The organism is Corynebacterium sp. KPL1824 (assembly GCF_000478095.1).
Taxonomy (GTDB): Bacteria; Actinomycetota; Actinomycetes; order Mycobacteriales; family Mycobacteriaceae; genus Corynebacterium; species Corynebacterium accolens.
Map to the genome: position 1 here is coordinate 1,187,053 of NZ_KI515750.1, position 95,535 is coordinate 1,282,587.

The 95,535-nt window shown below is 58.2% G+C and carries 79 protein-coding genes, 3 rRNA genes and 5 pseudogenes (1 of these 87 only partly in view); 34 read left to right on the forward strand and 53 right to left on the reverse strand.

Annotated elements, in window-relative coordinates; genetic code table 11:
• The 3 genes from HMPREF1267_RS11865 to HMPREF1267_RS11875 form a co-directional block, all read left to right on the forward strand.
• Positions 1 to 466, forward strand: the 3' end of a protein-coding gene (locus HMPREF1267_RS11865; protein WP_023029437.1) for a dihydrodipicolinate synthase family protein. It extends 515 nt beyond the left edge of the window; 466 of the gene's 981 nt are visible here — the last part of the coding sequence; its start codon lies beyond the left edge, outside the window; it ends in the stop codon at positions 464 to 466.
• 101 nt (positions 467 to 567) lie between these two features.
• On the forward strand, positions 568 to 1,563 hold the full coding sequence (locus HMPREF1267_RS11870; protein ID WP_005279775.1) for an ROK family protein: 996 nt from the start codon (positions 568 to 570) through the stop codon (positions 1,561 to 1,563).
• 162 nt (positions 1,564 to 1,725) lie between these two features.
• Entirely contained in the window at positions 1,726 to 2,436 is a 711-nt protein-coding gene (locus HMPREF1267_RS11875; RefSeq protein WP_005279774.1) for an N-acetylmannosamine-6-phosphate 2-epimerase, read from the forward strand.
• Between the two features lie 19 nt (positions 2,437 to 2,455).
• Here the strand turns inward: HMPREF1267_RS11875 and HMPREF1267_RS11880 are convergent, their stop codons facing one another.
• Positions 2,456 to 3,172, reverse strand: coding sequence for a FadR/GntR family transcriptional regulator (locus HMPREF1267_RS11880; protein ID WP_051141769.1), 717 nt, complete (start codon positions 3,170 to 3,172; stop codon positions 2,456 to 2,458).
• Between the two features lie 430 nt (positions 3,173 to 3,602).
• Between HMPREF1267_RS11880 and HMPREF1267_RS11885 the strand changes: the two genes are divergently transcribed.
• The 3 genes from HMPREF1267_RS11885 (at position 3,603) to HMPREF1267_RS11895 (ending at position 7,307) form a co-directional block, all read left to right on the forward strand.
• Complete coding sequence (locus HMPREF1267_RS11885; RefSeq protein ID WP_005279771.1) at positions 3,603 to 5,111, forward strand: sodium:solute symporter; 1,509 nt, start codon at positions 3,603 to 3,605, stop codon at positions 5,109 to 5,111.
• A 41-nt stretch (positions 5,112 to 5,152) separates the two neighbouring features.
• On the forward strand, positions 5,153 to 6,457 hold the full coding sequence (locus HMPREF1267_RS11890) for an N-acetylglucosamine-6-phosphate deacetylase (protein WP_005279770.1): 1,305 nt from the start codon (positions 5,153 to 5,155) through the stop codon (positions 6,455 to 6,457).
• Between the two features lie 82 nt (positions 6,458 to 6,539).
• Positions 6,540 to 7,307: a glucosamine-6-phosphate deaminase gene (locus HMPREF1267_RS11895; protein ID WP_023029439.1), complete on the forward strand. Its 768-nt coding sequence runs from the start codon at positions 6,540 to 6,542 to the stop codon at positions 7,305 to 7,307.
• 83 nt (positions 7,308 to 7,390) lie between these two features.
• Here HMPREF1267_RS11895 and HMPREF1267_RS13445 read toward each other — a convergent pair.
• The 3 genes and pseudogenes from HMPREF1267_RS13445 to HMPREF1267_RS11920 all read right to left on the reverse strand — a co-directional run bounded on the left by HMPREF1267_RS13445 (position 7,391) and on the right by HMPREF1267_RS11920 (position 11,934).
• A pseudogene (locus HMPREF1267_RS13445) lies at positions 7,391 to 8,146 on the reverse strand (ISL3 family transposase).
• A gap of 69 nt (positions 8,147 to 8,215) precedes the next feature.
• Positions 8,216 to 9,416: pseudogene (locus HMPREF1267_RS13065) on the reverse strand (IS3 family transposase).
• Positions 9,417 to 10,107: 691 nt separating this feature from the next.
• Positions 10,108 to 11,934 (reverse strand): phosphoenolpyruvate carboxykinase (GTP), encoded by a 1,827-nt coding sequence (locus tag HMPREF1267_RS11920; protein ID WP_023029444.1) that lies wholly within the window; start codon positions 11,932 to 11,934, stop codon positions 10,108 to 10,110.
• 361 nt (positions 11,935 to 12,295) lie between these two features.
• Between HMPREF1267_RS11920 and trmB the strand changes: the two genes are divergently transcribed.
• The 6 genes from trmB (at position 12,296) to HMPREF1267_RS11950 (ending at position 18,824) form a co-directional block, all read left to right on the forward strand.
• On the forward strand, positions 12,296 to 13,072 hold the full coding sequence (gene trmB, locus HMPREF1267_RS11925; protein WP_023029445.1) for a tRNA (guanosine(46)-N7)-methyltransferase TrmB: 777 nt from the start codon (positions 12,296 to 12,298) through the stop codon (positions 13,070 to 13,072).
• Positions 13,073 to 13,666 (forward strand): NYN domain-containing protein, encoded by a 594-nt coding sequence (locus HMPREF1267_RS11930; protein WP_005285198.1) that lies wholly within the window; start codon positions 13,073 to 13,075, stop codon positions 13,664 to 13,666.
• Positions 13,667 to 13,680: 14 nt separating this feature from the next.
• Positions 13,681 to 15,834 (forward strand): MMPL family transporter, encoded by a 2,154-nt coding sequence (locus HMPREF1267_RS11935; RefSeq protein WP_023029446.1) that lies wholly within the window; start codon positions 13,681 to 13,683, stop codon positions 15,832 to 15,834.
• Complete coding sequence (locus HMPREF1267_RS11940) at positions 15,835 to 16,863, forward strand: YbhN family protein (protein ID WP_023029447.1); 1,029 nt, start codon at positions 15,835 to 15,837, stop codon at positions 16,861 to 16,863.
• Entirely contained in the window at positions 16,860 to 17,198 is a 339-nt protein-coding gene (locus tag HMPREF1267_RS11945) for a DUF3054 domain-containing protein (RefSeq protein ID WP_005279751.1), read from the forward strand. Before HMPREF1267_RS11940 ends, HMPREF1267_RS11945 begins: the two co-directional genes overlap by 4 nt.
• A gap of 282 nt (positions 17,199 to 17,480) precedes the next feature.
• Positions 17,481 to 18,824, forward strand: a complete 1,344-nt coding sequence (locus HMPREF1267_RS11950; protein ID WP_023018119.1) for a lipase family protein — start codon at positions 17,481 to 17,483, stop codon at positions 18,822 to 18,824.
• A 441-nt stretch (positions 18,825 to 19,265) separates the two neighbouring features.
• Here the strand turns inward: HMPREF1267_RS11950 and HMPREF1267_RS11955 are convergent, their stop codons facing one another.
• Complete coding sequence (locus HMPREF1267_RS11955; RefSeq protein ID WP_005279748.1) at positions 19,266 to 19,685, reverse strand: hypothetical protein; 420 nt, start codon at positions 19,683 to 19,685, stop codon at positions 19,266 to 19,268.
• Positions 19,686 to 19,689: 4 nt separating this feature from the next.
• Entirely contained in the window at positions 19,690 to 20,109 is a 420-nt protein-coding gene (locus HMPREF1267_RS11960; RefSeq protein WP_023018120.1) for a hypothetical protein, read from the reverse strand.
• A gap of 283 nt (positions 20,110 to 20,392) precedes the next feature.
• Between HMPREF1267_RS11960 and HMPREF1267_RS11965 the strand changes: the two genes are divergently transcribed.
• Positions 20,393 to 21,637, forward strand: a complete 1,245-nt coding sequence (locus HMPREF1267_RS11965) for an IS256 family transposase (protein ID WP_023028115.1) — start codon at positions 20,393 to 20,395, stop codon at positions 21,635 to 21,637.
• 66 nt (positions 21,638 to 21,703) lie between these two features.
• On the opposite strand, the gene HMPREF1267_RS11970 is transcribed toward HMPREF1267_RS11965, so the two are convergent.
• Both HMPREF1267_RS11970 and HMPREF1267_RS13220 read right to left on the reverse strand, forming a co-directional pair.
• Positions 21,704 to 22,078 (reverse strand): hypothetical protein, encoded by a 375-nt coding sequence (locus HMPREF1267_RS11970; protein ID WP_232215153.1) that lies wholly within the window; start codon positions 22,076 to 22,078, stop codon positions 21,704 to 21,706.
• A gap of 306 nt (positions 22,079 to 22,384) precedes the next feature.
• Complete coding sequence (locus HMPREF1267_RS13220) at positions 22,385 to 22,630, reverse strand: hypothetical protein (RefSeq protein ID WP_198012015.1); 246 nt, start codon at positions 22,628 to 22,630, stop codon at positions 22,385 to 22,387.
• Here HMPREF1267_RS13220 and HMPREF1267_RS13070 point away from each other — a divergent pair.
• Positions 22,587 to 22,775 (forward strand): annotated as a pseudogene (locus HMPREF1267_RS13070) (transposase); the annotation flags it as partial. The gene HMPREF1267_RS13220 and the pseudogene HMPREF1267_RS13070 sit on opposite strands and share 44 nt — an antisense overlap.
• Before the next feature lie 405 nt (positions 22,776 to 23,180).
• Here the strand turns inward: HMPREF1267_RS13070 and HMPREF1267_RS11975 are convergent.
• The 17 genes and pseudogenes from HMPREF1267_RS11975 to HMPREF1267_RS12055 all read right to left on the reverse strand — a co-directional run bounded on the left by HMPREF1267_RS11975 (position 23,181) and on the right by HMPREF1267_RS12055 (position 45,844).
• On the reverse strand, positions 23,181 to 24,737 hold the full coding sequence (locus tag HMPREF1267_RS11975; protein WP_005285213.1) for an acyl-CoA carboxylase subunit beta: 1,557 nt from the start codon (positions 24,735 to 24,737) through the stop codon (positions 23,181 to 23,183).
• Positions 24,712 to 29,472, reverse strand: a complete 4,761-nt coding sequence (locus tag HMPREF1267_RS11980; RefSeq protein WP_023029449.1) for a type I polyketide synthase — start codon at positions 29,470 to 29,472, stop codon at positions 24,712 to 24,714. The genes HMPREF1267_RS11975 and HMPREF1267_RS11980 overlap by 26 nt, the downstream gene beginning before the upstream one ends.
• Positions 29,473 to 29,562: 90 nt before the next feature.
• Positions 29,563 to 31,308 (reverse strand): FadD32-like long-chain-fatty-acid--AMP ligase, encoded by a 1,746-nt coding sequence (locus HMPREF1267_RS11985; RefSeq protein ID WP_023029450.1) that lies wholly within the window; start codon positions 31,306 to 31,308, stop codon positions 29,563 to 29,565.
• A 59-nt stretch (positions 31,309 to 31,367) separates the two neighbouring features.
• Positions 31,368 to 32,288 carry a cutinase family protein gene (locus HMPREF1267_RS11990; protein WP_005285228.1) on the reverse strand — a complete coding sequence of 307 codons (921 nt, stop codon included), beginning with the start codon at positions 32,286 to 32,288 and terminating at the stop codon, positions 31,368 to 31,370.
• A 33-nt stretch (positions 32,289 to 32,321) separates the two neighbouring features.
• Positions 32,322 to 32,849 carry a hypothetical protein gene (locus HMPREF1267_RS11995; RefSeq protein WP_023029451.1) on the reverse strand — a complete coding sequence of 176 codons (528 nt, stop codon included), beginning with the start codon at positions 32,847 to 32,849 and terminating at the stop codon, positions 32,322 to 32,324.
• 2 nt (positions 32,850 to 32,851) lie between these two features.
• Positions 32,852 to 34,807 (reverse strand): alpha/beta hydrolase-fold protein, encoded by a 1,956-nt coding sequence (locus HMPREF1267_RS12000; protein WP_023029452.1) that lies wholly within the window; start codon positions 34,805 to 34,807, stop codon positions 32,852 to 32,854.
• Positions 34,808 to 35,057: 250 nt separating this feature from the next.
• Positions 35,058 to 36,077 (reverse strand): alpha/beta hydrolase family protein, encoded by a 1,020-nt coding sequence (locus HMPREF1267_RS12005; protein ID WP_023018127.1) that lies wholly within the window; start codon positions 36,075 to 36,077, stop codon positions 35,058 to 35,060.
• A 139-nt stretch (positions 36,078 to 36,216) separates the two neighbouring features.
• Positions 36,217 to 37,911 (reverse strand): hypothetical protein, encoded by a 1,695-nt coding sequence (locus HMPREF1267_RS12010; protein ID WP_023029453.1) that lies wholly within the window; start codon positions 37,909 to 37,911, stop codon positions 36,217 to 36,219.
• A 56-nt stretch (positions 37,912 to 37,967) separates the two neighbouring features.
• The gene (locus HMPREF1267_RS12015) at positions 37,968 to 38,948 is read right to left on the reverse strand and encodes a decaprenyl-phosphate phosphoribosyltransferase (protein ID WP_023029454.1); all 981 of its coding nucleotides are present in this window, start codon (positions 38,946 to 38,948) and stop codon (positions 37,968 to 37,970) included.
• Positions 38,945 to 39,457: a phosphatase PAP2 family protein gene (locus HMPREF1267_RS12020; RefSeq protein ID WP_023029455.1), complete on the reverse strand. Its 513-nt coding sequence runs from the start codon at positions 39,455 to 39,457 to the stop codon at positions 38,945 to 38,947. The genes HMPREF1267_RS12015 and HMPREF1267_RS12020 overlap by 4 nt, the downstream gene beginning before the upstream one ends.
• Entirely contained in the window at positions 39,447 to 41,399 is a 1,953-nt protein-coding gene (locus HMPREF1267_RS12025) for a glycosyltransferase (protein ID WP_023029456.1), read from the reverse strand. Before HMPREF1267_RS12025 ends, HMPREF1267_RS12020 begins: the two co-directional genes overlap by 11 nt.
• Positions 41,400 to 41,540: 141 nt before the next feature.
• Positions 41,541 to 41,952, reverse strand: a pseudogene (locus HMPREF1267_RS12030) (transposase); the annotation flags it as partial.
• Between the two features lie 231 nt (positions 41,953 to 42,183).
• Entirely contained in the window at positions 42,184 to 42,918 is a 735-nt protein-coding gene (locus HMPREF1267_RS12035) for an ABC transporter permease (protein WP_023029458.1), read from the reverse strand.
• Positions 42,915 to 43,799: an ABC transporter ATP-binding protein gene (locus tag HMPREF1267_RS12040; RefSeq protein ID WP_023029459.1), complete on the reverse strand. Its 885-nt coding sequence runs from the start codon at positions 43,797 to 43,799 to the stop codon at positions 42,915 to 42,917. Before HMPREF1267_RS12040 ends, HMPREF1267_RS12035 begins: the two co-directional genes overlap by 4 nt.
• 290 nt (positions 43,800 to 44,089) lie before the next feature.
• Complete coding sequence (locus tag HMPREF1267_RS12045) at positions 44,090 to 44,458, reverse strand: hypothetical protein (protein WP_023029460.1); 369 nt, start codon at positions 44,456 to 44,458, stop codon at positions 44,090 to 44,092.
• Position 44,459: 1 nt separating this feature from the next.
• Complete coding sequence (locus HMPREF1267_RS12050) at positions 44,460 to 44,786, reverse strand: PadR family transcriptional regulator (protein ID WP_023029461.1); 327 nt, start codon at positions 44,784 to 44,786, stop codon at positions 44,460 to 44,462.
• Positions 44,787 to 45,256: 470 nt separating this feature from the next.
• Positions 45,257 to 45,844: a three-helix bundle dimerization domain-containing protein gene (locus HMPREF1267_RS12055; RefSeq protein ID WP_023029463.1), complete on the reverse strand. Its 588-nt coding sequence runs from the start codon at positions 45,842 to 45,844 to the stop codon at positions 45,257 to 45,259.
• Positions 45,845 to 46,010: 166 nt separating this feature from the next.
• On the opposite strand from HMPREF1267_RS12055, the gene HMPREF1267_RS12060 reads away from it, so the two are divergent.
• Positions 46,011 to 47,858, forward strand: a complete 1,848-nt coding sequence (locus HMPREF1267_RS12060; RefSeq protein WP_023029464.1) for a chorismate-binding protein — start codon at positions 46,011 to 46,013, stop codon at positions 47,856 to 47,858.
• Complete coding sequence (locus HMPREF1267_RS12065) at positions 47,855 to 48,607, forward strand: aminotransferase class IV (RefSeq protein ID WP_023029465.1); 753 nt, start codon at positions 47,855 to 47,857, stop codon at positions 48,605 to 48,607. Before HMPREF1267_RS12060 ends, HMPREF1267_RS12065 begins: the two co-directional genes overlap by 4 nt.
• 81 nt (positions 48,608 to 48,688) lie before the next feature.
• On the opposite strand, the gene HMPREF1267_RS12070 is transcribed toward HMPREF1267_RS12065, so the two are convergent.
• The 4 genes from HMPREF1267_RS12070 to glf form a co-directional block, all read right to left on the reverse strand.
• Entirely contained in the window at positions 48,689 to 50,164 is a 1,476-nt protein-coding gene (locus HMPREF1267_RS12070; protein WP_023029466.1) for an ATP-binding protein, read from the reverse strand.
• A gap of 159 nt (positions 50,165 to 50,323) precedes the next feature.
• The gene (locus HMPREF1267_RS12075; RefSeq protein WP_023029467.1) at positions 50,324 to 51,253 is read right to left on the reverse strand and encodes an alpha/beta hydrolase; all 930 of its coding nucleotides are present in this window, start codon (positions 51,251 to 51,253) and stop codon (positions 50,324 to 50,326) included.
• A gap of 23 nt (positions 51,254 to 51,276) precedes the next feature.
• Complete coding sequence (locus HMPREF1267_RS12080; protein WP_023018141.1) at positions 51,277 to 51,492, reverse strand: hypothetical protein; 216 nt, start codon at positions 51,490 to 51,492, stop codon at positions 51,277 to 51,279.
• Positions 51,493 to 51,554: 62 nt separating this feature from the next.
• Complete coding sequence (gene glf / locus HMPREF1267_RS12085; RefSeq protein WP_023018142.1) at positions 51,555 to 52,751, reverse strand: UDP-galactopyranose mutase; 1,197 nt, start codon at positions 52,749 to 52,751, stop codon at positions 51,555 to 51,557.
• A gap of 157 nt (positions 52,752 to 52,908) precedes the next feature.
• Here glf and HMPREF1267_RS12090 point away from each other — a divergent pair, with 157 nt between their 5' ends.
• The gene (locus tag HMPREF1267_RS12090; RefSeq protein ID WP_023029468.1) at positions 52,909 to 54,807 is read left to right on the forward strand and encodes an N-acetylmuramoyl-L-alanine amidase; all 1,899 of its coding nucleotides are present in this window, start codon (positions 52,909 to 52,911) and stop codon (positions 54,805 to 54,807) included.
• Positions 54,808 to 54,829: 22 nt separating this feature from the next.
• Here HMPREF1267_RS12090 and HMPREF1267_RS12095 read toward each other — a convergent pair whose 3' ends face one another.
• From HMPREF1267_RS12095 to serS, 6 genes are all read right to left on the reverse strand, one after another.
• The gene (locus tag HMPREF1267_RS12095; protein WP_023029469.1) at positions 54,830 to 55,660 is read right to left on the reverse strand and encodes a Cof-type HAD-IIB family hydrolase; all 831 of its coding nucleotides are present in this window, start codon (positions 55,658 to 55,660) and stop codon (positions 54,830 to 54,832) included.
• A 22-nt stretch (positions 55,661 to 55,682) separates the two neighbouring features.
• Positions 55,683 to 57,230 (reverse strand): glycerol kinase GlpK, encoded by a 1,548-nt coding sequence (gene glpK / locus HMPREF1267_RS12100; protein WP_023029470.1) that lies wholly within the window; start codon positions 57,228 to 57,230, stop codon positions 55,683 to 55,685.
• A 30-nt stretch (positions 57,231 to 57,260) separates the two neighbouring features.
• The gene (locus HMPREF1267_RS12105) at positions 57,261 to 57,998 is read right to left on the reverse strand and encodes an MIP/aquaporin family protein (RefSeq protein WP_023029471.1); all 738 of its coding nucleotides are present in this window, start codon (positions 57,996 to 57,998) and stop codon (positions 57,261 to 57,263) included.
• A 12-nt stretch (positions 57,999 to 58,010) separates the two neighbouring features.
• Positions 58,011 to 59,735, reverse strand: coding sequence for a glycerol-3-phosphate dehydrogenase/oxidase (locus tag HMPREF1267_RS12110; RefSeq protein ID WP_034667312.1), 1,725 nt, complete (start codon positions 59,733 to 59,735; stop codon positions 58,011 to 58,013).
• Positions 59,736 to 60,035: 300 nt separating this feature from the next.
• On the reverse strand, positions 60,036 to 61,667 hold the full coding sequence (locus tag HMPREF1267_RS12115; RefSeq protein WP_023029473.1) for a 1-acyl-sn-glycerol-3-phosphate acyltransferase: 1,632 nt from the start codon (positions 61,665 to 61,667) through the stop codon (positions 60,036 to 60,038).
• 27 nt (positions 61,668 to 61,694) lie between these two features.
• Positions 61,695 to 62,951 carry a serine--tRNA ligase gene (gene serS / locus HMPREF1267_RS12120; protein ID WP_023018148.1) on the reverse strand — a complete coding sequence of 419 codons (1,257 nt, stop codon included), beginning with the start codon at positions 62,949 to 62,951 and terminating at the stop codon, positions 61,695 to 61,697.
• Between the two features lie 65 nt (positions 62,952 to 63,016).
• Here serS and HMPREF1267_RS12125 point away from each other — a divergent pair, with 65 nt between their 5' ends.
• Genes HMPREF1267_RS12125 through HMPREF1267_RS12135 form a run of 3 tightly spaced genes read left to right on the forward strand, consistent with a single transcriptional unit; the run spans position 63,017 to position 65,191 of the window.
• Entirely contained in the window at positions 63,017 to 63,766 is a 750-nt protein-coding gene (locus HMPREF1267_RS12125) for a GntR family transcriptional regulator (protein WP_023018149.1), read from the forward strand.
• Positions 63,767 to 63,793: 27 nt separating this feature from the next.
• Positions 63,794 to 64,843 carry a septum formation family protein gene (locus HMPREF1267_RS12130; RefSeq protein WP_023018150.1) on the forward strand — a complete coding sequence of 350 codons (1,050 nt, stop codon included), beginning with the start codon at positions 63,794 to 63,796 and terminating at the stop codon, positions 64,841 to 64,843.
• The gene (locus HMPREF1267_RS12135) at positions 64,844 to 65,191 is read left to right on the forward strand and encodes a metallopeptidase family protein (protein ID WP_005279702.1); all 348 of its coding nucleotides are present in this window, start codon (positions 64,844 to 64,846) and stop codon (positions 65,189 to 65,191) included.
• Here the strand turns inward: HMPREF1267_RS12135 and HMPREF1267_RS12140 are convergent.
• Both HMPREF1267_RS12140 and pheA read right to left on the reverse strand, forming a co-directional pair.
• Positions 65,188 to 65,841 (reverse strand): histidine phosphatase family protein, encoded by a 654-nt coding sequence (locus HMPREF1267_RS12140; RefSeq protein ID WP_023018151.1) that lies wholly within the window; start codon positions 65,839 to 65,841, stop codon positions 65,188 to 65,190. The two genes, HMPREF1267_RS12135 and HMPREF1267_RS12140, sit on opposite strands and share 4 nt — an antisense overlap.
• 9 nt (positions 65,842 to 65,850) lie before the next feature.
• Positions 65,851 to 66,759: a prephenate dehydratase gene (gene pheA, locus HMPREF1267_RS12145; RefSeq protein WP_005279700.1), complete on the reverse strand. Its 909-nt coding sequence runs from the start codon at positions 66,757 to 66,759 to the stop codon at positions 65,851 to 65,853.
• A gap of 33 nt (positions 66,760 to 66,792) precedes the next feature.
• On the opposite strand from pheA, the gene HMPREF1267_RS12150 reads away from it, so the two are divergent.
• The 3 genes from HMPREF1267_RS12150 to HMPREF1267_RS12160 are packed head-to-tail and all read left to right on the forward strand — an operon-like array spanning position 66,793 to position 69,940.
• A complete protein-coding gene (locus HMPREF1267_RS12150) occupies positions 66,793 to 67,929 on the forward strand; it encodes an amidase (protein WP_023018152.1) in 1,137 nt (378 codons plus the stop codon).
• Positions 67,926 to 68,636 carry a CPBP family intramembrane glutamic endopeptidase gene (locus tag HMPREF1267_RS12155; RefSeq protein WP_023018153.1) on the forward strand — a complete coding sequence of 237 codons (711 nt, stop codon included), beginning with the start codon at positions 67,926 to 67,928 and terminating at the stop codon, positions 68,634 to 68,636. The genes HMPREF1267_RS12150 and HMPREF1267_RS12155 overlap by 4 nt, the downstream gene beginning before the upstream one ends.
• A gap of 59 nt (positions 68,637 to 68,695) precedes the next feature.
• Entirely contained in the window at positions 68,696 to 69,940 is a 1,245-nt protein-coding gene (locus HMPREF1267_RS12160; protein ID WP_023029474.1) for an LCP family protein, read from the forward strand.
• 285 nt (positions 69,941 to 70,225) lie between these two features.
• Here the strand turns inward: HMPREF1267_RS12160 and HMPREF1267_RS12165 are convergent, their stop codons facing one another.
• From HMPREF1267_RS12165 to HMPREF1267_RS12175, 3 genes are read right to left on the reverse strand one after another with little or no spacing between them, the layout of a single operon-like run.
• Positions 70,226 to 71,146: a DUF5926 family protein gene (locus tag HMPREF1267_RS12165; protein WP_023029475.1), complete on the reverse strand. Its 921-nt coding sequence runs from the start codon at positions 71,144 to 71,146 to the stop codon at positions 70,226 to 70,228.
• Positions 71,147 to 71,166: 20 nt separating this feature from the next.
• The gene (locus HMPREF1267_RS12170; protein ID WP_023029476.1) at positions 71,167 to 71,871 is read right to left on the reverse strand and encodes a glycerophosphodiester phosphodiesterase family protein; all 705 of its coding nucleotides are present in this window, start codon (positions 71,869 to 71,871) and stop codon (positions 71,167 to 71,169) included.
• A complete protein-coding gene (locus HMPREF1267_RS12175; RefSeq protein WP_023029477.1) occupies positions 71,871 to 72,818 on the reverse strand; it encodes an L-lactate dehydrogenase in 948 nt (315 codons plus the stop codon). Before HMPREF1267_RS12175 ends, HMPREF1267_RS12170 begins: the two co-directional genes overlap by 1 nt.
• 87 nt (positions 72,819 to 72,905) lie before the next feature.
• On the opposite strand from HMPREF1267_RS12175, the gene HMPREF1267_RS12180 reads away from it, so the two are divergent.
• Positions 72,906 to 74,648 carry an alpha/beta-hydrolase family protein gene (locus tag HMPREF1267_RS12180; protein WP_023029478.1) on the forward strand — a complete coding sequence of 581 codons (1,743 nt, stop codon included), beginning with the start codon at positions 72,906 to 72,908 and terminating at the stop codon, positions 74,646 to 74,648.
• Here the strand turns inward: HMPREF1267_RS12180 and msrA are convergent.
• Complete coding sequence (gene msrA, locus HMPREF1267_RS12185; RefSeq protein ID WP_023029479.1) at positions 74,645 to 75,292, reverse strand: peptide-methionine (S)-S-oxide reductase MsrA; 648 nt, start codon at positions 75,290 to 75,292, stop codon at positions 74,645 to 74,647. The genes HMPREF1267_RS12180 and msrA overlap by 4 nt on opposite strands.
• A gap of 164 nt (positions 75,293 to 75,456) precedes the next feature.
• Between msrA and HMPREF1267_RS12190 the strand changes: the two genes are divergently transcribed.
• The 3 genes from HMPREF1267_RS12190 (at position 75,457) to HMPREF1267_RS12200 (ending at position 78,645) form a co-directional block, all read left to right on the forward strand.
• On the forward strand, positions 75,457 to 76,059 hold the full coding sequence (locus HMPREF1267_RS12190) for a superoxide dismutase (RefSeq protein ID WP_005279684.1): 603 nt from the start codon (positions 75,457 to 75,459) through the stop codon (positions 76,057 to 76,059).
• Between the two features lie 125 nt (positions 76,060 to 76,184).
• Positions 76,185 to 77,336, forward strand: a complete 1,152-nt coding sequence (locus HMPREF1267_RS12195; RefSeq protein WP_023029480.1) for an MFS transporter — start codon at positions 76,185 to 76,187, stop codon at positions 77,334 to 77,336.
• 10 nt (positions 77,337 to 77,346) lie between these two features.
• Positions 77,347 to 78,645, forward strand: a complete 1,299-nt coding sequence (locus HMPREF1267_RS12200; RefSeq protein WP_023029481.1) for a hypothetical protein — start codon at positions 77,347 to 77,349, stop codon at positions 78,643 to 78,645.
• Here the strand turns inward: HMPREF1267_RS12200 and HMPREF1267_RS12205 are convergent.
• Positions 78,642 to 80,075 carry a TM0106 family RecB-like putative nuclease gene (locus HMPREF1267_RS12205; protein WP_023029482.1) on the reverse strand — a complete coding sequence of 478 codons (1,434 nt, stop codon included), beginning with the start codon at positions 80,073 to 80,075 and terminating at the stop codon, positions 78,642 to 78,644. The genes HMPREF1267_RS12200 and HMPREF1267_RS12205 overlap by 4 nt on opposite strands.
• Before the next feature lie 68 nt (positions 80,076 to 80,143).
• Between HMPREF1267_RS12205 and HMPREF1267_RS12210 the strand changes: the two genes are divergently transcribed.
• On the forward strand, positions 80,144 to 80,776 hold the full coding sequence (locus tag HMPREF1267_RS12210; protein ID WP_023018162.1) for a DUF6474 family protein: 633 nt from the start codon (positions 80,144 to 80,146) through the stop codon (positions 80,774 to 80,776).
• Between the two features lie 185 nt (positions 80,777 to 80,961).
• Positions 80,962 to 81,273 (forward strand): Lsr2 family protein, encoded by a 312-nt coding sequence (locus tag HMPREF1267_RS12215; RefSeq protein ID WP_005279679.1) that lies wholly within the window; start codon positions 80,962 to 80,964, stop codon positions 81,271 to 81,273.
• A 1-nt stretch (position 81,274) separates the two neighbouring features.
• Here the strand turns inward: HMPREF1267_RS12215 and HMPREF1267_RS12220 are convergent, their stop codons facing one another.
• Both HMPREF1267_RS12220 and HMPREF1267_RS12225 read right to left on the reverse strand, forming a co-directional pair.
• Positions 81,275 to 81,913, reverse strand: a complete 639-nt coding sequence (locus HMPREF1267_RS12220; RefSeq protein WP_023018163.1) for a response regulator transcription factor — start codon at positions 81,911 to 81,913, stop codon at positions 81,275 to 81,277.
• A 37-nt stretch (positions 81,914 to 81,950) separates the two neighbouring features.
• Positions 81,951 to 83,114: a sensor histidine kinase gene (locus HMPREF1267_RS12225; RefSeq protein ID WP_023029483.1), complete on the reverse strand. Its 1,164-nt coding sequence runs from the start codon at positions 83,112 to 83,114 to the stop codon at positions 81,951 to 81,953.
• Here HMPREF1267_RS12225 and HMPREF1267_RS12230 point away from each other — a divergent pair.
• Positions 83,113 to 83,643, forward strand: coding sequence for a DUF2020 domain-containing protein (locus HMPREF1267_RS12230; protein ID WP_034667313.1), 531 nt, complete (start codon positions 83,113 to 83,115; stop codon positions 83,641 to 83,643). The two genes, HMPREF1267_RS12225 and HMPREF1267_RS12230, sit on opposite strands and share 2 nt — an antisense overlap.
• Here the strand turns inward: HMPREF1267_RS12230 and HMPREF1267_RS13225 are convergent.
• Positions 83,640 to 83,792 carry a hypothetical protein gene (locus HMPREF1267_RS13225; protein WP_005279674.1) on the reverse strand — a complete coding sequence of 51 codons (153 nt, stop codon included), beginning with the start codon at positions 83,790 to 83,792 and terminating at the stop codon, positions 83,640 to 83,642. The genes HMPREF1267_RS12230 and HMPREF1267_RS13225 overlap by 4 nt on opposite strands.
• Positions 83,792 to 84,454, reverse strand: a complete 663-nt coding sequence (locus tag HMPREF1267_RS12240) for a class E sortase (RefSeq protein WP_005279672.1) — start codon at positions 84,452 to 84,454, stop codon at positions 83,792 to 83,794. The genes HMPREF1267_RS13225 and HMPREF1267_RS12240 overlap by 1 nt, the downstream gene beginning before the upstream one ends.
• Positions 84,455 to 84,497: 43 nt before the next feature.
• Here HMPREF1267_RS12240 and yidC point away from each other — a divergent pair, with 43 nt between their 5' ends.
• Positions 84,498 to 85,442, forward strand: a complete 945-nt coding sequence (yidC, locus tag HMPREF1267_RS12245; RefSeq protein WP_023029485.1) for a membrane protein insertase YidC — start codon at positions 84,498 to 84,500, stop codon at positions 85,440 to 85,442.
• Here the strand turns inward: yidC and HMPREF1267_RS12250 are convergent.
• The 4 genes from HMPREF1267_RS12250 to HMPREF1267_RS13230 form a co-directional block, all read right to left on the reverse strand.
• A complete protein-coding gene (locus tag HMPREF1267_RS12250; protein ID WP_005279669.1) occupies positions 85,399 to 86,007 on the reverse strand; it encodes a TetR/AcrR family transcriptional regulator in 609 nt (202 codons plus the stop codon). The two genes, yidC and HMPREF1267_RS12250, sit on opposite strands and share 44 nt — an antisense overlap.
• A gap of 78 nt (positions 86,008 to 86,085) precedes the next feature.
• Complete coding sequence (locus tag HMPREF1267_RS12255) at positions 86,086 to 86,337, reverse strand: GlsB/YeaQ/YmgE family stress response membrane protein (RefSeq protein WP_005285357.1); 252 nt, start codon at positions 86,335 to 86,337, stop codon at positions 86,086 to 86,088.
• A 179-nt stretch (positions 86,338 to 86,516) separates the two neighbouring features.
• Positions 86,517 to 87,416 (reverse strand): universal stress protein, encoded by a 900-nt coding sequence (locus tag HMPREF1267_RS12260; RefSeq protein WP_023029486.1) that lies wholly within the window; start codon positions 87,414 to 87,416, stop codon positions 86,517 to 86,519.
• Between the two features lie 47 nt (positions 87,417 to 87,463).
• Positions 87,464 to 87,601, reverse strand: a complete 138-nt coding sequence (locus tag HMPREF1267_RS13230) for a hypothetical protein (protein WP_005285362.1) — start codon at positions 87,599 to 87,601, stop codon at positions 87,464 to 87,466.
• Here HMPREF1267_RS13230 and HMPREF1267_RS12265 point away from each other — a divergent pair.
• The 3 genes and pseudogenes from HMPREF1267_RS12265 (at position 87,600) to HMPREF1267_RS12275 (ending at position 89,785) form a co-directional block, all read left to right on the forward strand.
• Complete coding sequence (locus HMPREF1267_RS12265; protein WP_034667314.1) at positions 87,600 to 88,583, forward strand: pseudouridine synthase; 984 nt, start codon at positions 87,600 to 87,602, stop codon at positions 88,581 to 88,583. The two genes, HMPREF1267_RS13230 and HMPREF1267_RS12265, sit on opposite strands and share 2 nt — an antisense overlap.
• Positions 88,582 to 89,103 (forward strand): annotated as a pseudogene (locus HMPREF1267_RS13450) (IS3 family transposase); the annotation flags it as partial. The gene HMPREF1267_RS12265 and the pseudogene HMPREF1267_RS13450, both read left to right, overlap by 2 nt.
• A gap of 115 nt (positions 89,104 to 89,218) precedes the next feature.
• Positions 89,219 to 89,785 carry a cysteine hydrolase family protein gene (locus HMPREF1267_RS12275; RefSeq protein WP_023029489.1) on the forward strand — a complete coding sequence of 189 codons (567 nt, stop codon included), beginning with the start codon at positions 89,219 to 89,221 and terminating at the stop codon, positions 89,783 to 89,785.
• Between the two features lie 356 nt (positions 89,786 to 90,141).
• On the opposite strand, the gene rrf is transcribed toward HMPREF1267_RS12275, so the two are convergent.
• The 3 genes from rrf to HMPREF1267_RS12290 all read right to left on the reverse strand — a co-directional run bounded on the left by rrf (position 90,142) and on the right by HMPREF1267_RS12290 (position 95,529).
• Positions 90,142 to 90,259, reverse strand: a 5S ribosomal RNA gene (rrf, locus tag HMPREF1267_RS12280).
• Positions 90,260 to 90,418: 159 nt separating this feature from the next.
• Positions 90,419 to 93,497 (reverse strand): 23S ribosomal RNA (locus tag HMPREF1267_RS12285).
• A 514-nt stretch (positions 93,498 to 94,011) separates the two neighbouring features.
• Positions 94,012 to 95,529, reverse strand: a 16S ribosomal RNA gene (locus tag HMPREF1267_RS12290).
• Together the 16S, 23S and 5S rRNA genes form the textbook arrangement of a ribosomal RNA operon.
• Positions 95,530 to 95,535 lie beyond the last annotated feature (6 nt).

A 95,535-nucleotide genomic window follows, 5' to 3' on the forward strand; every position in this document is an offset into this window, starting at 1 on the left:
CGAGGGTGTTCTTGCAGGTGTGAAGGATTCCGGGGGTAATGATGGGTACACTCGTGCGTTAATTCTTGCCCGCGATAAAGCAGGCGTGGAAAACTTTGTGGTGCTGACTGGCTCCGAAACCACTGTGGATTTCGCGTATCTTGCCGGTGCTGATGGCGTGGTTCCGGGGTTGGGGAATGTGGACCCAGTGTCTTATGTCACACTGCACGATTTACTGGTGAAGGGCGAGTTCGCGGAAGCAGCGCGTGTCCAAGCTAGGATCACGGAGTTATTTACCATCGTTGATGTGGGTGATGCCTCCCGTATGGGCGGAAGTTCCCAGGGCTTGGGTAGTTTCAAGGCGGCGCTGCATCACCTTGGGGTATTTCCTTCTGGTTTGATGTCCCGTCCACACGTTGCGCTGAATAGTGACGAGCGTGCGGCAATTGCCACCATTGTTGACGCGGCGAAGATCATTGAACCATAAGCACTGGCCATTGAATCTGAATGTACGCCGATGCTGACCCACCCTTGTGAGTATCGAACTCACACTTGTATAGCCAACTATCCCTTATGTAGCCAAATATTATGACTGTGACACTTGCTTTAGACGTTGGGGCAACAAAAATTGCCTGGGGTTTCGTAGATGATGACTCGCCTATGACAGCGCGATGTGTGGGCAGAATCCCCGCCCAGCCGCGGGGAGCCACGACGGGCGAACAGATACAGAAAGCTATTGCTCAGGCCGTGGATACTTCTGGTATTCACCCCACCCGCATAGGGATCGGCGCGCCGGGTGTTGTGCTCGCCCCTCAAGGACAGGTGGTACATAACGGCGATACGATCACGGGCTGGTCGGGGACAAATATTCGTGACCTGGCACGTGAGGTTATTGGTGTTGCCTGCGCGGTTCATAATGATGTGCGCGTATGGGCGTATGGTGAGTTGGCTGTGGGGCAGGCTCGGGAATTTCAGTACGGGCGGGTGTTGTATTTATCTTTGGGTACTGGCGTGGGGGGCGCGGTCAGCGATGATGGCGCACTTTTGCCCAGCCGTACTGGTTCAGCGGGGGAGTTTTCCGAGCTGCTGAGCGTGGACTGCCGGGGTTGTGCGGATCGTGCGGAAAACCTTATGAGCGGTAATGCATTGGCTAGTTACTACCAGGCACTGTCCGCTGAGTCGGCGCAGCCTGGCGCAGAGACCCCAACCGTTGAGCCGGCGCAGCCTGGCGTTTTACAGGCGCACCGGATTTCCTGGCGACGCCGCGATGAGCTGGCGATTACCTTGGAAGAAGTCGTGGAGCGGATGAATCAGGGCGATGAGCTGGCTTCGTGGATTATCCGGAGCAATTCTTATGGTCTCGGGCGGGCAGTAGCGGGGTTGGTGTCCGGATTGGATCTTGATGCTGTGATTCTTGGTGGTGGGGTCAGCCAGATTGGCGAACCTGTGGTGGAGCCGTTCACGCGCGCTATCGCCGATCATGTGTTGGCGCCGAATAAAGGGGTTGCGGTGCGGGTTACTGGGTCAGCGTCCACAGCTCCGCTGGTTGGTGCGGCGGCATACGCACGCGACCACGCCTTTTAGCTCACCCGTTGCGTCACGTCCCGCGTACCCCCGCTGCACATCGCCCGCGCCCTAGCAGTCCTGCCACCGCCCGCTACGCCCGCTGCGTCCACTGCCCCCGCCACGCCCCGCGCTCACCCTCTACCCAGTTTCGATAACACCATGTGAAAGGTTTCATCCACGATGTTCCAGTTTGATAGCAATGACCTCGATCGGCGCCGCGCCCAGGTTCTTGATCTTATCCGCGGCACGGTGACTGTATCGGTGCAGGCTCCGGACGGCCACCCGATGCGTGATACTCATACGTTGACCCGTGTCGCTCGTGCGTGTGTGGCAGGCGGCAGCCGCGCGATTCGTTGTGGTGGCTACGGGGGAATCCAGGATGTTGAGGCTATTGCGCAGGCCGTGGACGTGCCGGTTTTTGGCCTGACGAAGGAAGGCGGCGAGGGCGTGTATATCACCCCGACGGTGGAGTCTGTACGCCAGTTGGCGGCGGCGGGTGCTGCGGTGATTTGTGCAGACGCCACCGATCGCCCGCGTCCGGATTCGTCGACGTATGCCGATCTTGTGGAGGAATGCCACCGTCTGAATGTATTAGCGATGGCTGATTGTTCCACGCCGGAGGACATGCTTCGGGCTCATCAGTGTGGTGCGGATATTATTTCCACAACGTTGGCTGGCTATACGGAGTCTCGGGCGAAGACCGCGGGTCCGGATGTGGAGTGTTTAGCTGACGGTCGTGCGCGGTGTGGGCAGGAAGCGTTTATCATCGGGGAGGGGCGGTTTGCCTCCCGTGAGGATGTGCAGGCAGGTCGAGCATCGGGGGCGGACGCCATCATCATCGGCACAGCCATTACCGATCCGGCGTGGATTACTCGACAGTTCAACTCCTAAAGGTTCAGCGTCTCCAGTGTCACAGCGATTCTAAGATCGGTTCATAGTGCAGATAAACAGCTGCTTTATAGGCGTCGAGGTTGTTATCGCGTAGTGCATTGATGATGTCCTGGTGTGCCTGTACGGTTTTTATGAGGTCTCGGGGCGCTGGTATTTGCCGTAGGGGGATGACGTTCATGTGGACTTGCCAGAGTGCGTCATAGAGTTCGCGGATGATGGGGTTATCGATGTTGGATAGCAGGATGTGGTGAAAGCGCCGGTCTTCGTCCGCGAAGTTTTCGGCGTTGGCTTGTTTTTCCCCCATGGCGGTGACTAGTGCATGTAGTTGTTCATGCGTGGGGGTGTCCAGCTTCCTGGCGATTTCTCGGCCGATTGCCAGGTCCATGGCTTGGCGTGTTTCTACGACGTAGCGCAGGGTTTCGAGGTTTTCGTCTGCGTCTAGGGTCGCCCGGAAGATTAAGCCTTGTACCAGTGAGGTTAATGAGGCATTGGATACGAAGGTTCCTGTGCCGTGGCGTACTTCTACGATGTCTAGGGTGGCGAGGATACGCATGGCCTCGCGCACGGAAGATCGGGAAAACCCCAGTTCGGCGCACAGTTCAGCTTCGGTGGGCATGGTATCTCCTGGGGATAGGGAATTGTCCCGGATGAAGCGTTTGATACCTTCGACGGCTTGTTGGGTGGTGGAGGAAAGGGGTGTTCGTGCCCCATCGATTCCCCACGGTGAACTGTGCACGGCGTGTCCTTTCTGTGTTTGTTGCGCTGGGTTTGTGGAGTCAGGTCGGTTGAGTTTATGTGATTTTATGTCAATGACCCTGATGGTTTCACGTGGCCGCCGTAGGCGGGTCCGCTGGTGCTGCAGACGTGCGTGTCAGCGTGCGTGTCGGCCTGGGCGTGCCAGTGTGCGCGCCGGTGCCTGCTCGTGGAACCTGGTCGTTAAACCCCCCTTAACAGGGGGTATTTAAAAGATTTCCTCTAAGGGCATTCTGTACATCAGACGTCTGATGTATTCTAAACTTCGCAATGTTTTTTGGTGTACGGCGTGGCTACATACGCGGCTGCGATATATGGCTCTGTGATGTGTGCTGTGCCGTACGGCGCGGCGCTGATTATAAAGGGCTGCGCAGGTTGTGACGTGCGGCACATATTATGAAAGGGGGGCTGCAATGCAATCATTTGGCACTGTCAACTGGATCGTGTTGATCCTCTATCTCCTCGGCATGCTCCTCGTGGGGGCTTATTTTGCCAAGCGGGCAGTTCATGGACAGGATGAGTTTTTCAAAGCGGGCGGCCGCATACCCGGTTGGGCGGCAGGCTTTTCCATCTACGCCACCACATTGTCTGCTGTTACTTTTATGTCCACCCCAGAAAAGGCGTACTTGACAGACTGGGGATATTCGGCAGGTAACCTGGCCATTTTCGCCATCGTCCCGCTGCTGATCGGTTTCTATGTACCGTTTTTCCGAAAGTTGGACGTCACCACCGCCTACGAATACCTAGAGGAGCGCTTTTCTGTCGCCTTGCGCGTCATCGGTTCCCTCCTATTCGTTCTCTACCATATGGGGCGTATTGCTATCGTCGTGTATCTGCCAACGCTGGCGATCACCTCTGTGGCGGACATGAACCCCCTCATCGTTGCTGCCTGTGTTGGTTTCTTGTGCGTGATATACACCTTCTTGGGTGGCATGGAGGGCGTGATTTGGTCCGATGTTATCCAAGGTATTTTGCTGCTTGCGGGTGCCGCCGTGGTGATTCTTGCGGCAATGTCGATGACTCCGGAGGGTTTCTCCGACGCTTTGTCACACGCCGCCAGCGAGGGTAAGTTCTACTCCTCACAGAACTTCGCTACTGATGCAATCTTTACCTCCATTCCATTCATTTTCATCGGCAGTATCCTGAATAGTCTGCATCAGTACACGTCCTCGCAGGATGTTGTGCAGCGCTACCAAACTACACCAACGATCCAGGCGACCAAAAAATCCCTGATTGTTAACGGAATCCTCGCGCTCGTGACCATTCCACTGTTCTACGGCATGGGAACCGCACTGTATAACTTCTACGAGGCCAAGGGTGGTCTACCCGAGGGCGTGAACACTTCCGCCGTGGTGCCGTATTTCATTCTTTCCGAACTGCCAGCTGGTATCGCTGGGCTGATCATTGCCGCTATTCTCGCGGCAGCGCAGTCCACGATTTCTTCATCACTGAACTCTATTTCTGCCTGTGTTGTGGTGGATATTTACAATAGGTTCTCGGATAAACAAGCCTCTGTGATGTTCTCCCGCATTGTGATTATCATCGCCGGAATTTTCGGCGTGGGCGTGGCTCTATATCTTGTGGCGACCAATCAATCGGACCTATGGGACCTCTTCTTGTCCATCACCGGCCTGTTCGGTGTGCCGCTGACAGCCGTCTTTGCCCTAGGTATTTTCACCAAGACGGCCAATTCCCACGGCGTGCTGATTGGTTTGGCTTTAGGCGCTGTTGCCGCATTTTTCGCAGGAAAGATGGGCCAAGGTCCGTTCCTGGTCTCTACCGTGGCATTCGTGGTGACTCTTGTCGCCGGTTATGTTGTATCCCTGATATTCACCAGCAGGCATACCCATGACATCACGGCATTAACAATCTACGGCAAAGATCAGGAGTATATCCGCCGCGCCCCAGCACTGGCGAAGTAATCACCATGACCACGTGGTGATGTGACCTACCATCGATAGTTATGACATTCTCAGGACCACGCATTCTCACAGGCCGGTTTATCACCGAATCCGTTACATGTGATCACGCCCAAATCCGGCTGGATTCCCATGGCGTCATTGAGAGCATCGAGCCTGTCTCCGAGGCTGCGCCCATCACCACCGCACCCGCCACCCCCGCGTCTATCACCACCGCAGGCGCTCCCCGTGAAGGCACCGTCACCACGCTCGCCGCCTCCGATCGGATCACGTGGGTGCCGGGGTTCGTTGATCTTCACAACCACGGCGGTAATGGCGGGGCATTTCCCACCGGTGAACTGCAACAATGTCGAGCCGCCGCAGCCTACCACCGCGCCGCCGGAACCACCACGCTTCTAGCCAGCACGGTATCCGCCACACGCGATGATCTGCTTGCCCAGCTTGATATCCTCACCACGCTATGCCAGGAACGAACCATTGACGGTATCCACCTGGAAGGGCCATTCGTTAACGCCTGCCGCTGTGGCGCCCAGAACCCCGCAGCGATCATCGACGGTGACCCAAAGCTCTTCGCCGAACTGCTGGACGCGGGCGCCGGACATATTGTGTCAATGACCTTCGCCCCGGAAACCCCACATGCCCGTGAGCTGGTGAGCATGTGCGCGCGCCATCATGTTATTGCGTCGCTGGGCCATACGGATGCCTCCGCGCATCTCACCCGGAGCATTCTTGATCACGCCCGCGAGGTTGGGGCGACAGTCACCGCCACACACCTGTTCAATGCCATGCCACCTCTGCATCACCGCCGGCCTGGTGCCGCGGCCGCGCTGGTGACTGCGGCCAGTGCGGGTGAGGTATTCGTGGAGCTGGTGGCGGACGGCACCCATCTGGATCACCACATGGTCGATATGGTGTGGGCTGCCGCGCCGAATAATGCGATGGCCATTACGGATGCGATGGAGGCCGCAGGTTTGGAGGATGGGGAATATATCCTCGGCGCGCTTGATGTTCAGGTGCGCGGTGGGGTGGCGCGATTGGCAACACAGGATGGTAGCGCCGGTGCGATTGCCGGGGGAACATCCACGCTGCTTGATCAATTTCATGCCTTTCGGGCGCGTCATGGAGTGCATGATGCTGTGCGGTTTACCTCCGCGAATGCTCGGGCTGTGCTGGAGGCAGCAGGTCAGAGCCACGCTGGGGCGACAACGGCGGAGCACGGCGGGGTGGCTGAGCACAACAGTGTTGGGCCGGGGTCACTATTGCATTGCCCGGCGCCGGAGGTTGGCCAGCCAGCGCGGTTGGTGGGTCTCAACCCGGACGGCACGATTGCGGAGGTTATCCGCGCATGAAAAACAACGACCGCGAAACTACACACCGCGAACATAAACACAGCGGTAACCCCGCGAAACATAAAGATAAGAAAGGACCATCATGAAGATTCTTATTCGTCACAGCCCCGAGGATGTCGCAACCACCGCCGCGCAGATTTTCGCGCAGCACATTACCCCTGGCGCGCGGATAGGTTTAGCCACCGGCTCCACGCCTTTATTGATGTATCAGGAACTTATCCGGAAATTCCAACGCGGTGATCTTACATTTGCGCAGTTAGATGCTTTTTTGCTGGATGAATACGTGGGTTTGCCGAAGGAACATAGGGAGTCTTACTACGCCACTATCCGCCGCGAGTTCACTGAACATATTGATATTGCGGATACTGCCGTTCACTCGCCGGACGGCACGCATACTCACCCGTGCCAGGCGGCTAGGCAGTATCAAGAGCTTATAGACGCCGCACCTATTGACATTCAGCTCTTAGGCATAGGAGCTAATGGCCATCTGGGGTTTAACGAACCAACCTCTGCGTTGACCTCCGTGACTCGTGTGAAAACCTTGCACCCGAGGACTGTGCAGGATAATGCGCGTTTTTTTGATTCAGCCCAGGACGTGCCTCACCATGTGATTACTCAAGGTTTGGGAACGATACAGAAAGCATCCCACCTCTTATTATTGGCGACTGGCGAAGCCAAGGTGGAGGCCGTGAAGGCAATGGTGGAAGGGCCGTTAAGTGCATTTTGCCCGGCGTCTGTGTTGCAACTGCACCCACAGGCCACGGTTGTGCTTGATGAGGCCGCGGCTGCTGCCCTATCGGATAAGGACTACTACCGTTTCGTGGAAGAACACCAACACCTGGTGAGTTAGGGCTATGAATTTTTTGGGGCTGTGAGGTTAGGGTTTATGGCTACCGGTGGTGTGCTGTGCAGGATTAACCGGCTCTTCGGGTTTTAGAGTGCATTGATTTTGTGTTGGATGTTGACGGCGTGGATGAGGCATCGCAAGATGTAGTGGTTGAGGTTGCAGAAGCCGAGGGCGATGCCGCGTAGGAATTCTAGGCGGGCGTTGATGGCTTCGACCGGCCCGTTGGATACTTTGTAGTCGAAGTAGGCGAGGACGTCCTTGCGGCGCTTGTTCATGGTCTGGCCCAGCTGCTCGATCTCAGCGATCCCGGCGTCTTTCATGCCAACAAGCGTGTCAATGAGCATGCTCATGGCTTTCTTGGCTGCTTGCTTGCTGGGATTGTTGTAGCAGCTAATGACTTGTTGGTAGTAGTTCCAGGTCTCTTGTAGCCGCGCGTAGTCGTCGAAGTCAAACAGCTCCTCAAGCCTTCTGCGCTGTTTGTCGGTGAGTAGGTGCTCGGTGGTCAACAGCGTTTTCCGATTGCGGTAGAGCGGGTCTTTGCTCCGGTTACGCCGGCCTTTTGTTTCTCACTGGATCCTGGTATGACACGTGGTGAGCTTGTCATCGGCAAGGCGTACAACGTGGAACGGGTCTATGACTTGGGTGGCTTTTGCAATGACCTCGCCAGCGGCGGTGGCATAGCCTTGGAAGCCGTCCATGCTGATGATTTTGACGTGATCGCGGAACTGCTCGCTTTGATTATTCAGCCATGTTCGCAACGCGTTAGCGCTTGTTGCTGGGACAACGTTAAGAAGCCGGGCGGGGCGGATGACGTTTGCATCCTTGTCGTGGTGGTCGGTCATATCGACGATGATGGTGACGTATCCGTTGCGCGGGCCTGGCCCCCAGAAAGTGGACACGTCGGGGGTTAGTTATGCTGCTTGGGGCAGTTTAGCTGAATTAAGCGCTTCGAAGTCATCGGGGGCTAGAAGGTTGCACCAGGAGTGCCGCCTGCGCGTGTTGTAGCGCATGCACCACCGGAAGATTTCCTGGCGGCAGCTGATTGGACTTTCAAAGAGTTTCCTATCACGCAGTACTTCACGCTTTAAGGTGGCGTTAAAGGATTCTGCTAGGGCTTCTATCCGCACTCGTTCCCACTGCTCCCATGGATTGACGCACACCAAGCTGGGCGCAGTGGTCCCCAAACGCCTGTGAGGTGTACACACTGCCATGATCAGAATGGAAAGTTGCCCCTTTAAGGCTTCCGCGGACCTTTCTGGCATGAGACAAAGCCTCGATAACCAGCGATACCCGCAAGTGATCCGCGAGTGCATGACCGACAAGTTTGCGAGAGTAGACGTCGATGACCGTGGCAAGGTACATGTTCTTGCCACCCTTACACGGCAGGTAGGTGATGTCGCCTACATAGACGTGGTTTGGCCTGTCAGCGGTGAATCTCCGGCCTACTAGATCTGGCATGACTCTGTGGCCAGGCTTGCGCCTGGTAGTGACACATCGGCGCCGCTTGGTAAAGCCTTTGAAGTCCCATGGCTTTCATGATGCGTGCGACTTTCTTGTGATTGGCCGGGGTATACGCCGGGTCTTCCTTGAGGTTTGCAGCGATGCGTTTAGCACCGTAAAGCCCGTGCTCATCAGCGAAGATGGTTGTGATTCTTGCACCAATAAGACCGTCGGAATACATCTTTAACCTGCGCTGTTCACGGGTGTGGACCCATTTATAAAACGAGGAACGATTCAGCTTTAACACCTGGCACATCCGTGTGAGCCGAGTACTCGGTTCGGTGGTCATAGACACACTGGAAGCAGAACTCCCGTGAGTCTGCTTTAAGCAAAATATTTCGCAGCCTTGCGCAGGATATCGCGTTCTTCGCGCAGCTTAGAGACCTCTTTTTCCAACTGGCGGATGCGTCTCACGATTCATTCGCCGTTTGGGCTTTCTCATGCACAGCTTTTATGCGCGCACGCTTTCCGGTGCCGTACTTCTTGACCCATGAATGTAGCCGATGCACGGTTGATACCGAGCTGGGCTGATGCTGCGTTCAGCGAGAGGTCCTCATTGTTCTCATAGAGGGCCACAGCATCGCGTTTGAACTGTTCGGAGTACCTGGACATGGTGGTAGATTACCAATCTTGCCAGCCCGAATGGGCTGGATATCAGGTGTCCACCAAAAAGGGGTCAGGTCCCTCCGCGTCCACAAAGTCCCTAGACTCCTAGTCCAAAAAGTAGCTGGACTCCAAGTCCAAAAACCTCATGGACATAACACCTCAAAGCTAGACGGGCCCTAAAATACGATTTAATCTAGCGCTTCACCGCCCTACATTCCAAGAATTCGGTGTACACAGCACGATGCGGCTCAACTCGTTATCCCGATACGTTTTCCATTTCACTGGTTCTAAAAATTCGACAGCAATAGCGGCCAATAGGAAAATCGACATTGCCACTGCAACATATACGGTGAGAGAGTTTTAGAGCATTTTCCATTGCCTGAACCAGGTCCACCCCGGAAAGTGGACACGTCTTCGATTTTTAAAAGTCGTAGTAGACTAATAAGGGCCCCAACGAGTGCCAGCTCATTGTGACCCTCGGGTCTAAACACCCACATGAAGAATCGCGCTAACGAACTTCACGGTAGCGGTCACAAAGTTGAGGACTCCGCTCATCAAGTTAAGGATTGCAGCTCCTTTGGTGGCGAGGTCTTTTCCGTTGTAACTGGGGTATCGGTTTAACCCCAACAAAGATCTAACCCCAGAGCTTTACGCTGCTGGGGTTAGCTTTATGCGGGGATTACCGCGGATGAACGCGTTAGGAAGCTGCGTCCTCCACGCGCTTCTTCAGGGCGCGGAACTGGTTCCACACTTCCTCGGGCACGCGGGAGCCCAGGAAGTTCAGGTACTCGGCGTTGTCTTGCATATCGCCTTCCCATTCCTTCGGGTCAACGGCGAGTGCGGCGCGAACGTCGTCGACATCGAAGTCAAGGCCTTCCAAGTCGATGTCCTCGGCGCGGGCAGTGCGTCCGACCACCGTGTCCTCGGCCTCTACGTTGCCTTCAATGCGGTCGATGATCCACTTGAGGACGCGGGAGTTCTCGCCGAAGCCCGGCCACAGGAAGCGGCCATCGTCGCCGCGGCGGAACCAGTTAACCAGGAAGACCTCTGGCATGCGGTCGCCGCCCTTTTTACCCATGTCAATCCAGTGCTGCAGGTAGTCACCGGCGTTGTAGCCCATGAACGGCAGCATGGCCATCGGGTCGTGGCGCAGCGCGCCAACTTCGCCCTCTGCGGCTGCGGTCTGGCCGGAGGACAGCAGTGCACCGATCATGGTGCCGTGGTCCCAGTCGAAGGACTGGGTAACCAGCGGAACCGTGGTCTTGCGGCGGCCGCCGAAGAGGATGGCATCAATCTTGACGCCCTTCCAGTCGTCGTATTCCGGCGCGGCGGTGGGGCACTGGGAAATCGGTACGCAGTAGCGGGAGTTCGGGTGGGCGGCCTTGGTGGACGATGCTGGTGTCCAGTCCTCACCGGTCCAGGAGATGAGGTGGTCTGGTGCCTCCTCGGTCATGTCCTCCCACCAGACATCGCCGTCATCGGTAAGCGCGACGTTGGTGAACAAGGTATTGCCCGGCTTCATGGTATCCATGGCGATCGGGTTGGAATCGTAGTTGGTGCCAGGGGCAACGCCGAAGAAACCGTTTTCCGGGTTCACGGCGTAAAGACCGTCCTCGCGCAGGTGCAGCCAGGCGATGTCATCGCCCACGACCTCAGCCTTCCAGCCCGGAATGGTGGGGGTGATCATGGCCAGGTTGGTCTTACCGCACTGGGATGGGAATGCGGCGGCGACGTGGTAGTTCTTGCCCTCTGGGTTCGTCAGCTTCAGGATGAGCATGTGCTCAGCCATCCAGCCTTCTTCCTTGGCCATGACGGACGCGATGCGCAGCGCGTAGCACTTCTTAGCCAAGATAGCGTTGCCGCCGTAGCCGGAACCGTAGGACCAAATCTCCTTGGTCTCTGGGAACTGGGTGATGTACTTATTGTCGTTGCACGGCCAAGCAACGTCCTCTTCGCCTGGCTGTAGCGGGGCGCCGACGGAGTGGAGGGCGTGGACGAAATCGCCGTCCGTACCAATCTTGTCCAGCGCCTCTGCGCCCATGCGGGTCATGATGCGCATGGACAAGACCACATAAGCGGAATCGGTCAGCTGCACGCCGAGCTTGGGCTCTGGATCGCTGATCGGGCCCATGCAGAAAGGAACGACGTACATGGTCCGGCCCTTCATGGATCCACGGAAGGCCTCCGTCATTTCTTCCTTCATGGCCTTTGGCGGCGCCCAGTTATTGGTTGGGCCCGCGTCTTCTTCCTTCGAGGTGCAGATGAAGGTGCGGGATTCCACGCGGGCAACGTCCGCAGGGTTGGACCGCGCCAAGTAGGAATTCGGGCGCTTTTCCTCATTGAGCTTGATGAGGGTGCCTTTTTCTACTAGCTCCGCGGCGAGGCGGTCAGCCTCTTCCTGCGAGCCATCCACAAAAGCCACCTCGTCCGGCTGGAAAAGCTCAACGCTTTCATTAATCCAGTCGATCAGTTTTTGATTGTCTGTAGGCAGCTCTCCAACGAGGCCCTGAATGGTGGCGGTCATTAAAAATTCTCCTCTGGATAGGATGTGAAAATCGGGGCACATCACGGCCCAACTTTGCCTTCCGACTCCAGATTAACCGGCAGAGCCAAAATATTGTTCACATTAAGTGTCATTTTTCCCACCCCGGTTATATCCACCGCCGTGAGCGGACGTTTACCAAGCGCACCACGAACAATTGTGATATTAGGCGTGATATTCTCCACACCATTTCGGGGGTAGACAAGTTGCCCGTTCGCCCGTTCCGCGCCACAAGACACCACCCCCGTCAAAGCCTCCGGTTATCCCCCTCCCCCATACGGCGGGGAAAATACCCGGCGCGGCATATTGCTTGCCATGCCTGGACAGGGAAAAATAGGGCGCGATGAATAGCACGGATAATTCTCAAAACACCCCTGCCGGAGAAATGCCGCCGGGTCGCCCGCCGCAAACGGACTTCAATGCGGTCTTTAATAATGACCTGGACTACCCGCGCCTGGGCAATGTCACCTTCCGCCGCGGCACGCTCACAGATAACCAGCACCAGCTTTTTGAGCAGCGCTGGCCCGAGCTGGGCCGCGTCTTAAGCGATGAGCTTATCGATGTCGATGAGTGGTTCGGCCGCACCGGTGCCAAGACCATCGTGGAAATCGGCTCCGGCACCGGCACCTCCACCGCGGCCATGGCGCCGCTGGAGCAGGACACCAATATCATCGCGGTGGAGCTCTATAAGCCTGGCTTGGCCAAGCTCATGGGGCAGGTGGAGCGCGAGGGCATCGATAATATCCGCATGATCCGTGGCGATGGCGTGGAGGTCATGGTGCGCATGATCGCCCCCGAATCCCTGGACGGCATCCGCGTCTTTTTCCCGGACCCCTGGCCCAAGGCGCGCCACCACAAGCGCCGCATCATCCAATCCGGCACGCTCAATCTCTTTGCCTCCCGGCTGAAGAAGGGCGGCGTCCTGCACGTTGCTACCGACCACGCCGGCTATGCCGAATGGATAGATGAGCTCGTGCACGTCGAGCCCAGCCTGGAGTACAAGGGCTGGCCGTGGCCGGATTGCCCGCAATTGGTGGACCGCCAGATCATCACCAAGTTTGAGGGCAAGGGCCTAGATAAAGAACACGTCATTACTGAATACCTGTGGGAGAAGAAGTAAATGAGCACCTATCTACTGGTGTGGGACGCACCCAATATGGATATGGGGCTCGGCTCCCTGCTCGGCGGGCGCCCCACCGCGGCACACCGCCCGCGTTTTGATGCCATCGGCCGGTGGCTGGTTTACCGCGCGGTGGACGTCGATGCGGATCCGCAGGCCGCGGTCTTTACCAATGTCTCCCCCGGCGGTGCCGATGTGATTCGCCCATGGGTAGAGGCCATCCGCAATGTGGGCTTTGGAGTCTTTGCCAAGCCGAAGATCCACGAAGATGATGACGTGGATCCGGATATGATCGACCACATTGAAAAACTGCGCGATGATCTCGCCGGCGTCGTGGTGGCCTCTGCCGATGGCCAGAACTTTCAGCCCTTGTTAGAAGAGCTCATTGATGAGGGCCTTCCCGTTACCGTCCTGGGTTTCCACGAACACGCCTCCTGGGCCGTGGGCCACCCCGAGATCGAGTTCGTTGACCTAGAAGATATTGACGGCGTCTTCCGCGAGCCGCTGCCGCGCGTCAACCTGGATAACCTGCCTGAAGGTGGTGCATGGCTCCAGCCATTCCGCCCGCTGGCTGCGCTACTGAATAATAGCTAGGAGGCTTACCCCACATGTTTGAAAAATGGGGACGATTTTCCTACGCACACCGCAAGGTCATTCCCATCGTCATCCTCGGTGCCATCCTTGCCCTCTTCGTAGGCTTTGGAACCCAGCTCGAGGAACGCATGAGCCAGGAGGGCTGGGAGGACCCGAATGCGGCATCGACAAGCGCGGCGCAAATCGAACAAGAAACGTTCGGCCGCGATAATTCCGGCGACGTGATTTTGCTCTTTAGCTCGCCCGATGAGAATTTCGATGCCGCCAAGGAGCACTTGGCGCAGCTCAAAGAGGACTACCCAGATCAGATTGACTCTGTCACCAGCTATTTCGATAGTAAGAAACCCAACCTGGTCAACGATGATCACTCGCTGGCCTTTGCCGCTATTGGGCTCAAGGGCGATGATGAACAAACCCTGAAGGATTTCCGCGCCATCGAGGGCGCGCTGACGGATACCTCCGCGCCGGTCAAGGTTGCCGGCGCTACGGCCGTGGCGGACGCCCTCGATGAAGGCATGGCAGAAGATATTGCGCGCGCGGAAAAGGCCGCGCTCCCGCTCGTTGGCCTGCTGCTTCTGGTGGTCTTTGGTTCCGTAGTAGCGGCGTTCATGCCGCTTATCGTCGGTGGCCTATCCATCCTGGGTTCGCTGGGCATTTTGGCCATCCTGGCCGGTTTCCTGCAGGTCAACGTCTTTGCCCAGGCAGTGGTCACGCTGCTGGGGCTGGGCCTGGCCATCGATTACGGCCTATTTATGGTCTCCCGCTTCCGCGAGGAACTGGACAAGGGAAGCTCCACCAAGGATGCCGTGTCCACCACCACCGCCACCGCCGGGCAGACCGTCGTCTTTTCCGCGGCGATGGTCGCCGTCGCGCTCTCCGGGCTCTTCCTCTTCCCCCAGGCCTTCTTGAAGTCCGTTGCCTATGGCTCGATTTCCGCCGTCGGCCTGGCGGCCCTGCTGTCCGTCACCGTCTTGCCGGCCCTGTTTGGCATGCTCGGGCCCAAGATCGACCTGTGGTCGGTGCGCCGCACCTCCCGCACGGCCCGCACCATTCAGGACACCTGGTGGTACAAGCTGCCGCGCTGGGCCATGCGCCGCGCCAAAGGCCTGACCCTGGCCATCTGCGGCCTGCTCATTGCGCTGGCGCTGCCTATCATGAGCATCACCTTCGGCGGTATCAACGAGACCTACCTGCCGCCCAACCATGACACCCGCGTGGCGCAGGATACCTTCAACGACGAGTTCCCAGCCTTCCGCACCGAGCCGGTCAAGCTCGTGGTGGAAGGTGCCACCAATGAGCAGCTTGTCGATGTCGTCATGCAAGTCCGCGGCCTCGACGGCCTTACCGAGCCCATGGGGCCATCCACCGCCACCAAGGACGGGACCACGGTCCTTTCGGCCGGCATTAAGGACCGCGAAGACTACGCACGGATCGTCCACGAACTCGAGGATGTTAAAGCGCCCGAGGGCGTCAACCTTTATGTCGGCGGCACTCCAGCCATGGAGGTGGAATCGCTCGATGCACTCTTCCACAAGCTGCCGTGGATGGCGCTGTACGTCGTCCTCGCCACCTTCATCCTCATGGCATTAGTCTTTGGCTCTTTCGTGCTGCCAATTAAGGCCATTGTCATGACGCTTCTGACCCTGGGTGCCACCCTGGGCATCCTGACGCTCATGTTCGTCATCGGCGTGGGCTCTGGCGCGCTGAACTTCTCGCCCGGCCCGCTCATGAGCCCCATTCTGGTGCTCATCATCGCCATCATCTATGGCCTGTCCACCGATTACGAGGTCTTTTTGGTCTCCCGCATGGTGGAGGCCCGGCGGCGCGGCGATTCCACGGACGAGGCCATCGCCGCAGGCACCGCGCATACCGGCGGCATCATCACGGCGGCAGCCCTGATTATGATCGTGGTGGCGGGCGCCTTCGGCTTCTCCGATATCGTGATGATGAAATACATCGCGTACGGCATGATTTTTGCGCTGCTTATCGATGCCACAATTGTCCGCATGCTCCTCGTCCCCGCCGTCATGCACCTGCTGCGCGAGGATAACTGGTGGGCACCTAGCTGGCTGCACCACATGACCACTAGGCTTTCTGGTGGTACCACCCGCCGTGGGAAGACCATTCCCTTCAGTGAGTTAAAGCGGCGCCTTGAAGGAGATAAATAATTGAAAAATTGGCTGCAAGTTATCGCCTCGCTCATAGTGCTGGCCATCCTCATCTACGTCTTCCGCGATGAGCTGGACTTTTTGAGCGAAGGCTTCTCACGGCTCTCCCACGCCGAACCGGGGCCGATAACCCTCGTGGTCGTTGCCTCCGTCCTCTCCGTCGTGGCGATGGGTGAGGTCATGCGCCTGCTCATCCGCGCCGGCGGCGTGGAGGTGGAGGCCACGGAAACCGCCGCCCTGACCTTTGCATCCAATTCCTGGTCCACCACCATGCCCGCAGGCCCAGCCTTTTCTGCCGTCTTAACCTTCCACGTGCAGCGCACCTGGGGTGCCTCGGTGGTCCTGTGCGGCTGGTTCTTCGTGCTGTCATCGGCCATTTCCACCTTGTGGCTGGTACTCATTGGGCTCGGCGGCGTGCTCTTCCTTAACGCCGATATGGCCCTGTGGTCCCTCATCGGCACGTTGGCGGTAATGCTGGCGCTCTCCGGCGGGCTCTTCTGGCTAAGCAACAACCCCGAAACGCTGGAGCGCTGGGTAAAAAAGCAGCGGCTGGTAAAAGGCTCGAAGCGCGAAGCCCTGCTCGAGCACGTGGAAAGCCTCAAGGAAGTGCACCTCACCCGCCGGCAATTCGCCTGGGCATCGTTCTACTCCTTGGCCAACCGGTTAATCGACATGGTCGCGCTCTGGGGCTGCGTATGGGCCGTAACCGGCCAGATGCCCACGACCGATTCGGCCGATAACACCACCACCATCGCCGGCGTCGCGCTGGCTTATCTCACTGCCAAGCTGGCCGGCTCCGCTCAAGTCACCCCGGCGGGTCTCGGCACAGTGGAAGCAGCGATAATCGCCACGCTCGTGGCCACGGGCATGACCGCGGTCGATGCCACCAGCACGGCGATCATCTACCGCCTTATCTCTTTTGCCTTCATCACCGCTATTGGCTGGGTCATTTATTTCTGGCACTATGCCCGCAAGGGCATTACCTACGCCGCGCTATCCCGTAAAGAAAAAGAAAAGGAAACCGTATGACTTCCACGCGTATCGCACCGCTCATTGACATCATCGCCTTGATGATTTTCGCCATCGCCGCCCGCCTCGCCCACGGTGGCCTGAGCTTTTCCGGCTGGGTCGATGCCTTCTGGCCCTGGGCGGTAGGCGCGCTCATCGGCTGGGCCATCATCCTCGCCACAAAGGTCCAGGGCAAGTGGAAAGAGGGCGTTGTAGTCTGGCTGTCTGCCATCATCGGCGGCATGGCGCTGTGGATCATGGTCAATGGCCGCCTGCCCCACTGGAGCTTCCTCATCGTTGCGACCGTGATGTCCGCCCTGTTCTTCTTTGGCTGGCGGCTATTTGCCCGCAAGTAGCAGATCGTAAAAAGCGACTTACCCTAGAACGCGCATCAGTCAAATCAATTCAGCAAATTTTTGACTTCAAGCCGTCAACCCTACCCCTTATGGGGGTAATCAGCTCGAAATAGCAGTTACAACTAATAGTACGGGAAAAGCTTTTAGTGAATAATTGCCCGTATCCGAGTACAGAACTTCAAAATCGGATACCACTCAATTATCCCCACAAGAAGTTGAAAGGTTCCCGTAGTGAAAGCTGCAACACGTAATTATCTAGCGCTTGTGGCTTCAGGGGTTCTCATGACTGCCGCTTCCCCTGTCGCCGGCGCTATCGATTCCGCCGAATCGGCTCCACCAGTTGAAGAGCATTCAGAACTTCCAGAATCCTCTTTTATTGACGAGGCACTTAAAGGCGCAGGATCCGCTGAAGATTCACAAGAGGCGAAATCAATGGCCGAAGAAGCCTCCAAACTCCCTCCCCTTTCATCAGGGCTCTTGGGCCCAGGTGACCATATCGGAGATCAATACACCGCTTTCTACCACGATCCAGTAGAACTCGACTCCTCGGAGCCTGGACAGCTCTTCCGATCAGAATCTGTGCGCAACCCCAAAAATCCACTTGGCATCAGCAACGTCGGCCCCTATAAGGCAGACCGCATACTCTATTCTTCCACCAACCGTTCTGGAGAAAAGATCCAAGTAAGCGGGATGGTCATTGAGCCTAAAACCGAGTGGGGCGGAGAAGGCCCACGCCCTGTCGTGGCATTTGCACCGGGTACTCAAGGATTAGCGGACCGTTGTGCCGCCTCCCGTAAAATTGCAGACGGGGTTGGAGACTACGAGCAGTTCTATTTCCATCAGTACCTGAAGAAGGGCTATGCCGTAGTACTCACCGACTATGAAGGGCTTGGCACCCCTGGCATGCACACGTACATGGATCGCGCATCCCAAGGCCATACGGTCCTCGACAGTATTCGAGCTGCGCAGCAACTAGAAGGCTGGGACATTAACGAAACCAACCCAGTATTTATCAATGGCTACTCCCAAGGCGGTGGAGCTGCTGCCGCTGCTGCCGAGCTATATGACGACTATGCTCCGGAGCTCAACATCAAGCTTGCGACTATCGGTGCTGCGCCAACAGACCTTACGCTGTTGCCTTCTACCCTCGACGGCTCCTTGTATTTCCTCTTCGAGTCGTATGCCCTTCTAGGGCTAAGCAACTCCTATGGCGAGGATCTGTACTCGCATCTCAATGACCGGGGCGCAAGAAAGCTACAGGATGCGACGAATACTTGTACCATGGGGCTCCTTAAGACCGCCGGCACTACCGTTGAGCGAATCAGCAACGATGGCAGAACCGTGCAAGACTTCATTGACAGTGAGCCTTTCAAATCGATGCTGGCAGAGCAGCATATTGGCTACGCTGCTCCCGCGATTCCAGTCGTCATTACGCATGGCCGCGGTGATGACGTGATTCCGTACTCTACTGCTGAACAGCTCGTAAATGAATGGACTGAGCGCGGCGCCGATGTCACTTTCATCCCAAATAACGCCCACACTCACCCGACCGGCACTATTCCGCACATCATCGAATCAGTAAAAGCTATTGACGCTGCGCTACAGCACGAGGAGGGAAGCCAGTAAATACTGCTCCCTTACGCCATGAAAAGGCTCCGATGGGGTTGCCCGTTAAGTGAAAAAGCTTTCCTTTCCGATCTCGTGGGGTAACCATGAAATAGTTGAACTCGGTCTTTCTTCTCTAGCATGAAACTAGGCGCACTAGCGGCCATAGGTCGCGATCAGGGGCGTGAACACCTGTGAGCAGATAGCAGGGCGCTTTTGTCCGGCAATGCGCCGGCGCATTCGCGTATCAGTATGAGCAACAGAACGCGCTCAAAACGTTAGGGCGTGCACATGCAAACGAGCACTAGGACGTGGCAATCACACGGGGCAAGGAGGTCGCGGGCGCGACTTCCGCGGCAGCACCAAACCTATAACTACTCGTAGTGGATTAATCGTCGCATCCTGTTTTCAAAAACTCATCGCACTTGTTTGCTCACACCGAGAGTTTCATTGGCTAGCGACCTACTGTGGATGCTCTTCGCTATAGCGCAGCAAGGTTTCCGCAACAATCTGGGCTCCAAGTAAAGCTTCGTCACGCAGCTGTGCTTCGGAGTACTCAACGCCTTTGATGATTCGATGCTCAGCGTGGATAACACTCGCAGTCTGCTGGTCTGCACGGAAAACAACCGGCCACAGCGCACGATTATTAAAGTCGCTGATCCAATTAAGATCCGCTGCTTCGGACTGACGAGCCTGGATCATCCCACCAATACCAATGTTCGTGTCCTGATCAACGATGTAGACAGGAACCCCATTGACCTGAGTCAGCAATCCACCAGTCGACAGCTGCGAGCAGCTAAGCCCCTGAGTAGAAAGTGCCTCCCCAATAGATTCGACGGATGCTTCACGCAATGCTGGCTGCTTCTTTCCAAACAATCCCATGGTCTTACTCCGCCCCTTCAAAAAGTTCTTCGATCGTTCCCAGCGCATCGAACCCAACCTGCAGGCTAGCGTCGATTAGCGCATCCAGCTGAAATTGGGACACGCCTTGGGTGAAGTTGAAGTGATTGCGGAATACAATCGTCCGGCGTCCCTCGATGAGGTTAGGAACCACTTTGCCGAAAGCCAGGTTGTCATTCGTCGCATTAATAGCGTTCATTGCCACCAGCTTCTTATCCGACGGGATTGCTCCAAAAGACTCAATGCGAACAGTGAAATACTCACCCTCGGGAACGAAGATGGCAACACCTTGCGGAAATTGGGAGCCCCACTCGCCGTTTTCCTCTCCCGCAGAAATCTGCAACGTATTCAGAGACTTGACGAGCATGGGAGTAGAGAAAGTGGTGATGTCTTTATATGAACTCATTTTGCTCCTACTTTACAAGAGGTTCTCTAAAGGGAGATCCTTATTGATCCAGATTCTTTCCTTAGCACGCTCATTTAAGTCCTCATAGTAGCTTAAGAAATCTCCGATGGACTGCGCTTTTGCATCTGTAACTTCTTTTGCTCCAGCCCATACAATTGGTTGCGTCCATTAGTGTGGTGTATCTGTAACCCGTGGTAAGCCTCGTGCCGGTGCACAATAAGGCGACCATCACGGGTACCTTTCGAATCAACTTCAACCTATCCTCGAAAGGAATATAACCGCGATGGCCGCTAACCCCCATCATATCGATCCCACTGCGTATCTGGAAGAATTGCTCACCCAAGCCTCCCCAGACTTGATGCGCCAGATGCTGACAGACTTCATTAACCAGATACTTTCAGCTCAGGCTGACACGGTCTGCGGCGCTGATTACGCCACGGTATCTCCACAACGGACTAATACCCGCAATGGCTACCGTCACCGCTCCTTAGACACCAGGGTAGGCAGCATTGATGTTGCTATCCCGAAGCTACGTCACGGCGCATTCTTTCCCGACTGGCTCTTAGAAAGGCGCACACGCACCGAAAGAGCCCTGACTACCGTGATAGCCACGTGTTATCTCAAAGGGGTCTCCACTAGACGCATGAATGATTTGGTGGCCACGCTGGGTATTAACAATCTGTCGAAATCACAAGTTTCTGACATGGCCAAAGAACTTGACGAGATGGTCGCTGACTTTAGAGCCCGCCCACTGGATTCAGGACCGTATTACTACTTGTCCTGTGACGCGTTGACCATGAAAGTCCGCGAAGGCGGACGGGTCGTTAAAACCAGTGTGCTTATCGCTACCGGTGTTAACAACGACGGCTACCGTGAACTACTAGGCATGCAGGTCGCAACATCAGAATCCGTGGAATCATGGACCGGATTCTTCCAAGACCTCAAAGCCCGTGGTCTTGGCGAAGTCTATCTCGTCACCAGCGATGCGCACCTAGGAATCCAAGCAGCTGTTGGTCAAGTACTGCCTACTGCAGGTTGGCAACGCTGCCGGACACATTTTGCTAAGAACTTGTCGTCAAAAGTGTCAAAACGCCAGTGGACAACACTATCGGGAATGTTTCACTCCATCTTCCAGCAAACCGACGCGCAAGCTACCTGGGACCAAGCCCGCCAAGTCGTAGATTTCTGCACGCAGCGTTTCCCCGACGCAGCTGACTACCTGGAAGAATCATTAGATGAGATTCTCGCGTTTACAACCACGCCCAAAGCTGTATGGACGAAGGTATGGTCCAATAATCCAACGGAGCGTTTGAACCGTGAAATCAGGCGGCGTACCGACGTTGTAGGAATCTTTCCCAACCGCGCAGCTATCATACGCCTCGTCGGCGCGATACTAGCTGAACAGCATGACGACTGGATTCAGCAGAAACGCTATATGTCACTAGCAAGCTTGGAACACACCCGACGCCTGATAGCTACCAACACCATCCACACCAACGACGAAGACACCATCGAGGCAGCCTCCTAATGAGCCAACATCAACCCCGAGCCGGACCCCAACACCGACCCTGACACTGTCCCCCGATTCACAGATTCAGAAAGGACAGATACACCACTCCACCGGACTTGACCATACAATTTTGTCCGGTTCGGAAAAATCTGCTTTAAGGATCGGATAGTCGCCGGCTAATGTATCGAAAACAATCGAATCAGCGATTTCGTCGTATAAATAAGGTGACCATGTATAGCGTTGGTAGCCTGCCTCATATCCTACGATTGCCGTCTGTTTTAGGGCTTTAACACGGAGGATAAGGGCGATCTCGAAATGAGAAGGACATTGCACTATGAATAATGGAGCTATATCTGTCTTGTTTTTATAGCTGTTTTCTTCAGCTATCCATTTGTTTAGTGCCACCGACAGCTTTATTGCTAATCGGCCAATATCGATTTGTTCGATATCTATCCACATAGATCTTCCATTCCGCACTTCAGAATTTGGGCCTGACCCCGGAAAGTAAACGCATTGTTCTCTTAGACGGCCACACCATCGCGTGTGAACTGTTCCCAGTACGTAGCATGGTCGTAGATTACAATTGTGCCAGCCCGACCGGGCCAGGTATCAGGTAGCCACCAAACAGAGTTCATCTCCGAGGGCAGGAGAGCACGGAATCCACGCCAAACAACGCAGAAATAAACGATGCCAAAGCGTTACGCCAGGTTGACGACAAGGCTTAGCGCCCGGCAGGCGATTTTACTCACCGGTTATTCCTGATGACTATTTTTTGATGCGATTGACCAGTACCGCTCCAACTATGGTGAGCAGTATGAGGATGAGAAACCCGAGGATCGACTTGTTTGCGATACCGACATAACCTGAAATTGCCAGCCCAAATAGTGCAACGACAATCGCATTAGGAGATATTTTATGCCTGTTCATTAGGCCTCCTTCACACTTGATCGTTAAATGGGCCTGACCACCGACAAAACGACTGAATCCGGAAATCCGGCGGCGTACCGACATTGTAGGGCTCTTCCTTAGCCGCAGGTCTGTGATCCGCGCGGTCGGCTCTATTCTAGCCGAACAACATGATGATTGGATCCAGCAAAAGCGCTACATGTCTGTCCTCGATTCAGAAAGAACAGATACACCACTTCTACGGACTTGACCATCCCCGCCACAAACAGAGTATCGAGGATGATTTTTACTCATCCTTTCATCGTGATCCGAACCGGCTAGCACAGCAGGAAGTTGTGTACGGTATTTCCCAGTCAAAGACCGGTTATCACCGTAGAAGAGTGAAAAGGGCTAGTACCACTAGCCCAGACCCACTAACGAGCCAACCTCAACCACGCATCCTGCCGTCTAGCCTCGGAGCCTTAAATCTGTGCGAACGTTCTCAGCTTAGAACGGCAGCTTGAATGGCACGCCTGCTGCGATCTGGTTGTAGGCCCAGTAAATGTAGCCGATGATTTCACCAATCAGGTCGAATGCGCTGGACAAAGCAAACAAGGTTTTCTCCTTCAACTGTCACGAAACTCTTATTTGGGTATCGTAACGCCATAGCACCGCGTTACATCGGTGCAATATTGTGCTTTTTGGGCAGGTCATGCGCAGACTTTGTGGCCAATTGCCGCAGCGCCTGGCGCAGGGCAATGCGCGATTGATTCGGTTGAATCATGGCATCCAAGTAGCCGCGTTCCGCTGCCACGTAGGGTGCCGTCATGGTCTCATCGTAGAAGTCCATGAACATCTTCTTGGTCATCTCGCGCTGCTCTGGGGTCTCGGCGGCCTCGAGCTGCTTGCCCGCAATCATCACGACTGCTGCGGCCGCACCCATGACGGCGATCTGCGCGGTAGGCCACGCCAAGTTAATATCGCCGCTCAAGTTCTTCGACCCCATGACGGCATAGGCGCCGCCGTAGGCCTTGCGCACGATGAGCGAGACCTTCGGCACGGTCGCTTCCACGACGGCGAAGGCGAATTTCGCACCGCGGTGAATCAGACCCACCTTCTCCTGCTCCACGCCCGGTAGGTAGCCCGGCGTATCGACGACGAAGACGAGCGGGACATTGTAGGCATCGCAGATGCGAATGAAGCGCGCGCCCTTATCGGCGGCATCGGCATCGATGCAGCCGGCCAAGTGCATGGGGTTATTGGCCACAAAGCCCACCGTTTTGCCGTCGATGCGGCCAAAGGCGGTGATCATATTCGGCGCGAAGTTTTCTTGGATTTCGATGAGCTCATCGTCATCGCCAAGCTGGGTGAGCAATTCCATCATGTCGTAGCCGGCGTTGGTGTCATCCGGCATGAAGGAATTCAGATCCTCGTCCTCGGTGATTTCGGCATCAGAAGGCGCGGGAAAGGTCGGCGACTCATCAAAGCAGGTCAGCGGCAGGTGATCCAAAATATCGCGCACCATGTCAAAGGCGTCTTCCTCAGAATCCACCACGGCGGAGACGTTGCCGTTGAGCTCCTGCTGGCGGGCGCCGCCCAACTCAGCGGAGGTGACGTCTTCACCGGTAACCTCACGGATGACATTGGGGCCGGTGACATACATTTCCGCTTCCTCATCCACGGCGATGACAAAGTCAGTGGTCACCGGCGCGTAGACCGCGCCGCCGGCGGATTTACCCATCATGATGGAAATCTGCGGGCTGCGGCCTGATAGCGGCAGCTGGCGGCGGGCGATTTCGGAGTACATCGCCAGCGAGGTCACGGCGTCTTGAATGCGGGCACCACCGGAATCTTGGATACCGATGACCGGGCAGCCAATCTTGATGGCCATATCCATGATCTCAGTGACCTTCTTACCAAAAGTCACACCCACGGAGCCGCCGTAGACCGTCTTATCGTGGGCATAGATGCACACGGGCCGGCCGGATACGCGGCCATAGCCCGTGACCACGCCATCGGAATAGATGGCCTCCGGGTCACCCGGGGTCTTGCCCAAGGAGCCGGTTTCGACGAAGGAACCTTCATCCAAGAGCTCGTTGATGCGCTGGCGAGGGGTGGTACGGCCTGCCTCGTCGCGGCGTGTGCGGGAACGCTCGCTGCCTGGATCTTGCGCCTCTTCTAGGCGCTTACGCAGGTCAGCGAGCTTCTCAGCGGTTGTTTGCTTGGCCGCCACGTATCTTCTCCTCGATCCAATCGTTCATATGCTTGCCCACGGTGCCAATGGCTGGCTCGTCCGGCACTGCCAAGTGATCGCCGGGCAGCTGCACAATATCTAGATCCTTAACGATAACGCCCCAGCCGCCATCCGGATCAACCTCAGCGTAGCGCGGCTCCAGCTCGATCGCACCGTCATGCATCCGCTCGGAGCGGAAAAGCAGCACGGGGACGCTGACATCGGCCCAGCGGTGGAAATCGATCTTGGCCAGAATCTGGTTATCCACGAAGGACGCCCGCTGGTGCTCCAAGACGCCGGCGGATAGGCCGTGTTCGGAGGCATCCGTCGTGGCCAAGAATTCCGCCAGCATGGTCATCAGGGCATCCTCGCCCATGGTTTCCAGCATCTCGTACGGAGGCTCGAAGTCCAGGCCATAGGTCTTCTTGGCAAAGGCGGCGTAGCGCTCCCACCGGGCGCGGGTTTCTTCCGGCGTATCCGGTGCCGGGTGGGAAGGCTGCGTGGTATCGAGCAAAGCGATGAACGCGACCTCGGCGCTCTCCTCCCCGCGCTTGCTGCGCTCTGCCAGCTGGTAGGCCACCTCATAGGCCAAGGCGCCGCCAAAGGACCAGCCGCCCAGGACGACCTTGCGGCCGCGCGCATAGCGAACGATGTCCTCGATATAGGCGGCGGCTCGCTCTTCTAAGGAGCCTTCAATCCTTTCCACGCCGTAGACGGCGACATCCGCTGGCAGCCGACGGGTCAGCGGCTGGTAAACCACCGTGGTTCCACCGGCCGGGTGGAACATGAATACGGCTGGCCCATCGGCCTCGCGCAGGACGCGAATATTTCCCTCCACCTCGGTCTCAAGGCCCTCACGGACCAGATCAGCCAAGGTTTCCAGCGCCTCAGCGTCGAGGACCTGCTGCGCGGTGACGTCGATGTGGGCGCGCTCGCGCAAGCGCTTGGCAATCTGCGCGGCCACCTCCTCAGAGATTTCCGGAAGCGGCGAGGTCACGCCCGCCGGGGCCTTGCCGGTAATGCTTGCCCATGTGCCAAAGACCATGCGCTCAGAGGCATCGCGCGGGGCGACGCCCACGCCCTGCTCCGAGTCTTGGGTGGTGTCGTCTGCTGCGGACGCGGGCTCTGTAGCTGTCGGTGCAACGTCGGCGCTAGCGTCACTGTTATCTATGCGGCCGCCGGCAACGGCCTCCTCGACCATGGTGATGACGTCTGCTAAGGAGGCATCGCGAAGCGCCTGCACCTGCAGCGGTGGAATCTGGAAGTCATTTTCCACGCGGTTTTTAATGCGCATGCCCATCAGGGAATCGAGGCCCAAGTCAATCAGCGGCAGCTCGCGCGGCAGATCCGAGACGTCATAGCCCATGGATTCGGACACGATAAGCGCCAGGCGGTCCTCGACGGTCTCTTGGCGCGGATCCCAGCGCACCGCGTCTACATCCGCGTCATCGGCAGTCGGCTCCGGGGCGGCGCTGCCCTCTGGCACCGCTGCAACCCCAGGGATCGCACCCGCGCCCAAGTCCAGGCCGGAGGCAAAACCTTCCGCCAAGAGCTCCGTCCTGGTGTCCTGCACGCTATAGACGGCGATGGACATGCCGCCGATGGACGTGGTGACCACGGTGGTAATTTCCCCGTATGGCGGGAGATCGCGGTGTTCCTCCGCGGCCACGATGTGTGCCCCAGGCTGCACCGCTTCTGCGGCGGCCTCCACGATGGCCAGCGCGGACGGTGCCTGATCCGCGTTGGTGGAAAAGGCCACCTTGCCCTCCGGCAGGTTCACGCGGGTACCGGGCAGGCCGGATACCCCGGCCGAAGGCCGCGCGTTGGTCCAGAAGCGCTGGCGGTTGAACTGGGTATACGGCGCTTCTGCCTGCGCGCCCGAGCCCACTACGGCGGCAAAATTCACCGGGGTTCCGGTTACGTAGAGCTTGCTCAATAGATCCAACAAGGACTCGGTGGGATCCACCTTGCGCTTTAGGCTATACAGCAATTGCGCATCGGCCTTGCCCACGGCAAACGCGGTAGACATAAGCCCCATGAGCGCCACCGGGTTCGGCGAAATCTCCACCAGCTGGGTGTGGCCTGCGGCAAAGGCCTGTTCCGTAGCGTCCTGCAGATATACCGGGTAACGGGTCATGCGCAGCCAGTAATCCTCATCGTGGACGGTGGTGCCGGGGCGGTAGACCTCGCCCTTATCCACGGAGGAAAAGAGCGTTGTGTGCAGCGGGTGGGCCTCCATGCCGGCGATGGCAGCTTCGAGCTCGCCCAAGATCGGATCAACGGCGGAGGTATGCCCCGCCGCCTTCACGTTGAGCGCGCGGGCGAATTTTCCTTCCCCATCGAGTTTTTCCACCAGGTCCAGTACCGCCTGGCGCGGCCCGCCCACGGTGGTCATGCCGGGGCCGGTATAGACGGCTGGTTCGATGGATGCATCGAGGGCGGCGATGTGTTCGGCGGACAGTTCAACTACTGCCATGGCGCCTTGGTCGGCCTCGCTTAGCGATGCCTCTCCCTCACCCATCAAGCGCGCGCGGTGGCAGGCGATGGTCATCGCATCCTGCGCGGAAATGCCGCCCGCGGCGTAGGCCGCGGCGATTTCGCCCATGGACATGCCCATAACGCCCGCCGGGCGCACGCCAAAGGAAGCCAATAGATCCGTTAGCGCGATCTGGATGGCGGTGATGGCAACCTGCGCGGTTTCCGTGTCATAGGTTTGAGAATCGTCCTCAACGATGTCCAGGATCGACCAGCCAGATTCGAAATCAACGACCTCGTCGAGTTCTTTCAGCCGCGCGCTAAACAGCGGCGAGAGGGCGATCATGTCCTTTGCCATCTTGCGGTGTTGGGAACCAAAACCGGAGTATACGAAGACCGGCCCCTGTACCTGCGGGGAATCCGCCGCGGCGATGCCTACAGACACCTTGCCCTCGGCCACCTGGCGCAGGCGCTTAATGGCCTCTTCAATGGAGCTGGCCATGACGACGGCGCGCGAGCGCGCGTGGTTGCGGCGCGCGACCGTGCGCGCTACATCGGCCAAGTCTGGTTGTTCTGCCTCTAAGAAATCCGCGAGCAGTCCCGCCGCACGCGCGCGGCGGGAGGGCAAGAGGCCGGAGACCGGCAGCGCCACCGTGTCGGTGGATAGCTGCGGCTCGCTGGTACGCGGGGTGCCCTGGTAATCCGTCAAGACGACGTGGGCATTCGTGCCGCCAAAGCCAAAGCCCGATACGCCGGCCACCTTTTTCCCGGAGTATTCCGGCCACTCGCGCGGGTCTTCAACGACCTCGAGGCGCTCGGCCACGAAATCGATATAGCGGTTCGGGCCAGCGTAATTGATATTCGCGGGGATAATATCGTGCCGCATGGCCTCGATGACCTTGATGAGGCCCACGACGCCCGCGGCGGATTCGGAGTGGCCGATATTGGTCTTGGCAGAGCCCAAGAGCACGGGGGATTCGATGCCGCGCCCAGCGCCCAGCACGCGACCGAGCGCGCTGGCCTCGATGGGATCGCCCAAGATGGTGCCCGTACCGTGGGCCTCCACATAATCTACGTCCTCGGGCGCCACGCCCGCATCCGCGTAGGCGCGGCGCAGCACGTCTTCTTGCGCTTCTGGATTGGGTGCGGTCAGGCCATTCGAGTGGCCATCAGAATTGACGGCAGAGCCCTTGAGGACGGCTAGGATTTCATCACCATCGGCCTCCGCGTCCTCTAGGCGCTTGAGCACCAGCACGCCGGCGGCATCGGCACGCACGATGCCATCGGCGTCATCGGAAAAAGCATGAATGGCGCTGGTAGGAGAGGTGACACCCAATTCCGAAAAGGCGGTGGAGGCGTGCGGAGCGGCCAAGATATTCACGCCACCTGCCAGCGCTACATCAGCGGCGCCGGTGCGCAGATCCTTGATGGCATGGTCGACCGCAATCAAGGAAGACGAGCAGGCCGTGTCCACATTGATGGACGGGCCGCGGAAATCCAGGGCATAGGAAATGCGGTTGGCAACGATTGCCGAGGAATTACCCGTAAGCGCATAAGGGTGCATCTCCGTGGGATCGGCCGTAATCAGCATGCCGTAATCATTATTGGTCGAGCCCATGTACACGCCCGTGTGCGTGCCGCGCAGCTCATTGGCAGGAAGACCAGCGTTCTCCAGCGCGTGCCATACCAACTCGAGCAGGATGCGCTGCTGCGGATCCATGTTCGCGGCCTCCAACGGCGATAGGCCGAAGAACTCCGCATCAAAGGATGCAACATCGTCGATATAACCGCCATCGGTATTTTGCTGCGCGATCTTCTCGCTCATTACCGGATCGGCGCTGTATTCAGACCACCGCCCCACCGGCAGCGGACCAGTACCCGCGCGCGATTCCGCGAGCATGGTCCAAAATTCCGGCACGTCTTTGGCGCCTGGGAAACGGCCGGACAAGCCGATAACCGCAATATCAGTACCCTGCGCAGCGCGAGTCGAGCGCTGCACGCGCGGGGCATCGTCGCGCTGCCCCGCGGGCTCAGTAAGCAGGCGATTGGCTAGGAGCTCAATCGTGGGGTACTCATACGCCACCGTGGCATCGAGCCGCGTGCCTAAGAGATTTTCTAATTCACCCGATAGCACTACGGCATCTCGTGAGGAAAGACCATAATTTTCCAGTGGGGTGGAATCTAAAATCTCTGTGGCGGCAACGCCCGTGGCCTGGGATACCCAGTCACGCAGCCATGCACGAAGTTGCTCGATGGTCATAAACCGTCTTTCCTAGTGGGGTTAATAGAACGACAAATACCTATATCGCTCTATTTTGTCACCTTGTTAACTTAACGTCCGAATCCGGCTTTAAGCTTGGTAGTCCTTTTTTGCCACGCGACGGGCAATCTTATGCGAGGAGGTGCGCTTAATTTCTCCCGGCGCCTTCCACACGATATCGCTCGGGGTAATGCCGTGATTCTTCGTCACGGCCGTGCGAATCGCCTCACCGGCGGCGGCGTCGCCGGACGGATCCGCGTCATCGGCGCGCTCCACCAAGAGCACCAAGGACTCTGAGTTTTCGCCCTCTACGGCAAAGGCGGCGATGGAATCTGGGCGCACGTGCGCAGATGCGTCCTGCACGGTGCCTTCAATATCTTGCGGGTAGTGATTGCGCCCGGCGATGACGATGAGATCCTTAAGGCGGCCGGTGATATACAGTTCGCCCTCGATGATGGTGGCGAGATCGCCGGTGGCCATCCACCAGTCATCCTCCGGCAAGCCATCCTGGATGCGCTCGCCCAGGGTATTGCGGAAGGTAGTTGCGGTTTCTTCTGGGCGGTTGAGATAGCCCGTTGCCATATTTTGCCCATGCACCCAGATTTCACCAATGGTGCCCTCTGGGACCTCGGCCTTGGTTTCAGGATCCACGATGGCTAGGTGCTGGAAGGAGACGCCCTGGCCATTCGAGGCGAAGGCAACCGTTGCCGCAGACTTTTCTTCAATAACCGCCTTACCGTCCGCCAATTTCTCGCGGTTGAAGTGGGAGATGATCGGGCGCTTGTCACCCTGTGCGGTAGAAACGATGAGGGTGGCTTCCGCCAAACCATAGGAAGGGCGCAGCACGGAGCGCTCGACGCTGAAGGTGTCCAGGAATTTCTGCACCGCCGGTTCCGTCACCGGCTCAGAACCAATGAGGATGCCATCGACGTTGGAGAAATCCGCGTCCTTGCCGTAGCGCGCGGCCAATTCCAGGGCGAAATTGGGCACGGCGGTATAGGTCTTCTTCTCCTCACCCGGCTGGCGGCTGATGCGCTCAACCCACCGGTTGGGGTGCTGGATGAAATCGCGCGGGGTCATCAAATCCAATTCGATGCCCAGGATCGTGGTGAATAGCGCCAAGATGATGCCCATATCGTGGTGCATCGGCAGCCACGAGACCACGCGCGGCGGGAACTGCATGTTGATCGCGTGGAAGATCTGCAGCACATTGACCAGGATCGCGCGGTTGCTCAGCTCCACGCCGGCAGGGGTGCGCGTTGAGCCGGAGGTGTACTGCAAGAAGGCGGTGGATTCCACGCCCTCGCCGGCAACCGGCTTCCACGACGCCGCCAAGGAATCTGGCAGCGCATTGATGGAGATGACGCGCGGGCGCTCCCGCTCGGTGGAGAAATAGGTGCGCACCGCTGCGGCCGATACGCGGTTGGTCAACACAACGGTGGGCTCGCAGTCAGCAAAGACCGCCTTGAGGTGATCCGCGTGGCCTGGCTCATTCGGATCATAGAGCGGAATCGGGGTCATTCCCGCGTACATCGCGCCCAAGAAACCGAAGAGGTACTCGGGGGAGTTGCCCGCCAGGATGGCCACACGGGTACCGGGTTCTGCGACCTGTTGCAGGCGCCCTGCCACCACTTTGATCCGTGTATTGATCTCTTGGCGGTTGAGCTCACGGAAGGTATCTCCCTCATCGTAGAGCCACTGGCGGATTACAACCTGCGAGGTATCCGTCTCTGCTTGGTAGAGGGTCTCCGCCAGGCCCGCCAAGGTGAGCTCTGCCGGGAGGGCGATATTGCCCTCGGCATCAAAGAACTTCCCCATGAGTTGCTGTATATCCATCGATTCTCCTTTGGTAAATGGTTTTGTTTTAAAAAATATCGATGTTGTAGCGCCTCATGTTACACGGCATCAATCACCCGATGTGCCCAATCCACGACCCACTGGTTCGCAGTAGTCCCATCAATCACGCCGTCGTTGCTGGCGTACTGCGCGTGCACCCCATTGGCCCCGATCAAGTCCTTGGCGCGTTCCAAACCATTGCCCACGCCGGTGGGCGCATCGCACACGGAATCATCTGGGGCACAGATTTGGAAGGTCCTATCCGCGAGCTCGCCGAAGCCGTGCGGGCGCGCGCCGCGCATGGTAGCTCCGGGCACGATGGGCTGGACGAGCCCGGAGACGGGCTCCAAGGCAATCTCGGCACCGATTCCGCCGAGCGCGTGGCCTGGATTTTGGCCCACGCCGTTTTCACGCCGGCCATCTGCGATCAGCGCCACGCCCGCGATATTTTCCGCGGGGATCACGCCTTCGCCACCGCCAATATCATCGGCCACATCGCCGGCGATGACCGCGCCTTGGGAAAATCCGCTCAAAATGAACTTGGTCTGTGGGCAGCTATCGTGCATGCCGCGCAGCTCTTCATTCATCTTCGCGGTGCCCTCATTGCGGGAATCGTCGTAGCTCATCTCCTCCTGCGCATTGATATTTTTAAATTGCGCAGTATACGGAAGGGTCCACACCTTCACATCATCCCCGTAGGCCTCCCGCAACGGCTGCGTAATAGACAGCATGAATGAGCGCGGATTAGCAGAAGGGTTGAGGGGATCATCGTCGGCCGCGGATTCCCAGGTTCCTGGCGCGGAAATAAACTCCACGGCCGGGCACCAATCCGGCTGGGGTTGCTCCGGTGGTGCCGCAGACTCTGACTCCTCGGGGGCGCTAGGCCCCGCCGAGTCCGAGGTCGTGAGGTAATGCACCGCCCCCGCGCCGATCACAACGAGGAGGGCGAGGACGGCAACGACGGTAATGATTTTTCGCATGAACTAGTTGTACCCGGAAAACCTCAAAGGAAGCTAGCAAAGTGCTGAACGTGCGTTGTCCTGCAGCAGCTTGGTGAGCTCGTCAAAGTCCTTATCAGAGCGTTGCTGCTCAATCAGTTGCCCGGCCACTGCGGGAATGGTGATTTCATCCTCGCCGCAAGCGCCCTGGCCAGCACCGAGGAGCTGATCTTCTACCCCATCGACGTTCACGCCTGCATCCTTCAACGAATCCAGATACGCAGCCTCTTCCTTGGGCAGCTGCGCGGACGGGATTTCAGAGATCTCACGGGCACCACGGTCCTCCGGGGAGTTCGCGGAACCAGAGCCGTTCCGCGGCTCAGCGGAGCCCTTGGAATCGTCCTTGGACTCGGAGGGCTCCTGCGAGGAGGAAGCACTGCTAGATGCAGACTCGCTATTGCTCGTGGTCGATTCTTCGGAGGTCTTTTCGCGCGACAGCGGCGCCACCGAAGTGTCATTGCCGGAGTCACTATCCACGGTGGCAGAGTCACACCCTGCCAAGCCGAGGCATAAGACCGCTCCTACGATGGCTAATTTACGCATGCTTACTTCTTTTCAGTCTGTACGCGGCCCATGACTTCACTGATCGTTCCGTGCTGGAACTCCTGCTTCAATCCACCAGCTGCGATTTCGGAGTAATCAGAGGTGGGCCAGCCAAACTCGCCGTGCTCCCAGCCCTTCTTACCCCATTCATCCATGATGGCGCCCTTCAAGATGTAGTGCGCGCCGGATTCTGGGGACCAGTAGATGGAGCCATGTTCAAACTCCTGGAAGAAGCCATTGCCGTCCTTGACCTTCTTCTCACCGTCCGTGGGGAAGCCCAGTGGGGATTCGACACCGCCCATATCCTTGTACTTTTTGCCAATGGCACCAAAGGACACCTGGTTCTTGCCGTCCGGGTTGCGGGTCAGAATGCCGTTTTGGAATTCCTGGGTAAAGCCTTCGCCCACCTTCTTGACCGCGCCGGTCGGGTACTTCAGATCGCCGCCTTCGTAGCCCTTCTCGCCCCACTTCTTAAACATGTCGCTGGTAATTTCCCAGGCGCCGGTCTCTGGGCTCCAGTAAATGGAACCGTGTTCGAAGTGCACGAAGCGTCCCTTGCCATCTGGCGTCTTAAGTTCATCGGACTTCGGGAAGCCCAACCAGGAGGTAGGGCCACCGATTTCCGCATAACGGGCACCAATGCGGCCGTGCAGGGCGTGCGCACCGGTCTCCGGGGACCAGTACGCCGTACCGGTTTCGAAGTCTTGTGCCTTGCCCTTATCGGCAACGTCATATTCGTTATTCAGGCAGGAACCGATGTGGCCTTCCTTGGTGGCCTTGGCGATCTCGCCTTCGGTCTGACAGTCCGCACCGCGGTCGGCCTTGTCAATGTTGAGGGCATCCGCAATGTAGGGCCATGCATTTTGCATCTCAAATTGCCAGAATTCCCAGCTGTGCACGCCGGAGGGGCGGAATTGCACCACAGGCTCCACATTGGCGCGCTTCGCGTAATCCACGAAGGTCTGGGTGGACATACGGGAGATGACCTCCAAGCCCATGCCGGCCAAGCTTGCCTGGCCCTTGGCCACGGAGGTGGCATTGCCAAAGTCATCCTTGCCGTTACCGGCAGAGACATAGACCTGCATGTCCTTGAGGTTTTCGATGCCCAGCTTTGGATCGTGGTCGATCCAGTCCTGCGAGCCCGGCTCGCCCCACATCTTGCGGGAATCGAAGCCACCGGCATCGCGCTGCGCAGCCATGATGGCCTGCGGCATGCCGCGGGTGGTCGTATCAAGGTAGCCGGAGAACGAGCCCACGAAACCAAACAGGTACGGGTTGCGCTCCGCCAGGTTGATCGCAGCGGTACCGCCCATGGACAGCCCAGTGACCGCGCGCTTCTGGTTGGAGCGGTATTCCTTATCCAAGATGGGAACCAATTCCTTGGTCAGGAAGGTCTCCCACTTGTAGTTCTTGCCTGCATCCGGCTGCTGCCAGTCGGAGTAGAAGGAGGATTCGCCGCCCACCGGCATGATGAGGTTGACGTTGCGGTCCGCGTACTGGTTGAGGATATTGGTCTCAATGGTCCAGCCGGACTCGTCATCGCGGGCGCGCAGGCCGTCGAGCGCCCATACCTCAGGGAACTTCTTTTCCGGCTGCGAATACCAGTCGCGCGCGAGCTGGATCTGCACCTTTTGCTCTTGATCCGGCATCGCTGCGGACTTGATATAGACCATCAGGTGGCGGTTGGACAGGTACTCCACACGGTTGATCTTTACGCCATCCGGCAGGCCCTCTACCTCTGGGTACTCGGTCTCCACTGGGGTACGAGCCGGCGGATCCTTGGGCGCAAAGTGGTCAGACAGGCTGCCGCCACCGCCTGGCTGAGCAGAGCTAATATCACCAAGTGAGCTTTGGGCTGTGGCATTGGGCAGCAGGGCCAGTCCAACGGCGATGGCGGTCGGTACGGCTGCTACCGCAAGCCCCTTGCGGGCCTTGCCCGGGGAAGTGTTTTTGCGCATAGGTAAACGTCCTTGAAGATTTACCGCGGCTACATTCCGAAGGTTCCCCTCCTCCGGACTGCCGCCTGCGGCGTGAGCTGTCTATTGTGCGTTTAAGTTTAAGTTGAACTTGAGGCTTAAGAAAGGCTGACACGCCGGAGGCAATTTATATCACCATTTATTGCGGTGCGGACGAGGCTGAACTCAAGCCCTATTACAGACGCAAAAAGTCCCCTACCACAAGGTAGGGGACGAAAGCGTTAAGCGGCTTTTACCAAGCGTTCATAACGTTGAGAACCTGCGGCTTCGACTTCTCCAGCTGGTATCCAAACTGCAGCCAGTTGTGCAGACCCTGTGCCGGGTAGTCCACGGTCGGGTTCAGGCCCTGCAGGCGAGCTGCACCTTCCCAGACGTGGGTGGTGATGCGGGAACCGACCTCAAGGGCAGCACCGGCTGCTTGGTGCTCTGGGAGGTAGCGCTGGCGGTCAAGGTCGCCCGGGATACCGGTTGCGGCGGAGATGTAGACATCGGTATTGCGCAGCTGCGGGATGAGCAGCAAGGGGTCATTCTGGAAGCGCTTCGGGTTAAACAGCGAGCCGTACATCGCGTTGATGTTGAACCCGCCGGCATCCAGCATGGCAAAGCGCATGAAGGTCTGCGCGCCCGGAACCGTCGTGGTCAGGTAGCCAGAGAAGGACAGCGCCTGACGGAACTGGTCATTGTGCTTTGCGGCCAAGGTCAAGGCAGAACCAGCGCCCATGGACAGGCCAGCAATGGAGTTATTATTGCGGGCCACGCCGAAGTTGCTCTCCAAGTAGGCGGGAAGCTCGCTGGTCAGGAAGGTCTCCCACTTGTAGTTGACCGGCTCGTTCGGGTCGTACTTAGCGGGTGCCTGCCAGTCAGCGTAGAAGGAGGACTCGCCGCCTACCGGCATGACCAGGGTGATGTTGTGCGGCTCGTAGGTACGTGCCGCGTTGACGTCATTGACCCACGCGTTGGTGCGGTCGGTCGCACGCAGTCCGTCCAAGAGGTACAGGCCAGCGTTGCCGCCATTCTTTGCGGGCTGGATCTGCACTGGGATATTGCGGCCCATCGCCTGTGACCACACATCGCAGCGCTGGACCCACCAGCCCACCTGGTCCCACTCGCACGTGCCAGTACTGTCCGCACGCAAGAAATCGCGGTGAGCTGCGTGCGCCTGCTGGGTGCCGCCTGCCACTACGGCAAGACCCAGCGCTACGGCGACTGCCATGATGACCGAAAGGACGCGACCCCTAATAGATGCAGTCATCTTTCTCCTTCACAAAGTATTTGGTAATTGTCACTTAGCTTTATCGCTCGGAATCTGTGAACCGTTAACATCCCGACGCGAAAGCCTAACTAGCAAGCAGTCTAATGCACTCCCGGGCCAAATGTTGCATCTTCCCCCATCAGTCCAGGTAAGACCCCGGATCGGAAGAGAAGGAAAGCGTCCGCCCGTCTGTCAGGGAAAATTTAATATTTTCCCAGAATCGGCCCCAAGTTAAGGGATCCCTGTACGTAGCAAAGAGTTCCTGAAAATCGGCATCGTTAAGCGCGGTGCGGGCCTTGCGGGCCGCGTCCTTATCAATCCAGAACGGTACGGAATCAATATCGGCCGCGGAATCCGCCACCTGCCACGGCATGCCCAGGCTCTTATCGTGGCCAATCCGCCCGCCCTCGATGCGGGGCTGGCGCGCGGCCAACGGGTTGCTCAGGCCAATCTCATCGAGCACGCGCACATCCAACGGGGCATTCATGGAGGTAAGCCCCAGGTTGAGGTAATACACCGTGGGCGGATCCGTGCGCGAGGGATCCCCCTCGGTAGCCAGCCAGGAAGGGCTGCCATCGTCTTGCAGGTAGCGGAAGGTCATGGCATCGCCATCCTCCAGCTCCTTAATTGCGTCCTTATAGCCGTGCATCATCTCACTGCGCAGGAACTCTTCGGCGTGGCGGGGCGGCTCATCCATCCGTGTAGTGTGGGTCCAAAAATCGCGCTCATCCACAATGGAAATATCGCTGTCATAGACGGCTGGATCCACCGGGTGCCCGCGCAACGCAACGATAATCGCCCACACGGCGCAAGCGACAGAAGCCACCCATACCCGCATGTTCACCACAAAAATGGGAAGCAGCGCGGCAAAAAGCGGAAGCAGCAGCATGCGCCCATGCATGAAATCGCCGCCCACGCGCAGGACATAGAGGGTGTGCAGCACCGCAGTACCAACGAAGATGTAGACGGCGCTTGCGGTAGAGCGCAGCTGCGGCGGGCGCAGGTCAGCCTTCCAGAGTGCGGCTACCACCAGCACGAACAGCGGCAGCACCAACCAGTAGGGCCCAATGAAATCGCCGAGGTAGGTAAAGCCCTTTCCCCATTCGGAGCCGCTGGCGGATTTCGCCACCGCCGTATGCGGGGTCAATAGGCCGTAGTATCCCATGCGGAAAATCTGGTAGCCCAAGGGCAGCGGCAGGGCGATGGCCAGCACCTTCCACGAGCGCGTGGAAATCAACAGCACGATCCCCACGATGCCGCCGTACAGCGCCAGCTCGGGGCGGATCAGCCAGGACAGCCCGGCCCAGAAGGCTAGCCAGTACGCGGCGGAATTCCCGCGCGCGTGGCGGTGCGGGCGCGCCCACTGCAGCAGCAGCCACCACAACATGGCCAGGTAAAATAGGCACAGGCCCCATTCCAGGCCGGAGGTAAAAAAGTCACGCGCCGGCGGCAGCGCCACATAGACCAAGGCACCGGCCGGAAGCACGATGCCGGAGTGCATGCTTGCCGATGCCCACGTGCCCACCACCATCGCCGCGACCGCAAGGAGAAGCCCGAGGTAGATGGCGATGGATTCGAGTTCCGCATTGCTCACCCATCGCACGGCTAAGATGAGGTATTGCCACAGCGTGGAGGTATTGGCCTCCACGCGCTCGCCCACATTGAATACGGGCCCGTTGCCGGCCTCTAAGTTACGGACGGTGCGCAGGACGATGAGCCCGTCATCGGAAATCCAGCGGCGGGCGAACCCGCCCCACAAAGACAAAACACCGATGACAAGAGCCGAGGCCGGAATGCTCCAGCGCGCGAGGGCCTTGTTATCGGTGTTAAACACGAGGATCGAGTGTATCAGTCCGATCGGAATTTGCTACATCGAAAATCCGCCGCTGCCTAGACCAATGGCATGACGTAGACGGCCATGGCGATACAAGCCAGCCAGGCGATGGCGAGGAATTGCAGGGTGCGGTCCCCCAACGCGATTTCTTCCGGGGCTCCGCCCTGGCCGCGGTCCACGTCGGCGGCATAGCGCAGGATGGCGATGGTAAACGGCACCATGGAAATCTGGTACCAGACGCCCCCAGAGGTTGCGGCATTAGCCAACTCAAAGCCCCACAAGGAGTAGAAGACCACCACGGCGGTAGCCGCTAGCGTCCACACAAAGCGCAGGTAGGTCGGCGTATATCCCTGCAGAGACTTACGGATTTTCGCACCGGTCTTTTCCACCAGCAGGATTTCGGCATAGCGCTTACCGGAGGCCATAAACAGCGAGCCAAAGGCGGCGACCAGCAAGAACCATTGCGAAAGTTCAATATCGGCGGCCACGCCGCCGGCCATGGTGCGCAGCATGAATCCGGAGGAGACCAGAGCGATATCGATGACCGGAATGTGCTTCCAGCCAAAGCAATAGCCCAACTGTAGGGCGATATAAACCGCCATGACGATGGCCAGCTCGAGTCCCGCCGTGGCCAAGAAGGACAGCCCAATGGACAGGCCAACGAACACCACGGCCATGACATAGGCCACCTTGATGGGCAGCACACCCGAGGCGATCGGGCGGAAGCGCTTGGTGGGGTGCTCCTGGTCCTCGCGCCAATCCTTGGCGTCATTGATTAGGTAGATGGAAGAGGCGCCGAGGCAGAAGACGATGAAGGCTAGGAGGACATCGACAAGCACGCGCCCATGAAAGAGCGAGTCCGCACCGGCCGCGGCGGGCGCGGCCAGCACGAGGATGTTTTTTACCCATTGCTTCGGGCGCAGGGCCTTGACCATGCCATCGGCCAAATTCTTCGGCGGCTTGCGCTTGCGGCCGGTATCGACACCGGACGTATGCGGCTCCGAATAGAGAAAGTGCTGATTCTCAGCCTCACTCATGCGTCTTTCTCCTTCGTCATTGCCCGCGCGGTGGCAGCGCCAATGGCTGCGCCCGCGACGGTATCGGTTGGATAATGCACCCCGAGCACCATACGCGATGCCATCATCACCGGCACTCCCACGAGCGGGGCCTTGGACCCCGTCAGGCGGGAAAGGCCCACCAAGAAGGCGGTGGTGGAGGTGGCATGCGAGGACGGGAAGGACAGGCGCGAAGGGGTTTTCACCCCAACGCGCACGTAGGAATAGTCGGGCCGCTTGCGCCGCACGATGCGCTTGAGCACCACGCTTGCCGCATGCGCGGTAAAAGCCGTGGCACCGATCCGAATCCAGTCTTCCCGGCGCTTTTTGTCCAGGCTGGCGCCTAAGGCCGCGCTGCCCAACCAACCCAGGGCGTGCTCGCCCAAGTGGCTTAAACCGCGGGCGGTGGGCACGACACCCGGCACGTCAAAGGCGGCGTTCTGGATGGACTCCAAAACGCGGGATTCTGCGATGGAAAGCTTATTGGGCATCAAAAACCTTCTTCCAAGAGGACCGCGCGGTCAATTCTGGCAACGCGGCGCGGTAGCGTGCCCGCAGGTCATCGAAGTTTTCTTCAATTTCCTTCAGCAGGCTGCGGGTTTCGGCGATAAGCTCCTTGGCCAAATCGCGGTCGCGCTTGCGGAAGGCCACGCCCGTGCCGCCGGCGGTGGATACGGTGGCGGAATCCAGGCGGGAGAGGGTGAACCAGCGCGCCTCTTCGGGAGTGAGGTTCAGCTGCGGTGCCGCGTGGTGCGCCGGATCCTCCTTGCTCAACAGGTGCTTAAGGCCCTTGGCCGCCCACGGCAGCTTCTTCACCTTGCCCAGGCGCCCGCCCACATTGCGGGTGGGAACGCCCGGCGCTCCGGTCGGCGCCGGCAGCTGGTCTGCGGACTCGATGATGACCGCGTCCGAGTAGTTCTTGCGGATCTCCGCAATGCGCGGCAGCGAGGTATCCAAGATATCGAAGAGTCGGTCCGGCCCCGCTAGGAAGTCCTTCATGGCCTCAATTTGGATGGCCATGGTGGAGTATTCCATGCACATGGTGTGCTTGAGCGTGGACTTAAAGATGGACCTGGTAATGCCGGATACCGCACCATCGTGGTACAGCGAGGCCACGATCAGGCGGTTGCGCAGGTGGAAATAGGCCTGCCAGTCAATGGCATCGTCCTTATCCGCCCAGGCCATGTGCCAAATGGCAGCGCCCGGCCAGGTCACCGTGGGGAAGCCATTGCGGGCGGCGCGCAGGGAGTACTCGGTATCGTCCCACTTGATAAATAGCGGCAGCGGCTGGCCGTTGGTTTCTGCCACCACGCGCGGGAAGAGGCACATCCACCAGCCGTTATATTCCACGTCCACGCGGCGGTGCAGGTCGCGGGAATCGTACTTCTTTGGATCCAGGCGGGTCTCCTGCGTGCCGATGGCGCGCAGCGGGTACTTGGCAAAGTCGTGGTCGTACACGGCGTGCGGGGCCGCGCCCCACATGAAGTCGGAGCGATTGACCTGCTCACCGGTGGTGCGCAGCTGGGAGCACTCCTGCAGGTTGAGCATCTGCCCGCCGACGATGATCGGCTTTTCCGCATAGCGCGCGGCCTGCACCGCGCGCAGCACGGAGTCCGGTTCGATGGCAATGTCATCGTCCATGTACAAGATGAAGGGCGAATCGGTGTTTTCCAGCGCCTCGTACATGATGCGGGAGTATCCGCCCGAACCACCCAGGTTACCTTGGCGGAACTCGCGGAAGCGCTCCCCAAAGTGGGCTACTGCCTCGTCATAGCCTGGTTCATCAGCGGGGTGCTGATTGCCTTGGTCGGGCATCAAGACGAAGTCGATGATCTCGTCCACGACGGGATCCTCGGCTAGGGCTTGTAGCGCTGCCACCGCGTCGGTAGGGCGGTTGAAGGTAGGAATCCCGACCGCAACACGCTTTTCGGAAGGAGCAACCTCGGTGCCATCCGGCAGGATTTGCGCTCCCGGTGCGTGCGGCGAGCACCACGCGGCATGCGCCAGGGTGGTTTCTTTCTCGGCTGTGATATCGAACCACAGCCAGCCGCCGTCCTCGAAGTTCTTGAGCGGGAGCTCGAATTCGTGCTCACCGGTGCCCACGAGGTGGTTGCCCACGGAAATGCGTTGGCCATCGTGCTTGGAACGGTACAACGAGATATTGGCCTGGCCCTCAATTTCAAGGCGCAGAATGACCGAGTCGAGCTGGGACCACCGGCGCCAGTAGGAGGCCGGAAAGGCGTTGAAGTAGGTCTCAAAAGAGGCTTCTTCGCCGGCCGGGATGGTCACCGAGGTGCGGTCGGTCCAGCTGAGGCGCTCGCGGTTTTGTTCCGCCTCAATGAGGTAGAGCATGCGGACGTCAAAGGGTTCGCCGCGCTTGGGCAGCAAAATTCGCTGCAGGGGCTCAAAAGCCGAGGTGTTGTTGGCAGTCACGATTGCTTCGATTCTCCAAACTATTTAAACAGTAGTCAGCGATTTAGCGTAGTTGTTTTATAAGGATTACTCGGGTTTACACGCGGATGTGTCTTCGGGTTAAGTAGCAAAAGGGACCTGACCCCTGTTTGGTAGACACCTGATATCCAGCCCGATGGTGGACACAAGGTGATGCTGGATGTCACGCACCGTCATACCGCCGGCGTACAACGAGATGATCATGTCATCGAGTTCGGTCAACCGGCGTGCGCCTTCGGCACCATCCGCGCAACAAACCTACCCACGCGGCCTCTGGGCATAACTACCTCAAGCCGGCCGTAGCCAGAGTCAACGGTTTAGGTATAGGCCCCATTTCGGAAGTTATTGCCTTGGCCGCGGTCAACCTGGGCTTTCGCCGTACGGTCGGAATGCTCGTAGCCCAAATGAGCATCCATTTCAGCCTGCAGCTCGGCGTTAACCGAGGCCTGCAACATGGCCGTGCACAAGCTCGCTGGCATCGTCAGTCGAGGTCGACAAGTCACCGATGAGACTGGCAAGCTTAAAGGTTTTCCATCAGCTTCTCGCTGATCTCGTTGACCCTAGACGGGTCATAATTCTTCTGCGGGGATACCGTAGTCATTATCGGTGAAGCTCCTTTCAAATCAGAGCCCCACACACAAAATCTCCGACACTCTCGGACCACACGGTCCTTGGCATCCTAGTCAAATTTTCTTGGCATATTCCAGATTTTCCCATCTACTCAAACGGAACAAAACCTGGGACAGTTCACGTGGGAAAACAACGTTTATACCCGTTTATGCCGCCAGGGTAGAAAAACCACAGCACCAAGAAGCAAGACGACAGTGACACCCACTAAATATGCTATGGATCCCCAGGGGATTCCATCGCCGCCAAAGAGGCCGTATCTAATGGCTTCACTTATGTGGACAGCCGGGTTGGCTTCTCCCACTATCTGAAGCCACGAAGGCAACAAGTCTTCAGGAACGGCAACCGGGCCGAGACTTAGCAGCGTAATGGCCAATAACAATGAGATGGAAGATGCCTGCTCAAGGCTGGAACATAATGCTCCAATTATCATTCCGGCAGAAAGGAAAGTACAACCAGCAAAAACTAGGGAAGGAATGATAGTGAAAGAAGGAGATAAAGAAAGCCCGAGAATCTTAACTACCGCAACTGGGGTTATGAGCAGTGAAGGAGTAGCTAAGAGGCTAAAGGCGATAAAGCTCCCCACAACAAACTGGAGGCGCTTCGCCCCAGTAGCCGCTAGTTGATCTAGGGCTCCATTCGCCTTCATAAAGGAAATATTGGTGGCAATTTTCCCCTGCAGCTCGAATAGTAAAGAAAACGATAGACCACCAATAACAGCGTACTCAACGGCGGCCCCGCCTGAATTTTGTGCGTACACACCAAGTCCTAAGGACATTAGAACAGGAACGACAATTCCAGTAAGCAGCATGGACGGCCAAGACCATCGCCAATTGGTCAGCTGTATGCGCGTAAATGTAAGAGTGTTACTCATGCTTTATTCGATTTGGATGCGATTAGGTTGACAAAAACATCCTCGAGATTGGGTGAACTGATAGTAATATCGTCGGCTCCTTCGTGACATAGTTTCGAGACAATTCTCGGAACTTGGTCGACATCTACTATCTGCTCCCAAGGTTTTGAACTTTTATCACTATTGGATGCAGTGCGGTACGCAATGGTTCGTCTATTTTGAACGTTTTGCATGACTTGGTTAACCGTGCCGTTAGCAATGAGCCGTCCTTTATCCATAATTCCGAGATGGGTTAAGCAGGATTCAACTTCGGAGACTGCATGAGTGATTACTAATACGGTAACTCCCTTATGAGAGAGGGCCTCAATTTCGTCCCATACTAGACGGCGATTTAGCGCATCCAGCTCATTCGTGGGCTCATCCAGAATGACGAAAGGGCGGTTTGAGGAGATAGCGATCGCAAGTTGGACAAGTTTACTTTGTCCACCAGATAGCGATCTCACCTCTTGATTGTGGAATCGAAGAATGCCTAGCTTCTCTAGGAGACATTTCTGCTGCTTGTTCGATGACTTCGTCCTGTACAGCCGACCAAAGAAATCCATTGATTCCTTTACAGTCATAGTGTTTAGGGCTAGGGGAGATTGAGACAAATATGCGACATTTGACCTCTGCCAGTCAGAGGTCGCGGACGCATCTCTGCCTTCATTTATCCAGATATGGCCGGAAGTAGGGCGTAGTAGGCCGGTGAGGATTCGAGCTAAACTACTTTTCCCTGAACCGTTGCGCCCAATTAAACCGTAGACACTACCCTTGTCGATGCTTAGCGAAACGTTGTCGACTGCGGGCTTTTCTTGATTGGGGTAGGCCTTACAAAGACGCTCTAGTCGTACAAGCTCTGACATGACCTAACGTCCTTTAGTTGACAACGAAACTGCCTAGACTTTTCGGCGGACGATGTTAAAGCAGTTGAAGTGTGCAATATCATCATCCGCGATTGATTGCGATAGTAGCATTCTCAATTCGGGCCTGACCCCCGGAAAGTGGACACGTCGGGGGTCAGGCCCCTCCTTATGCAGGTTAGGTTCCCACACACAAACCATCAGACACTCTCTGGTGTGACACACCCGCCGTGCCGCAGGCGGGAATTGCAGAAAGGGCCCGACTTCTCTAAAGGCTGGATCCGACGGCGGATTTAGACTTTAGAGAATCTTTTTACGTCAATAGCTATACCAATCGGCATGCAAATAAGTGGAATAAATTTAACTAACGATACTGCGCTGGAAGCCTCATCGCCTTTAAACAAGACATGCAAGGTAACGAAGCCTATAACTGCAAGGGCAATTCCAATAGCCGTAAAAAGGTAGAACTGCTTTTTAGGACGATTTGGGTAAAGCGCTTCCGCATATTCATCAGGGGCTCCAAACTCGTTCCTCAAGTTAACCCCAGCACCGTCACTTTCCATGACTCTTAGAATTTCTTGATTAATATCCGATTCGGAGACTGACCTTAACCTAAGCTCCCGAGCCAGGCTTTTCAGGTATTCGTCATTGAGAGTGCTCATGCTATTTCCCTTCCATCACATTGCGGATACCGCTTAGTAAGTACTCCACGTCCTGGACGCCCTCCTTGAGAGCATCTCGACCGGTGTCTGTAATCTGAATCATTTTCCGAGGAGGATCATCATGTAATTCCGCCCATCTCGAAGCAATGAGCCCTTCTTCCTCCAACCGAGTTAAAAGCGGATACACCGTACCGCTTTTAAAATCTCCAAGATTGAAACTTACGAGCATCTTTCTGATCTCATAACCGTATGACTCTCTCTTTGACAGAATCGCCAGAATCGACAAAGGCAATACCGAAGATGCAATTTTACGAGTCCATTGCTTCACGAAACCTCCAACAAATATTTCAACCCAAGATAGGTCGATAACCTATATAGGTAACAATGCTACCTACGATAAGGGTTGCCCCTCTAAAATGCGCGGACTTAAGTCAATTGATTTTCTTTACACCATTCTCAAAGAGAGTATGGGCAACGGCACTAACCTTGTCCTTAACCACAGGGGTCGCATTCAGCCGCTTACCAGCAACACCACGGAAACCAATGACGCCTGAATAGGCCAACTCTTCTATAAAAACGACACCACACGAAGGGACGCAACCGCTATTTGTGGGCAACCCCAATATTCTTAAAAGTGTCCGCTTCCTCTCCTGCTGCTTAGCCCGTGTCTTCGACGCCGCGGGCTTCCGCTCGCGCCGCCCGCTCTATCTGGCCTCTCACCGGAATGGAAGTACACCGCACGCATGATGAAAGGGCTGAGGTTTCCCTCAGCCCTTTTTGCTTTCTCCCTGCCTTAGGCTAGACGCGCACGGATTCAGTTACCGGCTCGATGCCCAGCTTGTTCAGCATGTAGTAGACGCGGGCCTCTAGGTCATCGGCAAGCTCGCGGGCCTGCTCAACGGTCTCAGCCGGGGCGATGTCCCAGATCTTGATGTCCTTGCCGGCCTCATCGCGCTCGACCTCGCGACCCAGGTACACGATGTAATCCGGCATGGCCACGGTCCGCACCTCTTCGAGGTACTTCTTGGGAGCCTGGCCCATCCCGCGCTCGCTCATGACGTGCGCCAGGTGGTCATTGCCGTCATTTTCCGGGTGGGCGGCGGCGGTATCGACATAGAGCGCCTCACCGGCGTGCTTTTTGGTGAGGTCCGCTGCGGCCTTGGCCAGGGCGTGGTTATTGCCCGCGGCGAAGCGAACGTGGATGCGGTGGGCACCGAAGAACTCACGCACCTCGCGCTCTACCAGCACGGGGATGAATTCCACGAGCTCGGCGTTGGCGGTGTGCTTGGCGATGACCTCGTCCAGCTTCGCATCGATGTCAGCACGGGTATATCCGTGACCGTACTTGGTATGTAGGTCATGACGGAGGGTTTCAAACTGGTTCATTGTTATCCCCTTTCCTGGATTCTTTCCCCGTTTGCTTTTTGTTAACTTAAAGTTAACTTTACAACGCGGTGTGACATACGTCAATTGGTTGGTCATAACCCAGTAGTTAACCCTCGCGTGGAGCAAGTTACGCATGGGGCACAATCGGCTATAAACTCTTCCTTTGATGATCCTGCTCATTGATAATTACGACTCGTACACGTTTAACCTCGCGCACCTCATCGCTGAAGTCTCCGGAACCGAGCCCCTCGTCGTTCCCACGGGCGAGGCCGACGGCATTCCAAAACGCGTACGCGCCGGTGAATTCAGCCACGTGGTTATCTCCCCTGGCCCAGGCACCCCGGAGGAAGAAAACGACTTTGGTATGTCCCGCCGCGTTATCGAGGCGGCCGCCGCAGCGCGAATTCCCCTGCTTGGTGTCTGCCTTGGCCACCAGGGTCTGGCGATGCTCGCCGGCGCCCGCATACGACGCGCGCCCGAACCGCGCCACGGCTTCGTATCCACCATTAGCCACTCCGGCGAGGGAATTTTCGCCACCATCCCGCAGGACTTTCAGGTGGTGCGCTATCACTCGCTGCACATTGAGCCGGCCCCCGGCATCACCGTGCACGCCCGCAGCGAGGACGGCACCGTCCAGGCCCTCAAGGTCGATGGCCTGCCGCATTGGGGCGTGCAATTCCACCCCGAATCGGTGCTCACCCAGCACGGCGCGACCCTGCTGCGCAATTTCCTCGGCGGTTTTCGCCTCCTCCACCGCGAGGTCCCCGGCGCGGTTGACTGCCCCAGCGTCTTCGCGGCGCTGCAGGCAGACGGCAACGATGCCTTCTTCCTCGATTCCGCCGATGCGCGCGGGCGCTATAGCATTCTTGGCGATGCCACCGGTCCCCTCAGCCGCACCTTTCGCTACCGGCTTGGCGATGCCCCCGATATCCTCACCGCCCTCGAGCGCGAACTATCCACGCAGGTCATCGACGCGCCGGATCTGCCGTTTACCGGCGGGGTAATCGGTTACTTGGGCTACGAATGCGCGCAGCTTACCCTGCCCATCCAGCTGCGCCACCGCTCGCCGTATCCCGATGCCTACTTCGTCCGGCCGCAGTCCTTCCTCGTCTACGATCACCACCGGCAAGTAGCGCACCTGTGTTGCCTCGACGGCGACGGCGCGCAGGGCCTGCTCGACCGGCTGGAGGAAGCCCTGGAAGGCGGGCAGGTGGGAAGCGAGGGGGCATCGGCAAGCGCGGGTGCCTGGCGCACCACCGACTACCTGGACCGCATCCAGCGCGCCCAAGAGCTCTTGCACGCCGGGGAAAGCTACGAGGTATGCCTGACCGATACCTATACCGCGCAGGCGACCGGCGATATTTATGCGGCGCTGCGCCGGCACAACCCGGCACCGTACGCGGCGCATCTGGTATTCGACGGCGTGGAAATCTGCAGCGCCTCGCCCGAGCGCTTCCTCAGCGTGCGCGATAACCACGTCGAAGCTAAGCCCATCAAGGGCACCATTCCAGCCCACCAGGACCCCGCACTGCTTCGCGATGACCCCAAGACCCGCGCCGAAAACCTTATGATCGTGGACCTTTTGCGCAACGATTTATCCCGCGTGTGCGAGCCCGGCACCGTGCGCGTTCCAGCGCTGATGAACGTGGAAAGCTACGCCACCGTGCACCAGCTCGTCTCCACGATTACCGGCCAGCTGCGCCCCGGCACCACCGCGCTCGATGCCATCCGCGCCGCCTTCCCGCCCGGCTCCATGACCGGCGCGCCGAAGCTGCGCACCTGCGAGATTATCGATGCCCTCGAGGCAGGACCCCGCGGCGTCTATTCCGGCATCGTGGGCTACCTCGGCTATTCCGGCGAGGCGGATTTCAGCGTGGTGATCCGCACCGCGGTGCGCGCGGGTTCCGAGGTCACCGTCGGCGCCGGCGGGGCCATCGTCCTCGATTCCGATCCCGCAGCCGAGCTGGCCGAAAGAAATCTCAAGGCCCAATCTGTCATAGGGGCGTGGTCATGAGCTCCTATATCTGGCGCGACGGCGCCTTTATCCCCTGCACCCCACCAACCGCTTCCTGCACCGTGGCCGATTCCTGGCGCCATTCGCAAGGCCGCACGCACGGCCTCCAGCTCCACCTGAAGCGCTTCGAATCCGTGGCTGGAGCCTTGCCCGCCGGCTTCGTCCCCGCCATGCTGGAGCTGCTTTCAGGCGGCGAGCTCTTTCCCCGCATTGTCCTCATAGCCGGCAACCTATACCTCGATATCCGGCCTGCCCCGGCCCCGCGCGCCCACACGCGCCTTACTTATGCTAAGGCCCCCGATCCCCGCGCACAGCCTCTAGTTAAAGGCCCGGACCTGCCCGCCCTGGCCGCCTACCGCGAGCAGTATCAGGAAAGCGGCACCGATGACACCGCGATTGTCGATGCCCACGGCGCCATCGCAGAAACCACCACCGGCGCGCTCACCGCCTGGGACGACGACACCCTCCTGCTTCCCACCGGCGTGCGCCTGCCCAGCGTGACCCTGCGCCAGGTCCTGCACCGCTGCAATGACGCAGGACTTTCCACCGTTCAGCGCCCGTTGACCCCGGCACTCGCTGCGGAATGCCCTCTATGGTTTATCAACTCACTGCACGGCATCAGCCCTGTCAGCTCTATGCACACACCACACGGTTCCATCACCCCGCCGCCGCACCCGGAGGCTGCCAGCTGGCAAAACTGGTGGTGGCAGGGTTTTAGCCCCGCGGGTGCAGGTGAACACTACACATAACACTCAACACAACACTCAACATGTGCAGTGTTGTGTTGAGTGTTGTGTTGAGTGTTGAGTGTTGGATGATCAGCCGCCTGCCTATTTAACCAATCGATACCTCTGTTTAGGGCTGCGCAAAGGCTCCGTACGCTCGATCCTTCCACTATCTACCAATTGGTTCAGGATTCTGCGCACCCCACCAACAGAAATCCCGGCAGCCGCCGCAAGCTCACGGCTATTCGCAGACTGATGCTGGGCCAAATACTCCAGAATCCGTTCACTAGAACCGCCGTGTATAGACGCACTCCGCTCCGGCAAAGTCATTTCACGCCGTTCAAAAGTTAACGTAAACGTGGTCAACGAATCCGTCGGCTTCGGCGGAGGAAGAAGTGTCTTTTGTAGCTGATCAAGAATCTCAATGTAGCCAGTTCCACGATTTTCTGCCACGTACCCAGACCCGCCGGAGATAGCCGTTACCTCCAATAGCTGAGACAGGTGCTGATTCCTCGCACTTGTCATGCCTGGATTCCCAAGGTTATTGACGTTCACCATTCCAAAAAGGCCACCCGGATTAATGATTTCTAGCCGGTCAGCGTACATATCAACCTGAACCTGTGTCCCTCTAGCCTGAGGAGAATAGTCCCTGTGCATGAGCGCATTAGCAACCGCTTCCCTGACCGCTACTGGAGGATAATCCGGCAAGTCTTCTCGGAACGCCCCATCGACGACGCCGCCTACCCGCATATTTTTCTCAACCGCGAAAACCACCGCTGGCACCAATTCCGGAATCGGGCCTACAAAACTCGCGTTATCAACAAATCTTTGACCTTTGGTCGAGGTCTTGTCCGTTCCCGCATAAGCAGTAAAAGTTACGTTGAGCCGCGGGAAAAATTCTTGCGGATAAATGCCGGCTACTAATAAGCCAGCCAAGGTCGGATGAACTTCCCCACCCTCTCCTACGCCGGTGAGATGCAGGGCTTTCAATGCCCTTTCATCAGAGAACTTGCCAAAAATCCCAGGCCGCAGGCTACGTTCGCGCTCTAGGATTTGCTGGACGATGTCCCGATCGAGGTCTGCAATAGTAGCCGCCTCCACGACCTCCAGATCCCACGAGGGCTGCATCTTATTTTCTTCGAGACGATCGATTTCATAGGGCTTCAAAAGCCGGTCTTCATCGTGCTCGCGAATGTAGCTCCCGTTATATTTAGATTGCGCAGTAACCCAGCACGGTTTATCAAAAGGCGCAAGCTCGGGAATTTCCGCAACTACTACCGGCGCGCCATCGACAGCACCAATTTCCACATCGGCACGGATAGCAGGGGTCAATTTCTCCGCGCATGCCTCCACAAATGCTTTGGCTATGGACTCGGGCTGGAAGCCTTCGACGGGAAGAAACCCCGACTCCTCATCGAGGCCGAAGATGATCGTTCCACCTTTTCCGTTGGCAAAAGCAGACACCGACCGCGTTATCTTCTTGGGCAGGCCTCCACCAGCTGCTTTTGCTTCAACCGTGCTGGTGTCTTTGCCTATGGCACGCAGATTGTGAACAATCTGCTCAATTTCTTCTAGGTCCATCGTTTCCCCGTTTGCCTCTCACCTTCAGCCGAGTACTACACATAACACTACACATAACACTCAACACAACACTGCACATGTTGAGTGTTGTGTTGAGTGTTGGGTGTTGTGTTGAGTGTTCACGCCACGCTTCCCTTTAGCTCCGGCAGATCGCGGCCTTTAGCCTTGGCCCCGCAGCGCACGCTTTAATTCGCTGCCGATAATGGTGCGCGCAATCAATGCATCCGAAATGATCCCGCCCATCTGGACGAACGGATGGACTTGGCCCTTAAATTCGATAGAGCTCACTACATTTCCCGCATTGAGCATTCGCTCAACGTAGTCACTTACCTCAGAGACCAACGGATCAAGCTCACCGGTAATCACCGTCGCTGGAGGTAGCCCCACCAGATCGCCATTCCTGCTGGGAGACATACGGATATCCGTGCGGTCTGCGGTGCCCGCGTAAGAATCATAAAAATAGTTAAGGCGCCGCCGGGTGAGGTAGTAGCCGTCACTAAAATCCGAATGGGATTGCGTGTCAAAGGTGGATAAATCCATGACGGGATAGATCAACACTTGATGAGCCAGCTTATCGCGCAGTTCTTGTGCAATCACCGCTGCGATATTGCCGCCCGCGCTGTCTCCGCCCACGGCAACGCGCGTTGGATCGATGCCAATCCCCAGTTCTCCTTGTAACACCCCGTCTACTACTGCACGGCAATCATCTAGTGGTGCTGGGAAGGGGTGTTCCGGTGCACGGCGATAGTGCACGCTGATACAGATGATTCCCGCTTCTGCGGCAATGTCCCGCACGGTTGTATCCGTGGTCTCTAAATCCCCCAGCACCCAGCCGCCGCCGTGGAAGAAGATAAAGGCAGGCGCTGCTGGTGGGGCATCGGCAAGCGCGGGCTCCTGTGGCACATAAACCCGCACCGTGACACCGCGCACCGAGGTCTCGTACACGGAAACCATCGGGGTTTTCTTGCCCCACGCCGCTGCCGTCTTCTGCTGGGCGGCGCGGTTTTCTTCAGGGGTGCGCGTATCCAGCTGTGGGGCGTCCTTGTTTAAGTCGAGGAATTTTTGGGCTTCGGGCTGAATAAACACCATAAAAATACTTTCCAGTGTCGCACCTAGTGAGCGATGCGAGCACTCATAATCGCGGGGTTAAGCAGCGGAAAGGCCCGCCGGGTGTTCCGGCAGGCCTTCTTTGCTTGCTGCTTTTTCTTATCGGGAATGCGCGTTGCGCGGCTGCGCAGTTTCAGATGTTCCTGGAGCCGCTCCGGGGACATCTTCCACATGCTGCGGTCCGCGTGCCCGGGCTTGGTGTATTTCTTGCGTTGAGCCATGCCGTCACCTCCTAACCTGTGAGGTGACTAATCATAGCGTGCCCAGGGAAGATTAGCAGCTCTTAGTGCCCGCGCTCTTGCTCGATGGCCTTGCCCTCGTTCCAGAAGGGCACGAGCTTGTTATCGAATAGGGACAGCGCGGCGCCGATGGCCATGTGCATATCCAAGTACTGGTAGGTGCCCAGGCGGCCGCCGAATAACACCTTGTTCTCCTTGGCTTCTTGGGCCGCTAGTTTGCGGTACGCCTCCAGCTTGGAGCGATCCTCCGGGGTATTGATGGGGTAATACGGCTCATCGCCCTTATCGGCAAAGCGCGAGTACTCCTTCATGATGACCGTCTTATCGGAGGGGTAACGGTCCTTGCGCTCTGGGTGGAAGTGGCGGAACTCGTGGATGCGGGTGAAGTCCACGTCGGCATCGTTGTAGTTCATCACCGGGGTGCCCTGGAAGTCACCGGTGTCGAGGACCTCGAGGTCGAAGTCCAGGGTGCGCCAGCCGAGCTCGCCTTCGGCGAAGTCAAAGTATCGATCCAGCGGGCCGGTGTAGATTACGGGAGCGTCCGGAGACTCGGCGCGCAGATCCTCGCGGACATCGAACCAGTCGGTATCCAGGCGGACCTCAATGTTTTCATGATCCGCCATGTTTTCTAGCCACGCCGCATAACCATCGACGGGCAGGCCTTCATAGGTGTCGTTGAAGTAGCGATTATTGAAGGTGTAGCGCACCGGCAGGCGGGTGATATTGCTGGCCGGCAGTTCCTTGGGGTCGGTCTGCCACTGCTTGGCGGTGTAGTCGCGAATGAACGCCTCATAGAGCGGACGGCCGATAAGGGCAATGGCCTTTTCCTCCAGGTTCTTGGCCTCATCCACAGAGAATTCGCCGGCCTGGTCCTTGATCAATTCGCGGGCCTCATCGGGTGAGTAGTACCGGCCGAAGAATTGGTTGATAAGCCCTAGCCCCATGGGGAATTGGTAGGCGGTGCCATCGTGCATGGCAAAGACGCGGTGCTGGTAGTCGGTGAAATCGGTGAACTGGTTACAGTACTCCCACACCCGCTTATTGGAGGTGTGGAAGAGGTGCGCGCCGTATTTGTGCACTTCAATTCCGGTGGTGGGGTCCGCCTCGGAGTAGGCATTGCCGCCCAGGTGCTCGCGGCGCTCAACGATGAGCACCTTCTTTCCCAGCTGGCTAGCGGCCCTTTCCGCAACGGTCAGGCCAAAGAATCCGGAACCAACAACGATGAGGTCATAAGAAGTCATGGCTCCCACTTTATTGCACGCCAGCGAGGAACACGGGTCATCGGCGTGTCGCAACAAGATTCACAGTTGTCACACTCGTAGCATCACTATCAACTGTTAACTTTTGGCAACCGTTTTTACAGCTACATCGGCACTTACTCAACCCAGGGAGAATAGAGTGAAGCAACGACGTCGACTAGTCCCCACGAGGTCACCGTGGACCACACCCGTCATCGCGACGGTTTCCTCCATCGCCCTCGTCATGGCGGCCGCATTCGGCGGTCAACAGGTCCTCAAAACCCAGGACTCCGGTTCCGGCGGCCCCATCGAGGTGAAAAACGCCTCAGAAAGCTTTAGCGACGCCGACTCCGTCGTCGTTGATGATCCCGCCGTGGCAGCGCAAGGCGATGGCGAGGGCCCGCGTGCCGTCAAGCACTTCCACCGCGACGAACCATTCAACATGTTCGCTGTGACCTGGGAGGGCAAGCGCGACGTGCACTCCTTCGTCCGCTCCAAGCAGGAGGACGGCTCCTGGAGCGAGTGGTTCGATATGGATGCCATGAACTACGGCGATGGCAAGAACGGTACCGAGCTTATTTACGTGGGCGATACCAACGATGTGCAGGTATCCATGGCCAATGTGGACCTCGTGACCGGCTCCAACCTGGATGACGATGCTGAATTGCTCGAAAAAGCAGCCGGCGCTGCGGATGCCAACCGTGCCGCACCGCTGCCCTATAACGTCGGCGATATCGCCCCTGTAGCTGATGAGAACAACACCGACCGCACCACCGTGTCGGACCTAGATGCCGTCTTCATGGACGGCAATGCCCAAGAAGGCCACGCCATCGAACCTACTGCCACCACCGATGGCATGCCAAAGGTAGTTTCTCGCTCCGGATGGGGCGCCGATGAATCCAAGCGCTGCCAGCAGCCCACCTACGATGACGGCATCAAGGCGATGACGCTGCACCACACCGCGGGCTCCAATAACTACACCCCGGCACAGGCCGCCGCGCAGGTTCGCGCTGCCTACGAATACCACGCACAGAACCTGGGCTGGTGCGATATTGGATACAACGTGCTCGTGGATAAGTTCGGCACCATCTACGAGGGCCGCTACGGCGGACTCGACAAGGCCGTCCAGGGCGCCCACGTTGGTGGCTTCAACTCCCACAACTGGGGTATCTCCATGATTGGTAACTACGAAATTGCGGAACCATCACAGAAGATGCTGAACTCGGTGGCAGAAATCGCCGGATGGAAGGCCGCTATCTCCGGCATCGATCCCACCGGCACCGCTACCCTGACCTCTGGTGGCTTCGGCGGCTCCAAATATGCGGCCGGCACGCAGGCAACCGTGCCTGCCTTCAGCGGACACAATGATTTCCACTACACCCAGTGCCCGGGTAGCCACACCGTGCAGCACTGGAAAGAGATCCGCGATAACACCAAGCAGAAGTACAACGCGGTTAAGGCCGGCGGCAGCGCCGCTGCAATGAATTGGGACAAGAAGCCATCGATTAGCGGCGGTCAGTCCACCCCGGGCGGGACCACCTCCTCCATCGGCGGTGTCGACATTCCAGTATCGACCATCCAAGCCTTGGCTGGCATCGCCGCCGCCGTATTCGGCGTCCTAGTTGCCAATGACCGAGTAGCGGAGCCCGATACCGATAAGAAGGTTGCGGGTAACCTGACCGTCGGCGATATTCCGAATATCGTCAACAAGGTGGTACAGCTTTCCAATAATGAAGGTCTCAAGGAATCCTGGACCTCCGTCCTCAACGCCTTTGGCCCCGTCTTGGGTCTCGCCGTTGGCGGACCGAACTCCACCGATTCCGGCAAGATCATGTACCAGCTCTTCCAAAATGGCGTGGTCCTCTCCTCCAAGGACTCCGGCGCCAAGGCCCTGACCGGTGAGATTGCTAAAAAGTGGTCCGAAGGAAATAACGCCTCCAAGCTTGGCCTGCCCACGACCAATGAGATCAAGAACGGCAAGGAAATCCGCGTCCAGTTCCAGGGCGGCGAGATTGTCTACAATATCGATACCGAAAAGGTAGACATTTACACCAAATAGTCTCCCCCATGGAGAAGGGGCGCTAGAACCAGCGCTCCAAAACCTTCGCCACGCCCGCCTGGTGGTTAGCCACGGTGACCGCATCAGCGGCCGCCTTTACCACTGGGAGGGCGTTTTCCATTGCCACCCCGCAACCGGCCCATGTCAGCATCTCAATATCGTTGGGCATATCGCCAAAGGCAATGGTCTCTTCCTGCGCTATCCCATGCTGCTTGGCCAACCACTCCACGCCGCGGCGCTTGGTGACGTTGGGGGCCGCGACCTCGAGCACGCCCTCCTGCATGGAGTAGGTGATATGCGCCAGCTCCGGATCAATATAGGGCGCAATCAAGTCATAGAGTTCTGGCGCGGAATAATCCGTATTCCGGATAAGCAGCTTGACCACTGGCTGCGCCACCAGCTCGCCCACGCTGACGACGCCGAAGCCTTCAAAGAGGGCATTTTCGGAGTAGTGCGGGTCGACGACGAAGAGCTCCTCGGGGGCATCGGCAAGCGAGCCACCCGCCCGCTCTGCACCAAAGCCAACCGTGCCAAGGACGCGCAGCGCTACCGCCACCACCTCTTCTAGCGCGTCTGGATAAAGCTCCCGCGCGGATAGCACGCGGTCTTCCGCGGAATCATAGAGCACCGCCCCATTCGAGGTCACGCATACCGGGCGCACCGTGAGCTGCTCCAGCACCGGCTCTATCCAGCGAAAGGGCCTGCCGGTGGATAACGCAAAATAAGCACCCTGCTGCACCGCCCGCGCCACTGCGTCGCGGTTGCGACGCGGGACGCGATGATTGCGGTCCAACAGGGTGCCGTCAATATCGCTCGCGATGAGCCGAGGGGCCCGGGTAGGGAAAGTATCCATACCCGCGAGTTTACTTCAGGATTTAGAAGTCCATCTCATCCTCATCGGAGTCTTCCCAGTTCAAGGAACGCTTGATAGCGCGCTTCCATTCACCGTAGAGGTAGTCCACCTCTTCTTGCTCCATCTTGGGCTTGAATACGGTGAGGTCACCGCGCTGGGTATCCAGGATGCTGAGGTCCTCCCAGAAGCCATTGTCCAAGCCGGCAGCAACAGCGGCGCCGGTTGCGGTGGTCTCAATGTTCTTCGGGCGGTGCACCTCCACGCCCAGGATGTCAGACTGGAACTGCATGAGCAGCTCGTTGGTGGTCATGCCGCCATCCACGCGCAGCTCGGTGATCTCCACGCCGGAGTCCGCCACCATGGCATCCGCCACATCGCGGGTCTGGTAAGCGGTTGCCTCGAGGACGGCGCGTGCCAGGTGTCCACGGTTGGCAAAGCGGGTCAGGCCGACGATGACGCCGCGGGCATCGGAACGCCAGTGCGGAGCGAAGAGACCAGAGAACGCTGGGACGATGTACACGCCACCGTTGTCCTTGGTCTCGCGTGCCAGGTTCTCGATGGCAGAGGAGTTGGGGATGAGCTGCAGGTTATCGCGCAGCCACTGCACGAGGGAGCCACCCATGGAAACGGAGCCTTCCAGTGCGTACACGGGGCGCTCGCCCTCGCGCTGGAAGCAGACGGTGGTCAGCAGGCCGTTTTCGGAGAACTTCGGGGTGGTACCGGTGTTCAGCAGCAGGAAGAGGCCGGTGCCGTAGGTGTTCTTGGCCGAACCCGCGCGGAAGCAGCCCTGGCCAAACATAGCGGACTGCTGGTCACCCAAGATGGCGCGAATGGGAACGCCGGCGAGGGAACCGCGCTCGCGGACGGTGCGGAAATCACCCAGGGACGGGCGAATCTCCGGCAGCATGGACATCGGAACGCCCATTTCCTTGCACAGATCTTCGTCCCACTCCAGCTTTTCGATGTCCATGAGCAGCGTACGCGAAGCGTTGGTCACGTCCGTTGCGTGCAGCGCTTCCTTGTCGCCGTCGCCCTCGGCACCGCCGGTCAGGTTCCACAGCAGCCAGGAGTCAATGGTGCCGAAGAGCAGCTCGCCCTTTTCGGCGCGCTCGCGGACACCATCAACATTATCGAGGATCCATTTGACCTTCGGGCCCGCTGGGTAGGAGTTGATCAGCAGGCCGGTGCGGCGGCGCCACTTATCCGGGCCCTCTTCACCTGCCAGTTCCTTACAGATGGCGGAGGTGCGGGTGTCCTGCCAGACGATGGCGTTATAGACGGGCTCACCAGTGTTCTTATCCCACACCACGGTGGTTTCGCGCTGGTTGGTGATACCGACGGAGTCGATATCTTCTACTGTTATATCGCCATTGGCCAAAGCCTCCCCCACAGCACGGCGGGTGTTGCTCCAGATCTCCTGCGGGTCGTGTTCTACCCAGCCCTTTTCTGGGAAGATCTGCTCGTGCTCGAGCTGGCCCACGGATACCTGATCGCCATCGTGGTTGAAGATGATGCAGCGGGTTGAGGTGGTTCCTTGGTCAATAGCTGCGACGTATTTCTTATCACTCATGTGTCTAATTTCTCCTGTATAGGGGGTGGATTAAAGCGCAATGGACAATAGGCCAACGGCAACGGCCGAAAGCAGCGGGCCAACAATCGGCACCCATGCATAGCCCCAGTTAGCGCTGCCCTTGTCCTTAATGGGAAGGACGAAGGCGTACATCAAACGCGGTCCCAAGTCACGGACCGGGTTGATGGCGTATCCCGTAGGCGTACCAAGGGACAGGCCGACGGCAACAACGACGAATGCCACGCCGAAGTAGCTCAGTGGGCCCAGCTCGCCACCGGCAGGACCGAAGGCGATGAACATCAACAATACGGTGGTGGCGATGAACTCGGTTACCGTATTCCAGCCATTGTGTGGGTGTGCGGGGGCGGTGAAGAAGATTCCCCCGGTTTCAGAATTGGCGCCGGTAACCTTGCCCTCTTCGTCGTAATTATTCGCATCGAAGAGCTGCTTGAATGCGGCCCATGCCAGGAAGGCACCGAACATAGCACCCAGGATTTGGCCCAGTACGTAGAACGGAACCAGGTTCCATTCGAGCGAACCATTGAGCGCAAGCATGAGCGTTACCGCAGGGTTCAAGTGGCCCCCAGTCGGGTCGGCGACGCTGGCGCCGACGAAGACGCCCATGCCCCAGCCCAAGGCGATAACTATCCAGTCGGAGCCACGCGCACCCGAGGTGCGGAGGTTCACCAGCGCACACACGCCGTTACCAAGAAGCAGCAGCAGCGTGGTGCCGATAAACTCCCACAAAAATGCATCAGATCCAGCCATTAGCGCCTCCCCTTATCCTTGAGTCTCGGTCGGACGAGCGGAGCCAGCGCGGACCAGAATGTCGTTAGCTTCGCGGTCGGTCACAGCCGCCTCAGCGGCCAGCTCTGCCTCGGTGTGCTTGGTGAAGGTATCCACCTCGAGCTGCTTGTCTTCCTCGCTCCAATCCAGCAGCGGAGCAACGAAGTCTGCCACGGCAGGAGCTGCGTTGACGCCACGGTCACCGAATTCAATGGCAACGCGGAGGCGACGGGTCAAGATATCGTCCAAGTGCAGCGCGCCCTCGTGGGTGACGGCGTAACGCACCTCAGCCCAGAGGTAGGTTTCAGCACCGGGAACGGGCTCGAGCAGGGACTCATCATCCTGCGCAGGAGCCAGAACCTCGCCCAAAAGGGAGCCGTAGCGGCCGAGCAGGTGCTCGATGAAGTCCTCGCTCAGGTTGTAGCGGCGGGCCAAGGTAGGAATCTGGTTGGCCAGAGCGTGGTAGCCGGCAGCGCCCAGAATCGGGGTGTGCTCGGTAATGGACTCCGGCACCTTGCCGCCGAGTTCCTCCACGGCCAAGTCAACGGCATCCTTGCCGATGACGCGGTAGGTGGTGTACTTACCACCGGCAACGGAGACCATGCCTGGGGCCACGCGAGCCACGGCGTGGTTGCGGGACAGGTTAGTGGTGGAGTCGGACTTGCCGGATAGCAGCGGGCGCAGGCCGGAGTAAACACCGACGATGTCATCGCGGGTGATCTGTCGGCGCACGCGCTGGTTGACCTCATCCAGGATGTAGTCAATATCCGCCTTTGTAGGGGCGGGATCCGGAAGGGATAGGCCCTTCTCCCAGTCGGTATCGGTGGTACCGATGATCCAGTAATCGCCCCATGGGATGACGAAGAGGACGGACTTTTCGGTCACGAAGCACAGGGCTGCTTCTGCATCCAGGGCATCCTTTGGCACGACGATGTGCACGCCCTTGGAAGCGTGAACGGTGAACTTGCCTTCCACGCCGGCCAGCTCCTGGATCTTGTCGTTCCAGACACCGGTAGCGTTGATGAAGACCTTACCGCGCACGGTGGTCTCGCGGCCGGTGGCGGTATCACGGACCTTAGCGCCAACGACGCGGCCGCCGCGGTCCTTGTCAAAGCCGATAACCTCGGTATTGGTGCGCACATCGGCGCCGTATTCAGCGGCGCTGCGCAGCACGGTCATCGTGTGGCGGGCATCGTCCACCAGGGTGTCGTAGTAGCGCACACCGCCGACGATGGCGTCTTCCTTCAGGCCAGGGGTGACCTTGAGGGCACCCTTGCGGGTGAGGTGCTTTTGCATCGGCACGCTCTTTGCACCGCCCATGAGGTCATAAAGGGTAAAGCCGCCGAACATCATGACGCGCTCCCATACGTGGTGGGTGAGCGGGAAGATGAACTTCAGCGGCTTAACTAGGTGGGGAGCCAACGTGGACATGTTGAGCTCGCGCTCCTTCAGCGACTCTGCCACGAGGCGGAAGTCAAACATTGCAAGGTAGCGCAGGCCACCATGGAACATCTTGGAAGAGCGAGAAGAGGTACCAGCGGCGAAATCACGGGACTCCAACACCGCGGTCTTCAAACCACGGGTTGCCGCATCCAGTGCCGCGCCGGCACCTACGGAGCCACCACCGATGATGACGACGTCGTAGTCCTCATCCGCGTAGCCATTCCACACATTTTCAAAATATTCGGGGTTAAAGGATTGATTGCTTTGCTGGGTCATTAGAGACCGCATCTCCTTCCTTGGTGCTCATGTGTGCTTGCTCCGACAAACGATGAATGAGATGGCGTAAGCACAGCTAAAAGCAAGTTTTGGATGATTCATGATGGCGACTATTGCGCTCTAAAAAGTAGAGCCAATATCTCCTATCTCCTATGGTAGAGGTCACCGCTTAAACATTCACTAGAGGTTTCTCACACGTAACTTCCGGCCCCGTAAGCAGTCAATTCCCGCCCTTTGATTAGCCAACCAAAAAGAAAACCACCCCCTCGCGGGGGTGGTAACGCCAACGTTTGCACGCGCCTAGTCTTTTTGTAACCGGGCCATCGCTTCCAAAACCTCGGACATGCCTGCGCGCTCGGCGGAATACGTCACAGCCTGCGCATCCTTGACCACTTCGATGGGTGCTGTCTCCAGGGCAACGACCGGGATGTGATTCAAAAACCCCTCATCCCCCGGCTCATTACCAAAGACCAATGCCTCGCTCGGCTTGGCGTCCAAATCATCCAGGATGCAGTCCACGCCGGCGGCGGCCGTGGCGGAGGTAACCTTCATCGCTTCCTTATCCAAGAGCGGCTTTTCGGCCTGCTCATCAAGCTGGATATGCCACACCGCCTGCGGGACATCGAGATCCGCATCGCACGAGACCACGATGAGCACCTCCGCCGCCGGGTAGATGCTTTCTAGCGCCGCCTTCAGCCGCGGGGTCAGGGCATCATCTTCCCAGTTCAGCGTGCTTTGATGCGCCACCACTACGCGCGGGATGGCAGAAAACTGGGCCTTGAGCCGGTGCGGCAGGCGGGAGACGATCAAGCGCGATTGGGTCGCCGCGGCGAGCAGTCCCTGCTCTACCACGGATCCTTCCCAGATCTCCTTGCTGCTTGCGGCAATCGACGCCTGGGCCTGCGCCACATCCGTCTTCAGCTGGGCCATGACATCCGCGACCTTATCCTTGCCCTCATCCAAGCCGCGGGTTGCCTCTTCCACCACGGCATTGAGGTTGGTCTTGACCCACTCCAAGGTATCGGCCGCGATGTGCTTCTTTTCCTGCGACTCTTTGCCATCGTGCCCATCCTGGCCTTCCTCACCCTTGGCAGAGGCCATGTGGTTGCGCACGAGTTCAACGGTGGAAACGGAAACGCGGTCTTTGAGTCCCACCAAGTCATCGCGCAGGCGACGCACCCGGTGCCGCTCCGTTTCCACCTCCGCATCGCGGGCTTCGGCCTCTTCCAGCGTCGGGGCGGAACCACCCTTGCGCGCGGGAACCCAATATTCGCCGGCGGGCATGGGGCCGAACTCCGCCTCGTAATCCTCCCAGAGTCCCTCCAAGGCCTCCTGCATGCGGCGGCGGATTTCTGCGGTATCGGCTTCTGGATCCCCGGTGGGGTAATACGGCTCGAGCGCGGTAATAAAGACCGGAGTCTTGGTGCGGCCCAAGTTCTTTTTGTGGCCCTTTGTCCACAGGCGCTGCGAGCCGAACATCACCTGCGGAACAACCGGCACACCGGCTTCAAAAGCGATGCGGGAGGCGCCGGTTTTCATGCTGCGAATTTCAAAGCTGCGTGAAATCGTGCCTTCAGAAAAGACGCCGACGAGCTCGCCGGCCTCGGCAAGCTCTACCGCCTTGCGCAAGGACTCTTTGCCATCGATGCGGTCTACCGGCACGTGCCCCATAGCGCGCAGCAGGGCGCCCACGCCTGGGGTGCTAAAGATGCTGGCCTTGGCTAGAAAGCGCACCAGCCGTTTTTTGCGATAGGCAATGAACGCGCCGAACAGAAAATCCATATACCCGGTGTGATTGCACACAAGGACGGCACCGCCGTCATCGGGAATATTCTCCTCCCCAGACAGGCGCATCTGCAGGCCTTGGGCCAAGGTGAGGCCGCGCCCGATGTGGGTGATCTGGCGGTACAAGAAATTCGTCGCAGCGTTCATGGTGCTCCTTTAGCTTTGTTCCGCAGGCTACTGCGGCGTGAGGACATCCTTGCCCACGAATGGGCGCAGGGCCTCTGGAACAACGACGGAGCCATCGGCTTGCTGGTGGTTTTCCAAGATCGCCACGATCCAACGGGTGGTGGCCAGGGTCCCGTTCAAGGTGGCGGCCACCTGCGTCTTCCCGTTCTCATCGCGGTAACGGGTGGACAGGCGGCGGGCCTGGAAGGTGGTGCAATTGGAGGTGGAGGTCAGCTCGCGGTAGGTGCCTTGGGTTGGCACCCACGCCTCGTTATCGAATTTGCGGGCCGCCGAAGAGCCCAAGTCACCGCCGGCGATATCGATGGTGCGGTACGGCAATTCCATCGCAGCCAGCATTTCCTTTTCCATATCGAGGAGCTTTTGGTGCATGTCCTCGGCGTCATCCGGCTTGCAGTAGACAAACATTTCTAGCTTGTCGAATTGGTGCACGCGCAGGATGCCGCGGGTGTCCTTGCCGTGGGAACCGGCCTCCCGGCGGAAGCAGGAGGACCAACCCGCGTACTGCAGGGGACCATTGGATAGATCGATGATCTCATCCTTGTGGTAGCCAGCCAGCGCGACTTCGGAGGTGCCCACGAGGTAGCGATCATCGGCTGGCAGGTAGTAAATCTCATCGGAGTGCTGGCCCAAAAAGCCCGTGCCGGACATGATCTCTGGGCGCACCAAAACCGGCGGAATCATCAGCTGGAAGCCGGCTTCCCGCGCCTTTTGCGCAGCCAACATCAGCATGCCCAGCTGCAGGAATGCGCCATCGCCGGTGAGGTAGTAGAAGCGGGCGCCGCCGACCTTCGCACCGCGCTTGACGTCAATGAGCCCCAGGGATTCACCGAGTTCAAGGTGGTCCTTGGGCTCGAAATCGAAGTGCGGGATCTCACCTACCTCTTCAACGAGGACAAAGTCATCCTCGCCGCCGGCGGGTGCGCCTTCGACGACGTTATCGATCTTGTACTGCAGCTCTTCCACCGTGGCCTCAGCCGCGGACCGAGCCTCTTCAGCCTCTTTGACCTTGGCTTTCAGCTCATCTGCGCCTTCCAGCAACGCCGGGCGCTCTTCCGGGGAGGCCTGACCAATCTTCTTGCCCAGGGATTTCTGCTGGGAACGCACCTCGTCGGCCTTCTGGATGGCAAGGCGGCGCTTCTCATCGGCTGCGAGGAGCTGATCCACGAGCGAGGGGTCTTCCCCACGGGTGACCTGGGAGGCGCGGACAACGTCTGGGTTTTCACGGAGTAGCTTGAGATCAATCACGGAACTGATTCTAACGCACTGCCATTGCCTTGCCGTGGTAATAACCAGCGAATTATTATGGAATCATGTCCTCCCTAGAATTACCGGCCCGCGAAATCAGCGATGGCCCCACCCCAAAGCACGCCCAATTGCACGATATTCTGGAGGAATTATGTAATACCACCCTCAAACCCGGTGATATCCTCCCCGGTGAGAGGCTCCTGGAGGAGACCTACGGTGTCTCCCGCATTACGGTGCGCCGGGCCATCGGGGATCTCGTAGCCGCCGGCAGATTGCGCCGCGTGCGCGGTAAGGGCACCTTCGTTGCCCCCAACCCCTTGGTATCGCGCCTGCACCTGGCCTCCTTTTCCGATGAAATGAGTGCTCAGGATGTGGTGGCTTCCTCCAAGATCCTCAACAGCGGCCGCGCGAGCGCCCCGGAGGCGGCCACCAACTTCTTTGGCACCCCTGCCACGGAAGAACAGATTCATTTGCGCCGACTGCGCTTGGGCGATGGCGAGCCCTATTCCATCGATGACGGCTGGTATAACTCCGCTTTTGCGCCGAGCCTGCTGGAAAATGACACCTATAATTCGGTGTATTCCATTTTGGATAAGACGTTTGGCGTCCCCATCACGGACGCGGACCAGACCGTCTCCGCCATTGCCGCCAATGAGGAGATTGCGCCGCTTCTCGATGTCCCCGTGGGTTCCCCATTGCTGCACATCGTGCGCTGCTCGCGCTCGGGGGATAAGCCCGTGGAGTGGTGTTCCTCGGTCTACCGCACCGATAGGTACCACCTGAATACCCGCGTTTCCCGGGATACCTCAATATAGAAAACACCCTGCTTAAAGGGTAAGATAATGGGCCTTATGAAGAAATCACCTGCGTGGCGTTCCGCTGTGGCCGTCCAGATTGCCTTGATCTCAGCAATCGCGGCGGCCGTTTTCATGGGCATCTACGGCATTGTCAGCAACCACGGGTCTAACGGGGGCGATACTACCGCCGCGTCCGAACAGTCCTCTGCGGGCGGTGCCGATGGCTCAGGATCCTCCGATGCAAAGGTGGAGCCTTTTACCTCCGCTTCCGCTGGGTCCTGCGTGACGTGGGATATCAATGAGGATGGCTCTGCCGCTTCCTTCAAGGAGGTGGAATGCTCGGAGCAGCACCGCTTCGAGGTTTCCACCGTGGAGGATCTCAGCGTCTACCCCACCAGTGAATTCGGCCCGGATGCCTCGCGGCCCGCGCTCACCCGCCAGCACCAGCTGCGCGATGAGCTCTGCGAATCCGCCACGGTGAGCTACCTGCACAGCAAGTGGGATCCGCACGGAAAATACGATATTGCCTCCATCCTGCCGCCGGAATCCGCGTGGGATAATGGTGACCGCACCCTGCTGTGTGGCCTACAGACCACCGATGATCGCGGCGTGCCGCAATTGACCACCGGCAATGTCGAGGCTTCCGAGCAGGCCAATCTGACTAAGCCAGGCGAGTGCTTGGCCATTGATGATAAGCAGGTACCGCACGTCGTGGACTGCGGACAACCACACCAGCTAGAGACGGTATCCGTTATCGATCTGGGCAAGAAATTCCCCGATGCTTACCCGGATGGCAAGGAGATGGATAAATTCCTCTCGGATTCCTGCACCGCCGCCGCTGAGGATTACCTAGGCGGGGAAGAGCAGCTCTACCAATCCACACTGCAGCCGTTCTGGGGCACCGTGTCTGAAGAGTCCTGGAATGGCGGCACCAAGTCCGTAAACTGCTCGCTCGTCCACGCCCGCGATGATGGCGGCTTTTCCTCCATCACCGGCGCCGCCACCGGTGGCCGCCAAGCGCTCTCCATCGATGGCAACCCGCCGGAGGAGCGCCCAGAGCGCAACCCGATTCGCGATAATAAGCCGGCGCCGTAAATGTATTCCGTATCGGAAGAACGCTTCGAGGAAATGGTCAATGACGCCCTCGATCAGGTGCCCGATGAATTCGTGCGCAAGATGCGCAACCTGGTGATCATGGTGGAAGAAGAAAACCCCGATGATCCCACCTTGCTAGGGCTCTATGAGGGCGTCGCCCTGCCCCAGCGCACCTTCGACCACACCGGGTATTTGCCCGATGCCATCTTCATCTACCGCAGCACTTTGCAGCGCTGGGCCGCGTCAGAAGAAGACTTGGCCGAGCAGGTCAAGGTCACGGTCTTCCACGAGCTAGGCCATTACTTTGGCATGGAAGAACACGAACTGCACCAGCTGGGCTGGGGCTAGAGCTCAATATCGGCCCAGCGGGTAAGCGTCCACTCGCCAAATTTCTTGCCGCGCGGCTCCATCACGGTAAAGCGGCAATTGGGCATATAACCGGTATAGGCAAAGTCCGCGTCCGCCCCGGTGGCGTGCTTGGTTACCACCCGGATGGCGGCGCCGTGGCTGACGAGGATGACATCGCGGTCATCGGCAAGCTGCGCCGCAATCTCTTCCAACGCGGGCTGGAAACGCGAAAGCACGTCCTGGAGCCGCTCGCCACCTTCCATGGCGGCCTGGCTATCGCCGTAGCACCAGCCGCGCATGGCCGTATCGTGGCTGCGGTGGGCGGCCTCGCTAGCATCGAGCTCCCAATCGCCGGCGAAAATCTCCTGCACGTTCGGGATGACATCGATGGGAATGGAAAAGCGCGGCAGGTTCCGCTCCTGTTCAAAGGCGCGCGCCGCCAAGGTGGCGGTCTGCTGCGCCCGCAGCGCAATCGAGCACTTGAAGTCGACCTCGCGCTCGCCCACAAAGCCTGCTAATTCCCGGCCCACCTCCGTGGCCTGGTTGCGCCCCAGATCCGTAAGCTCCGCGCCCGGCGGCCGGGTATCAAGCAGCCGGGAGACGTTGGAATGGGTTTGGCCATGGCGCAGCAGGATGATTCTTCCAGTCATGCGTCCAGATTATTGACCCCTGCGCGCCCTCGCCACCCAAGCATCCGCCTCCGCCAGGTCCCGCGGTGGGTGGCCGACGGGCGTAGCGGTGGGCCAGGAGCCCAAAAAGCGCAATTCCTCTGCCCGCAACCACACTGCGCGCAGGGCCTCAGCGACCGGCTGGTCATCGATATGCCCAATCAAGTCCACATAGAAGCGGTAGGTGCCAAAGGTCTGGCGAGTCGGCCGCGACTCAATCCGCGAGAGATCCACCCCGCGGTGGGCAAAGTCTTGTAAGGCCCCCACCAGGGTTCCCGGCTGGTTGGGCAGGGTAAAAATGACGCTGGTGCGATCCTGGCCGGTGCGCGCGGTCGGGCGACCCGGCAGGCCCACCAACACAAAGCGGGTGGCCGCGCCCTGCACGTCCGCCACGCCGCTCGCCTTGGTTTCTAGGCCGAAGATTTCAGCCGCCCGCGCTGGCGCCGCCGCCGCGTCGACCTCCCCGCGCGCTACGGCCTGCGCCGCCGCCGCATTCGAACTAGCCGGCACGAATTCCACGCCCGGCGCGTTCTCCGCTACCCAGCCGCGGATTTGTTGGAAGGCCACCGGGTGCGTACTGAGGCGCGTGATGTCTTTCGTTCCCGGCCTTGTCATGATGCTGAAGGTAACGGGGATATCTACCTCGCGGTAAATCTGTACGGGATCGCCTTCTACCAGCGCGTCAAAGGTCGTCGTCACCGCCCCATCCACGGAATTTTCAATGGCGACGCAGGCATAATCGGCCTGCCCGGCGCGCACGGCCGCCACCGCCGCTGATGGCGAGTCCACCGGCAGGGTCTCCACGGTCTCCCCGCGCGCTTCCCACTCGGCGGCGAATTTGTGCACGGCGGCCTCCGTGAACGTACCGGCGGGGCCTAAGAAAGCGATGGTTGTAGTCATACCCGTCACCTTAGCCCACTAGACTGGTGCGCCATGGACTTTTCCATAGAACGACTCCGCGCGGATGTGCAGGGCATGGGCCCTCAAGAGCACGGTTTTACCTACCTGGATCTGCAGCGCACCCCCACCCGCACCGGCCGGCTGCGCGGGTGGATCCTTTCCGCAAAGGATCTCAACGATGTCGCGGGCATGCCCACCACCTTGGGCAATGCCAAGCGCACCTACTATCCCGCGGTCAGCGAGCCGTTCATCGCGAAGTTGGAAAAGCAGGGCGCGATATTCATTGGCAAGTCCTCCACCCCGGAGTTGGGCTTGCGCGTCGATACCGAGCCGGTGGATCTTCCCCACCCCGATAATCCCCTTTATCCAGGCCGCACCCCGGGCGGTTCTTCTGGCGGCGCGGCCGTCCAGGTAGCCCGCGGCCTCGTGCGCGCGGCCCAGGCCAGCGATGGCGGCGGTTCCATCCGCGTTCCCGCGGCGGCCTGCGGGGTCGTGGGGTTTAAGCCTGCGGGCAGCAGCCTGGGCGCGGAGGGGTTTATCACCCGCACCGTGGCCGATAATGCGTTCCTGCACGGCCACCGCATGATCACCCCGCGCGCCCGCATTGGGCTGTTGCTGGAGCCGCTTTTTGCCGCGACCCGGGTGGAGGCCCACCACCTGCGGGCGGCACGCGAGGCCGCAGATCGGCTGCGCGCCGCGGGGTTCGAGGTCGTCCCCATTGCGCCGTATCCGCAGGCAGCGGCCACGTTTGCGCACTTCCGCGAGATCTTTACCTCCCGGTTTGCGGGGCTACCACAGGCAGAGGGCTACGCGGCTTGGGTGGCCCAGCAAGGTGCTACCGTATCCGCCGCCGAGCTAAGCGCCGCGCAGCGCCATGTCCGCCACCTCCCGGAGCTCTTGGCGCAGCAGTGGCGGGTCGATGCCATTATCACGCCCATGCTCTCCGCGGATCCCCCGCTGCGGGGGCATTTCCTGTCCCTTCCGCACGCGGAGAATTTCGACGCCCAAACGCGCTGGTCACCCTGGGCCTCACTGTTTAATATGGCCCAATTGCCCGCCATTTCCGTTCCTTGGGCCATCCCCGCGCACCCGCCCGTCGGCGTGCATGTGGGAGGCATTACGCTTTCCGATGCCCAACTTTTAGGCCTCGCCCACATCCTGCACCCATGACCAAGAACCTCCGCGCCGAACTGCTCATCGTCCTGACCCTGACCTTTGGTATTTCCGGGGTCAGGGCGGTGCTGCGGCTAATCAATTCACTGGCCGCCCCGCAGCCACTCAATGAGCAATCCGTCACGCTCAACTCCAGCCAATCCAGCCTTGCGTGGGTGGATTTGGGCCTGCAATTGTGCTCGGCGGCGGTCCTTTTTGCCTATGGTGCGCTGGTGATTTTCCTGCTGGCACAAGACCACATTAAACCGGCTGCCTACCGCGCCTTTGATTGGTTACACGGCGCGGGGCTTGCCGCGCTCATCGGCATCCCGGGCCTAGTTTTGTATTTCGCCGCGGTGCAGTTTGGCTGGAGCAAAGAGGTCATCCCCGGTGACTTCGATAATGCGTGGTTAGAAATCCCGATGTCCCTCATCAAGGCCGCCGCCAATGCCTTTGCGGAAGAGACCGTGGTGGTCATGTGGCTGATGACCAGGCTGCGCCAGGCGCGCTGGTCGCTGCCGGCCGCCTTGGCGGCAAGCTCTATCCTCCGCGGTTCATATCACCTGTACCAGGGGGTATCGGCCGGCTTTGGCAATATCATCATGGGCGTTATCTACGGCTATTACTATCACCGCACCGGCCGCGTGTGGCCGCTTGTCATCGCGCACTTTCTTATCGATGCGATCGCTTTCCTCGGCTATTCCTTCGGCCTTTCCGTACTTTAAGTGTGGCGTGCTCGCGAGGAAAGCGGGGGAATTGGCCGGCGCCTTGTAAGGTATAGCGCATGACTGAATCAGGACGAGATCCGCATCGGGAGGCGCGCCGCGCTGGCGATAGCTCATCCAGTGAGTTCGTCCTTGGGGCCGATGGCCGTCCCCTCAAGGACCGCTATGGTCGGCCCATTCGCCGCCGGCCGCGCACGAATCGTTCCGAGCCGCAGCAGCACATCCCGCGCCAGGAAACCCCCACCCGCTACCCCAGCCAGTACCGGGCCCAGCAGCAGCGTTCCGCGCAGCAACCACCACAGCAACGGCCGCCGCAGCAGCTGCAACAGCGCTACCAGCCACAACAAGCGCAGCAACCGCCCCGCCGCCACTCTAGGCCGCACAGCCGCCGGAAAAAGACCAATCCGGTCAAGCGGTTCTTTGGCTGCGCCGGTATCTTTTTCCTCATCGTCGTGGTGTGCAGCCTTATCTTCGCACTGTGGGCCGATACGCGCCTGACCCGCGTGGATGCCTTCCCGGATGAGCAGGTGGCCAATACCTCCGGCACCAATTGGCTGTTGGTGGGATCCGACTCCCGCCAGGGCCTGTCCGAAGAGGATCAACAAGCGCTCGGCACCGGTGGCGATGTGGGCGAGGGACGCACCGATACCATCATGCTCCTGCATATCCCGCGCTCCGGCCAAGCCCAGCTGGTCTCCATTCCGCGCGATAGCTACGTGGAAGTACCCGGCTTCGGCATGGATAAGATCAACGCCGCCTTTGCCTACGGCGGGCCAAAGCTCCTCACACAAACCGTGGAGGGCAATACTGGCCTGCACATTGATCACTATGCCGAAATCGGCATGGGTGGTTTGGCCAATGTGGTCGATTCCGTCGGCGGCGTTGATATCTGCGTGGCAGAGCCCATCAATGACCCGCTGGCGGGCATCGATCTGCAGGAAGGCTGCCAGAAGCTAGAGGGCAGCGATGCGCTGGGTTATGTGCGCACCCGCGCCACCGCGATGGGCGATCTCGACCGCGTACAGCGTCAGCGCGAGTTCTTCGCGGCGCTCCTGGATAAGATCACTTCCCCGGCCACGCTGATTAACCCCTTCCGGTCTATTTCCCTGATTAACCACACCGCCTCCTCTTTCATCGTGGGCGATGGCGATCACGTATGGCACCTGGCCCGCGTGGCGCTCGCAATGGGATCCGGAGTGGATACGGAAACCGTTCCCATTGGCGGGTTCCAGGACACCGTCGTGGGCAATGTCGTGCTCTGGGACGATGAAGGCGCTCAACAGCTCTGGGACTCCATGAAATAGGCCTGAACTCAATCTTCGTATCGGAAAAACGTTATTGAGAAACCAGCAAGTGTGGTTGCTATGAAGAATTCAGGGAGAATTCTCCACTCCACAGGATCCATAGAGAACATCCTAATTATGCCAAGGATGAAGGCTATTGCGCTGGCGGCTGCGGAAGCCCAGGCTATGCGCCGCGGCCCTGAGTTTTTCTTATTCATGCCTTAACTCGTCCTAGCTAGATTGCGAAGAAAGCGGCCCTTTCCTCCTTGTCTTTTCGAGGTAAAGGGCCTCTTTGGTGTGGTGCGTTTAGCGCAACGTCACCTGGCGGGACTTGATGTTTTCTAGCTGTTTGCGCTCTTCTGCGTTCAATTGTGCGTCATTGGAGATTTCTTCTGCCAAGGCCTTATCTACGCCTGCGAGCTTGTCCCCATAAGAGGAGTAATCAACCTCGGGCTGCACGTCAAAGACGGGAGCGATGAGTCCGTGGGTACGGAATACGCCGGCGAACTTGGTGTCCTCGCCCAAGTTCAGCTCGCCGCGCGCGGCGACTCGCGCCAGGGCGTTGAGGAATGCGGCCTCATCGTCATTCGGGCGCACCCAGCGCACGTGCGCTTTGCCGCCGCCGGCATTGGCCCAAAAGGCGGTACCGGTAATGTCGTTGCCCACCTGGTGGGATTCAATAACCGAGTCATTGGCGGCGCGCATGGACTGCGATACCTCAGGGGTGACCTGCGCGCCTTCCGGGATCCACCAACTGAAGTCCTGGTGGACTTTTATGTCGAGGGCGGTTGCGGCATCGATAAGCTCACTAAGCTCCGGCTGCGAGCCATCGGCTGCGGTCGATTCCAGGGTAGAACCTGGCTCGTTGTTCTTGACCCAGTTCAGGGCGAAGGCCAGATCCCGGCCAGGGTTGTGGGTGTGGGACTGCACCTGCAGTGCCACAAAAGCATCACCGCCGAATTCCTCATCGCGGATCAGCGCCGCGGTGGCGCCCGGGAGGACGGTGGAGACGTAGACGTTCCTATCGCAGCCCTTCACGTCAAGCTTCGCAAAAGCGGAGGGCACGAACTCTTGCATGGCAACGAGGGAAGCCTCCGCCGCGAGGCCGCTATAGGGGCGCGGGTCTTTTTCCAAGGCGGCGCGCTCTTTGGCACGGGCAGCAAGCTTCGCCTGACGGCGGGACATGCCCTCAGGCAGGTCTTCTTGTTTCTTTTTCTTCTTGGCCATGCCTCCAAGATACCTGCTTTCTACAGCTCAATAGCGCGCAGGGCCACCTCCGGCTGATTGGTGGCAAGCATGTCCACGCCATTGGACCAAGCCCACTTCATGTCCTCCGGCTTATCAACGGTCCACATATACGTGGGCAAGCCCTGCGCACCAATAATGGCCGCCTGCATCTTGGCGCGCAGCAGGGAAACCCCCAGGGCGCTCGGCCGCGACCACATGAAATCCGAGCGATTAAAATGGCGTTCCCAGTCTCGGCGCAGGTAAATGCGGTCAATGTGCGGTGCCAAAATCTTCATGCGCCGGATGGCTTTATGGGAAAAGGAAATAACGTGCATGCGCGGATCCTCACCGAGCCCGGCGGCGCGCAGCCGTTCCATGACCCGCTTTTCCAAGGCGCTGCCTTGCCCGGAGGGGTGCTTGGTTTCAATATAGAGGTGGTGGGGCTTGTCCCCCAGCATGGCCAGGAGGTCATCGAGAAGCATCATGCGCTGCCCCTTGCCGATGTCGACCTCGCTCAGCTCCCGCCAGTCCATCGCCGAAACTCGCCCGGCGCGCCCCGTCGTTCGCTCCAAGGTGGGATCGTGCTGGACCACCACCCTGCCATCGCGGCTTAACCGCACATCGCACTCCACGCCATGGATGGGAAGCTCCATGGCCTTTTCAAAAGCTAAGGGGGATAGCTCCGGGTATTTTCCGGAGTATCCCCTATGCGCGACGATGTGCACTAGCCAAAGAACTTTTCTTTGATGTCATTGAGCGTCTTGGCAGAAGCGTCGAAACGCTCCTTTTCGTGCTCGTTGAGCTGCAACTCTACCGGGCGGACGATGCCGGTGCGGTTTACGATGGCCGCGGTGCCGATGTAGAGGCCCTCCACGCCGTACTCGCCCTGCAGGTAAGCAGAGACGGGAAGCGCCACGTCTTGGTTCTGGATAATCGCGGCGGTAATGCGTGCAAGCCCCATGCCGATGCCGTAGGAGGTCGATCCCTTTGCATCGATAATGGAGTAGGCGGCGTCGCGGGTTTCTTCAAAGATCTTTTCAATGCGCTCGGCGTATTCCGGATCTTTTTCCAGCTTCTGCGAAAGCGGCACACCGGCAACATTCGCGGTGGAGACGGCCGGTAGCTCAGAATCGCCGTGCTCACCAATGATGTAAGCGTGCACGGACTTCGGTGCCACGCCTTCCAATTCACCCAGCATGTAGCGGAAGCGCGCGGAGTCCAGAATCGTACCGGAGCCGATGACCCGCTTGTGGTCAAAGCCGGAGGCCTTCCATACCGCGTAGGTCAGGATATCGACCGGGTTGGAGGCGACCAAGAAGATGCCGTCGAAGTCATTAGCAATGACATCCGCGACGATGCTGTTCATGATCTTGACGTTCTTATCCACCAGGTCAAGGCGGGTTTCGCCGGGCTTTTGGGCGGCGCCGGCGCAGATGACGACCATGTCAGCGTCCGCGCAATCCGCGTAGGTTCCCTTGGTGACGCGGGTACGCTGTGGCGACCAGACCACACCGTGGTTGAGGTCCATGACATTGCCTTCCAGCTTCCGCTCATCGATGTCGATGATGGCCAGGTGGTCGACGATGCTCTGGTTGACCAGTGCGTAGGCGTAAGCGACTCCCACGTCACCCGCGCCAATGAGAACGACTTTATTTCCTACATGCTTTGCCATGACCCTATTGTGCAACGCCCAGCGGGGTTTTGCATGCGTAATGTTTCACACTGCACAACGCGGTACGTTCTGGGATAATGGGCAACCATGAAACGCGCCTTCAGCCGCGCTGCACTAATTTCTCTTGGCGTAGTCGCGGATCTCACGCCCGTCGTCCGCATGACCAGTCGGCAGACGTTGCCGCCCCATATGTCGGCCGGAATCTTAGGCGCAGAGCTGGCCACGTGGGCCGCGGTATCGCCGTCCCTGCTGCCCCGCCCGTGGTGGGTGACGGCGGCCAATGTATCTATCGGGCAGGCCATCGGGCACCTCGGGGCGGCCTCGACGAGCTTCGTGCTCAACCGGCTGGGCAAGCGCCCCCAAGACCGCTTGGGCCCGCAGCACCGCCAAATCTTGCACTTAGCTATTGGCGCCGGCACCGCCTTCAATGCGGCGCTCTCGCTGCGCAACCAGGAAAAGCAGGCGGGTCTGGTCAATAAACAACTGGTTCGCGGTCCGGCTACCGCGGCCATCGGCCTAGCCGCCGGCACCGCCGGATACGGCGCGCTGCTACTGGTAGGCGAGGCCGCACAGCTGACCGTGACCAAATTATCGCGCCAATTGGGCCGTTGGGTTCCAGCACTCGTGGCCTGGCCGGTCGTTACCGCCGGGCTCACCGTGGCCGCGGTGGGGCTATCGGACCGCGTGGTATTCCGGCGCTGGATCCGTTCGCTCTCCCACAAGGCGCAGCGCCTGAATAAACAAATTTTTCCCGGCACGTCGATGCCCTGGGAGCCGGAGCGCTCCGGCAGCCCGTGGTCGCTTGAACCTTGGTCCGCGCTGGGGCAACAAGGGCGGCGTTTTGTCTCCAACGGCCCGCGCGCCCGCGATATTCGCACCATCACCGGTGCTCCCGCCAAAGAACCCATCCGCATTTATGCCGGCTACATCCCCGGGCGTTCTTTTGCCCAGGCGGCGAAGAAGGTGCGCTCAGAATTGCAGCGCACCGGTGCGCTGCGCCGGGAGACCATCGTCATTCAGATGCCCGCGGGATCCGGGTGGATTAATAACTGGAGCGCGAGCTCCTATGAGTTTTTGACCGCCGGTGATTGCGTCACCGTCACCATGCAGTATTCCTACCTGCCCTCGGTTTTCGCCTACCTCGTGGATAAAAACGCGCCCAAGCGCGCTGCGGCCGAGCTCATTTCCGTGGTGCAAGAAGAAATTGACAAGCTCCCAGAAGAAGATCGCCCGCGGCTCTACCTTGCAGGGGAATCCCTGGGTGCCTACGCCATTATGGATAATTGCCAGAACAAGGACGAACTCCTCGCTGCCTGCAGCGGCGCGGTCTTTTCTGGCCCGCCGCGGATGACGCGCTTTACCCAGCGCCTGCGCCGCGATATCGGCTCGCTCGAGCGGCTCCCCGTCATCGATGGTGGGCAACACGTCCGCTTTGTCGCCCTACCGGAGCACTCGCGCCACGATGCCTTTGGCAACGATTTTCCTTCCAGCTGGCGCCGGCCCCGCGTGCTCATTGCCCAGCATGCTTCCGATGCCATCGTGTGGTGGGACCTGAACCTCATGTTCCGCCGCCCCACCTGGATGCACGAACCCCAACCAGAGACACTCCGGGCGGATACGCTCCGCCACCTGCGCTGGGCGCCGTTTATTACCTGGTGGCAGATTGGCCTAGACCAGATCAACTCCCTGAACGTCCCTGGTGGCCACGGGCATAACTACTTTCAGGAAATGCTCTGGTACTGGAATGAGGTCCTAGGCTCCCAATCGCGCCTGAACCTCACCCCTAAATTAGCCAGGAAAATCGCTGGATTTATCCGGCTCGACGCCTAATCGCACTTCACACCGGTGCTGTGGTGCGGGCAGTACCCATTCGGCACCTTGTGCAGGTACTGCTGGTGCTCGTCCTCGGCCAGGTAGTACTCGCCAGAGTCCGTATCGGCTAAGCGTTTTACTTCGGTCGTGGTTTCCCCAAAGCCAAAATCTTTGAGCTTATCCGCGTAGCTATCCACGATTTCCTGGATCTCTTCACGCTCTTCTTCGGTGCGGGGATAAAACGCGGAACGGTACTGCGTACCCACGTCGTTTCCTTGGCGGAAGCCCTGCGTCGGATCGTGGGCTTCCAGTGCCTTCACCACGAGGTCGCGCAAGGAGATCTTCTCCGGGTCATAGGTGACCTCGACGGTTTCTGCATGGTTGGTTTGCCCGCGGCAGACCTCATAATACGTGGGGTTCGGGGTCGTGCCACCGGCGTAGCCAACCGAGGTGGACTCGACGCCATCGGTCTCCCAAAACATCTTTTCTGCACCCCAGAAACAGCCCAGGGCAATCAAGATCGATTTCTGGCCGTCCTTCCACGGACCGGTAATTGGGGTATTCAGCACCGCGTGCGGGGCTGGGTCCAAGACCGGCTCGCTGCGGCCCGGCAGGGCATCTTCCGCAGCCACCATCTTCGGCTCTGGTTTAAACATCCACATTAGGTAATGCTCCTTTCTCCATTTCCCTTAATAACGTTGTACTGGGCTAATAGATTCCCGGGCCACTAAATATTCGCGGTAATTGCAGATTTCAAATTAATCATGGCGAAATCTTTCGATCGTGCCTATCATCGGGACACGTACCCGAAGAAAGGATTACACAAATGGCTGTTTACGAACTTCCTGATCTCCCATACGCATACGACGCACTGGAGCCACACATCTCCGCAGAGATTATGGAGCTCCACCACGACAAGCACCACGCAACCTACGTGAAGGGTGCTAACGCTGCCCTCGAGGCACTGGAAGAAGAGCGCAACGGCGAGGCTAACCCAGACCGCATCCGCGCCCTGTCCAAGAACTTGGCATTCAACCTGGGTGGCCACACCAACCACTCCATCTTCTGGAAGAACCTGTCCCCGAACGGTGGCGGCCAGCCCACTGGCGAGCTGGCAGAGGCTATCGACCGCGACTTCGGTTCCTTCGAGAAGTTCCAGGCACACTTCGCTGGTGCCGCTACCTCCCTGCAGGGTTCCGGCTGGGCAGTGCTGGGTTACGACCACATCGCTGACCGCCTGATCATCGAGCAGCTCACTGACCAGCAGGGCAACGTTTCCGTTGACTTCACCCCGCTGCTCATGCTCGATATGTGGGAGCACGCTTACTACCTGCAGTACAAGAACGTAAAGGGCGACTACGTCAAGGCCGCTTGGAACGTCTTCAACTGGGACGACGTTGCAGAGCGTTTCGCTGCAGCTAAGAAGTAACTTATAACTTAGTTACTTTCTGCCGCCTTTCCTTACTGGAAGGGCGGCATTTTTATGCTTGCACTAACCCCATCAAGGGTGTGGCGCAATTTACACCGCCGCCCGTGAAGAGAATGCTGGTGTGCATGACCAGAAACCGGCGCGCCACCATCGCCATGCTCCTTTTGGGCTTGGCGGTGTTTTCTAGCCTCTATACCACCCAAGCAATATTGCCCACGTTGGTAACGGATATGGGCATCTCGCACACCGAGGCGGCCATGACTGTTTCGGCCGCCACAGGCGCGTTGGCCATCTGCGTGGTTCCGGCGTCCATCCTTTCTGAGCGCTATGGGCGCGGGCGCATCCTCCTCATTTCCGCCATCGCCGCCACCATCTTGGGCCTCGTGGTGCCGCTGGCCCAAGAGGGCTGGCAGCTCATTGCCCTGCGCGGGCTGCAGGGCGCGATGTTATCCGGCGCTCCTGCGACGGCGATGGCCTGGTTATCGGAAGAGCTGGAGGACAATGCCTTGCCTAAGGCGATGGGCCTTTATATCGCGGGTAATTCCGTGGGCGGGCTCACCGGCCGCATCATTCCCGCGGGCTTGGTGGAGTTTTCCTCGTGGCGCTGGGCGCTGCTCGGTTCCGCCGTGGTCTCCCTGGCCTTTGCCATCACCTGCTGGCTCCTCCTGCCCGCCCAGCGGAATTTTCACCCCAAGGAAATTCACTTCCGCTCCGAGCTGAGTGCGGTCTTTGGGCACTGGGCGAATAAGGATCTCGCCACGTTATTTATCGTTGCCTTTTTATCCATGGGCACGTTCGTGTCCATGTATAACTTCCTCACCTTCCGCCTAACCGGGGATTTCGGCCTATCGCCGGCACTGGCCGGTTTTACCTTCCTGTTTTATCTCTCCGGCACGTGGTCCTCGGCCAGAGCGGGCACGCTGGTCGCGCGCATTGGGCACGGTAAAACCATGGTCGGTTCCGCCGCGCTCTTTACCGTGGGCATTATCCTTTGCGCCGGCAACTTGGTCATGACGCTAATCGGCATGGTGTGCCTGACCGTCGGTTTCTTCGCGGTCCACTCCACAGCGTCTGGCTGGGTGGGGCAACTGGCCACCCACGACCGCGCCGAGGCGTCCTCGATGTACGTTTTCTGCTACTACCTGGGCTCTTCCATCGTGGGCGCGTTGGCAGGCGTGCTTTTCGATGCCCTCACCTGGCACCAATTCATCGCCTGCTTCACCGCCTTCGCGCTCGCGCTCACGGCACTGACTTGGACCAAGATTAAATCCGACTAAACTCGGTTTTATGCCTCAAGATAAGTGGTCGAGCCGCACCTGGCACCGCAAAGCCTCACGCCCCGTGTCCATCTGGATGATGGTCTTCATCGTAGTGGGCGCAGCGCACATATTCGTGCCCAATTATCGCTGGGTACTTATCCACCTCTTCACGTTGGGCCTAGTCACCAACAGCATCCTGGTGTGGTCGCAGCACCTGACTGAAAAATTCGTGCAACAAAAACTGCCGGATTCCGCCCGCCCCAAACAGCTCGCGCGCATCTATATCCTCAATATCGGCATCATCATCGCCGTCGCGGGCCAAATCCTCGTGCAATTCTGGGCTCACCACTGGATACTGACCCAGATCGGTGCCACGCTTATCGCGCTTACCGTTTTATGGCACGCGGTGTCCCTGTTTGCCCAGTGGCGAACAGCTAAGGATAAGCGCTTCCGCCCAGTTGTCGGCGCCTACGTGCTATCCGCGCTGTGCTTGCCGGTCGGTGCGGTCTTCGGCGCGATCCTGGCCATTCACCCGGGTGATCCGCAGTTGCTCTTGGCCCATATCGCCGCCAATATCGGCGGTTTCATCGGCCTTGCTGCGGCAGGTTCGTTGACCATCCTCTTTCCCACGATCTGGCGCACGCAGGGCACCAATGAGCGCATGTCCTCCTCGTTCGCGCTGCTTACCTTGGGCGTGGTGGCAACGTCCATCGGCGCGTTTCTGAACTTCCCGCAGCTTGGGCTGATCATCTATTGCATCGGCTGGATCTTGAGCCTGCAGCAGTGGCTTGGCAATGTCATCGACGTCGCCCGCGCACCGCGCGACCGCGTTAACTTTGCCTCCGTCTCGGTGCTCATGGCCGCGCTCTGGCTGGTGCTATCCCTGGCGTACTACACCACGCAGCACTTCCTCGTGGCAGAACCAGGGCTTCCTACGCTCGGCCTCGTCGTAGGCTTTGCGGCGCAGCTGCTCATCGGAGTCATGAGCTATCTTCTTCCCACCACCATGGGCGGTGGCCCTGGCGCGGTCCGCGCGGGGCTTCAGGAGCTAGATCGGTGGGGCCTGTTGCGCGCCACATTCGTCAATGGCGGGCTGCTTATCTGGATGGGCACGGATATCTCCTTGCTCAAGGTGGTGGCCTCGCTGCTATGCATCGGTTCTTTGGCGGTCTACCCCATATTCGTCGCCCGCGCGGTCAAGGCCCAAAAGCAGGTGTTGATGAAAAAGGCGGAAGGTCCCGCGCCGAAAACCACCGCGGACTGGAACCAAATCTATATCGGCATCGCCATCCTGGCGGTAATCTACGCCCTGTTCGCGGCGCTCTAGAGTTCTGGGATTCCCGGCGCGCCGGCGCTCATCCACTCGCGCACTATCCGGGTGGCGTGGACATCGCCGGCGTTATAGTCCAAGAGGCGCTGCCGGACGCTCATGTCGCCGGCCAGGGCCTCCCGGCGCGCGTTGACGGATTCTTCGCCATCAAAGTCCTCTTCCGGCCACCGGAAACCCGCCACTGGGGCCACCACTTTGAGCCCCAGCCCAAAGGGCCCCGCGAAGGATCTCTTCACGTAGGCAAACATATCCACCCACTCTGGGGAAGAGATAAAGTCTTCTACTTCCCGTTCATCCACCTCCCGGAAGCGCTGCGCAGAGCGGCGCATCCAGTGGTTCTCGCCGTGGGCCGAATAGCAATAGGCGGCAAAGGTCTTGCCCTCCGCATGCGCTGTATCGCGCAGCTGCATCAACCACCTCCAAAATTCGGCGAAGTTCTCCGCCTCAGCGCGCCCGCCCAGCGGCTCCCACGTCACGAAGGGGTGGTACTCGCCCTCGAACCACGCGCCCCACAGGTAAGCGCCTTGGTCCATGTAGGCCTCCATGTCCACATCCACCTCAACGTCCGCGCGCGGCACGGCCATATCCCCGCGGCGCAACAGCGTCTGCCCGGCGCGCCACGCGGCAGCGAGGCGGGAGGGCTCGCCCAAATCGGCATCGATAAGCGCCTGCACCGTGGTAATGCCGCGCTCGCGAAAGGGGCGGGCGCGATCGCCCGGTAAGAAAAGGGAAATATCGTCCGCCGCCACCAGTTCTTGTTCGCACAAGGGCCAGAACCTGCAGCTAGTGCACTCTTTGACCCGCACCGGCGCGGTGGGCAGCGGCTTATCCCAGGCGCGCTGCACGTCAAACTTCGCCGTCTCCGTGAAGAAGGCCTGTTGGCGGTCCTGACCGATGGCACCGCCGCGCCCGGAATTCAGGCCCATGTCCTCTAAGGCCTCGGCGGCGAGCGCCAAACGATAGCCATCGACGGCATGGTGGCGGGCCTTGTACGGAACCTCCATGGGCTCGCTCAACCCAAGGCGGTGGGTGGGCACGGCGAGCGTGATTTTCTTTGGGTGCTTGCGTGCGACGCGGTGGTTGCTCACAATAATGGGGGTATAAGAACCCGCCTCCCGCAGCAGCAATTCCACGTGCACTTTCCACTTTTCGGTGGCAAAGACCGCATTGGTGATGTGAGTATAGCCGGAGGCAATGGCCTCCAGCGTGGCCATGGCGCGTTCCCAATCATCGCCTTCTAGATCGATGCGCCGGAAACGGCCAGGGGCTTTGCGCGGGAATAATTCCATCGCCGCGTCTACGGCGGCGCTGTGGCGCTCGGCCCGAGCAATCGAGGATCGGGTGCGCGGAATCTCCGGGTGGGCACGCCGCTGCACCAAGCGATAGCGGCACCCAACGAGATCCGAAGCTACAACGACATCCTCCACACCGGGTGAGCTTAATAGAACAGCAAGGTAATGTTGAATCCAGACTCGATCGAACGTAAGGGAAAATAATGAGTATCCTCAAGAAATTGAAAAAGGCTCGCCAGGAAGCACGCGCGCAGGCCAAGGCGGCGAAGGCACGCGCCAAGGCTGAGGTAAAGGCCCAGTCGAAGGATCGTCGCCGCCAACAAAAGCTCCTTGCCAAGCAAGAAAAGCACCTTCTTAAGACCGAAGAAAAGGGTCTCAAAAAGCGCCGTAAACACGAACAGAAGATGGCGGAAAAGGAACTGGAAAAGCTGCGTGAGGGCCACTTTAATGCCGGCAAGGTCAAGCGCTATGCAGGTGCATTGCGCACCGCCGCCCCGCTTTTGCTTCCCCTCGTTTATCGCGCATTTGTGGGCCTTAAGTCCGAAAAAGAAAAGCGCAAGGCTCACAAAGCGGGCGTAAGTTCCGCAGAAATGGCCTCTTTTTCCGGCTACGGCGCCCCGCTCAAGGCCCGCACCGCCGGCATCCGTAATTCCCTCAAGGACGTAGATCTGCCCGCCGGCTTCAAGCGGGACGTGCGCGAGCGCCTCGAAGAGGTTGATGCCGCGATCGATAACGCCGAATTCATGACGGAGCAGCAGCGCCGCCGTGCGCATAAGACGATTAGCGGAGAGATCGATTCCGTTACCGCGGAGATTCAGCAGCGCCTGGGCGAATAATTTCTCTTCCGCCTCCCATCGCCGTTCACCTTTTAGGTGGCGGCGATATTTTTATGTGCGAGGGCCACTAACTAAAACTTTATTGTCTACTAATTTCCACACTGGTAGAATTGAATTAGAGTTAATTCGGATTCCAAATACCGGTATTAGGTAAACATATCGATGCAATAAACCATGGAGGTACTATGGCACGCCGCGAAATCACGCAATTTTATGATGACCTTGATAATCAACTCATTGGTGAGGATGAATTAGAGGTAGTCCGGTTCAGCGTCAATGGGCGCAGCTACTTGATGGATCTATCCCGCGACAATGCCCGCCGCTTCCACGAGGCAATCGCCCCCTTTGTCGAGGCCGCACATGCCGCTCCCGATGCGGAATCCCCACAAGTCGATCCGCGCAAGGTCCGCGAATGGGCGCAAAAGCAGGGCCATGACGTAGCGCGCCGCGGCAAGATCCCCCAGAACATCATCGACGCCTACAACGCGGCCCACTAGATTAAAGCACGCCCTGCTCCCTGGCGGCCGCCACCGCGGAGGTACGCGAGCGAACGCCCAATTTGTCATAAATGTGCACTAGGTGGGATTTCACCGTGGCCTCAGAAAGCATGAGGTCATGGCCGATCTGCCGGTTCGAGGCCCCCGCCGCCACCAATTGCAAAACCTCTAGCTCGCGCGGGGTCAACGAGGTGCGGGGCGTGCGGACCCGGGTCATGAGGCGATCGGCCACGATGGGCGAAAGCGCCGAATCCCCCTCCGCCGTCGAATGGACGGCATCCAAAAGCTCCTGCGGCGGGGCGTCTTTTAGGAGGTAGCCTACCGCGCCTGCTTCGATGGCGCCGAGGATATCCGCATCGGTGTCGTAATTGGTGATGACCAGCACCTTGGGCGGCGTGCTCATGGAGGAGCGAATCTGCGCGGTGGCTTCGACGCCACCCATCACGCGCGTTCCTTCCAGGCCCGCCCCGAATCGCAGGTCCATGAGGATGACATCGATACCACCTGCTTGCGCCGCGGACACAGCGGCCTCCGCCGTCGCGACCTCACCCACGACGTCGATATCTTCTGCGCCTTCGAGCACCGAACGCAGCCCCAGCCGCACGATCTCGTGGTCATCTGCCAAAAGGACCCGAATCACGACATCCCTCCTATCGATGTTTTTCTCAACCAAAAGTTTAATCTACCGCCTTATCCAAGGGCATACTAACTGACACAGCCGTGCCCTCCCCCGGCGCGGATTCTATGACCACATCGCCGCCTAGCTCCTGCGCGCGGCGCCGCATGGCAGATAGGCCAATATGCCCCAGCCCCGCAGGCGCGCTTTCCACCGTCGCGGGTTCAAAACCCTGCCCATTATCCACCACATCCACGCGCACCTCGTCGGTTTCATAGGTGACGGTGATCCGGGCGCGGCTGGCACCGGCATGCTTGACGATGTTCCCCACCGCCCCCTGTGCAATCCGCAATAACGCCGCCTCCACCTTCATCGGCAGCTGCTGCTCCGCGCCCTCGCTGTCCACCTCCACTTGGAAGCCAGCCGTAGCGGCGAAGTTTTCCGCCATGCGCGTCAGCGCCGCCTCGAGGGACGTCTCCGTTAGTGTGGGCGGCTGCAGCGCCGCAATCATGGCCCGCGCCTCGTGTAGGTTATCCGCCGCGGCCCGCCGCGCAAGCTCAATGCGCCGGCGGGCGGCAGGAATGTCTTCTTTATCGAGATCCCGGTCGGCGGAATGCAGGAGCATCTGAATCGATGACAACCCCTGGGCCAAGGTGTCATGAATCTCGTGGGCAATGCGCTGGCGCTCGGCCACCATGCCGGCATCTCGTTCCGTGGCCGCCAACTGCGTGCGGGTTTCTATGAGCTCCCGGTTCATGCGCGATAGGGTGCGAAACGCATACGTAATCGCCACGGTGACCAGTGCCGAGACCGCCGGCCCCATCACCCCGCCAAAGGTCAGCCCTCCCGGTATCTGCACCACGATGGTGAGCACGGTAGCGCCGATAACGCACAGGATACCTGCGGTCATATCCAACACGGTCAGGTACAAAAAGTACATGACGAATACCAGATAGATGGCGGCGGGAGCCACGAATAGATCCGCGCCCCATAACACCGTGAGGATGCTTATCCACAGGTAGTGCATGGGCCGCGGCCACTGCTCCGCATAGATCGATCCCGCAAAGTAGACCGCCGCGAACCCCACCAATAACAATAGGTTGATAAGGGACTGGGATAGCGGCATTTTCACCGAGGTAAAAATGCCCACCACCAACAGGACCGCAGTTAAGAAATGAATGCCGGTGCGCAGTGCATCGGAATCCCGATCTAATGTGGAGCTCATGCGCAAAAGCCTACTTGTCCTTCTCGCCGTGACCGGAATAGGGATCGCGGGATGCCAGACCGAACAAGCAGACCAGACCGAACCGGAAAGCGAGGTGGCATCGGAAAGCACCGCCGTCAACGTCGCACAGACCGCCGAGGTCAACGAGTGGAGCGATTGTCCCTATATCGATCCCGGTTGGCTGGAAAATACCAATGGCGAGCGCCTTACCAAGCAGGGCATCGACACGCGCTTTCCCACCCCCGCCTGCGTCTTTTGGTCCTATCAGGACCACCCGCAAGCTACCGTCATCGTGCGCGATATGCCCAGCGTAGAAGACGCCCGCGCCGCGGTGGATTGGGCCGCGCCAATCGATGCCACCGAGCCCGCCTCCTTTGCAGGCTGGGAGGGCGGACGGGGCATCGTCAATGAGCAGGCCGTCTACGCCGTGCAAAAGGACACCCACGCGGTGCTGGTGTGGAGCAATCAGCAACAAACCTTCAAGTCCGAGCAGATTGCCCAAGAAGCCATTGCCAATTTAGGGCTTTAAACCGCGACGTCGTTATAGGGCATCATCGGCGAAACCCAGGGGAAGACGACCTCCATGAGGAGGAAGAACACTCCCACCGCAATGGCGACGGCGAGCAGCGCCTTCACCGGCTTCGGCCCCGGCAATAGATTCCACAAAGCGCGATACATTACTTAGCTTCCTTTCCAACTTCCATCGCGTGCACGATCATGCGCTCGGCGTTGGAAAATTGTGGGTGACAAGTAGTGAGGGTCAGCATTCCCCGCGTGGGGTCCGCTTCAGTTCCCGGCACGGGGTCGATCACTGAGACATCGCCAGGCGTGGTGATATGCCGGCCGGCAACATGGCTATATTCTTCTGGTACTTCATCGAAGCAATCTGCGTGCTCGCCATCGATGGGCAGCACCTTGTAGGTAATCTTTTCCGTTTGGGTTTCGATGATGATGTCATCGCAGGTATGCAAGGAACCCAAGTCATTGAATGGGGCACCCTTGCCCACGCGGTGCCCAGCCACCGCAAAATTCCCCGTCTCACCTGGCATTTGTGTGTCTTCATAGTGGCCAGGGCCGCGCAGAAGATCATCGTCATCCGTGCCTTGGATGATGGCAAAGTGATAATCCGAACCAAAGGCAGGGATGCGCATCTGCGCGAAAGCCTCTCCCAAATCTGGGTCCATTTTCTCCCGTGGGTTGCGCCACTGCTGTTCCAGCTTCGCATTGGCCTCGTCCTGTAGCCGCCCTGATTCCACATTTGTCCAATAGGCTTCATAGAATGCAAAGAGGACCAAAACCACGCCAATGGTAAGCATGAGTTCCCCAAGAACTTTAGTCATGCTTTAACACCCTAATATATACCGCCACATCGAAAGGTTAAGCATGTTCGAAGTCTTCATGTACCCGGTTTCCGGAATCATGAAATTCTGGCATTGGCTTATCGGTAGCTTCGTCGATGAATCCACCGCCTGGCTTGTTTCCATCATCCTGCTGGTTATTACCGTCCGCGGTATCGTCTCCCCGCTGAACTGGATGGCGCTGCGCTCTGGCCGCATCAGCGTCCTCATGCGCCCAGAAAGCACGCGGATTAACGAGCAGATGAATCACGCCGAAACCACCGAGGAGATGGCGGAGCTCATCCAAAAACAGCAGGATTTGTCCAAGAGCTATAACTACAAGCCTGCCGCCGGCTGTATTCCCCCACTGATTACGATCCCCGCCTTCCTTGGCTTGTACCAAGTCATCTTGCGCATGTCGAATATCGAACAGGGCTCGTCCACGGTGGGCATGCTTGATGCTGCCGATGTCACAGCCTTCCGGGAGACCACCTACTCCGGGGTCCCCATCACGGACTTCGCCCGCGATCACGGCGATCTGCTCAACCCAATCGTGATTGCCGCCATTGCCTTTACCCTGGCCAACTCCATCATTTCCGTGGTGCGCAGCTTCCTCACCACGCAATTTGATCAAAAGGTCAACCGCCGAATCTTCATTATCATCGGCATCCTGCTGATTGTGGCCCCCATCTTGCTCTGGTACCTGGCCCATAGCGGTCCGCTTCCCGTCGCCATCATCCTGTACTGGGGTTGGGCTTACCTCTTCACGCTGGTCCAAACCATCGTCTTTGAGATCCTGCTGCACAAGCGCTACCCGCTCACGGAAGAAGTCCACGAGATGCGCCGCGAGAGCATCCGCGCATGGCGCCAGAAAGATAAAAAGCCCACCCTTTCCAAGGAGGAGAAGAAGCGGGTCAACCGGCTGCGCCTGGAGGCGCGAAAATACCTTAAATCGAATAATCAGCAGGAGGGGCCGACAACATCTGAGTAGCCAGCTCGCGGGCCGTATATAGCGGCCCGGCTTCCTTGGTTAGGCGGGCTCCGGCAAGACCTCCATCAAGGAAAATCAAGAGCTGGCTTGCTTGAGAAGCCGAGGGATAGCCATTGCGCTCGGTCAACAGTGCCGTCAGGGTGGAGTGCACCCAATTGCGATGCTGCATGCAAGCCGCAACGATGCCGCGCTCTGAATCCGTTTCCGGCCGCGGGTACTCGCCCGCTGCATTCAAGAAGTGCGAGCCGCGAAAACCTTCTTCCGGCTCTTCCTCAATAACCTTGTCAAAAAAGGCCAAAATCTTCTGATCCGGATCCTGCATGGCAGCCGTGCGCTGCTCCCAGTCTTGGCGGAACTGCTCGTCCAAAGACTCTACATAGGCAATGACCAAGGCATCCTTGGAGCCAAACAAGGAATATAGGGACGCCTTGGCTACATCCGCTTCACGCAAGATGCGGTCAATACCAATGACGCGAATGCCCTCGGTTTTAAAGAGCTTGGTTGCAGATTCCAGCAGCCTGCTTCGCGGGCTGGGCCGATTGCGGCGCGACTTCTTCTCTGCCATGGATTCCTCTCTACAACGACAAAACCGGTTCATCTATACTTTATAGACAAACCGGTATGTACGCTAATTATATGCGGACTATTGCTTCACTTTGTCCACAATCCACAGCAAAATACAAGCACCCGCGGTGGCCGCGACGATGGAGAAGATCCACCCACCGCTAGCCTCAATATTCAGCAGCTGGATGATGATGCCACCGATGAGGCCGCCGACAACACCCACCACTAAGTTGGTAAACAACCCGTGGTCACGCTTCATAATCTTCTCCGCCAGCCAGCCGGCGATGATACCAACGATGATTGAGGTGAATAAGCCCAAACCTAGTCCCATGATTTCCTCCTAATATAAACGTATCGAGTATTTCCCAGTGTAAACCCCTGTGACTCAAGTAGGGATAACAAATACGACACATTTGTATAGCAAAGTGGCTCTAAAACACCAGAAGCGCTCTTCTCCCTAGATGCAAAAGCTGGGGAGAAGAGCGCCGGGAAGTCAGGCTAGCGAAAGGTTTAGCCTTCGTCGTCTGGGCGTACCACCATCATCGGGCATGGTGCAGACTGCAGCAATGCGCGGGAGGTAGAGCCAAGGACCATGCCCTTGAACCCACCGCGGCCGTGGGAACCAACGACGAGAAGCTGCGCGCCCTCGGCAGCCTCCGTCAGCGCACGGACGGGGCGGTCACGGGTGATCTGCTTCTTCACCTCAACATCTGGGAACTCTTCGCGCGGTTCCTTCAGGTTTTCTTCCAGTACCTCAGTCTGTTCCTTTTCAATTTCTGCCCACTCAGATTGAGCTGCAGAAAGGCCGGCCAGGGATGCCTGGATTTGCATATCCATCCAGGTGTGCACGGCAACAAGGGCCGCGCCGCGGGCCTGAGCCTCGCGGAAAGCATAGGAGGTGGCCTTCTGAGAGACCTCGGAACCGTCCACACCAACGACCACCGGGCCATACTTGGTGGAATCGGTGACGTTATTATCTTCACGAACCACCACTACCGGGCACGCAGCGTGTGAAACAACCGCGGCGGAAACAGAGCCCATAACCATGCCGGACAGGCCGCCCATACCGCGCGAGCCCATCACGACCATGGTGACGTCATGGGACATTTCCAGCAGCATGTCGATAGGAGAACCCTCTGCGATGGTGTGCCCAATCTTGAGCTCTGGGGCTACCTCGTGAGCGATTGCACGAGCTTCCTCGATCTTTTCCAGGGTCTCGTCCTGCAAATCATCGTAGAGATCCTTCGGCGGGACCATACCTTCTGCATACAGGAACTGCGGTATGGTGTAGCTCGAAGCGATGCGCAGGGGGATTTCCCTCTTCATCGCCGTATTTGCTGCCCAACGGACGGCGTTCTTTGAGGCGTCAGAGCCGTCGACGGCGACGACTACAATGTCTTCCTTAGCCATGATCTTTCCTTTCAGTGGTTATAACTTAATTATAGTACGGATTAGGCTTAACGGTTGACGGTTGCAGGATCAGAATTGGACGGAGAGAAAATTTCAAGGAGCATCCGGAATACGTCCCTTAACACCGCGCCAATTCCGTCAGAGAAAAAAGCCATCACCTGGTCCGCGAGAGAATTAATATCCATGCCAAACACACTAATACATCGCAGAAAAGGATTCACCCCTTTGCCCATCAAAAATGGGCTCAACCCTACGCGCGTGCGCACGCCGGAGGCAGGCCTTAGCACCTGGGATTTTCTCAGCGAAGTCATCTCCTCCCAGCGCCACCGCCACCCCAATGATGATGCACAGGCACTGCGTGACCGATTCACCGCGGGCGAGGTGGTCCTGCGCGATCAAACTCCCCTGAAGCCCGGTACCGTGCTCGGCAAGGATGTCGATGTCTTCTTCTACCGCATCCCCGCACCAGAAACACCCGTACCCTATGACATCCCCATCATCTATGAAGATGACAACATCCTGGTAGCCGATAAGCCCCCGTTCATGGCCACCATGCCGCGCGCCCGACACATCGTCGAAACCGCCACCGTTCGCCTCCGCCGTTCCACCGGAAACAACGAGTTAGTGCCGGCACACCGCCTCGACCGCCTTACTTCCGGCCTCCTTCTATTCACTAAGCACAAGGATGTCCGCGGCGCCTACCAGTCCCTCTTCGCGGAAAAGAAAGTCCACAAGACCTACCAGGCGGTCGCGGAATTCCGCCGCTTGCCGACGCCCCTCCAATGGTCCTCCCACCTGACTAAAACCCCCGGTGAAATCCAGGGCCGGATAGCAGATGGTGAACCGAATGCTTTCACCACACTAGAATCGGTACAACCCATTGATAAGGCCCCTTACGAAAAAGTTCACGGTCCGCTGCCAGATCTTGGTCTCTACACCCTCAAACCACAGACTGGAAAGACCCATCAATTGCGGCTGCACATGTGGCAGGCGGGCATACCGATCCTCGGCGATCCTGTCTACCCCACTATTTTCCCTGAGGAAGCTGAAGACATGTCCGTTCCCATGCACTTAACAGCAACGGACTTAGAATTCACGGATCCACTCAGCGGAAAGCCGCGCCATTTCACCTCTGGCCTTCCATTGGCCATGCACAAGTTGCTTTAAGCTGTGGGTGGCCGACATTACCTACGTGCGTACGAAGAAAGGCTTTGTGTACACCGCGTTTGTCACCGACGTTTACTCCCGGCGGATCGTTGGGTGGGCGCTGTCAGATTCGATGCGGACCGAAGCTTTGCCGCTGCAAGCACTCAACCAAGCGATTGTGAGCGCGAGGGAAACAACAGGTCTCATTCACCATTCGGATCACGGCTAGCAGTACGTCAGCGTGGTCTACAATCAGCGACTTGCCCAACACGGGATCACTGCTTCCACCGGAACTGTCGGCGACTCCTATGACAATGCTCTGGCTGAAAACGTTAACGGCTCCTACAAGAACGAACTCATCCATACTCGCAGGTGGGATGATGTTGTCGAGGTAGAAATCGCCACGTTTGAGTGGGTGTCATGGTGGAACGAGGTAAGGCTCCACCAAAGCTTGGGATATAGAACCCCGGCCGAGGTGGAAACCGAATTGTGGAAGAAGAACTCGCAACAGGGAATAATAGAAATCAAGGAACATGCCTAGGAACAAAACTCGGGGCACTTCAATGGCCTACCCCTAGGAAGAATGTCTGAGGTAGACTACCGATAGTGCTCGAACCTCGAAGTAATCAAGCTAGTTGTCCTTAAAAAGGAATTCTATGAACCCTGCTGCACTGATCGTGATCGATGTTCAATATGCCTTTGATGATCAAACATATTGGGGAAAGCGTAACAATCCGGGCTGTGAAAGCAATATTTCCCGTCTGGTGAGTACTTGGCAGGATAGGGGTTGGCCGATCGTGGTTGTGCGCCATGATTCCGATCACCCAGGGTCGCCATTACATCCAAGTTCCGCAAAACATTCATTCAAAGATTGCGTGCCCCAAAACTTCGACTTGTTAGTCACCAAGAACGTAAATTCGGCGTTTTACGGTACCCCGTCCTTGGAAGAGTGGTTGCACACACGGGGGATCAACAAGCTCGTAATTTGCGGCATCACTACCAACCACTGCTGTGAAACTACCGCACGCATGGCCGGAAATCTGGGATTCGACGTGTCATTCATTCTAGATGCCACTGCTTGTTTCCCGCGCACTGATCATGAAGGAAAAACTGTATCCGCAGATGAGATCATGCGTGCCACTGCTGCAAATCTTCATGGCGAGTTTGCCAACGTAATGACAACGGCGAACTATGTGGAAGCCTGTGCGAGAAACTTCAATTAGTACGTTGCACTTTAGCTATATACAGCTTGTTTCAGTCGTGAGAGGTGAACGGTTGCTAAGGCTGACAGGGGCTGTGAGTGCTGAGAGTACAAACATAACCTATGTGGGATCTGTCTGAGCTGCCCCAGATTTTCCCGTCTGCTCTAACGGAACAAAACTTGGGGTACTTCAGATTACCTTTCTTCCCAGCTCGACTGGGCTGGATATCAGGTGTCCACCAAACAGGGGTCAGGTCCTACCTCCATGAGCGGGGTTGAAAACGACGAATAATCCCCACAGGACCAACCACCCAACACTATGGGGAGGTTGGTCCTATGGGGACTATCATCAATTAATATTTTGTTTTTGTTGTTTGGTGTCGGCGGTGACTTACTCTCCCACAACCTCCCGGTTGCAGTACCATCAGCGCGTACAGGCTTAGCTTCCGGGTTCGGAATGGGACCGGGCGTTTCCCTGTAGCTATGAACCACCGACAAACCTATCAGAACACTACCCACCACATGTGCGTGTGGGTGTTGTGTCAGATACTGCATAGTGGACGCGACACACACGATAATGTGTATTTTTGTTTGTTTACTCGCTTCACAAGTTCACCCAACAATCATCCCCACACGTGGTGTTTGGGTTGTTGTGGTGTGTTTGTTTTGGTCAATTAGTACCAGTAGCCTTCACACCTTACAGTGCTTCCAAGTCTGGCCTATCTACCCCATAGTCTTTAGGGGACCTCAAAAGAAACCTCATCTTAAAACAGGCTTCCCGCTTAGATGCTTTCAGCGGTTATCCCTTCCGTACGTAGCCAACCAGCGATACCCCTGGCGGGATAACTGGCACACTAGAGGTACGTCCGTCCCGGTCCTCTCGTACTAGGGACAGCCTTCTTCAAGTTTCAACGCGCGCGGCGGATAGAGACCGAACTGTCTCACGACGTTCTGAACCCAGCTCGCGTGCCGCTTTAATGGGCGAACAGCCCAACCCTTGGGACCTACTCCAGCCCCAGGATGCGACGAGCCGACATCGAGGTGCCAAACCATCCCGTCGATATGGACTCTTGGGGAAGATCAGCCTGTTATCCCCGGGGTACCTTTTATCCGTTGAGCGACACCACATCCACAAGTAGGTGCCGGATCACTAGTCCCGACTTTCGTCCCTGCTCGACATGTCTGTCTCACAGTCAAGCTCCCTTGTGCACTTACACTCACCACCTGATTGCCAACCAGGCTGAGGGAACCTTTGGGCGCCTCCGTTACATTTTGGGAGGCAACCGCCCCAGTTAAACTACCCACCAGGCACTGTCCCCAACCCAGATCATGGGCCAAGGTTAGATGCTCAATCCGATCAGAGTGGTATTTCAACAACGACTCCACCACCACTAGCGTGACGGTTTCACAGTCTCCCACCTATCCTACACAAACCGAACCAAACACCAATACCAAGCTATAGTGAAGGTCCCGGGGTCTTTTCGTCCTGCCGCGCGTAACGAGCATCTTTACTCGTAATGCAATTTCACCGGGCCTGTGGTCGAGACAGCAGAGAAGTCGTTACGCCATTCGTGCAGGTCGGAACTTACCCGACAAGGAATTTCGCTACCTTAGGATGGTTATAGTTACCACCGCCGTTTACTGGGGCTTAAATTCTCAGCTTCGCAACCACAAAGGTTACTAACCGGTCCTCTTAACCTTCCAGCACCGGGCAGGCGTCAGTCCATATACATCAACTTAACGTCTTCGCATGGACCTGTGTTTTTGATAAACAGTCGCTTCCCTCTATTCTCTGCGACCCCACAACACTCCAACCGCACAGGGTCTTCACGTCACAGGGCCCCCCTTCTCCCGAAGTTACGGGGGCATTTTGCCGAATTCCTTAACCACAGTTCACCCGAACGCCTTAGTATCTTCAACCTGACCACCTGTGTCGGTTTAGGGTACGGGCCATACACACACTCGCTAGAGGCTTTTCTCGACAGTACAGGATCACCACCATCAACCCCAATGGGTCTACGCATCACGCCTCAACCACAATGTGTGGCGGATTTACCTACCACACGGCCTACACGCTTACACCACCAATCCACTAAGTGGCGCGGCTACCTCACTGCGTCACCCCATCACTTGAACCACACATCAGGCCCCACGACATCAACACCACCAACACTCAAAAAGTGAAAAGGTAGCGTATCCGCAGTGGTTAGTATCCGTGCTTTATCATGGGCGCACATGTACGGGTACCAGAATATCAACTGGTTATCCATCGACTACGCCTGTCGGCCTCGCCTTAGGTCCCGACTCACCCTGGGAAGACGAACTTGACCCAGGAACCCTTAGTCATCCGGCGGTAAGGATTCTCACCTTACAATTCGTTACTCATGCCTGCATTCTCACTCGCACACAGTCCACGCCTCCTCACGGTAACGCTTCCACCCATGCACGACGCTCCCCTACCCAAACAACAAAAAAATGTTGCTTGCCGCGGCTTCGGCGGTGTACTTGAGCCCCACTACATTGTCGGCGCAGAACCACTCGACCAGTGAGCTATTACGCACTCTTTCAAGGATGGCTGCTTCTAAGCCAACCTCCTGGCTGTCTTCGCGATCCCACATCCTTTTCCACTTAGTACACCCTTAGGGGCCTTAACCGGCGATCTGGGCTGTTTCCCTCTCGACTATGAAGCTTATCCCCCACAGTCTCACTGCCGCACAACACAATTGATGGCATTCGGAGTTTGGCTGACATTGCTAAGATTGTAGTCCCGCTCAACCAACCAGTCGCTCTACCTCCACCAAGCTAAATGCGACGCTGCACCTAAATGCATTTCGGGGAGAACCAGCTATCACGGAGTTTGATTGGCCTTTCACCCCTACCCACAGCTCATCCCCGCAGTTTTCAACCTACGTGGGTTCGCGCCTCCACAACCTCTTACAGCTGCTTCACACTGGCCATGGGTAGATCACCCCGCTTCGGGTCCAGGACATGCCACTTATCACCCCATTAGGATTCGGTTTCCCTACGGCTACCCCACACGGGTTAACCTCGCGACATGCCGCTGACTCGCAGGCTCATTCTTCAAAAGGCACGCCATCACACACAAACAGGTGCTCTGACGGATTGTAAGCACATGGTTTCAGGAACTATTTCACTCCCCTCCCGGGGTACTTTTCACCATTCCCTCACGGTACTATCCACTATCGGTCACACTGAGTATTTAGGCTTACCGGGTGGTCCCGGCAGATTCACAACAGATTCCACGAGCCCGTTGCTACTCGGGAACCCAACAACCCCCACATCATCATCTTCAGCTACAGGACTCTCACCTACTCCGGCAGATCATTCCAAACCACTTCACCTAACAACAATGCACAGGGCGTGCCACTGGTAGATGACACAAAATCAGGCCCCACAACACCGCACACACAACCCCTACCAGGTATCACATGCACACGGTTTAGCCTCATCCACGTTCGTTCGCCACTACTAGCAGAATCATTATTATTTTCTCCTCCTACGGGTACTGAGATGTTTCACTTCCCCGCGTAACCCCCACAACAGCTATGAATTCACTGAAGGGTAACCCCACATAACCAGGGCCAGGTTTCCCCATTCGGACATCCTCGGATCAACGCTTTATTGACAACTCCCCGAGGCTTAACGCAGCCTTACACGTCCTTCATCGGCTCAGCATGCCAAGGCATCCACCATGCGCCCTAAATAACGAACACACCAACCACCACACACAAACCACACAACACGAAGCCATGCAGCCAGCATGTGGCAGCAACAAGTGAACTTGACAAAATAAACAAAAAGAAAAATCACATCACACACACAAGACACCACCCACAAAAGCAGGCGGCATCATGTGAGATGCTCGCGTCCACTATACAGTTCTCACACAACACCCCAACCAGCAACAAACACCACCACAACAAACGATGCTCATCAACCAGTCAGGCACACACAAAAGGGGATAATGCCCCAGACACCCAACAATGCACCAACGACTTACCAATCAACTTTACTTCCTGTATGCATGGACACTTTTACGCATGTCACAAAGCACTGTCTCAACACTTAGACCCTGCTGATTAAGGTGTATGTCCTACCCGGAATTTCCATATTCGGTGGCAGCAGAACACTCGCCCACTCAACCACCAACCCACCATCAAACAACAGTGGGCAACCCACAACTGTGGGCCATTGGCTGCAACTGCAGCCAAAATAAAAGCTCCTTAGAAAGGAGGTGATCCACCCGCACCTTCCGGTACGGGTACCTTGTTACGACTTCGTCCCAATCGCCGATCCCACCTTCGACGGCTCCCTAACACGTTTAGGCCACCGGCTTCGGGTGTTACCAACTTTCATGACGTGACGGGCGGTGTGTACAAGGCCCGGGAACGTATTCACCGCAGCATTGCTGATCTGCGATTACTAGCGACTCCGACTTCATGGGGTCGAGTTGCAGACCCCAATCCGAACTAAGGCCGGCTTTCAGCGATTCGCTCCACCTCACAGTGTCGCAGCGCGTTGTACCGACCATTGTAGCATGTGTGAAGCCCTGGACATAAGGGGCATGATGATTTGACGTCATCCCCACCTTCCTCCGAGTTAACCCCGGCAGTCTCTCATGAGTCCCCAACCAAATGCTGGCAACATAAGACAAGGGTTGCGCTCGTTGCGGGACTTAACCCAACATCTCACGACACGAGCTGACGACAACCATGCACCACCTGTACACCAACCACAAAGGGAAAATCCATCTCTAGAGCGATCTGATGTATGTCAAGCCCAGGTAAGGTTCTTCGCGTTGCATCGAATTAATCCACATGCTCCGCCGCTTGTGCGGGCCCCCGTCAATTCCTTTGAGTTTTAGCCTTGCGGCCGTACTCCCCAGGCGGGGCGCTTAATGCGTTAGCTACGGCACGAAAGTCGTAGAAAGACCCTCACACCTAGCGCCCACCGTTTACGGCATGGACTACCAGGGTATCTAATCCTGTTCGCTACCCATGCTTTCGCTCCTCAGCGTCAGTAACTGCCCAGTAACCTGCCTTCGCCATCGGTGTTCCTCCTGATATCTGCGCATTTCACCGCTACACCAGGAATTCCAGTTACCCCTACAGCACTCAAGTTATGCCCGTATCGCCTGCACGCCCGGAGTTAAGCCCCAGAATTTCACAGACGACGCGACAAACCACCTACGAGCCCTTTACGCCCAGTAATTCCGGACAACGCTCGCACCCTACGTATTACCGCGGCTGCTGGCACGTAGTTAGCCGGTGCTTCTTATCTAGGTACCGTCACAAAAAGCTTCGTCCCTAGCGAAAGGAGTTTACAACCCGAAGGCCTTCATCCCCCACGCGGCGTCGCTGCATCAGGCTTGCGCCCATTGTGCAATATTCCCCACTGCTGCCTCCCGTAGGAGTCTGGGCCGTATCTCAGTCCCAATGTGGCCGTACACCCTCTCAGGCCGGCTACCCGTCGCCGCCTTGGTAGGCCATTACCCCACCAACAAGCTGATAGGCCGCGAGCTCATCCTACACCGAAAAAACTTTCCAACCACCACACTAAAGATGGCTCCTATCCGGTATTAGACCCAGTTTCCCAAGCTTATCCCGAAGTGCAGGGCAGATCACCCACGTGTTACTCACCCGTTCGCCACTCGAGTACCCTGCAAGCAGGGCCTTTCCGTTCGACTTGCATGTGTTAAGCACGCCGCCAGCGTTCGTCCTGAGCCAGGATCAAACTCTCCACAAAAAGAAA

Coding starts and splice junctions, on each gene's coding strand:
- HMPREF1267_RS11870 (WP_005279775.1), top strand. CDS start 568: ATGACTGTGACACTTGCTTTAGACGTTGGGGCAACAAAAATTGCCTGG.
- HMPREF1267_RS11875 (WP_005279774.1), top strand. CDS start 1,726: ATGTTCCAGTTTGATAGCAATGACCTCGATCGGCGCCGCGCCCAGGTT.
- HMPREF1267_RS11885 (WP_005279771.1), top strand. CDS start 3,603: ATGCAATCATTTGGCACTGTCAACTGGATCGTGTTGATCCTCTATCTC.
- HMPREF1267_RS11890 (WP_005279770.1), top strand. CDS start 5,153: ATGACATTCTCAGGACCACGCATTCTCACAGGCCGGTTTATCACCGAA.
- HMPREF1267_RS11895 (WP_023029439.1), top strand. CDS start 6,540: ATGAAGATTCTTATTCGTCACAGCCCCGAGGATGTCGCAACCACCGCC.
- HMPREF1267_RS11920 (WP_023029444.1), bottom strand. CDS start 11,934: ATGACCGCCACCATTCAGGGCCTCGTTGGAGAGCTGCCTACAGACAAT.
- trmB (WP_023029445.1), top strand. CDS start 12,296: ATGAATAGCACGGATAATTCTCAAAACACCCCTGCCGGAGAAATGCCG.
- HMPREF1267_RS11930 (WP_005285198.1), top strand. CDS start 13,073: ATGAGCACCTATCTACTGGTGTGGGACGCACCCAATATGGATATGGGG.
- HMPREF1267_RS11935 (WP_023029446.1), top strand. CDS start 13,681: ATGTTTGAAAAATGGGGACGATTTTCCTACGCACACCGCAAGGTCATT.
- HMPREF1267_RS11945 (WP_005279751.1), top strand. CDS start 16,860: ATGACTTCCACGCGTATCGCACCGCTCATTGACATCATCGCCTTGATG.
- HMPREF1267_RS11950 (WP_023018119.1), top strand. CDS start 17,481: ATGACTGCCGCTTCCCCTGTCGCCGGCGCTATCGATTCCGCCGAATCG.
- HMPREF1267_RS11955 (WP_005279748.1), bottom strand. CDS start 19,685: ATGGGATTGTTTGGAAAGAAGCAGCCAGCATTGCGTGAAGCATCCGTC.
- HMPREF1267_RS11960 (WP_023018120.1), bottom strand. CDS start 20,109: ATGAGTTCATATAAAGACATCACCACTTTCTCTACTCCCATGCTCGTC.
- HMPREF1267_RS11965 (WP_023028115.1), top strand. CDS start 20,393: ATGGCCGCTAACCCCCATCATATCGATCCCACTGCGTATCTGGAAGAA.
- HMPREF1267_RS11970 (WP_232215153.1), bottom strand. CDS start 22,078: ATGTGGATAGATATCGAACAAATCGATATTGGCCGATTAGCAATAAAG.
- HMPREF1267_RS13220 (WP_198012015.1), bottom strand. CDS start 22,630: ATGTCGGTACGCCGCCGGATTTCCGGATTCAGTCGTTTTGTCGGTGGT.
- HMPREF1267_RS11980 (WP_023029449.1), bottom strand. CDS start 29,472: ATGACCATCGAGCAACTTCGTGCATGGCTGCGTGACTGGGTATCCCAG.
- HMPREF1267_RS11985 (WP_023029450.1), bottom strand. CDS start 31,308: ATGGATATACAGCAACTCATGGGGAAGTTCTTTGATGCCGAGGGCAAT.
- HMPREF1267_RS11990 (WP_005285228.1), bottom strand. CDS start 32,288: ATGCGAAAAATCATTACCGTCGTTGCCGTCCTCGCCCTCCTCGTTGTG.
- HMPREF1267_RS11995 (WP_023029451.1), bottom strand. CDS start 32,849: ATGCGTAAATTAGCCATCGTAGGAGCGGTCTTATGCCTCGGCTTGGCA.
- HMPREF1267_RS12000 (WP_023029452.1), bottom strand. CDS start 34,807: ATGCGCAAAAACACTTCCCCGGGCAAGGCCCGCAAGGGGCTTGCGGTA.
- HMPREF1267_RS12005 (WP_023018127.1), bottom strand. CDS start 36,077: ATGACTGCATCTATTAGGGGTCGCGTCCTTTCGGTCATCATGGCAGTC.
- HMPREF1267_RS12015 (WP_023029454.1), bottom strand. CDS start 38,948: ATGAGTGAGGCTGAGAATCAGCACTTTCTCTATTCGGAGCCGCATACG.
- HMPREF1267_RS12020 (WP_023029455.1), bottom strand. CDS start 39,457: ATGCCCAATAAGCTTTCCATCGCAGAATCCCGCGTTTTGGAGTCCATC.
- HMPREF1267_RS12035 (WP_023029458.1), bottom strand. CDS start 42,918: ATGAGTAACACTCTTACATTTACGCGCATACAGCTGACCAATTGGCGA.
- HMPREF1267_RS12040 (WP_023029459.1), bottom strand. CDS start 43,799: ATGTCAGAGCTTGTACGACTAGAGCGTCTTTGTAAGGCCTACCCCAAT.
- HMPREF1267_RS12045 (WP_023029460.1), bottom strand. CDS start 44,458: ATGAGCACTCTCAATGACGAATACCTGAAAAGCCTGGCTCGGGAGCTT.
- HMPREF1267_RS12055 (WP_023029463.1), bottom strand. CDS start 45,844: ATGAACCAGTTTGAAACCCTCCGTCATGACCTACATACCAAGTACGGT.
- HMPREF1267_RS12060 (WP_023029464.1), top strand. CDS start 46,011: ATGATCCTGCTCATTGATAATTACGACTCGTACACGTTTAACCTCGCG.
- HMPREF1267_RS12065 (WP_023029465.1), top strand. CDS start 47,855: ATGAGCTCCTATATCTGGCGCGACGGCGCCTTTATCCCCTGCACCCCA.
- HMPREF1267_RS12070 (WP_023029466.1), bottom strand. CDS start 50,164: ATGGACCTAGAAGAAATTGAGCAGATTGTTCACAATCTGCGTGCCATA.
- HMPREF1267_RS12075 (WP_023029467.1), bottom strand. CDS start 51,253: ATGGTGTTTATTCAGCCCGAAGCCCAAAAATTCCTCGACTTAAACAAG.
- HMPREF1267_RS12080 (WP_023018141.1), bottom strand. CDS start 51,492: ATGGCTCAACGCAAGAAATACACCAAGCCCGGGCACGCGGACCGCAGC.
- glf (WP_023018142.1), bottom strand. CDS start 52,751: ATGACTTCTTATGACCTCATCGTTGTTGGTTCCGGATTCTTTGGCCTG.
- HMPREF1267_RS12095 (WP_023029469.1), bottom strand. CDS start 55,660: ATGGATACTTTCCCTACCCGGGCCCCTCGGCTCATCGCGAGCGATATT.
- glpK (WP_023029470.1), bottom strand. CDS start 57,230: ATGAGTGATAAGAAATACGTCGCAGCTATTGACCAAGGAACCACCTCA.
- HMPREF1267_RS12105 (WP_023029471.1), bottom strand. CDS start 57,998: ATGGCTGGATCTGATGCATTTTTGTGGGAGTTTATCGGCACCACGCTG.
- HMPREF1267_RS12110 (WP_034667312.1), bottom strand. CDS start 59,735: ATGACCCAGCAAAGCAATCAATCCTTTAACCCCGAATATTTTGAAAAT.
- HMPREF1267_RS12115 (WP_023029473.1), bottom strand. CDS start 61,667: ATGAACGCTGCGACGAATTTCTTGTACCGCCAGATCACCCACATCGGG.
- HMPREF1267_RS12125 (WP_023018149.1), top strand. CDS start 63,017: ATGTCCTCCCTAGAATTACCGGCCCGCGAAATCAGCGATGGCCCCACC.
- HMPREF1267_RS12130 (WP_023018150.1), top strand. CDS start 63,794: ATGGGCCTTATGAAGAAATCACCTGCGTGGCGTTCCGCTGTGGCCGTC.
- HMPREF1267_RS12135 (WP_005279702.1), top strand. CDS start 64,844: ATGTATTCCGTATCGGAAGAACGCTTCGAGGAAATGGTCAATGACGCC.
- HMPREF1267_RS12140 (WP_023018151.1), bottom strand. CDS start 65,841: ATGACTGGAAGAATCATCCTGCTGCGCCATGGCCAAACCCATTCCAAC.
- pheA (WP_005279700.1), bottom strand. CDS start 66,759: ATGACTACAACCATCGCTTTCTTAGGCCCCGCCGGTACGTTCACGGAG.
- HMPREF1267_RS12150 (WP_023018152.1), top strand. CDS start 66,793: ATGGACTTTTCCATAGAACGACTCCGCGCGGATGTGCAGGGCATGGGC.
- HMPREF1267_RS12155 (WP_023018153.1), top strand. CDS start 67,926: ATGACCAAGAACCTCCGCGCCGAACTGCTCATCGTCCTGACCCTGACC.
- HMPREF1267_RS12160 (WP_023029474.1), top strand. CDS start 68,696: ATGACTGAATCAGGACGAGATCCGCATCGGGAGGCGCGCCGCGCTGGC.
- HMPREF1267_RS12165 (WP_023029475.1), bottom strand. CDS start 71,146: ATGGCCAAGAAGAAAAAGAAACAAGAAGACCTGCCTGAGGGCATGTCC.
- HMPREF1267_RS12175 (WP_023029477.1), bottom strand. CDS start 72,818: ATGGCAAAGCATGTAGGAAATAAAGTCGTTCTCATTGGCGCGGGTGAC.
- HMPREF1267_RS12180 (WP_023029478.1), top strand. CDS start 72,906: ATGAAACGCGCCTTCAGCCGCGCTGCACTAATTTCTCTTGGCGTAGTC.
- msrA (WP_023029479.1), bottom strand. CDS start 75,292: ATGTGGATGTTTAAACCAGAGCCGAAGATGGTGGCTGCGGAAGATGCC.
- HMPREF1267_RS12190 (WP_005279684.1), top strand. CDS start 75,457: ATGGCTGTTTACGAACTTCCTGATCTCCCATACGCATACGACGCACTG.
- HMPREF1267_RS12195 (WP_023029480.1), top strand. CDS start 76,185: ATGACCAGAAACCGGCGCGCCACCATCGCCATGCTCCTTTTGGGCTTG.
- HMPREF1267_RS12200 (WP_023029481.1), top strand. CDS start 77,347: ATGCCTCAAGATAAGTGGTCGAGCCGCACCTGGCACCGCAAAGCCTCA.
- HMPREF1267_RS12210 (WP_023018162.1), top strand. CDS start 80,144: ATGAGTATCCTCAAGAAATTGAAAAAGGCTCGCCAGGAAGCACGCGCG.
- HMPREF1267_RS12215 (WP_005279679.1), top strand. CDS start 80,962: ATGGCACGCCGCGAAATCACGCAATTTTATGATGACCTTGATAATCAA.
- HMPREF1267_RS12230 (WP_034667313.1), top strand. CDS start 83,113: ATGCGCAAAAGCCTACTTGTCCTTCTCGCCGTGACCGGAATAGGGATC.
- HMPREF1267_RS12225 (WP_023029483.1), bottom strand. CDS start 83,114: ATGAGCTCCACATTAGATCGGGATTCCGATGCACTGCGCACCGGCATT.
- HMPREF1267_RS13225 (WP_005279674.1), bottom strand. CDS start 83,792: ATGTATCGCGCTTTGTGGAATCTATTGCCGGGGCCGAAGCCGGTGAAG.
- HMPREF1267_RS12240 (WP_005279672.1), bottom strand. CDS start 84,454: ATGACTAAAGTTCTTGGGGAACTCATGCTTACCATTGGCGTGGTTTTG.
- yidC (WP_023029485.1), top strand. CDS start 84,498: ATGTTCGAAGTCTTCATGTACCCGGTTTCCGGAATCATGAAATTCTGG.
- HMPREF1267_RS12250 (WP_005279669.1), bottom strand. CDS start 86,007: ATGGCAGAGAAGAAGTCGCGCCGCAATCGGCCCAGCCCGCGAAGCAGG.
- HMPREF1267_RS12255 (WP_005285357.1), bottom strand. CDS start 86,337: ATGGGACTAGGTTTGGGCTTATTCACCTCAATCATCGTTGGTATCATC.
- HMPREF1267_RS12260 (WP_023029486.1), bottom strand. CDS start 87,416: ATGGCTAAGGAAGACATTGTAGTCGTCGCCGTCGACGGCTCTGACGCC.
- HMPREF1267_RS12265 (WP_034667314.1), top strand. CDS start 87,600: ATGCCAAACACACTAATACATCGCAGAAAAGGATTCACCCCTTTGCCC.
- HMPREF1267_RS13230 (WP_005285362.1), bottom strand. CDS start 87,601: ATGGATATTAATTCTCTCGCGGACCAGGTGATGGCTTTTTTCTCTGAC.
- HMPREF1267_RS12275 (WP_023029489.1), top strand. CDS start 89,219: ATGAACCCTGCTGCACTGATCGTGATCGATGTTCAATATGCCTTTGAT.